Below are 115,343 nucleotides of genomic sequence, written 5' to 3'. Positions count from 1 at the left end.
ATTGTCACGCACCAGCACATGCATCGCATCGATATGCAGACCCACCACCTGCATTTGGGCCGGCGTCGGGTCCGGCAGGGGGATCAGGAAGCTGTTCAAGGCATGGGCAAAATCCGACAGCAAGTCGTACCCGAAGGTTTTGCCCAGGGTCAGAATCCCGTCACTGATCTTGACAATACGCCGCAGATGGGTAGCGCGATTCTCGGCATCATCCAGGGCCCGGCGATAGGCTGCGTGCAGATCGGTCAGGTCCAGCTTTGTCTGCGCCTCATGTGCATCCGCCAGACGGGCCACATAGCTGTTTGCGCGCATGATTGCGGCCGGATCAATCCGACCGGGTTTGCCATCGGCGGAGCCGCCCACCTTTTCCCTCAGCTTGTTGGGACGCTGGATGATCTCCACCGTGGGCTTCGCGGCGCCGGGCTTGACGTTATCGTTCATAGCCCCGCCATTCATGCCTGCATCCGCTGCTGGGCAATTTCATCACTTTCTTCCAATGCTGCCCCGGATGGGGGGGCGCTCTTCTCAGGATTTTCGCCGATTCCATTCTGGCTGTCGATAACCATATGGGCGCCATCTTCGACAACACGCACATCTTCCGGCCCCAGACGGCGTTTTTCTTCCCCATCATAGGGCAAAGTCTGGCGCCGGCGATCAGGGCCGAAATAATTGGGCGCGCGGACGAAGGCGCGCGGCTTGTCGATAATGGCCAGCAGCCGGCTGGCCACATTCATCACCGACATTGGTTTTGCCAGATATTCCGTCACCCCGCTGTCGCGGGCCAGACGCACGGCGGCCTCATCAGCATCGCCGCTCATCATCACAAAGGGCAGGAAGCGGATCTTGTCGCTGTCATGGGCGCGGACCCAGCGCAACAGCTCAATCCCGTCCTTCGGCTCCATCAGATGATCGGCGAAGATGATATCGATATCCTTGCCGGCGCCATCCATCTGGGCCGACACCTCCAGCACGGCCATCGCCTCTTCGCCGTTTTCGGCCTGGATCATCTTGCCGACGCCCAAGCCCTTGAACACCGTCATCATGATGGAGCGGACAAAACGGTTATCATCCACCACCAGGATGGACAGACCGTCAAACCGATAATATTTGCCGCCGCTGGCCATGGATAGGAACCGGCCTTCAACCGAAACAGGTAGGAAGCCGACATCGGCCTCGCTTAGGCTTAATGATTGTTAAGAAAAAGGCAAGCCCAGAGACAACATGCAAAAGCATAGCATCATACTATTTTATTAAAATGATGGTTTCCGCCGCGTTCATTTAAATCGCATTAACAGGCTATCCGGAAAGACAGGTATCTGGAGCCCCTGAGATTAACGGGTTGGTTACGCTCCAGACGTTACGACTCAGCGACAAATATGACGCTGGAGTGACAGAGATGGCGCAGACAGGGGGCAAGCCCGCAACCGAGGAAGGCGTGATCGAGCGTACCGCCCTGATCATGCACGGCCTGTGCAGTGAGCTGCAGCAGAGCCTGCAACGCTCCGCCACGGAAGCGGACGATATCGACCTGGGCATGTTGATGGGGTTGACCATGTATCTGGATGCCAGACTGGGACCGTTTCGGACCGACCGGCTGATGACCGCCGCCCCCCAGATCATTCTGCGCACCGATGCCCATGTCACCCCGACCCAGGAGGCCGCTATCCGGTCCACCTTGCGCCGGCTCGGGCGGGTATTGGCGACTCTGCCGTAACGAGCTCTTATGTTATTGACTGAATTCGAAAAAACTTAACAACCATTAACTATTTTTTCGCCTAAAATCCGGGCATTAGCGGAGGCCTGCTGTACGCAAGGGGCCGTTATTGTTCAGAATTAACAGGCCGTTATATATCGATCCGCCATATATCTTGACTACTTATGTCGGTCGACTATCGTGGCGCCAGTTTTGGAAGGGTCCATGATGATTGATGTTAAAACGCTCTGCCTCGGTGTTCTCAGCCGGGGTGATGCCTCTGGTTACGAGATCCGCAAGGAGTTCGAGGAGGGGCCGCTCAGCCATTTCAGTGATGCCGGATTCGGCTCCATCTATCCGGCGCTGCGTCGTCTGACCGAAGACGGTCATATCGTCATGCTGCCGCACAGCGGCGACGGCCGCCCGGACAAAAAACTGTATCGCATCACGCCGGCCGGCCGTCATGCCCTCTATCAGGCGCTGACGCGCGCCCCGGCGCCGGACAAGCTGCGCTCCGACCTGATGTTCATCCTGTCTTTCGGCCATCTGCTGCCGCCGCGTCATCTGGACCGGATCATCAGCGACCGCATTTCCGATTATCGCCGACTGATCGCGGCGATGGAGGCGCAGGAAAATCAGGTTGCCCGCACGCCGGGTGAAAGCTTTGTAGAAGGCATGGGCCTGGCGATCTATCGCTCCGTTGCCTCCTATCTGGAAGATCACCGGCATGAGCTGGTGGCCGCCGCCCTGATGGAAAATCAGGTGGCTGAGTAATCCAGACCAGGCACAGCTGATACTCTATTGCCTTGATCAGGACCTACAGGTCCTGATCAAGGCCCTCAAGCGCCGGCGCCAACATCCGTTGGCTTGGCTTCACGCGGCACGGGCCGCGCGGCGGCGGTCGCCGCCGTACCAGGTTGCGATGAGGTCACCTCATCGCAACCTGGTATCAGCCCCAGACAGGCCACTTGTCTGCAAACGGCATCCGGTTCCCCCGGATGCCGTTTTGTTTTTGCCCCACCGAAACCCATGCAGCCCTTGCCCTGTTGCTGGGGTCTGGGTTAACTGACGTCTCTCATGCCGCATCGTCCCACCTCCGCACCAGCCCCCCGTTCGGCAGCCCCCCACCCTTCGCCGGTGGCGGCGTCGGCGCGGCGCATCCAGGCAATGGTGTTGCGCAACTGGTACCTGATCCGCCGGTCCTGGCCCCGCTTACTGGAGCTTTGCTATTGGCCGACGGTGCAGTTGCTGATCTGGGGCTTCATGTCGCAGTTCCTGCAGGGACAGGCCGGCTGGGTCGCCGGCACCGTGTCTGTACTGATTGCCGCCGTGCTGCTGTGGGAAGTGCTGGTGCGCACCCAGATCGGCATGAGCATCACCTTTCTGGAGGAGCTGTGGAGCCGCAACCTGGGCAACCTGTTCGTCAGCCCGCTGCGGCCCTGGGAATGGGTGGTGTCGCTGGTGGTGATGGGCCTGATCCGGGTACTGATCGGGCTGGCCCCGCCCGTACTGATTGCAGCGCTGCTGTTCGACTATAATCTGTTGTCGCTGGGCCTGCCGCTGGCGGGGTTCTTTGCCAACCTGATGATGCTGGGTGTCGCCCTCGGGCTCCTCACGTCCGGGGTGATTCTGCGCCATGGGCTGGGGGCGGAAATGCTGGCCTGGATGGCTGTCTTTGTTCTGGCCCCGTTTTCCGCCGTCTATTACCCGGTGGCGGCCTTGCCCCATTGGTTGCAGCCGGTCGCCCTGGCCCTGCCCACCGCCCATGTCTTTGAAGGGATGCGGGCCATCCTGAATGGCACCGGACATGCCTGGGGGCATCTGCTTGGCGCCGTGCTGCTTAACCTTCTCTATCTGGGGCTTGCCGCCCTATACTTCCTGCGGGCGTTCGGCAATGCGCGCCAGCGCGGCGCCCTGTTGCAGACCGGGGAGTAGGGAGAGAAGGGCTTTGGCCAGCGGCTTGCGCAAATATGCGGTACAGAAGCCCAAAGGGGCGAAATGGGAGACCCTGTCCCTGGTGGATGATCTACGCCAGGGACAGGCGGAATTCCGCACGGCGGTGGAACTGCACGGCAAAACACCCGTCCGCCTGATCCAGGTGGATTTCACCGGCGATGAGGCCCTGGCCGATTTCGACTGGCACCTGATTGAGCTGCATGATCCCAACAAGGGGGCACGGCCGCGCCCCACCGTGGTGGCCGGCCGCGAACGGGGACAGAAGCCGCCGAAACCGGGCCGCAAGCCGCCCCCGGCGTCGCCTCAGCCGGCTACCAGCCGCACCAAGGGTCCGCCCGGCCCGGGGGAAAAGGTGCCGGTGCCTTATAAGACCTATGTCGCCGCCTTCCTGTTCGGTGTGCTGGCGATCATCGTCTGGGCGGTCACGTTCAAAATGTAAATAATGAGGGGACGGGCAGGGTTGCGGCGGCCGCCAATCAGGCAAGACCGCCGCCCAGCGGCATCAAACCGCCGGCCCTGCCTTCCCAGCAGACGCCGCCGCATCAGCCTCTGGCGCCGCCGTGTCACCCTCCCCTGGTTCCCCCTTCAGACGGGCAGCCTCCATGGCCAAGGCACGATAGCGCTTGGCAGAAAACGGGATGCTGGCCAGATAGGCCAGCCCCACCACGGTCAGTGTCGCCCAGGGGGCGCTGACCATGGCGGCGGCCGTCATGCCCACGCCCAGCAGCAAAAACACCACATAGCGCTGCGGGATGCGTAAACCCTTCAAGGAGAAGGTGGGAATGGCGCTGATCATCAGGCCGGCCACGCCGACCGTCCAGGGCACCACCAGGACAGGGCTGTCGAACCAGCCCTCCCCCACCTCCAGCGTGGCGATCAGCGGCAGCAGGGCCAGGAAGGCCCCGGCCGGTGCCGGCACGCCGGTAAAGTAATTATAGGCAAAAGGCGGCTTCTCCGCCGCCCCCAGCATGGTGTTGAACCGCGCCAACCGCAACGCGGCACAGACGCCCATCACCAGGGCCGCCATCCAGCCAAAGGTGCGGGCATCCGCAAGCGCCCAGAGGTAAAGGATCATCGCCGGGGCCACGCCGAAGCTGACCACGTCGGACAGGCTGTCCAGCTCCTCACCGAACTTGCTCTGGGCGTTCAACATGCGGGCAATATACCCATCCAGCAGGTCGAACAGGGCGCCGACGGCGATGGCCAGCACCGCCTCCTTCCACTTGCCTTCCATGGCAAAGCGGATACCCGTCATACCCGATGCCAGATTGAGCATCGTCAGCATGTTGGGCAGCAGCCGGCTGATGGGCAGCCCGCGCAGCCGGGGCGGCCGCAGCCGCTTCTGACGCAGGCGGGGCGCGGGACGCGGCGGCACCCCCCCCATCAGCGAACCTCGCCCCCGCGCTGCGGTTCGGTCCCGACCAGATCGGCCAGCACGGTCTCACCGGCGATCATCTTCTGGCCGATCACCACCAGCGGGGCAACCTCATCCGGCAGATAGACATCACAGCGGCTGCCGAAACGGATCAGGCCATAGCGCTCACCCGCCCGCACCGGCTGGCCAGGGGCCACCCACCACAGGATACGGCGTGCGACCAGACCAGCGATCTGTACAAACGCCATTTCCCGCCCGTCAGGCAGGGTCATGCGGATGGACATACGCTCATTCTCGTCGCTGGCCTTGTCAAAGGACGCGTTGAGGAACTTGCCCGGATGATATTCGGCGCTGTGCACCGTGCCATCGGTCGGCACGCGGTTCACATGCACGTCGAACACGTTCAGGAAGATGGAGATGCGGGTCAGCTTCACATCGCCCATGCCCAGTTCGGGCGGCGGCGATGCCTTGGTGATCATGATAACGCGGCCATCGGCCGGGCTGACCACCAGGCCGGGGCGGGTGGGCGTCACACGATCGGGATCGCGGAAGAAATAGACGCACCAGGCGGTCAGCACCAGACCGATCCAGCCCAACGCCGTGGACCAGGTGAACAGCAGTGCCGACACGATGGCGAACAGGGCGATGAACGGCCAGCCGGCCTTGTTGATCGGAACGATGACGGTTTTCAGCGCAGACATTGGCGAAGCGGCTACCCGCTGGTGATTGGAACGAAGAGCCATACTAGACAGTCGGCCAATGGAAATTAAGCCAATTCGACGAAGGGCACCGGTGCGATGGCCACAGATGGCCCCTTCTATCGCCAAGGGCCTAATCTAAGGGGTGTCAGACCCAAGTTGGACTGTCGCAAATGACGGCTTGCGTCATTATCAATGGCAACAACCCCATGGTTGTTCCCAGATGCCCCTCACCCTATGGTTCCCCGATGTCCGCGTCCCCACTGCGAATCCTGATTTGCGAAGATGAATCGCTGATCGCGCTCGGCCTCTGCGCCATCGTGGAAGATGCCGGCCATATCGTCTGCGACACCTGCGCCACCGCGGTGGAGGCTGTAGCCGCCGCCATCACCCACCGGCCCGATCTGGTATTGATGGATGTGATGTTGCGGGGCGGGGAGGATGGCATCGCGGCCGCGCTGGAAATCCGCCAGCGCCTGGATATCCCCTGCCTGTTCATGAGTGCGGTGGACGCCCCCGCCGTGCGGGATCGCATGGCGGGGGCGCGCCCGCTGGGCTTCATCGCCAAGCCCTATCGCCCCGCTGACCTGCTGCAACAGTTGCAGCGGTTGGTTTGAGCCGGCCCTTTGGGCTAAATGGGGGCATGTCGACGCACAATCCCCCCACCTTCCCGCCCCTGCCGATTGATGAGGCGCTGCCAGCCTTGCTGGCAGCGCTCGGCAATGGCCCCAATGCCGTGCTGCAGGCTCCGCCCGGTGCCGGCAAGACCACCCGCGTGCCGCTAGCGCTGCTGGATCAGCCCTGGCGCGGCGATGGCCGCATCATCATGCTGGAACCGCGCCGGCTGGCCGCCCGGGGTGCCGCCCGCCGCATGGCCGCGATGCTGGGGGAGGAGGTGGGCGGTACCGTCGGTTACCGCGTCCGCCTGGATAGTCGCGTCTCCGCCCGCACCCGGATCGAGGTGGTGACCGAAGGCATCTTCCTGCGCCAGCTGCAAGCCGACCCGTCGCTGGACGGGGTGGCCGCCGTGCTGTTTGACGAATTCCACGAGCGCAGCCTGGATGCCGATCTGGCTCTGGCTTTTTGCCTGCAAAGTCAGGGCCTGCTGCGCGACGATCTTCGTCTGCTGGTGATGTCGGCCACGCTGGATGGCGGGCCGGTGGCGGGGCTGCTGGGCAATGCGCCGCTGATCACCTCCGAAGGCCGCGCCTATCCGGTGGAAACCCGCTGGGCCGAACCCAATGGCGGGGAGCGGATGGAAGAGGCCCTGGCCCGCACCATCCGCCGCGCGCTGGCGGAAGAGACGGGCAGCCTGCTGGTCTTCCTGCCCGGCAGCGGGGAAATCCGCCGGGTGGAACGGCTGCTGGGTGAAGGCCGCCTGCCGGCCGACGTGATGCTGACCCCGCTTTATGGCGACCTGTCGCTGGAAGCCCAGGACGCCGCCATCCGCCCTGCCCCGGATGGCAAGCGTAAGGTGGTGCTGGCAACCTCCATCGCCGAAACCAGCCTGACCATTGAAGGGGTGCGGGTGGTGATCGATGGCGGCCTGTCGCGGCTGGCCCGGTTCGATCCGCGCAGCGGCATGGGCCGGTTGGAAACCGTGCGTTCCTCCCGCGCCTCTGCCGATCAGCGGCGGGGCCGTGCGGGGCGTACCGCACCCGGCATCTGTTACCGCCTGTGGTCCGAGGCGGCCGACCGCGCCCTGGCTGCCTTCACCCCGCCGGAAATCGCGCGGGCCGATCTGGCCCCGCTGGCGCTGGAACTGGCGCAATGGGGCATCCATGATGCCGCCGAACTGGCCTGGCTGGACCAGCCACCCGCCCCTTCCCTGTCGCAGGCGCGGGAATTGCTGCGCCAGTTGGGGGCGCTGGACGATGGGAACCGAATCACCCGGCATGGGCAAACCATGGCCGGGCTGGGGCTGCATCCGCGCCTGGCCCATCTGGTGCTGCGCGGGCGGGAACTGGGGCGGACGCGGCTGGCCTGCCGTGTCGCCGCCCTGATCGGGGAGCGGGACATTCTGCGCGGCGGCAGCGGAATGCGCGATGCCGACCTGCGCACCCGGCTGGACCATCTGGCCGAACGCGGACGCGGGGGCGAGGTGGATCGCGGCGCCCTGCATCAGGCCCTGGATTCGGCCCGCCAGTTGGAACGGCAGGTGGGCGGGCCGCCGGGGGACACCGATCATGATGGGGCCGGCCTGCTGCTGGCCCTGGCCTACCCGGACCGTATCGCCCAACGCCGCCCCGGCAGCCCTGGCCAGTACCGGCTTTCCGGCGGCCGTGGGGCAGCACTGGACCCGACCGATGCGCTGGCCAGCCGTGACTGGCTGGCTGTGGCCGATCTGGATGGCCAGGGGCGTGACGCGCGTATCTTCCTGGCCGCCCCGGTGACCCAGGCGGAGCTGGAGGAAGCCTTTGCCGGCGACATCGTGGCGGAAACATTGGTGGAATGGGATGGCCGCGAACAGGCGGTAAAGGCCCGCCGCCGGCGCCGCCTGTTCGCCCTGTCCTTGAAGGAGGAGTTGCTGCAAAACCCGCCGGCCGAAGCGGTCATCCCCGCCCTGTTGCAGGGCATCCGGGAAATGGGGCTGGCCTGCCTGCCCTGGAGCAAGGAGCTGGAAAGCTGGCGCACCCGCGTGGCCTTCCTGCACCGCGCCGCACCCGACCGCTGGCCCGATATGTCCGATGCCGCCCTGCTGGCGACGCTGGAGGATTGGCTTGCCCCCTATCTGGCCGGGGTGATGCGGCGCAGCCACCTGGACCGCATCGATCTGCACGGGGCCTTGACCGGGCTGCTGGACTGGAACAGCCAGCAGGCCCTGAATGCCGAGGCGCCCACCCATCTGACCGTCCCCACCGGCAACCGCATCCCCATTGATTATACCGGAGAAGAACCGGTTCTGGCCGTGCGGCTGCAGGAACTGTTCGGGCTGGCTGAAACGCCGCGCCTGGGCGGTGGGCGGGTGCCGGTGCTGCTGCACCTGCTGTCGCCAGCCCACCGCCCAGTGCAGGTGACGCGCGATCTGGCCGGGTTCTGGAAAGGCTCCTACCGCGAGGTGAAGAAGGATCTGGCCGGGCGCTATCCGCGCCATTACTGGCCCGACAACCCGCTGGAAGCCGAACCGACGGCCCGCGCCAAGCGTCGGGGAACGTGAGCAGCGCGAAAACCCCGGAAAACCAAGGATTTGGAAAAATTTATCCGGCTTCGTCATTTTCCTTGTTGCCAGCCCCCCGTGCCTTTGCTAGAAGCACGGCCACCGCGACGGCGCCCCGATAGCTCAGCGGTAGAGCAACCGCTTCGTAAGCGGTAGGCCGTTGGTTCAAATCCGACTCGGGGCACCACGCGCGCCAGTTTAGGGCCCGCTGCTGACAAGGCAGCGGGCCTTTTACATTTTCAGGCCAGTGCACAGGTCCCAAAAGAAAACCCCGCAGCCGGTGCCGGCTGCGGGGTTTTCAATGGAATCGGCCCGATGTGCCGACGCCCTTCAATGCTCCAGCGCTTCCGCCTTGTTGTGGCGCACCGAGGACCAGAAGGACAGGCCGATAAAGGTGGCACCGATCAGGCCGGTCAGCACTTCCGGAATATGGGTCAGGGTCTGGGCATACATGATGATGGCCAGGGCCAGGATGGCCCAGAAGGCACCATGTTCCAGATAGCGATATTCGGCCAGCGTGCCCTTATCCACCAGCATGATGGTCATGGACCGCACATAGAAGGCGCCGACCCCCAAACCGATGGCAATGACGAACAGGTTGTTGGAAAGGGCAAAGGCCCCGATCACGCCATCGAAGGAGAAGGAGGCGTCCAGCAGTTCCAGATAAAGGAAGGAGGCGGCACCGGATTTATAGACCCCGTCCGTCGTCTCCTGGCTCGCTTCCATATAGCCGGCCACGCCTTTCACGGCGACAAAGGCCACCATCCCCAGGATGCCAGCCACCAGGAATTCCCGCGCATCCTCGCCCAGGAAGGTGCTGACACCATAAAGCGCCAGCAACACCAAAACAATTTCGATGGATTCGATGCTGGCCGCCTTGGCAAGGCGGCGTTCAATAAAGGCGAACCAGTGGGTGTCCTTCTCCGTGTCGAAGAAGAATTTCAGCCCGACCATGAACAGGAAGGTGCCGCCGAACGCGGCAATCCCGACATGCGCATCGGTCAGGATCTGGGCATAGCGGTCGGGCTCCTCCACCGCCAGCGTCACCGCCTCAACCGGTCCCAGCTGGGCGGCGATGGCGACGATCAGCAGCGGGAAGATGATCCGCATCCCGAAAACGGCGATCAGAATGCCCCAGGTCAGAAAGCGCCGGCGCCATTTGGCATCCATGTCCTTCAGAATGGTGGCATTCACCACCGCATTATCGAAGGACAGCGAAATTTCCAGCACGCAGAGCACGCCGACAATGAAGGCCGTGCCCAACGCACCGGTGACGGTGCCCGTGGCATTATAGCCCAGAAAGGCCCCCGCCAGCAGCCCCACCACCGTGAACAGGAAGGACCAGTTGAAATAGCTGAGCGTCGATTTTTGCGTCATGGCGGAATTACTCTCATCGGGACCGGGGCTGTGAAACGGCCGGCAGGGCTTCCACCCTGTTCCAGCGCATCCCCACCACACCGCCTGCGGCGAGGTGTCCCATGCTTGTCCGCGACAAGCCCGCCAATGGCAAGCCCCGCTTACGCATCAGTGCCTTCCAAGTACCGATGCTGGCCCGAATCTTCCTATAGGGTATCGGTTAGATTGGACTTGCCCTGGAAAAGTGGAGAGGCATCATCCTAAAATTAGCGTTGGATGGAGGTTTATATGGGGTGAATAAAGCAGGGCAAGTCCACCGACCTGATCCTGTCGGAAGCAGCAATCGATGGCACCAGCGGTCAGGTACACCTGTGGGGCAAGAGTCTGCTGGACCGCAACGACAAGGCCAGTGGCATCGATTTCGGGCCGGGCTTCGGCGGCCTGACCAGCAGTTATTATGGCACCTATGGGGTCACCATGACACTGCACTGGTAATCGCCGCAGGGCCGGCGTCCCGCATGCCGACCCGCCGTTATTTTACCCAATCCTGATAGCGGTAATAGGCACCAACAAAGGGCAGGAACCATGGTGTGCCGAAATAACCGGGGATGGCGGGCCAATCCATGCCCCGCCAGGGGTTGAGATCGGCGCGGCCGTCCAGAACGTCGGCCATAACGGCACCCATATAGGTCGCCATGTGCGTTCCATGCCCGCTATAGCCCATTGAATAAAACAGGCCGTCGCGCTCCCCGGCACGGGGCAGCCGGTCGCGTGTCATCTCCACCATGCCGCCCCAGCAATAATCGATGCGGGCGTCGGCCAGTTCGGGGAACACGGCAATCATTGAGCGGCGCAGGATGGCGCCGCTCTTCGCGTCGGAAACCGGATCACTGGCGCTGGAGAAACGCGCCCGACCACCGAACAGCAGCCGGTTGTCCGGCAGCACACGAAAATAGTTCACGAAATTGCGGGTATCGGTGGTGTTGCGCCGGTTGGGGGTCAGCCGGTCGAGCAGGCTGACCGGCAAAGGCTCGGTCACGATGATATAGGCCCCGACGGGGACGATCCGCCGCCGGAACCAGCCCAGCGGCCCGATGCGCGACGTTCCGGTTGCCAGCAGCACCTGATTGGCGCGAAGACTGCCCTGCGGCGTTGTCACTTCGTGAACTTGGCCTTCAACACGGCGCAGCCCGATGACGGGGTTGTTCTCATAGATGCGGGCCCCGTGACGGGCGGCGGCGGCGGCAAGGCCCTGGCCATACTGGCCCATATGCATACCGGCACTTTTCTTGAACAACATGCCGCCGAAATAGCGATCGGAGCCAATCTCCGCCCGCATTTCCGATCTTGGCACCATGCAGGTGTCGGGATCGACATCACGGGCCAGCAGTTCCTGGGAGCGGGCGATCTTGTCGTAATGGGCCGGCTTGGCGGCGAGTTTCAATTTGCCCACACGCCGGAAATGGCAATCAATGCCCTCCCGTGTGATGATCCTTTCCACCAGATCGACGCCGGCATCAAAGGCCCTGTACAAGGTGTTCGCTCGGTCCCGCCCCAGCGCGGAGGAGAGAGAATAATAGTCCTGGGCGAAGCCATTATTGCACATGCCGCCATTGCGGCCCGAGGCGGCATTGGCCACACGGCCAGCCTCCAGCAGAGCAACCTTCGCCCCCTTCTTCGCCAGGGCGAGAGCCGCCGACAGGCCCGTGAAGCCAGCCCCGACGACTGCAACATCGGCTGTGCCCTCTGGCCCGCCCTGCATCGCGCCACTGAAAGGCGTGACCGTATCCAGCCAGTAGGAGGTCATCTTCATCACCGGAACTCCTCAACCATGCCGACCACGGGACGGGAAGATGCCAGGGTCAGCCAAGTGACTGATTGGAAAGCGCGAAGAGTGTTGCAACCCCATCGGAAGCAGGCAGGGGCTGCCCGCGCACCATGGAGGTGACCTCGCCAACCTTTGGCAAGCCCAGATCCAGCAGCCAGGGCGTCAGACCGCTGGCGGCGGTGACGTCAATGCGGACAAAATACCCGACATGGGGGGCCATCAAATCCACAGCCAGCGCGCGGGCCGCTTCCGGATCGGCGGCCACCAAAGGCCCGACGACGATGCCCCGGCCCCATTGACGGGCACAGCCATAGCCCCGAACCGTCCCCTGACGCTCAACAACCCGGACGGCGGCGATGGGAAACAGCGCATCGATCAGGTTCGCCCGCGCCATTCCGCTGGCCGCCCGGTCAAGGGCAAGGATGGCGGCATGGTCATCGGCACGGAAATCCCGTATCGTGCCGGAAACCGCCTCTGCGACCGGGCTGCTGGCAAGCACCGCCTGATGCTGGTGGATCGCGCCATAGGCCACAAAGCCAAGCTGCGCATAGAGCGACCGCCCCTCCAGGGTGGAATTCAGGATGATCGTCCGGCCCCCGGCCTGTCGCAGCAGCTCATCCATCAGCATCCGGCCGATGCCCCGGCGCTGGGCCCAGGGGGCAACGATGATCATGCCGGCAGAGGCGTGGCTGTCACCATAGGGCCACCAGAGCGCCGTTCCCACCAGCCGCTCCTCCACCTCCACCGCGATCCCGTGTCCCAGGGCCAAGGCGAAGGCCCAATCCTCCAGCCGATAGGGCCATTGCAGGGCCTGCGACAGGGCCAGGGCCTGTGGCAGATGGGCTGCCGTCAGTGCCACCAGCCGGGGGGATGCCGTGGCGGTCCCTGTGTTATCGACTGCGACAGCTGTCATCTCATTTTCCTTATCATCCGGCGGGGTCAGAAATATTTGAGCCAGGCAATGTCCTTGCGCCGCGCCTTCAGCCGCGAGAACCAGACCGTTGGGATGTAGAAAGGAATGATCAAGCCAACGTACCAGGCGAACACCCAGCCATAGCTGTCGAAGCCGAAAAGCGTGCCGTGGCTGGTGCCCCAGATCGCCAGCGCCGTGTGGTACAGCACACGCAGCATGGCCAGATGAAAGATGTAAAAGAACATCGGTGCGCCGCCGAACACCGCCAGGGCGCTGGTGATGCCGGCCTCGCGGATACGGTCACAGAGGGCCAGCAACAGCGATCCGACACCCAGGGTGAACAGCAGGAAATCCAGCGAGGGCGGATATTTGGTCAATGACATGAAGCTCATCGCGGTGCGCGCCGGGTCGCTCTCGACAATGAACCAGGGCTTGTCGCCATAGATGTTCAGCAGCCGCAGGCCGATGAACAGGGCGATCATGCCGCCGCCCAGCAGCAGCAGCCGGCGCTGCCGGGCCTCGGGCGACACATGCGGCAGAAACCAGGGGCCGATCCCGAAGCCCAGCAGGATCACCCCGATCCAGGCCAGCACCGGATAGCTGGTTTTCGCCACCAGCCCGAACGGCAAAGCGATGAAGTCGCGCTGATGCAGCAGAGCCCAGAGCGTATGGAGCGGGGCATCCGGGGCCAGACGAATGGGATCGAGCAGATTATGGCCGGCGACAATCACCAGGCCCAGCACGATCAATGTCGCCAGGGGCAGCCGGAAAAGACCAGCCAGCACGATCATGCACAGGCCAATGCACCAGATGACCTGCAGCCACACTGTCGGCTGTGCGACCCCCCAATAGAGCGGCGACAGGAAAAACACCTCAATCGCCATCAGCAGCAGGCCGCGCTTCAGCAGATAGGATGACGTCTCCTGTGCTGTGTGATTGCGACTATAGAGGAAGACGCCAAGGCCCGTCAGCGCCACAAAGATTGGTGCGCACAGGCTGGCGGCCAGCCGGGCGAAGAACAGGGCCGGCATGATGGTTCGGGCATCCACCGGATCGGAGATATCAACATGCAGAAACCAGGTCTCCCGGACATGATCCAGCAGCATCACCACCATGACAAAGCCACGCAGCGCATCAATACTGCGCAGGCGCCCGCCCGCCACTTTGGCCACCGCTGCCGTCACGCCGGGCTGGTATTGCCCGGAAGCCGTCATTGTGATCGTGCTCATCCGTTCCCCCTGGACCTCTGAACTTCCCTGGACTTACGCGTCCCTACAGCGCGCCGACCTTGATGGCGGACCCGTCAACCAGCCGTGACAGGTTGAAATGGGTCGGATCGATCGCTGGCTTTTCGTTGGTGACCAGTTGCGTCGCCAGATAGCCGATGCCCGGCCCAAGGCCAAATCCGTGCCCCGAACAGCCCGCCGCCAGGAACAGCCCGCCCACCGCATCTATCCCGGAGATAACCGGGACGGCATCCGGCGTGCAGTCAACATAGGCCCCCCAGGTGCTGTCGATTTCCATCCCCGCCAGTTCGGGGAATGTGCCCCTGACATTATCCAGGATGGCCTGAACCAACCGCCGGTTGGGGGCCGGGTCCAGAACGCGATGGCGTTCGAACATGTTTTCATCACGGCCCAGCCAGGATGAAAGGGATTCAGGGCCTGCAAACAGGGATTCCCCGACCCCGATCTGCACCGCCTTCAGCCGCTTCAGGAATTGTGGCAGGAAACCGCGGGCGAACCGCATACCCTGTGCGGTCAGTTCCAGTGTGGCGCGCCCGCTGATGGCCAGGGTGTAACTGCCATCCAGACGCCGCGTCATGGCCAGATCGGGGCAATAGATCACGTCGCCGACATTCCGGGTCGGCTTGGTCCTGACCGCCGTCTGGCGCACGCTGGCCTGGGGAAACACCACGCCATGACGCGCCAGGAAGGTGGATGCCCAGGCGCCGGCCGCGCACAGAACCGCATTTACCCTGATCATGCCCTTTTCGGTCCGGACACCGGTAACCCGGCCATTGGTGATGTCCAGGCCGCGCACGGCGCAATTCTGATGGATGGTGGCACCCAGGGCGCGCGCCCCTTCGGCCAGCGCCGGTGCCGCCCAGGCGGGCTCGGCCTTGCCGTCCGTGACGGAATGCAGGCCGCCCAGCCATTTCCGGCGGGTTTCCGGGATGCGCTGCGCCGCCTGCGCCGCGTTCAGCATATAGGTTTCGACCCCGAACTCCTTTGCTGTCGTCTTGCCCCAGGCTTCCCAGGAAGCCAGCATGGCGGCATCGTCGGTCGCATAGACCAGACCGGTGCGGCGAAAGCCCAGATCCTGGCCGATCTCCCCCGCCAAACCGTCCCAGAGCGACATTGAAAGCAGCGACAAGGGCATTTCGCGCGGATCGCGGTTCTGCTGTCGGCACCAGCCCCAGGTCCGGCTCGACTGCTCGCAGGCGATATGGCCTTTCTCCAGCAGGGCGACGGACAGGCCGCGCTTGGCCAGATAATAGGCCGAGGCCGTGCCAACGATACCCCCGCCAATCACCACGACATCGGCTGACTGGGGAAGCGCTTCGTCACTGGCAACGGATCGAACAACGGGAACCATGGTGAAACCTCAAGAGCGGGGAAGTCAGGCCGCCGGCAGATGCGCCACGGCGTCAATTTCCACCAGGAAACCATAATGAAGCTCCGGCACCGGCACCACCGTCCGCGCCGGCCGCGCATCGGGCAGCATCTCCGCATAGAGGCGGTTAAATTCCGGCCAGTTCGCAACGCCGACAATGTAGGCCGTCACCCGGACCAGATTTGCCGGCGTGCCCCCAGCGGCGTCAAGGATCGCCAGCATATTGGCGATGGCCTGCCGGGCCTGTGCGTCAAAGCCGGGATCGGACAAAGGCTGCCGATCCGGCCGGATGGGCAGTTGGCCGGAAATATAAAGCGTGTCACCCGCTCGCATCCCCTGCACATAGTGGCCCGCGGGCGCCGGTGCGGCGTCGGTGAATACCGGCTCGATGTTGTTCATGACCAGCCCCCGAAACGCTGCCAGTTGGCCTCCACACTATCGGATGTAGCACGAACGACGCGGTAGCTGCCATGCTGCGCGCCCGTGGCACAGGCATGGTTGGGCAGGATACGCACGCGATCACCGATCTTCAGATCGGGCAGCGTCGCCCCGGAACCAGGCCGAACCGTTACGATCCCATGTTCCTGATTGGCATCGGCCAGGATGATATCGGCATAGGGTGTACCCGTGCTGTCGCAGACCAGCCCATACCCTTGACTGACCGGCTGTTTGGCGGTGCCGCGATCCTGCGACATCGCCATCCAGCCGGCATCGACCAATATCCAGCCCTTTTCCCGCTGATGCCCGATCACCGTGGCCAGGACCGACAAGGCGATATCATCGACCGTACAGACACCAATGCCCGTCATCACCAGATCGAAGAAGACGAACACACCAGCCCGCACTTCGCTGACACCGGTCAGGTCGGTGGCGAAATGGGCGGTGGGGGTGGAGCCCAGACTGACCACGGGGCAGGCATAGCCGGCCCCCCGCAGCGTTTCCGCCGCCTGGACAACGGCCCGGCGTTCCTGCGCCGCCGCCTCGATCAGCGCCTGTTCGGTCCGCGCGCCATAGCTGGCACCGGCATGGGTCAGCACACCGCGAAGCTCCGCACCATCGGTGAGCGCCTGAGCGATCGCCAGCAGAGAGGCGGCATCGCCGGGAAGAACGCCCGAGCGATGGCCGTCGCAATCAATCTCAATCAGGGCTGGGATCGCCTGGCCAGCTGCCCGCGATGCGGCAGCGACGGCTTGCGCCTGTTCCACCGTATCCAGAACGACGGCAATATCGACATCCTTCTGGCGGAGTTGCTGCACCTTGTCGAGTTTGCCGGGGGCAATGCCGACGGCATAGATCATGTCGCGGACGCCGGCCGCGGCAAAATACTCCGCCTCCTTCAGGGTCGAGACCGTGGCCGGGCCTGCGGCCGAACTCATCACGCGACGGGCCACATCAACCGACTTCGCGGTCTTCAGATGCGGGCGCAGCGACACCCCCAGAGCATCAAGCCGCTGCCGCAACCGCGCAATGTTGCGGTCCATGCGATCGGCATCCAGAAGCAGACAGGGGGTTTCAAGATCGGCCAGACGCAGCGGCTCCGGCTCTGGCTTGGTCTGGAATTCCGCATATGTCACAGAGGTATCCTCGCAAATAGGGTGATCTTTTTTGCCCCCGCAGCGGGAGCGAGACAATTAACGATTTCTGCATGAAAAGATAAGTTTGAACTTAATGACTCAAGCATCCCACCACACATGTTCGGCGAAGGTGTAGCCCATGAACCCGCCCAGCGGGACGGGATACAGACCCTTCACGCGGCGATCATAACCGTCCAGAACACTCATGAAGACGGGGATGGCATTGCCGCAATGGTCCCGCACAAGACCCTGCATCTCGCCATAAAGCTGTTTGCGCCGCGCCGTGTCCGGCTCCGCGCGGGCTTCCAGCAGCAGCCCGTCGAACCGGGGATTTCGCCAACCTGTTTCGTTCCATGTCGCGTCAGACTTGTAGAAAAGACTGAAGATCATGTCCGCCGTCGGGCGCGGGTTGGTGTTGCCGAAGCTCAGCGGGTGCTTCATCCAATGGGTCGACCAATATCCATCGGACGTCATGCGGTTGACCGCCAGTTTCAGGCCGACACGCGCTGCATATTCCTGAAGAACGGATGCTATCTCGACCGACCCTTCGGCAGCCGGTGCGGCATACATGGGCAGGCGCATTCCGAACAGGCCGCCCCGCTGCACATGCCATTTGGCCCGGTCCAGATCGAGGCTGGTCTGCGGCAAGTCATCGCGGTAATAGGGATGGAAGGGCGGTATCGGATGATCGTTGGCGATGGTCCCGTAATTCCGGAACAGCGCCCGGTTGATCAAGGGCCGATCCAGCAGGTACTTGATGGCGGCTGTGAAGTCGGGGCTGGCGGTCGGCTGGTGGTCCTGCCGCATGATAAGGTTGGTATAGAGACCTGATCGCGTCTCCAGCAGGTCATATCCCGGTTCCCCCCGGATGCGTTTGGCCGAACGCGGATTGACGGCATTGATGATCTGCACATCACCCGACAGCAGGGCGTTGACCCGGCTCATCTCATCCGGGATGCCGATCAGCTCAATCTCCTCCAGATACGGTTTGCCGGGTTTCCAGAAATTGGGGTTCCGTCGGACGATGGTGCGAATACCGGGTTGAAATTCGACCAGACGGAACGGCCCCGTGCCATTGGCCGTGGCAAAACTTGTCTGTCCCTGGGGGACGATCAGAAAATGGGACTGGGCGAGGATTGCCGGTAAATCCGCATTGGGGCCGGTCAGCTCAATCAGCAGTTCCAGCGGCCCTGTTGCCCTGACTTCTTTGAACTGCTTGGCGATCTCCCGCATTTTTGAGCCGAGGCCAGGGTTTTTGTGCCGCTGCAGGGAGAAGACCACATCGGATGCGTCAAGATTTTTGCCGTCATGGAACTGAACACCCTGGCGCAATTTCACCTGCCACACGATCTGATCGTCGCTGACGATCATCTCTGCCAGGGCGGGACGGGGGTTCAGATCGCGGTCCAGTTCGGTCAGGCCGCTATACAGCATGTAATGGCGCACATAATCCGTGCTCATCGCGCCTTTCGCCGGGTCCAGCGTGTCGGCGGTGGATGATGATGTGCTGGCCACCCGGATGCGACCGCCGACACGGGGTTCTGACGAACCGCTGACCGAACGGGGCGCGACGGTTGTGGGCTTTTGCAGCAGCTGAAACCCGGCCGCCGCCAGCCCAGCCCCGGCCGCCCCCAGCAGAACCCGACGGGTGAGCTTGCCCCCGCTCATTGCGGGAAATATCCAAGGATGGCCTTGGTCTCCAGATATTCCTCCATGCCGAATTCCCCGTATTCGCGGCCATTTCCGGACTGTTTGTAGCCGCCGAAGGCGGCATGGGCGTCCCAGGCCGGATGGTTGATATGGACCTGCCCGGCCCTGATATGCCTTGCGACACGCCGTGCCCGGTCACGGTCAGCCGACTGAATGTGCGAGCCCAGGCCATAGACAGTGTCGTTGGCGATGCGGATCGCCTCTGCCTCGTCGACATAGGGGATCAGGCAGAGGACGGGACCAAAGATCTCCTCCTGGGCGATACGCATGGTGGAGCGGACCTGGGAAAAGATCGTGGGCCGAACAAAGAAGCCCCGCTCCAGCCCTGCCGGTCGCCCCGGCCCGCCGCAGACCAGCAAAGCCCCCTCTGCCATGCCGATGGCGATCATGGCCTGGACCTTGTCGAACTGGGCCTGGGTGGAAACGGGGCCTAGCGTTGTGCCCTCCTGCAACGGATCGCCCACCACCATCCCTGCCGCCGCCGTGGCGGCCAGTTCCTCAACCTGTGCCAACCGGCTGGCCGGCACCAGCATCCGGGTGGGCGCGGAGCAGGATTGCCCGACATTGCGGAAGGCCGACGCCACGCCCAAGGGGACAACCCGATCAAAATCGGCATCGTCGAGCAGAATATTGGGGGATTTCCCGCCCAGTTCCTGCGTGACCCGCTTCACGGTAGGCGCTGCTGCCTGGGCAACCAGAACCCCCGCGCGGGTCGATCCCGTGATCGAGATCATGTCCACATCGGGGTGCGCGGCCAGCGCGGCGCCCACCTGCGGCCCGGTACCATGAACAAGGTTGAACACGCCGGCTGGCGTCCCGGCGTCGTGCATGATCTGCGCGAACAGTTGCGCGCTGAAGGGTGACGCCTCGCTTGGCTTCAGCACGATCGTGCAACCGGCGGCAATCGCCGGCGCGACCTTGGCAGTGATCTGGTAAAGCGGCCAGTTCCACGGCGTGATCAAGCCGCAGACCCCAATCGCCTCCTTGATCGTGGCCGTCGTTCCCCGCTGGCGGATGAAGGGGTAGGTTTCCAGGACCTCGATGGCTGCCCTTATATGCGCGATACCGAAAGGAACCTGCGAGGCCCTGGAGAAGGTGATCGCGGCCCCCATCTCGCGGGTGATCGCCTGGGCCATTTCCTCCGACCGTTCTTCCAGAAGGGCCAGAATTCGTTCCAGAAGGGCAGCACGATCACGCACCGGACAGGTGGAGAATGCCGGAAAGGCGGTGCGCGCAGCCGCAACGGCCAGGTCGATATCGTCGGCACCGCCGGACACAACCCGGCCAATGGTCATTTGCGTTGCCGGATTGATGACCGCGATGCTGTCCTGGGGCGTTAACGGAGCGACCCAACGCCCGTCGATATAGTGGTGATCGCAGACCGTGAATTCCATGTCCGACCCTTCCGCACCAACCGAGAATGACCGGGACCACCGATCCCGGGACGTTGCGCAAGAGGAAGGATTGTGCAAAAACACCAAGGGTACAATTAACAATCAATTTATGTTTAGTTAAGGTTGACCTTATGATCTCCACCGACGATCTGGTCTTCTTCGCCACCATCGCCGACTCCCATTCGCTGGCGGAGGCCGCGCGGCGGCTGAACGTCACCGCCCCTGCGGTAACCCAGCGGCTGCGGGCGCTGGAGACACGGGTGGGGGTCAATCTGGTGGATCGCACCTCCCGCGGCCTTACCCTTACAGACGAGGGTGAACTGCTGGTGTCGGAGGGGGCTGCCATCATTGAAGCCGTGGATGATCTGTCCGAACGCCTGGCCCGGCGAACCACGCAGGTGCGCGGGCATCTGCGGATTGCCGCACCCCACGGCTTCGGGCGGCGCTATATCGCGCCTATCGTGCGGGATTTCGCCCAGCGCCATCCCTCGGCAACCGTGACGCTTGAATTGTCGGACAGCCCGATCCGGCAGATGTCGGAAAGCTGGGACATCGTCGTCCATATCGGCGCCTTGCCGGAAAGCGACCGACTGGTGACCACGCTGGCCCCCAACCGTCGCATTCTGTGTGCGGCCCCCAGCTATCTGGAAAGAAACCCCGCCATTGAGCGACCGGAGGATCTGGCCCTGCATCGCTGTCTGGCATTGCGGGAGAATAATGAAGACGTGACCTTATGGCGGTTCACGCATCCAAAGCACGGGATGGCGACCGTGCGGATAAAGCCGACAATGTCGACCAATGACGGCGACGTCATCCGTGACTGGGCGCTTTCCGGCGCCGGCATCATCATCAGAAGTGAGTGGGACGTGGCCACCAGCCTTGCGGCGGGGCAATTGCAACAGATACTACCGCAATGGTCACCACCGCCCGCCGATGTCGTGGCATTGGTCCATGCCCGCAGGGGCCGAAGCAGCCGCGCGAATGCCTTCCTGGAATCGCTCCGGACGGCTCTGTCAGGTCCCCCTTGGCTGGTCCCAACCGAGAATGATAATCGCCGGTTTTCACCAGGCCGGGTGTGAAGGTTAGGCCGGGTTTCGCCCAGCCCGGGCATTGTTGCTGTGGAAGGGCTGGCCCGTGTCCATGGAAAGCGAAAGAGCGGCGCGCAGCACGGGTCCCCTGCCCTTCCTCGGCGCACCGCCGATGATTGTCATGTCCCTATCCCTTGACGCACACGACCTGCTTCAACGTGTGCACAATTTCCACCAGATCAGCCTGGGCAGCCATCACCGCCTCGATCGGCTTGTAAGCCATCGGGGTCTCATCGATGACATCGGCATCTTTGCGGCATTCCACCCCTTCGGTGGCGCGCGCGTGATCCTCCAGCGTGAAGCGCCGGCGGGCCTCGTTCCGGGACATCACACGCCCCGCCCCGTGCGAGCAGCTTTCAAAACTGGCGCTGTTGCCCCGGCCGCGTACGATATAGGACCGCGTGCCCATGCTGCCGGGGATGATGCCCATCTCCCCGGCCCCTGCCCGCACTGCCCCCTTGCGGGTGATAATGACGTTCTGGCCGAAATGCTTTTCGCGGCGGACATAATTATGGTGGCAATTGATGGCCTGCACCTCCGCCCCGAAGGGCTTCGGTATCACCCTGGCCAGGGCTGCCATGGTGTGGGTCATCATCATGCGCCGGTTCAGGGCCGCGAAATCCTGCGCCCAGCCCACTGCCTCCACATAATCGTCGAAATGGTCGCTCCCTTCCGGGAAATAGGCCAGATCCTCGTCGGGCAGGTTGATGAACCAGCGGCGCATATCTTTCTTCGCCAGTTCGATGAAGAAGGTACCGATGGCGTTGCCCACCCCGCGCGAACCGGAATGCAGCATTACCCATACCCGGTCAGCCTCATCCAGGCAGATTTCCACAAAATGGTTCCCGGTTCCCAACGTTCCCAGATGGGTGACATGGTTAGCCCTGGCGAGGGCGGGGTATTTTTCCGTCAGGCGTTGAAACCGTGCCTCCAGGGTCTGCCAAGCGGCAACCACATCAGGCGGCGGATCACCCCACGAACCCTTGTCACGGGTGCCCCGCCCCACCGTGCGACCATGGGGGACAGCACGCTCAATGGCGCTGCGTATCCCCTCCAGATTGTCGGGCAGGTCAGATGCCATCAGGGTGGTCTGGGCGGCACACATGCCGCAGCCGATATCCACACCCACAGCCGCCGGGATGATGGCACCCTTGGTCGGGATTACCGATCCCACGGTTGCACCAATGCCGGTATGGACGTCGGGCATGGCCGCGACATGGCCGAAGATGAACGGCATCCGGGCGGCGGCGCGAAGCTGGTTCAGGGCCGCTTCCTCCACCGTCACACCGCGCGTCCACATCTTGACCGGCACACCGCCATCCACCGGCATCACATCATAATGGCGCTCATTCATGATCCTGTTCCTTTCACAAATATTGTTTTGCGTGAAAAGCAGCGGGCAGCTGCGAGAAGGTTTTGCATTGCCCCCTATAGGCACAGGCCGTGCCAAGCACCTGGCCGGTCGGAAAATTTTCTGCAAATGGCGGAAATGCTGGGTACCGAACGGTGGGATGCCGTTTCCGACCTGTCAGATGGATGATATATTTATATCGTTTTTATAAAATTGGATAAGAATGATGAAGCGCACGGTGGTCATCGGCTTCCTGGGTACCGTCCTGGACTTTGTCAGTAAGGGCAAAGACCGATGGAGCCGCTGGCGCCCGTCCATCGGCATCTGCATGCAGGATGATCTGCTGATCGACCGTTTCGAACTGTTGCATGATCTGCACAGCCAGGGACTGGCCGAGCAGGTGACCAGGGATATCGGCTCAGTGTCTCCGGGGACCGAGGTGCGGTCCCACATCACAGCGATGCGTAATCCGTGGGACTTTGAGGAGGTCTATGGGAAGTTGCTGGATTTCGCGCGCTCCTACCCGTTTGATCCGGAGACCGAGGATTATCTGATCCACATCACCACGGGCACACACGTGGTGCAGATTTGCCTGTTTCTGTTAACAGAAGCGCGCTTCCTGCCCGGACGTCTGCTGCAATCCAGCCCGGACAAGGCGAGCAAGGCCGTGGCGGCGGGACGGGTCAGCGTCATTGATCTGGACCTGTCGCGCTATGACAGCATCGCCACCCGTTTTCAGGCCCAGGCGCGGGAGGCGACATCCTTCCTGAAATCCGGTATCGCCACCCGCAATGCCGCCTTCAACCGTATGATTGATCGGATCGAACAGGTGGCGATCCGGTCGCGTGCTCCCATCCTGTTACAGGGGCCGACCGGGGCCGGAAAATCGCAACTGGCCCGGCGCATCTATGACCTGAAGCGCCAGCAACATCAGATTGCCGGCCCCTTTGTGGAGGTGAACTGCGCCACCCTGCGCGGGGACAGCGCCATGTCCGCCCTGTTCGGTCACCGTAAAGGGGCTTTCACAGGGGCTGCCACCGACCGGCCCGGCCTGTTGCGCGCCGCAGACAAGGGCATGTTGTTCCTGGATGAAATCGGGGAACTGGGCCCGGACGAACAAGCCATGATCCTGCGCGCAGTGGAGGATAAGCGTTTCCTGCCCGTCGGGTCGGACAAGGAGGTAGAAAGCGATTTCCAACTGATCGCCGGGACCAACCGCGATCTGGGAGCCCAGGTCAGCCAGGGCCTTTTTCGGGAGGATTTATTTGCGCGCCTGAACCTCTGGACCTTCGAACTGCCGGGATTGGCAGACCGGCGGGAGGATATCGAACCCAACCTGGACTTTGAGCTGGACCGGTTCGCGGCCCGTGAGGGCATTCAGGCCACCTTCAACGCGGAGGCCCGGCGTCTTTACTTATCCTTCGCCGCCGATGCGGCCACACCCTGGACCGGCAATTTCCGCGACCTCTCCGCCAGCATCACCCGCATGGCCACCCTTGCCCCGGCTGGGCGTATCAACGCCGACATAGTGGGGGATGAGATCGCCGGCCTCCAACGTCGCTGGCGTGGGGTCGGCACAGGTCCGGTCGATGACGAGCTGGAGGCGTTGCTTGGGCGGGAAGCGTTGGCCGGGATCGACCTGTTCGACCGCTGTCAGTTAGCCTTGGTTGTTCGGATCTGCCGGGAGAGCCGGTCAGTGAGCGAGGCCGGCCGGGTACTCTTCAGTGCCTCGCGTATCGCCCGCAAAAGCGTGAATGATGCCGATCGCCTGCGCAAATATCTCGCTCGATTCAGCCTGACCTGGGAAGCGTGCAGGTCATAGACGGTTCCTGACGCAGGGGTTTGGCACGCCGTCAGGGCTGGCGCAGAAGATAGTCAATGCAGGGGCTTGATCAGACGGGCCTGGATGACACCCGCCAAGCCGCCGCTGCCGCGATGGCCAGCGGTACGGCATAGATCAGGAACAGCAGGCCCCGGTCCGTGCCGATCTCCATCAGGTAACCTGCTGCCAGCGGGCCCAGAATGGCACCGCTGCGCCCCACGGCCATGGCGGTGCCAATCCCGGTGGTGCGGATTTCGGTGGGGTAAAGCTGGGCTGCCGTTGGGTAAAAGGCGTTGAAGCCACCCTGCACCAGCACCCCCAGCGCCAGGATCGTGGCAAAGGTGGCGGCAATGGGCATGGAAACCCATCCGAACAGCAGCATCAGCAGCGTGGCACTGCCCAGAAAGACGGGGATCAGGCGGTTCAGCGGCAGGCGCGTGGCCAGCAGGCCAATGCCGGCACTGCCGATGAAGGCGCCGATATTGAAGGTAGCACCGGCCATGATAGCCTGATCCAGCGCCAGCCCGGCATTGACCGCGATACGCGGAATCCAGCTGATCAGAAAATAAAGCCCGGCCCAGCCCATGGTCATGCCCAGCCACAAGGCGGGGGTGGAACGGGCCAGATGCCCTTCAAACAGGGCTGACAGCTTCACGCCGCGCTTCTCCGGCAATGGCGGTGCCTCCGCCAGCGGTGGTTGGCCCAGCTTGACCAGCAACTGGTTCATCCGTTCCAACCGGTCTGGTGCCGCCTGTTTGGCCAGAAACTGCAAGGATTCCGGCATCAACCAGGCCACCAGCGGCAGGATGAAGACCGACAGCAGGCCGGAACCGAAGAAAAGCGGCTTCCAGCCATAGGCCTGGATCAGCACGGCTGAGGCAAAGCCGGTGATGATGGCACCAATGGGCCAGCCCGCCTGCAGGAAGGCCACCCAGAAGCTGCGCAGTTTGGCGTTGGAAAATTCCGACGTGATGGAGGCCATGGAAGCCAGGATGGCGCCGATCCCCACCCCCGTCACCACGCGCCAGATCGCCAGCATCAGCATGTCATGCGCGGTGGCGGCCAGTAACATGCCGGTCCCGATCAGGGTGATGGCGATCAGCACCACCTTGCGCCGGCCGATCATATCGGCCAGGGGACCCATCAGCATGGAGCCAAAGGCCGTGCCCAACAGGCTGGCCGTCAGCACGATGCCCAGCGCCCCATCCTTCAACCCCCATTCCTGGGCGATGACGGGGGCCGCATAGGTCAGCAGCACCACATCCACCCCGTCCAGCAGGTTCAGGACAAAGCAGAGCAGCACCACGGTCAGGCGTGTGGGGCCCATGGGGGCGGCTTCCAGGGCGGCGACGCGCGCCTGGAAGGCCGCACTGGCCCGATCGATCGCCGGGCCCGGCTTCTTCAACATTCTCTTCCTCCCTGATCCGCGCATGGCCTTCTATCGGGCCCCGTCGCGGGATTTATCCCAATCCTCCTTGATCGTGACCGATCCAGGAGGATTTCCTGTTCCCTCAATCGCCGGGCGCCCGCATCCGCGGGCTTGGGCTCACGCCGCTACCAAGCGGCGGGCCGGCAGTCGCCGGCTTTCACCCCAGCATTGCCTTGAAATCGGCCCCCATGTCACCGGCATTCGGTTCCATGCCGGTGAAAAGCCCGAAGGCGCCCACGGCCTGGAACAAAGCCATGCCGCCGCCATCCAGGGTGCGGCATCCCCGCTGCCGCGCCGCGCGCAGCAGCGCGGTTTCGATGGGGAAATAGATGATCTCCGCCACCCAGAGGTCGGGACGCAACAGTTCCGCCGCCACGGGCAGGCCCGGATAATCGGCCATGCCGCGCGGGGTGGTGTTCACCAGCCCATAGGCCTGGGGAATGGCGGTATCGGGCGTCGACACGGCCGTGGCGCGCCCCTCACCTAACAGGCTGTTCAACCGGCTGGCCAGTTCTGCTGCGCGTTCCATCTGCACATCAAAGATCGATAAGTGCTCCACGCCCAGGCGCAGCAGCGCATAGCCGACAGCGGCCCCGGCCCCACCCGCCCCCAGCTGCACCACCTGGCGCAGATCGGCATCGGGCAGGCCCCGGCGGAACCCCTCCGCAAAGCCCCACCAGTCGGTATTGTGGCCGGTCTTGCGGCCATCCTTCAGGACGACGGTATTGACGGCACCGATGGCGGCCGCCTCTGGCGACAGCTCATCCAGCAGCGGGATGATGGCCTGCTTGCAGGGATGCGTGATGTTCAGACCGTTGAAACCGAAGCGCTGCGCCCCGGCCAGCAGATCCGGCAGGGCTGAGACATCCAGGTGCAACTGCTTCAGGTCGATCAGGCGATAGACATAGCGCAGGCCCTGCCGGGCCCCTTCCCGTTCATGCATCCGGGGCGTCAGGGATGCCTGGATCCCTGATCCGATCAGGCCGGCGAGGATGGATTTCCCGCTCATGATGGGCTGTTCCCCCTTCGGTTGCCAAGAAAGCTGAGGGCGGCCAGATATCCGTCGGCCCCAAGGCCGCAGATGACACCCGTGGCCGCCAGCGACACATAGGAATGGTGCCGGAAGGCTTCCCGCCGGTGGATATTGGTCAGATGCACCTCCACCACCGGGATGGCGCAGGCCAGCAGCGCATCCATGATGGCGATGGAGGTGTGAGTGTATGCGCCGGGATTGATGATGATCCCCGCCGCCTCTGTGCGGGCGGCATGGATCCAGTCGATCAACATCCCTTCATGGTTGCTCTGCCGGCAGAGCACCGTCAGGCCCAGCGCCTGCCCGTGCTGGCGACAGCTTTCTTCGATATCGGCCAGGGTGCGGCGACCGTATTTTTCCGGCTCCCGCGTGCCCAGCAAATTCAGGTTGGGGCCGTTCAGGATGTGAACAGGCTTTCGTTCCACAGGGTCTGGCAAGTTTCCCCCTGCGCCCGGCAAAGGCGATGTGTTTATCGTGGATCAGGCCATGGGATTGGCCGTTGCGTGAATGTGTACGAAATAGTACGTTCACGTCAAGGCGCGTCTTTCACGACCCGATAATCAGCATCAGACAAGACAGGGAGGGGACATGGAACGGGCGGATATGCCGGCCGGTGGCCTGGCGAAATCCATCGCCACCGTATCAATCAGCGGTACCCTGACCGGCAAGCTGGAAGCGGCAGCGGCGGCTGGTTTTGACGGTGTGGAGATCTTTGAAAATGATCTGCTGACCTTTGATGGCCGGCCGGCCGATGTACGGCGCATCGCCGCCGATCTGGGGCTGAGCATCACCATGTTCCAGCCCTTCCGCGATTTCGAGGGGATGCCCGGCACGCTGCGCACCCGGACGTTTGAGCGGATGTTGCGCAAGTTCGATGTGATGGCGGAACTGGGCACCGACCTGCTGCTGGTCTGCTCCAACGTCTCCCCGCAATCCCTGCCGGAACGCGGGCGCATCGTTGATGATTTCCGGGAGCTGGGTGACCTTGCTGCCGCGCGCGGCCTGCGCGTGGGGTATGAGGCGCTGGCCTGGGGCCGGCATGTGCATGACCATCGGGATGCCTGGGATATCGTCCACCGCGCCAATCACCCGCATATCGGCCTGATCCTGGACAGTTTCCATTCACTGGCGCGCAATGTCCCCATCGACAGCATCCGCGATATCGACCCGGCCAAGCTGTTCATCGTGCAGATTGCCGATGCCCCGCGCCTGGATATGGATCACCTGTATTGGAGCCGGCATTTCCGCAATATGCCGGGCCAGGGCGACCTGCCCATTACCGATTATGTGCGGGCCTTGATCGCCATCGGCTATCGCGGGCCGCTGTCGCTGGAAATTTTCAACGACCGGTTCCGGGCGGGGTCAGCCTCCGGCATCGCCCTGGATGGCTATCGATCCTTGAAGCTGGTGGAGGATGAGGCGCTGGCGAAGCTGAAACGCCCCGCCACCATGCCGCCGCGCATCGATGTGCGCGGCGTGGAATTCATCGAATTCGCCGCCACGGAGGAAGAGGTGGGGCCGCTGGGCATCATGCTGGCCAGCATGGGGTTTGAGCCCGTGGGGCGGCATGTCAGCAAGGCCGTCACCCGCTGGCAGCAAGGCGACATCAATATTGTGGTGAATGGGGAAACCGAGGGTTTCGCCCATAGCCATTCCATCATGCATGGTGCCTCTGTCTGTGCATTGGCGCTGCGGGTGCGGGATGTGCCGGCAGCCCTGGCCCGTGCCGACAGCCTGCACATCCCGCGCTTCGCCCAGGCGGTGGGACCGGGGGAAATGGATATTCCCTGCGTGCGCGGGGTGGGCGGCAGCCTGATCTATTTCATCGAAGACGGCACACAGGACCAAGTCTGGCGCAATGATTTCGTCCCCTTGAGCGAAGCGCCGGTCGCCGGCACCGGCCTGACCCGGATTGACCATATCGCCCAGGCCATGGGGTATGAGGAATTCCTGTCCTGGCTGCTGTATTATTTCGCGCTGTTCGACGTGACCAAGACACCGCAGCTGGAAATCGCCGATCCGCTGGGCATCGTCCACAGTCAGGCCATTGAGAATGCCGACCGGTCTTTCCGGGTCACCCTGAATGGCTCGGCCGCCGCACAGACGCTCACCTCCCGCTTCCTGAACCATTATCTGGGGGCCGGTGTGCAGCATGTGGCCCTGTCCACCGGCGATATTTTCGCCACCGCCCGGGCGTTGCAGGAACGCGGGCTGGAACGGCTGCCCATCCCCCGCAACTATTATGATGATATCGAGGCCCGGTTCGGCCTGGACCCGGATCTGGTGGAGAAGCTGGCCGCCCACGACATTCTTTATGACCGGACGGAGGAAGCGGAGTTCTTCCAGCTTTACTCCCGCGCTTTCGCCAAGCGCTTCTTTTTCGAATTTGTCGAACGGCGTGGCTATGACGCCTATGGCGCCGCCAATGCCGCCGTGCGGCTGGCGGCGCAATCCCGGTTCAACACCGACACGGTTTACTGAAGGGCGCGGCAACAGCGCCGGTAGGAATCAATAGAACAGAATAACGGAGGAAACATGTCCATCTGGTCGCGCCTGTTATTGGGCGCTGCCTGCCTGTGCCTGCCCCTGGCAGCATTCGCCCAGACCGTGAAGGTTGAGGGCGGGGTGATCGAGGGCAAGGTACTGGACAGCGGCGTCAATGCCTTTCTGGGCGTGCCCTTCGCCGCCCCGCCGCTGCGCGATCTGCGCTGGCGGCCGCCGCAGCCGGTTGCCCCTTGGAAAGGTACATTCCATGCCGACCGGTTCGCGCCCATGTGCCTGCAGCCCATGCGCGGGTCCAGCATCAACCATTATTTCGGGCATGAGGCGATCAGCGAGGATTGCCTTTACCTGAATGTCTGGGCCCCCGCAGAACCGGCACCGCCGGGCAAGCCCTATCCGGTCATGGTGTGGATTTATGGCGGGGCCTTCAATGTCGGTTCTGCCAGTATGCCCAATTATTCCGGGGAATTTCTGGCCAAGCAGGGGGTGGTCTATGTCGCCCTTTCCTACCGCGTCGGCACGCTGGGTTTCCTCGCCCATCCTGAGCTGACGGCGGAGGGCGGGGGGCATTCCGGCAATTACGGCCTGATGGATCAAATCCAGGGGCTGCGCTGGGTACGCGACAATATTGCTGGCTTTGGCGGTGATCCGGGTAATGTCACGCTGGTGGGGCAGTCCGCCGGCTCCATGTCCATCGGCCTGCTGCTGGCCAGCCCGGCGGCCAAGGGGCTATTCCATCGCGCAGTCGGGATGAGCGGCAGCCCCTTTGGCGCCCTGCTGCCGCCCCTGCCGCTGGCGGAAGCCGAAGCCGACGGTCAGCGCCTGCAAGAGGCGCTGAAAGCGGGCTCCCTTGCCGATATGCGGGCCATCGCGGGGGACCGGATCATCGCCACGCCGCTGCCCCGCCGCTCCCCCATCGTGCTGGATGGCAAGGTACTGCCCCTGCCGCCCGATCAGGCGATGCAGGGGGACGGGCATAGCGATGTGCCGGTGATGATCGGCTTCACCCGCGATGAAAGCTTCCGCAGCCTGGGCCGTGCCAGCGATATCCCGGCCTTTCAGGCGCTGGTGAAACAAGCCTTCCCCAGCGTCGCCGACAAGCTGTTGAAAGCCTATGCGGTCAGCGCGCCGGCGGATATCCCCCGTGCCATCAGCGATATTCAGCGTGATGCCACGGTTGGCCGGCAGGTTGCGGCATGGGCACAGGCACAGAAGCAGCCCGCCTATATCTGGCTGTTCACCCGCCGCCATCCCTATACAGACGGTATCCGTTTCGCCGATCACGACCCGGCCACGGTGGGGGCCTATCACACGGGCGACGTGCCCTATTGGCTGGGCACGCTGGAGGCGCTGAACCTGTTCCGCCGCACCCGCGACTGGCAACCGTTGGACCTGGAACTGGCAGCCCGGATGCAAACCATGCTGCTATCCTTTGCCAAGGACGGGAAGCCGGCCCCCGATTGGCCCCGGTTCGATCCCAAGCGGCCGCGCCTGATGGAACTGGGGGAACAGGTACGGGTGGTGGATTGGCCGCGTTATGGCACTTTGGACCTGCTGGCCGGGTGGGAGGCACCGCCACCACCATCGGCCACACCATCGCGCGTGCGTGATTGATGCCAGAGGCCGGTGATCGGTTGCGATCACCGGGACTAAGTATAAAGGGGGGAGTAATGCCATGAAATATCTGTTGCTCTGTCTGATGCTGTTATGGCCCGTCAGTGTTCAGGCTTATGAAGCCGTTCCCAGCCCCAGCCTGCGGCTGGTGCTGCAGGCCCGTGTCACCATATCGCCGGCGGTGGAGGTGGGGGACAGCGACCATGGCAAGCGCCGTTTCATCCCCATTACCGGCGGCAGCTTCACCGGGGAGGGCATCAAGGGGGAGGTGTTGGCCGGCGGGGCCGACTGGCAATTGGACCGGCCCGATGGCGTGCGGGAACTGGATGCGCTCTATTCCCTGCGCACCGATGATGGGGCGGTCATCATCGTGCATAACAAGGGCCTGTCGGTGCCGGACCCGCGTTACCTGATGACCATCCCCGCCTTCCATGCGCCCGCCGGCAAATATGAATGGCTGAACCGTCGGGTCTTCGTCGGGCGGGTCAGCCCCGTGCCGGGCGGCGGGGCGGTGATCATCAGCGTCTTTGCCGCAGAAGGCTGAATTCGCTTCAAAACGCGCGGGGCCGCATTATCCTGTGGCCCCGCATGATCATCATCCAACGGACTTCCCATGAACGCCCCGGCGCCCAAGTCGAAATCGGCATCCCCGGCCCGCAATCCCCGCGCTGCCGAGGCTGATGAGACCAAGGCCAATATCCTGGCCGTGGCCCGCCGGGAATTCGCCGACAAGGGCCTGATGGGGGCCCGCATCGATGAGATTGCGGAGAAGACCGACACGTCCAAGCGGATGATCTATTACCATTTCGGTTCCAAGGAAGGGCTGTATCAGGCCGTGCTGGAACAGGAATATATCGCTATCCGTGATTCGGAAGCAGCCTTGCCCATCCTGGATGTCGGTGCGGAAGAAGCGTTGAAGGCCCATATCCGCCTGACCTTCGACCATCATTTCAAAAACCCGGAATTTGTCCGGCTGGTGATGAATGAAAATATCCTGCACGGCGCCTTCATCGGCCATGTCGAGGGGATCAAGCGCCGCAGCCAGCATGTCATCCAGGGCCTGAAGGCCATTCTGGACAAGGGCGTGGCCGAGGGACTGTTCCGACCGGATATCGATCCGGTGGAACTGCATATGACGATCAGCGCGCTCAGCTTCTACAATGTTTCCAACCGCTACACCTTCTCCACCATCTTCGGGTACGAGCTGGGGTCGGAGGAAGCCGCCGCCCGGCGCAAGGAACAGGTGGTGGATATCGTCATGACCTGGTGCCGTAAGGTCTGATCCACACCGCCATCCAACGTTTTCCAGCACGCATCGAGAAACGCACTGCGGCATAACAAACGCGATTGACGACGTACGAACTGTTTCGTACATTAACTTCATCAGAAAATGTCGGGCCGATCTATCATCCGGACCCGAAAAATCAAAAATATCGGTCGGGGGGAAAGAATGAAGCGTTCCGTCACCGCCATGTCCGCCATCTTGTGCCTGTCGCTGTCTGCCCTGTCGGCTGTCAGCTTGCCGGCCCATGCTGGCGGTGCTGATATCGCGGCCAAGGCCGATATCGGGGCCTCGGTCCAACAGGTGGGGGCTGACACCCTCTCCACCGTCAGCGTGCCCTTTGCCGATGGTGTCATCGGTCTGCCGGATGTGGTTTACAAGACCATCCCCGGTTACCGGCCCTTGAAGCTGGACCTGTTCCTGCCGCCGGGTGCCGGGCAGGATGGCAAGGTTCGGCCGGTCATTCTCTATATCCATGGCGGCGGCTGGATGGGGGGTGGCCCGCGCCGCAGTGCCGCCTTTCAGGACTGGCCCAAGGTGCTGGCCGCCATCGCCGCCCAGGGCTATGTCGTGGCCTCTGTCGGGTATCGCTTTTCGGCGGAGGCGCCGTTTCCCGCTGCTGCCAAGGATGTGAAATCCGCCATCCGCTGGCTGCGGGCCAATGGTTCCCGCTTTGGTGTCGACCCGGCGCGGTTCGCCGCCTGGGGCCAGTCGGCCGGCGGCCATCTGGCCGCACTGGTCGGTGCGACCTGCGGCGATCCCGCCTTTGCCGAAGATGCACCGGCCCCCGCGCGGCCAGCGACGGTTGAAACCGTGCCCACCGGGGCCGGCGGGACGGATCAGGCATCCGACTGTGTGCAGGCCGTGGTCTCCTGGTTCGGCATCTATGATCTGTCGACCATGCCCAGCTATCTGAACAAGGATGCCCCGCCGACGGAACCGATGCGCCGGTTCCTGGGCTGCAGTGCGGCCGGTTGCGATGGGGAGCGTGCGCGTCTGGCGTCCCCCCTTGCGCATGTTGATGCCAAGGATCCCCCCTTCCTGCTGCTGCATGGGCGCGACGATAATGTCGTGCCGGTAGCCCAGCAGGAACGGTTTGCCACGGCGCTGGCGGCGGCCAAGGTCTCCGTCAAAACCCGGATTTTCGACGGCGCCAACCATAGCTGGATCGCCGAAAAGCCGGAGCGCACGGCAGAGGTCAGCCGTCAGGCCCTGGCCGACACCATCGATTTCATCGGCAGCATCCTCAGCCCCCGCTGAGCGGGACCAAACAAAATCAGCAAAATCAAAGCCGGGGGCCCACGCCGTTTCGGAACGGGAACCCCTGTGCGTGAGGAAAGGGAGGATAAAATGAAAACCAAGATGAACCTGATGCGGCACAGCGCCTCGCCCTTGGCGCTGTCATTGGCGGCCGGCATGGCGCTGGCAAGCCCGGCCCTGGCACAGCAGGCCGGGGCGGAGAAGGCGGAACTGCTGGAAGAAATTGTCGTTACCGGCTCCCTGATCCAGCGGCCCAACAATGTCGCCGTCAGCCCGATCACCACGGTATCGACGGAATCCATCAAGGAAAGCGGTCAGGTCGAGATTGAAGCGGCGCTGAACCAGTTGCCCTCCTTCACTGCCGCCGGCACGTCCAGCACGGGAGGCCAGGGCGCTGGCGGCCGCGCCAGCCTTAACCTGCGCGGCCTTGGCTCCAACCGCAATCTGGTGCTGCTGAATGGCAAGCGCCTGCCTTTGTCCGACATTAACGGCAATGTCGATATCAACATCCTGCCCGAAGCCATTATCGGCAGCATTGATGTGATCACCGGCGGCGCTTCGGCCATTTACGGTTCCGACGCCATGTCCGGCGTGGTGAATTTCAAAACCATCCAGCCCTTCAACGGCGTGCGCGCCGATGTACAGTTCGGCCAGGATGAACGCGGCGATGTGTTCAAGAAATCCGCCTCCGTCACACTGGGCAGCGCCTTTGCCGAAGATAAAGGCCATATGATGCTGACGGCCAGCTACACAGACCGGCCGGGCCTGAAAGGTTCCAAACGTTCCTTCTTTGAATTTGTCACTCCCTCTTCCTTCATCGGCACCAGCACCTATGTGCCCAACGCGGCCAACCTGCCGACGCAGGCGGCCATCAACAGCGTTTTCAGCAAATATGGCATCGCGGCCCCGGTGGGGCGGACGCTGAACCTGGGCTTCAATAATGACGGATCGCTGTTCACCCAGACAGGGGCCGTCAATTACAAAGGCCCGACTGACAGCGGCTATGCCATCATTGCCGGCAATGTCCGAATGCCTGTGGGCCAGCAGGTGCAGTTCCAGAACGCCCTGGAGCGCAAGACGGCCTTTGGTTCCTTCGATTATGAACTGACCGAAGGCCTCACCGCCTATGGTCAGTTCATGTATGTCGACAGTGTGGTGAATACGGCCAGCGGCGGCAGCCTGACGCAGATCGGCAATCTGACCACCATTCCGACCAGCAACCCCTTCATTCCGGCCGATTTGCGCACCATCCTGGCCTCGCGCCCCAACCCCAACGCGCCCTTCACCTGGAACGGGCGCTATGTCGGCATCGCCGACAAGAACTGGGATGAGCAGTACAAGGTCAGCCAATATGCGCTGGGGCTGAAGGGCGATCTGGGCGGCAGCTGGAAGTGGGATATCTACGGCTCCTATGATGAGAGCCTGCATGATCAGGCGCTCTATAATGCCGTGGTGAAAAGCAAGGTGCAGACCCTGCTGAATGCGGCCGATGGCGGCAATGCGCTGTGCGCTGGCGGCTTCAATCCCTTCGGCATCAGCAACGCCACCCGCATTTCCGACGCCTGCCAGAACTACATGACCAAGACGGCGATCAGCGTGGAGAAGCTGACGCAGTCCCAAGTACAAGGCCAGTTGTCCGGCCCCGTGCTGGAACTGCCCGCCGGCCCCCTGCAGGTGGCGCTGCTGACCTCCTACCGGCGCAATACTTATCGCTATACGCCCGACAGCGATCTGGCGGCCCAGAATATTGAGGCGGTGACCGGCTCTGCCCCCGCCCGTGGTAATATCAACCTGAAGGAAATTGCCGGTCAGGTGGATATCCCGCTGATCAGCGGGGCAGAATTTGCGGAGGAACTGGCCATCGGTGCCGCCGCCCGCTATTCTGATTATTCCACCACAGGCAGCGTCACCAGCTATGAGGCCGATCTGCGCTGGCGGCCGGTCAATTCCCTGATGCTGCGCGGGTCGTACCAGCGCGCGGTGCGCGCCCCCAATATCGGGGAGCTGTTCTCCCCGCCGACGGGCACCCAGGTGCAGTTCGGCACGCCGCCGGCATCGGTCGGTGACCCCTGCGACGCCCGCTCCGTGGCCCGTACCGGCGCCGGCGGGGCACAGGTGCGGGCGCTGTGTATCGCCCAGGGCGTGCCGGCCAACATCGTTGATACCTACACATTCCCCACCACGGCCACGGGCGGCACCATCCGCGGCAATCTGGCCCTGAAGCCGGAAAAGGCCAACACCTTCAATGTCGGCGCCGTGCTGACCGTGCCGGGTGACAGCCCCTGGTACAGCGGCACCGCCATTTCCGTCGATTATTATAACATCAAGATCAAGGAAGTGATCTCCGGCGTGCCGGGCCTGACCACCCTGTCCAAATGCTATAATCTCGACGGCTCCAACCCCAGCTACGCCGCGTCGAACGAGTTCTGCCAGTTGCTGACCCGTGACGCACAGGGGCAGCTGCAGGATGTCAGTATGCCGTTCCTGAATCTGGGCGGGCTGGAAACCGACGGCATTGATGTGCAGATCAATTGGTCGGCCAGCTTGGCGGATATCGGGGCCGATGTTGGTGACGCCAGTGCTGAAATCTATGTCACGCCCGTCATCGGCTGGGTCAATCACTATAATATCCAGACCCTGCCCGGCAGCAGCTTCCAGGATTATGTCAATACCAGCACGCTGGGCCGCGCCCTGCCGCGCTGGAAGGCCTTGACCACGGTGGGCTACCGCTCCGACCTGTTCGGTGTCGGCCTGCGCTGGCGCTATCAAGGGGCGATGGAAGATGTGACGGCCGTAACCACGCCCAACAATCCCGCCCAGGGTGTGCCCGCCTATAATCTGGTCGACCTGTTCGGCAATGTGCGGGTGAGCGAGACGATCGAGCTGCGGGCCGGTATCACCAACCTGTTTGATCGCGGCCTGCCCACCGTCGCCAGTTCGCAGAACAGCACCGACGTGGGTGTTTATGACGCTGTCGGCCGCTCCTACTATATCGGGCTGCGCGCGAAATTTTAGGCCCGCATCCGGTCGGCCCGCTTGAAAGGATCCCCCATGTCTCGCCCAGGATTGAAAGGCACCTACACGGCTCTCGCCCCCGGGGAATACCTTTGAAATACTGGAAATGCTGACAGACCGCCCCAGCGGAATGTTGGCTTGCCCTGGAAAAGGGGAGAGCCATTTGCTCGCGGCCGCACGCCCCATGCCGCGTGAAACCAAGCCGTTGGCATGTTGACACCGGCGATTGAGAGGCACGAAAGCGTGACCATCGGTCATGATTTCGTGCCTCTGGTATTTGTATGTTCCCTTGTATCGGTGCTGTGATTCCGTGCCGGCCAGCGATTTTGTCCGCAGAACAACTGGAAGCGCGTGCCTGTTGGGTGCACCACGGCACCGATCAGTAGAAGGATGGCTTCGTTCGCTGGCGTTTGAGCGATTTGGCGATGCGGATTTCTGATCGCTTTCACGTGGCAATCGCTGAAGGAGTGGTCGGCAAGATCCTGCATCGGCTGGGCTTCAGCCACATCTCAGCCTGGCCGCTTCACCCGGTCCAAGACACGCAAGCCCTTGAGGCGCATAAAAAACTTTGCCACGCTGATCGCCGCAGTAATCCCGGACAACGCACGCGGCAAGCCCCTGGAATTATGGTGGCAGGGTGAGGCCCGCGCCAGGCATCATCGATGCCTGCTGCAACGCATGGAACAACCTGATCGCACAAACAGGGAAAATTCTACAAATCGCCTCAAGGCCATGGGCAACCGTCAAACATTAAGGAGATTGCATGGCGGGTTCAACAGATTGTTGTTCTCGGCAAGCGCCGCGGATGCTCTCTGCGCCATTTTCGTATTCAGGCCATGGCCAGCTGATTTTCCGTGAGTTTGCGGCTGCGGGACAGATCGGGATAGCGCCCCAAACCCAGCAGCAGGACCGCACCCAGCACAAAGCCGACAGCGCCCAGCAGCAGGCCGGTATCGTAACTGCCGTTCAGCACATAGATACGGCCGAAAATATAAGGGCCGAAGCCGGCGCCGACGGCAAAGAAGGCATAAATCGCCCCATAAATGCTGCCATAGGCCCGCATACCGAAATAACGGCTGACCAGAAAGGCCATGACATCATATTCGACCCCGGCGGCGAAACCGATCATCGCCACGGCCAGCATGGCCATATGGCTGTTGATCGTGTCCCCCGTCATGGCCCAGCAGGCCAAAGCCGGGACGGACAGCAGCACAAAGGCCACCCCCGGCGCCCAGAACCGGTCAATCAGCCAGCCACCCGACAGGCGCCCGACAATCACCGCCGGGCCCAGCAGACTGGCGATAGAGACCGCCTCGGCAGTGCTGATCCCTTTGGAGCCCAGAATACGTTCCAGGTTGGGGATCGGCCCGCCCACGGCGAAGGCGATGGGCAGGAAGGCTAGGGCCAGCACCCAGAAATGGCGGGTGCGCAGGGCCGCCGCGAAGCTCACTCCCTCCAGCACCGCTGGCGCGGTGGCATGGCGGGCGGTGGGCACATCCTCCCGGTCGCGGAACCAAGCCAGCGCCAACGGGAAGGCCAGCAGCAAGGGCAGCAGCCCCAGCCCGACATACGCCAGCCGCCACCCCACCTCCCCAATCAGGAAATTCGCATAAAGCTTCGCCATGGTGCCGAACAGGCCGGTGCCCAGCAGGGACAGGCCCAGTGCCAGCCCGCGATGCTTGTTGAACCAGTTATTGACCGGCCGGGTCCAGGTGATGGGCAATGTGCCCGCCCCCACCGTGGCCAGCAGCAGCCAGTTCAAATAGAACAGGGTCAGCGAGCCATTGCCAAGCGCGAACAGCGCCAGTGACAGGCCAAACAGCACCACCGACACCAGCGTCACCCGCCGCACGCCATAGCGATCGGCCAGAACGCCGATGATGGGGGCCATCACGGTGGAACCAAAGGTCTGGATCATCAGGCAGACCATGATCTGATCCACCGCCCAGCCAAACGCCGCCATCAGCGGCGCCACGAAAACACCGACCGTATAGAAGGGAATGGGCGACAGGCCGGTGCCAATGCCCATGGCGGCTGTGGCCACCACTTTCCATCCCTGCTTGAACTCCGATTGCTCCGTCATCACCCGTTCCCTGTTCTGCTTTTGCAGATATGTTAGGGCCGGGCCATGCTGCTATGCGGCAAAGAGAGTGTGAGCCTGTCCACCTGGCGGACAATTACTCCTGAAACCGCGTCGGGAAGCGCCCCAAGCTGGCAACCAGCGCACCACCGACGACGAGACCGGTGATACAGGCCATCAGGCCGGCCTGATATCCGCCCGTCATGTCATACAGCTTGCCCAGTGTGATCGGTCCCAGCCCGGCCCCCAGGGCGAAGAAAGCCAGTTGCCAGCCGTAAATCTGGCCGTAATTTTTCAGCCCGAAGTAACGGCTGGCCAGATAGGCCACCAGATCCACCTCTGCCCCGGCGGCCAGCCCGATCATCACCACCGCCAGGATGGACAGGGCCACAGGCGCGCCTGCCAACGTCAGCAGACCGCAGGCAATCGCGGCGACAATAAAGGAACCGAACGCCACATAGGGGGCGTGCAGCCGGTCCACCAGAAAGCCCACACCAAGCCGGCCAACAATGATGGCAAAGCCAAGCAGGCTGGCGATCCAGACTGCCTGCGCCCGGTCCATCCCACCGCCGGCCAGGATGGAGACCAGATGCACGATCAGGGCGGCAACCGCGAAGGAAACCAGCAGGAAGCCCAGACCCAGCATCCAGAACTGGCGGGTGCGCAGTGATGCCGCCATCGTAAGGCCGGGCAAGGCGGCGCTGTCCCGCTGCTGTCGCGGCCCCGCCCCGCCATCCCGGAACAACAGCCAGACCGTGGGCAGGCCCAAGGCAGCCACGAGCACACCCTGCCCGATATAGGCGGTCCGCCAGCCATGATCGGCGATCAGCCATTGGGTGAAGGGCGGGGCCAGAATGGCGCAGACGCCGGTGCCGGTCAGCGTCAGCCCCAGGGCCAGCCCGCGCGCCTTGTCAAAACCGGCATTGATGGCACGCGTCCAGACCACCGGCAGGGTGCCCGCCCCCAGCACCATGGCCAGACCGAAGGCCAGATAGAAGCTGAGCAGATTGGGGCCGATCAGGCTCATCCCCGCCAATCCCAGCGCCAGCCCGCTCAGCGATACCAACCCCACCTTGCGGCCGCCGAACCGGTCGGAGAGGCGGCCCACCAGCGGCCCCAGAAACATGGTGGTGGCCGTGGTCAGCAGCGTGGCGCCCGACAGGGCTGTGCGGGACCAGCCGAATTCCTGCCCCAGCGGCCCCATGAAAATGCCCAGCGTATAGAAGGTCAGGCCGGTGATGCCCAGCCCCACCCCGGTTGCCGCCGCCAGCACCAGTTTCCAGCCGCGCTGAAATTCCCCAAAGGCCGCCATCTCTGTCCCCAAGATTCTCTTTATCAATATGTTATCTGGAAATTGCTGCACCGCAAAAACAATAAGGTCCAAGAAGGGGTTACCGCGTCCCGGACCTTGATCTTCCCATTCAGGTGCGGCCAAAGCGCCAGAAAATTGCCGCCGCCGTCAGGTTCAACAGGGCCGGCACCACGCCGAAGGCCAGCATCACCCCGGTGATGGCCAGATCGGTCTGGGCCTGGCCCATCACGGCACGGGCGGAATCAAACCCGAAACCGGAAAGCAGCAGCCCCACCAGCAAGGTGCCGCCAAGGCCAAAGCCGATCTTGTCCACCGCGATCCAGGCGCCGGAATAGAGCCCGGCATGTTTCTGATCGTCGCCGGCAATGTCCGACATCATGGAGAAGCTGAGCAAAGCCCAGCCGGAATTGAAGGTCGCGGCGATGAAGCACAGCACATAGGCCGCCACCGTGCCGGCATCGGCGCAGAAGGCCCAGACCATGTAGGTGGCGCCATAGCCGATGGCGGACAGCAGATAAACCGGCTTCTTGCCCACCCGCTTGGCCAGCGTCACCCAGACTGGCTGGGCCACAACAATGGCAGTGCAGGCAATCGCCACCAGCCCGCCGATCAGCTGGAAGGCATCGGTACGGGCCATATTGTAGGTGAGGAAATACAGCATGGAAGCATAAGCCATGCCGGAGCCGGCCAGTTGCAACAGGTTGGAGCCCAGCAGAACCGAAAAGCGGGGGGCCGCCAGCACCTGCAGCGCCTCCCCAAAGCTCAGCCGCTTCCCATCCGATGCCACCGCCGGGGCCACACCGGCCTGACGGGCGGCTCGGGCCGCCCCGAAGAAGGCCACCCCCAAAGCCAGCGGGCAGACCAGCGCCAGGAAGCGGGCCATCTCCTCATAAGCGCCCTGCCCGCCACCACTGCTCTGCACGATATAGGGGGCCACCGAACCACCCACCAGCACGCCAATGGCCGTGAAGACCAGCCGCCAGGCCATCAATACGGTGCGCTGATGCGTATCGGAGGATAATTCGCCGGCAATGGCCAGATAGGGCACGGAGAAGCTGGCAAACACCGCCATATAAAGGCTGAAAGCGGCGGTGACATAGGCGGCCTTGCCCAGCATCGGCAAGGCCGGCACATGGAACAGCAGAATGATGGCCAACGGCGCGCCGGCCGCCCCCACCAGCAGCCACCAGCGCCGGGCAAACCGGTGTTTCCAGCGGTCGGACAGGATGCCGACCGCCATATCGCAGCCCACACCCAACACCAGCTTGGGCACAAAGATTGCCGCCCCGGCCAGGGCCGGTTCAATGCCTAGCACGGTGGTCATGAAGAACAGCAGCAGCAGCGACGGCACATCGCGGAACACCTGCCCCGCCACCTGCCCCACACCATAGCCAGCCTGTGCCGCCAGCCCCAGTCGGCCGGTGGCGGGTGGCGGCACAATCTCGGACACCGCACTGGTCATCGCGCGGACCCCTTTCCAGATGGGTACAAAAGAAATCGCCATGGCGTTGGTGACGCCATGGCGAAGTTTTCAGGAGGAAATCTTACTTGCCCGGCAAGCTGCGCGGCGGCGGGGGCTGCGGCGGGGTCCACCCCGCCGGCACCGCTGCCGGCTTCTGTTCGCGGGCAAAATTCTCCAGGCTGGAGAGGGAGGGACCGTAATCACTGTCCGGTGCGGCCAGCCATTTCGGGTCCATGGCACGGGCAGCGGCGGCCAGATCGGCGGGGATCTTGTCGATGCTGTCATAGGCACCGAAGGAACAGAAATAGCTGATATGGCCGGGGGCCTGCCCCATCAGCATCCAGGGCAGCCAGGGGGTGATGCGCGACCAGGAACCGACACAGGGCACATGGGTCAGGGCCGCATTCTCCACATCCTTGCGCTTCACCACATAGGTGAACATTTCCGAGACGCGGTTGAAGGAGCCGGCGGACTCCCGCGGCCATTTATCCGGCTGCAGGGCCGAGGGATAGAACAGGTGGATATCAGTGGTCAGGATGATGGTGTCATCCGGCCCTTCACGCCAATCCAGCAGGAAGGGGCGCTTTGGCGGCTTTTCCTTGTTCAACCCACCATAGGACGGCGGTTCCGGCTGGAATTCACCGATGGTGAAGTTGAACGGATCATTGGCGATGGGCACAACCTTCACATCCTCGTTGGTGTACGGGTTGTGCCAAGTCTTCATGATCTCGCCGGTCTTGATGTCGCGGTAGAAGCCGATCTCCCGCAGCATCCGGCGCCAGCTGCCATCTTCCAGCTGCTTGGAACGCACGAAGCTGAAACCATCCAGCACGAACAGGGGGCGCACCGGTTCATTATCCCGCACGCCATAGACATTACCCCGGAACCAGCCGATCTTCTGCTTGGTCGGATCCAGATCCATGTCCAGCCGGGCAAAGGTGTCCCGGTTCCATTTCGGATCTTTGAAATCAATCTTGGTGACGAAGGACGGGGCGGCTGCGCGGGCCATGCCCGGCAGGGTGGCGGCTGCCCCCGCTGCAACAGCCAGCGCCGCAAGGCCAAAACTTTCCCGTCTCGTCAGTTCCGGTCCGGACATCTGATCTGTTTCCCTGTTCTGAAGTGCTGATTAGATTTGGGAGGCGCCCGCCTTGCACTGGCGACCGCCCCTGTTCCAATGCTGCTAAATCTTTTACCCAACGCATCAAACGCGAAACAAGGCCGCGTGCCGACGTCCACCTGATGGATGTCAGACAGGCTTACTTCAGGGTCAGGATCGCCGGCCCATCTGTTGCCAGCCGGCTGCGCAGCACCTGCAACGCGCCCTGATCCCCCCCGCCATGGGCCCGCATGAACAGGATGGACAGGGAAGCGGCGATGGACAGGGCCGCTTCCTGCTTCGGCCCCGGCAGTTCTGGCCGGCAGATGCCGCCGCCGAAATAATGATCGACCCCGGCCAGCACCAGGGCATAGCGGTTGCCCCCGGCTGCCGCGTCATCATAGGCCAGCAGATGGCTGCGCCAGTCGGCATTGCCGCCAGGCGGAACGTCACGGTCACCAGTCTGGATCAGGGCCGGCACAGCCAGCCCGGCATAATCCCCTTGATTGACCAGCCCCATGCCACCACCGGGCGGGGAAAAGGCGACCACAGCCGTGGCGCGGGGATCACGCAGCGGCGTCTTTACCGTTTCCGGCACCTTTGGCCCGGCCCCGCCCAGGCAAAGCGCCACCAGTGCCCCATAGGAATGGCCGGCGGCGATATAGGGGCCGCCTATATGGTCGGCCACGGCGCGCACATCCTCAATACGCGCCGGCCAGCTCGCCATGCCCTGGAAAGCGGCACGGTCGGGGTGGTCGGTCGAATCCACATGCAGCGGTGCCAGCACCTCATAACCCGCCTGGGTCCAGGCATTGATCAACGACAAATATTTCCATGGCGCCGACAGGGCGCCGTGGGAAAACAGGATGCGCCCGCGCGGCGAAAGGCCAGCGGCAGACCAGCGATGGACCGCCACGGCGCGACCGGCCGCCGTCTTCACGGAAAGCAGCTCAGAATCCGCAGATTGTCCGACGGCCGGTATCACCCCCAGCAGGGAAATAGCGGCCATCCCCGCCAGCAGCGAACGACGATCAAAAACGCTCTCTGTCATCTCGATTTCCCCTTCCGCCCCGGCTTACGGTGCCGCGGAGCCGGTTTCCCGCTTCAGGATGGTGATGATGGCCTGCTGGCGGGCCGGATCGGTGATATTGCCAGAGGAGATGATCATGCCCGTCCCCGGCGCAAAGGCGTCCGGATTGGCCAGGAATTCGGCCAGGGCAGCATCGGTCCAGACCTCCCCCGCCTTGCCACGGGCCGCCAGGCTCTCGCTATAGGGGAAGTTGGGGACAGAGGCCATGCGCTGGCCCATGATGGCATAAAGATTGGGGCCGACCAGATGCCCGCCGCCCTTGTTGAAGGTGTGGCAGAACACGCACCATTTGAAGGTCTCCGCCCGCACCTGCCGTTCGAAATCCGTCTCAGGCGGCAATGGCTCCACCACCAGCGGCGTTTCATGCGAGGTGATATGGGCTTCCGCCTGCACCATTTCCCCCTTGGGGAAGGGGGAAACCCGGAACAGGGCATAGGGGCCGTAAAGGCCAAGCCCGATCAGCGCCAGCGCCCCGATGCCGGCAAAGACCGCCCCCTTGGGCGCCCCTTCCCCGCTGCTGCCCGCCTTGCCGCGCCGGACCAGACGCGCCAGCCCCCAAATCACCGCGCAGATCGCCAGGAAGATGGCGACCACATAGGGGCCGCGATCATAGGATTTGAAGGTGGAGAGCGCGAACAGCGAGACGGAGAAGCTGAGCAGCACATAAAGCCCGAAACCGCGCGGGAAGGCGGCAAACAGCCCCTTGCCATGCCGAAACAGGAAATAGACGGCAGAAATCAGCACACCCAGTTTCAGCACCAGCAGGCTGGTGCTGATGCCGGAATGGAAATAGCCGGTAAAGACCCAGACATTCCGGTTTTCCCCGATCAGCGCCGGCAATGCTGGCAGCGGACCGTAATGCACCGGCATATCGTGGCTCCAGGCCACCAGATAACCAAAAAGCGGCGTGATGAAGAACAGGGTATAGGTTGCCAGCACCAGCCCCATGGCCCAGGTCCGGGCACGCGGCGGCAGAGCCGGTACCGGTTGCGGTGCCTGGCCCCGGAACCAGCGCCAGAGCCGGACAGCGGCCAGCACCAGCAGCAGGGTTCCCACCAGATAATGCCAGCCGCGCAACTGTTCGCGCATTGGCCCCAGCTTGTCGGCACGTGGCATCAGGGTGGTCAGCACATCCTGTGCCAGCACCAGCAAGGGCAAGGCGTAATCCAGCGCGATGTCGCGCATCCCGGCATTTTTCTGCCCGCTCATCCTGTCCTCTCATCCTGCGGCGGCCATCCTGATCAAAGGGGCCGCTTATGCTGTTCTGGTTTTTATATGCAAAGAAGGGGCTGAATATTCGCCATATTCAGCCCCCACCGCGCCTACTTTCCTGTTGAAAAGCTTAAACCTTTTCCAGAATTTCCATGGCTGCGGCCTCCCCCGTCTCCATGGCCGATTCCATGCCGTGTTCCAGGCGGCGCAGATGTTCGCCAGCGAAATGGATGCGGCCGGCCGGCTTGCCCATATCGGCGGCAAAGCGCTTGACCTGACCGGGTGCATAGAAATGTTTATTGCCGCCCACGAACGGGTTGCGCCCCCAGCTATAGCCGAGCTTATAGTCCAGGGCGCCGGCAATAGCTGGGCGTACCTTGACCAGCTCGGCCATCACCAGATCGGCCTGCTGGGAGACATCGCGGTCATCCCAGCGGGTGGCGCCGTCACCATTCACCCAGACGATCAGCGTATCAATCTCGCCCGTCTCCGCCCCTTTGAGCGCGAAGGCGCGTTCAAATGCCAGATCGGTCCAGAGCGAGGGCGGCAGCCCGTCCTTCTCCCAATAGGGTTTGGTGATCCGGTAATGGAACTGGGTGGTGGCGGAATAGCGCGCACCCGCCACGGCATTGGCCGTGGCTTCCGGCAAGCCGGGGGTGAAGCGGATACGACGCAGCGCGCTGAAGGGCGCCGCCATCACCAGAAAGCGGCTGGTCAACACCTCGCCATTGGCCAGCTTCACCTGCACCTTGTCGGCCGTCTGATCCACCGCGACCACCGGATTATTCAGCCGCACCGGGTTTTTCAGCGCCGCCGCCATGGCCTTGGGCAGCACATCAGAGCCGCCGACAATATAGCTGCGCTCCATATTATTGACGCCATATTGCGGCTTGTTCGGATCGACATAGCCTTCCACCTGCGCCCGCGCCATGTCACGGAAGATCGACAGGGTGGAAACACTTTCCAGGCTGGAGCCATTCAGGTCGATATCGGCCAGCCGGATGGCCGCTTCCGACACGCCCTTGGACCGCAGGAATTCCGCCGCTGAGACGTCATAGACCATGTTGGCTGCTTCCAGCCAGGCATTGGTCTGCTTGAAGGGCAGCCACTGGAACAACAGCTTGTTCTGCAACACATAGGGCAGAATCTCCCGCTCTGCGCCGACGGTCATGTTGTTGGAGGCCTTGGCCCAGTCGGCCGGCAGAACGGAGGCGCCATCGACATGGATCAGGAAATCGGTCGGCTTGCCACCCTTGGTGGTCAGGCCGACATTCAGGCGCTGACAGGCATCGCGCACGCGCCCATACAGCGCGCCCACCTCGCTGGCGCCCAGTTCTGCCTGATATCCCTCGGCACGGCCGGTGCGCAGACGGCCGCCCACGCGATCCGATGCTTCCAGCACCTGAACATTGAGCCCCTGCCCTTCCAGGATGGACGCGGCGTTGAGGCCGGCCAGCCCCGCCCCGACCACAATCACGTCGACATGCGCGGGACCAGCGGCCCAGCCCTTGGCAGCAACGATCAGCGGGGCGGCGATCATGCCCCCTACCAAGGCGCGACGGGAAACTTGCGGCGGGCGGATCTGGCTGGTCATGAGATTCTCTACCAATCGCGGATGGGAAAAAGGCTTCGGTACCAAGATCAGGGCAATTAACAACAGGGGCAGAACCGGACAGAAGTTGTTCAGTCAGCTAATAACCTGCACTGTTTTTTCACAAACACACCGCCCCCGATTGACCGTCTAGTGGATGGGGTCAGAGCCGTGCCGTCACGGCCTTGGTTTCCAGATAGGCGTCCAGCCCTTCCTTGCCGAATTCACGGCCCCAGCCGGACTGGCGATAGCCGCCGAAGGGGATGTTGGTTGCAATGGCGCCATGGCAGTTGATGGAGACCTGGCCGGAGCGGATGCGCGACACCAGACGGTGGGCCGTGGACAGGCTGCGGGTCCAGACACTGCCCGACAGCCCATAGACCGTATCGTTGGCCAGCGCCGCGATCTCTTCGATATCGTCGGTTTCCAGCCGGTTGACACACATGACGGGCCCGAAAATCTCTTCCCGAAACACTTTCATGTCGGTGGAAACATTGGTCAGGATGGTGGGGGGCACGAAATGACCCGGCCGGTTCAACTTCTCCCCGCCGGTCACCAGGGTGGCCCCCTGCTGCAGGCCGCTTTCGATATAGCCGCAGACGCGCGCCGCCTGTCCGGCGCTGATCAGCGGGCCGAACTGCACCGACGGGTCCAGCCCATGGCCCAGCTTGAAGGAGCGGACAAAGGCCGCCATCCCTTCCACCAGCCGGTCATGGATGGCGGCATGGGCGAAGATGCGGGTGCCGGCCATGCAGTTCTGGCCCTGCAGGAAGAAGGTAGCCATGGCGACACCGGGAATGGCAATGTCCAGATCGGCATCCGGCATCACCACCACGGGCGACTTGCCGCCCAGTTCCAGGGAAACCTTTTTCAGGTTGCCCGCCGCCGCCTGCACGATCTTGCGCCCCACCTCGGTGGAACCGGTGAAGCTGATCTTGTCGACATCCGGATGCTGGGACAGGCGGGCCCCCGCCGTTTCCCCCGGACCATTGACGATATTGACCACGCCGGCCGGGAACCCAGCCTCCGCAATCAGCCGGCCCAGCAGCACGGCCGACAGGGGGGTTTCTTCCGACGGTTTGACAATGACGGTGCAGCCAGCTGCCAATGCTGGTGCCAGCTTCAGCACCAGGGTGGAGAGCGGTACGTTCCAGGGCACGATCAGGCCGACCACACCCACGGCCTCCCGGATCGTGTAGGTCAGCGCCTCTGCCGTGGCGGTGACATGCGGGGGGGGCGTGGTGGTGGTGCCCTCGATGCGGAAGGCGCCACCGGCGTAATATTCAAACATCTCCACGCAATTATTCACCGTCAGCCGGGCGATGAAGCCCGGCATCCCGTTATCCAGGATTTCCAGTTCGGTGAAGATATCGGCATCCCGTTCCAGCAGCCGGGCCAGCCGCATCAGCAGCCGGGACCGTTCCGGCCCGCTGCTGCGCCCCCAGGCACCGGCAAAGGCCCGGCTGGCCGCCGCCACGGCGGCATCAATTTCCGCCACGCCACCGCTTTCCACACTTGCCAGGGGCAGACCGGTGGCGGGGTCGACACTGGTGATCGCCTCCCCCGCCCGACCCTTGCGCCATTCCCCGCCAATGAACAGCAGGTGCGGTTCACCCAGGAAGGCGGCTGTGGCCGGGGAAATGGCGTGACCATCAAAAGGCTGTGGCGAGGCGGACATGATTTCCCCAGAAATAGAATGAAAAGAAGGGCTTGGAAGCCAATCGGTTACACAGGTATGGTGCGGCAGTCATAATCCAGAAGACCGAGGGTGTCTTCATTGCGCAGCGCAGAAAGACCAAACAGTTCCGTATCCGCCGACTGCATCCGGTCTGCATTGGCGTTGGATTCCAGCTGGATGAAGGTGGCCCGCTCATGACGGGCCGCGACATAGCGCTTCAGCCCCTCGGCAATGCTGTCCGACGCCACCAGGGCGCGGGTCAGCACGATGGCATCTTCAATGGCACAAGCGGCACCCTGGCCCATGAAGGGCGTCATGGCGTGGGCGGCATCGCCCAGCAGGGTGACCTTGTCATCGACAATCCAGCTCGACAGCGGCTTGCGGGCATTGATCGCCCATTTATAGAGCTTGTCTTCCGGCACGGCAGCGATCATTGCCTGCACCTCCGGCGCCCAGCCAGCAAAGGTGGTTTCCAGATCGGCGCGGCTGGCCGCAATGGTCCAGCCATCCTGGACCCAGCCTTCCTGGCGGGCAAAAAACACCATGTTCAATATCTTGGACTGGCGCACCGGATAGCGCACCACCATGCGGCCGGGGCCAATATGCATCCCCGGCCATTGCGCCAGATCCGCCAGGCTGTCATCTACCGGTGCCAGGGCGCGCCAGGCGACATGGCCGGTAAAATGCGCCACGGCCGGTTCAAACACACGGCGGACCACCGATTTCAACCCATCGGCCCCGACCAGCAAATCCGCTTCCAGCCGCCTTCCATCATGCAGCACCACCGTGCTGCCCTCCACCGCCACGGCGGCGGCATCGGTCAGCAGGGTGACGCCGGCGCGGGCCGCCGCATCCACCAGAATCGCGTGCAGATCGGCACGATGGATATAGACATAAGGCGCGCCGTGCTTGGCCCGCATGTCGGCGCGTTCCATCGGGCGTAGCAGTCGCCCATCCTGCCAATGCTGGATACGCTGGCGCCGCGGTTCCACGCCCGCTGCGGCAATCTGCTCGCACAGGCCGACATGGATGAAACCCTTCATGGCGTTGGGCGACAGGGTGACACCGGCCCCCACCTCCCCGAAGGCAGGGGCCGCCTCCGCCAACGTCACCGTGAACCCCTGCTGTTGAAGCGCAATGGCGGCCGTCATGCCGCCGATCCCGCCCCCGACGATGGTGATCCTCGCTTTATTCATTTGTTTGGAAAACCTTCAGGTCCGTGTCCCGACGGCCCGCTGCCGTCCCCGCGTGGAATTAAGACGGGGTGCCATTGGTGGGGCATAGATGGACACAGCCCCCTGTCCGCACGGTGGTCGCCCCCGTGACCGCCTGACCGGAGGCCGGACAAAATTCGTCCACCCCACGGACAGAATGTGACGATTCAGGCTTCCCTTTTTTTACGGGAATAGCGATTATGCGAAAAAAGATGATCTAAAATTATGCCAATAGAACAGGCATAACAAAACAGGCAACAATAACAGGACAACGGAGAACGGGTATGGACAAGGTTAAACCAGTTCGCGCGATGCTTCGGGTGCTTGATGTGCTGCAGGTGCTGAACAGCCGCAATGGCGTCACCGTCACCGACGTGGCAAACGCCATTGATCTGCCGCGGACAACAGCCTATCGGGTGTTGGAAACGCTGTGTTCGGCCGGCTATGCCGTGCGCGACACCTCTGATGATCATTACCGTCTGACGGTGCTGGTGCGCTGCCTGTCGGATGGCTATGATGATGAAGCCTGGGTGACGGAGGTGGCGCAGCCGGTGCTGTCCCAGCTGGGCCGCAAGCTGGTCTGGCCGGTTTCCATCAGCACCAATCAGGGCAACAGGATGCTGCTCCGCTACACCACGGACAAGCAGAGCCCGCTGGCGCTGGAGCGCTATAATGCAGGTGTGCGGCTGCCGCTGCTGAACAGCGCCACCGGCCGTTCCTATCTGGCCTTCAGCCCGGCGCCGCAGCGCGCCGCCCTGCTGGACATCGCCCTGGGCTCCGGCGAGGAAATGGAAGGGGCTGGTCGGGAACGCGCCCTGATTGAAAAGACGCTGAGCCATATCCGCAAGGTCGGCTATGCCATCAGCGTTCGGCAATATCGCGGTGAGTCCACCGCTGCGGTACCGATCTATAGCGGCACCAACCTGCTGGGCTGCGTCGGGATGCGCTTCATGGACAAGGCCGTGACCGAGTCCGTTTTCGCGACCAAATACGTACCGGACTTGAAAGCGGCGGCTGCCGAAATCGGTGACTCCTTCACCGAATGGAAGGAAGCGCGCGACCTCAACCACCAGCAGCCGCTTGCCCCCACCCGCCGTTGGGACTGGACGCTGGAACGCCGCGTCGAGCATTGACGCTGGAGTTCAATGCTGTTTCTGAAGCTTACGCTTCAATCTTTTGAAACCAGGGCCGCGTCACGCGACGCGGCCCTGTTCATTTTTATACCAATCTCCCTTGATCGTGACCGATCCAGGGAGATTTTTTGTTCCCTCAATCGCCGGGCGCTGCCACCGGCAGCTTGGCTTGACGCCGCTACCAAGCGGCGGGCCGGCGGTCGCCGGCCTCCACCCCGCCGAAAGGTAAACCTTTCGGCGGGGTGGTATTACAGCACGGCGCAGACCGTCTTCCAGTCCAGGTAATTATCCAGGGCTGCCAGCCCGCTGTCCCGGCCATAGCCGGACTGCTTCACGCCGCCGATGGGCAGGCTGGCATCGAACATGGAATGGGTGTTGATCCAGACCGTGCCGGCATTCAGCCGGCGCGACAGCCGGTGCGCCTGGGAGAAATTCTGCGTCCACACGCTGGCCGCCAGCCCGTAAACACTGTCATTGGCCGCATCCACCACCTGATCCAGATCGGTGAAGCGCTGCACCACCAGCACCGGGCCGAACACCTCCTCCTTCACAATCTCTGCCGCCGGATCGACATTGGCAATGATGGTGGGGCGGATGAAGGTGCCGGCCGGGCCCAGCCGTTCCCCCCCGGTCAGCACGCTGGCGCCGGCCTTGCCGGCACCCACGATCAGCCCCTCGACCCGCTGCGCCTGTTTGGGGGAAACCAGCGGCCCCATCTGGGTGGCCGGGTTCAGGCCGTGGCCCAACTGGATGCCATTGGCCGCCGCCACCAGCCCTTCCAGCACCTTGTCATAGATATCGGCATGGACATAGGTGCGCGAACCGGCGACGCAGACCTGTCCACCATTGAAAAAAATGGCATTGGCCGCACCGGGAATCGCCAGATCCAGCTCCGCATCCGGCAGGACGATCACTGGCGACTTACCGCCCAGTTCCAGCGTCACCCGCTTCAGATTACCCTTGGAGGCATCCAGGATGGCGCGGCCGGTGGCGGTGGAGCCGGTGAAGGCCACCTTGTCCACCCCGCCATGCCCGGCCAGCGCCGCACCGGTTTCAGCCCCCCGGCCGGTAACGATGTTCAACACGCCCGGCGGCAGGCCGGCTTCCTGCATCAACTCACCCAGGCGCAGGGCGGTCAGCGACGTATCCTCCGCCGGTTTCAGCACGATGCTGCACCCGGCGGCCAGGGCCGGGGCCAGCTTCATCGCCGTCAGCACCAAAGGCGAATTCCAGGGCACGATGGCCGCCACGACCCCCACCGGTTCCCGCACTGTCCAGGCATGAACCTGCTTGCCGGGCGGCTGATAGGTGACCGAGGGGGTGATGGTGCGGCCTTCAATTGCCATGGCCTGACCGGCGAAGAAGCGGAACTGCCCGATGGCACCGGGGATTTCCGCCCAGCGGCCAACATAGAGCGCCTTGCCCTGGTCCAGCGTTTCCAGCTCCGACAGCTCGTCAATATGACGTTCCATCAGATCGGCAATCCGGTTCAGAATGGCTGCCCGTTCTGCCGGCACCGTGGCGGCCCAGCCGGGAAAGGCAGCGCGGGCGGCCGCAACCGCCCGGTCCACATCGGCCGCACCGGCATCAGGAATCTCCGCCAGAATCCGGCCGGTGGCCGGATCGATGGTGGGGATGGTGTAGCCCGACAGGGCCTGCACCCATTCCCCGCCAATCAGCATGGCGCGCCGCGCCGGGGCGGACAGCAGGGCGCGGGCGGCCTCGCTGCTGGGGCTGGTGGCTTCTAACAAGGTCATGGTCGGGTCGCCTCCCGGATATAAGGATGGCTGGATTTGACGGGACATAGCCCTTTCAGGGCAGCGCTTTCATCATCACTATCCACCATGCGGATGGTGGCGGGGCGGAAACTGTCCATCAGGCGAACAGATGGGGGCAGCGGGCTTCGCAGAACCGGCGCTAGGCCACACCATCACTGAAAATCACCGACATACAGGGATGGTGGAGATGCTGAACACGTTCCAGCAGGCGCCGCACGCGATGCTGCCGCAGGCCACGGCCGATGAAGCCTCACGTCAGGAATTCAGCAAAAGCCTGAAGCAGTTCATCCAGAGGGGCTTGCTGCCCGGTCTGGGCCCCATCTACAAGACCCGCGCGGTTGACCGCTACAGCCAGGAGACCGGCAAGGCGCCGACGCCCGACCGCCATGGCATCCGCAAGGCGATGGTGCGGGATGTCTATTTCCAGCATTATGCCGCCGTCAACCGGATCAGCCAGGAATTGCTGTGGGATTCGGTAATTGACAGCATCGAACGCCAGGAAGGCGATCTGGCTGCCGCCGCCAAGGAATGTTCAGCCAAGAACAAGGGTCAGTTGCTGATCCCCGACAATTTCGAGGTGCCGAAATATGTCGCCGCCTTGGACATCCATTGTATGCCCGGCGGCTATCCAGGCGAGGAAAAGCCGGCGGAGATCAATGGCGGCGTTCTGTATGACCGTGGCGTCTATCTCTATTCCATGGGCTATACCGGCCCGAACAATGATGATATGGGCCGGTCGGTCTGCAACTATATCAAGCGCCGCCTGAACGGCTTCACGCCCAAGCGCATTCTCGACATGGGCTGCACCGTGGGCCATTCCACCCTTCCCTATAAGGAACTGTTCCCGGACGCAGAAGTCTGGGGGGTGGATGTGGCCGCCCAGCAGGTGCGCTATGCCCATGCCCGCGCCGGCGCCTTCGGCCTGGATGTCAATTTCGCCCAGATGAATGCGGAGAAGACCAGCTTCCCCGATGGTCATTTCGATCTGGTGGTTAGCCATATCCTGCTGCACGAGACATCCGGCAAGGCCATGCCGCGCATTTTTGAAGAATGTTTCCGCGTGCTGGCCCCCGGCGGCGTGATGATCCATGCCGATCTGCCGCCGTTCGACCTGATGGACCCGTTCACCCAGTTCATCCTGGATAACGAGACCTATTATAATAACGAACCCTTCTGGGGGGCGATGCGTGAGGTGGATCAGGTGGGGCTGGCCCGCAAGGTCGGTTTCGCGCCGGACAGCGTGCGCTTTGATACCGCCCCGATGGCGGTGATGGAGTTTGCCGCCCAGGCCGCCGGCTATAGCCAGGAAGCGGCAGAAGGTGTGGCTGACCGTGATTTCGTGGCGGGTGAATTTGCCCCCGGCGGCGGCTGGGAAGTGCTGATCGCCCAGAAGCCGGCCTGATCCGGCCGTGGGGCGGCACCAAGGCCGCCCCTGCCCGCCAAGCCCCCGCCCCCCATTCGGATGAAAGCCATGAACCGCAATTCCAAGGGCAAGCGCCCGCAATTTTACGACAACAGCGCCAATGACCAGATGATGTCGATGATCATGGTGCTGGCCAGCGAAGTGTCGGTGCTGGCCGACCATATTGACAGCATCGAGCGTGTGGCCGCCGTCAACGGGCTGGATCTGGCCGGCGGCATTGCCAAGCTGCAACTGGACCAGCCGGCGCTGGAGGCACGTGAAGCCCGCCGTCAGCAGATGCTGGAACGCCTGTTCTATCTGATGCGCAAGGAAGCCGCCGAAGCCGCTGCCCATGAAACGGCGGAAGGCTACAGCGCTGTGATCGACGAAATTGCGGTTGCCTGACATGCCGCTCGACACCACTCCCCTGCTGGCACAACTGGCCGGCATCGTCGGCGATGGCGGCCTGATCACCGGCGATGCCATGTCGCCGCTGGCCACCGATGTCTATCGCCGGCTGGAAATGCCGCTGGCCGTGGTGCGTCCGCAAAATGTGGAGGCCTTACAGGCCGTGGTGCGTGCCACCGCTGAGGCCGGCATTGCCCTGTCGGTGCGCGGGGGCGGTGCCTCCTACACCGATGGTTATGTGCCGCGGGATGCCGGTCAGGTGCTGGTCGATCTGAGCCGCCTGAACCGCATCATCACCATCAACGAAGAAGATGCCTTCGTCACGGTGGAAGCCGGTGTCACCTGGGCGGAATTGAAGGCAGCCCTGGATGCGCGCGGTTTGCGCACCCCGTTCTGGGGCCCCTTCTCCGGCCTGCTGGCCACCATCGGCGGGTCGGTGTCGCAGAATTCTATCAGCCATGGTTCCGGGGCCTATGGCATTTCGGCGGAATCGGTGCTGTCGGTGGATGTGGTGACGGCGGATGGCAATCTGCTGTCCACCGGTTCCGCCGCTGTCGGCAGCAGCCCGTTCTCCCGCCATTACGGGCCCGATTTGACCGGCCTGTTCACGGGGGATTGCGGGGCGCTGGGCATCAAGGCGCGGGTAACGCTGGCCCTGCAGCGCCAGCGCGCCGCCCATCGCCCCATTTCCTTCGCCTTCCCCGATTTCGATCATCTGCACGAGGCGATGCGCCTTGTGTCGTTCGACCGGCTGGATGAAAGCGGCTTCGCCCTGGATGGTGCCCTGTCGCAGGGGCAGATTGCCCGGCAGGACCGGGCCGGTGCGCAGTTTGGCATGGCCCTGTCCATCCTGCGCAGTTCACCGTCGCTGGCGTCGGGCATCGTGCAGTTGGGCAAGGCCGCCCTTTCCGCCCGGCGCGATCTGGGCAGCGCCCCCTATATGGTGCATTACATCGTCGAAGGGGTGGATGATGGGGAGGTGAAGGGCCGCCTGAACCGGATGCGCGAATTGCTGGGGCCGCTGGGCCGGGAAATTCCCGGTACGGTGCCGGCGGTGGTCCGCTCCATGCCGTTCGCCCCCTTCTACAACACGTTGGGTCCGGCGGGGGAACGCTGGGTGCCGGTGCATGGTGTGCTGCCACATTCCAACACCAAGCCGTTCGACAAGGCGCTGGCCGCCTTCCTGGCGGAACGGTCGGCTGAGATGAAGCGGCTGGGCGTCTGGACTGGCACCATGTTCTCCGTCCCCAATGCCAGCGGTTTTCTCTATGAAATCGCCATCTACTGGCCGGATGTCATCACCGATTATCACCGGCAGGTGGTGCCGGCCGATTATCTGGAAAAGCTGCCCAAATACCCGGAAAACCTGGAAGCACGGGCCTATGTGCACCAGCTGAAATACGATCTGGTCGCCCTTTATGGTCAGTTTGGCGCCATCCATTACCAGATCGGCAAGGCCTATCCCTATCTGGATCGGCTCTCTGGTCCAACCGCTGCATTGCTGCGCAGCCTGAAGGCACAGTTGGACCCGCAGGGGCGGATTTCGCCGGGCGTGCTGGGGCTTTAACGGGGCGCTGCTTTGGCGTGCCGTCGGGCCCAGAACGGACTGTTCGGCCAACGCCGTTCCAACCCGTACCAAGCGGACAGGTGGGTGCGATAGGCGGATCGGATGCTTTCCAACCGATCCAGATACAGGGCCATGGCACCGGCGGGGTCACCGGCAAGGGCGCGATCAGCGGCCTGACCGGTGACCAGCCCGGTATAAAGCGCGTTGAACAGCCCCTGGGATGAGAGCGGATCGAAACAGCCCGCGGCATCCCCACAGGCAAACCAACCCGGCCCCGCCGGCTGTGCCAGACTGGCACTATGCGCGGCCGTGAAGCCGCCGGCCAGATCATCCGGCACCCCCGCCGCTGGCAGCAGCGGGGCCATCAATCCGATATTTGCAGCCCGCGCCAACAGCCCGGCCCGGTCGCGCACCTCACGCGCTGCCGCCAGATCGGCATCGCTGTGAAAGGCCAGGATGCGGCGGCGACCGGGCAGCGGGGCGCTGTACCACCATCCCTGTTCCTCCGCTTCAATCAAGGTCATGCCGGGATGGCGGCCATTATCCGGCAGATGCGTCCAGGCACAGGCAAGCCCGTCTTCTGCGACGGGGCGCTGCCCCAGCGCGCGGGCAAGCGGGGCGGTGCGGCCGCCGGCATCCACCAGCAGGCGCGCCGTCACCGCCCCTGCCCCCGTCAGCTGCACCTGCCAACCGCCATCCACCGACACCACGCCCGCCAGCTCCGCCGGAGCCAGCAGTCGGGCCCCCCGCGACGTGGCTTCATCGCGCAACAGCGCATCGAAACGGGCGCGGTCCAGATGCCAGCCAGGGCCATAGGGATCGCGCAGGGCATCGCGTTCCACCAGCCGATCCCCACCCCAGCGGGATAATTGCCCGTGGCAGGGCGCATGGCCCTGCGTCTGAAAACCCGCCATCACCCCCAGATCGGTCAAAATCCGACCGGCAGCGGCGGGCAGGCCTTCGCCCACCCGCACCAGGGGCCCTTCCCGCCGATCCAGCAGCAGGACCGAGCGTTTGCCCGCCAGCGACAAGGCTGTGGCACAACCCGCCGGCCCGGCGCCGATGATCAGCACATCGATATCGGCCAAACGTTTCAGTCCCGCCGACGGTTACGGCTGCCCCGCACCTTGTCAATGTCGGACCAATCAATGCCTTCGGTTTCAGCCCCGGCCCGGGCCGCTCCCAGCAGCCCGGCCTTGGGTGCCGCCTCCCGATCCGCCACCTGCATGACCGGCGGCAGGGCGATACCATCTGTCGGGCCTGGCATGACATCGACCACCGCCACCAGATCGATATTGTTGGCCATGGCGTTGATCTGGGCGATGTAGGTGCCGGCCCCCAGCGTATCATCCCAATCCTGGCGGCTGGCAAAGGCGGACAGGCGCTCTTCCGGCGTCAGGCTGGCATCCATCACCTTGGCATAGGCGCTGGGCGTCAGCACCTGATTGGGCACGCGGGCCGGCCAGAAGGTGGGCAGATAGGGATCATATGTCTTGTCATAGCCCGACCGGCAGCTGGCCGTATCGGTCTGCCATGGCACAGCCATCCAGCGGGTGATGGAACCGGGCCGCTGCCCCCAAAGCGGCCCCTGCGGTGTCTCGCAGATTTCCGTGGTCATCACCGGGCCATAATCAGGCTCCGCACTGCCGGTCGGGGCATGGAGGAAGCGGAAGGCCCCCATATACATGTTGAGCGATCGGACCGGCCAAGTCATCTCGCACCCCGGATGGAAGGCATCGGCCAGACAGAATTCCAATGCGGCCCTGGTCAGGGCTTCGGGCTGTTCGGCGACAGGCAATTCTTCCAGGTCCGCCGGCTTACGGGCGTCCGGGTCATAATCGGCAATGAAATTCCCGGCGGCCCATTGTTGCAGGAAGGTCAGCTGGGTTGGCGTCAGTTCGGTGAACTGACGCGGGGTCTTGCCCTTCAATTCCCCCATCGCGTCGCCATAGATCCAGGGCCAGGGCACCGGGGACCAGCTGTCACGGTCGCTCTGCCGGAACTGGTTATAAAGCTGCCGGCGGTTTTCCGCATTCTCCGCCGACGGATCGGCGAGTTTCACCTTCCAGGCATCGCTGGTGAAATCAAAGGGCGAGCCCCAGCCGAAGCCCCGGTAGAAGCCTTCATTCACCCATTGCAGGTCGCTCAACCGTTCAAAGATCGGCAGGATGTCAGCGGTGAAGGAGGGTTGCTTCAGCTTGGGCAGGAAGCCTGATGTGATGGCGATCTGACGCATCAGATCCCACATGGTGCGCACGGATTTCTGCTGCGGCCCGTAATTGGGCGGGCATGTCACAATCCAGGCCGGTGCGACGGTCAGGGGCTGGCCATTCAGCTTCACGGTCGCCGTGACCGGCCCATCGGCCGTATCATCATGCCAACCATCATTATTGCCATAGGTCACGGCCGGGGCGCCATTATAGGAGGCGGATTTGCCATAACCGCCCAGCACCACCAGACGCCCCGCCCCATCGGTACGCAATTCACCCAGATAAACCGGCTTGCCAACAAAATGACCGCTGTCAAAGGCCACCGGCGCATGGTTTGTGCCGCTGATGCTGCGCGCGCCGGGATCAATCACCAGGGAGGCACGATCCTCCACCTGGGCATTACGGCGATAGGAGGGGGCGGCCAACGCCGCCTCCGGAATGTCCAGGGCGATCTGGAATTCGTACCAGGCGGCCTTCTGGTTGGCCAGATGGACGGTCCATTCAATCTCCACCCCATCGGCACCGGTCAATTCCTTGACAGCAACGCCCTGGGCGTTCAGGCCATAGACGCGGAAGCGCGCCGCTTCCCGCTTCAGCGCCCCGGTGCTGTCACGGTAAAAACCCGGCGGGTGGGGCGGCGGCTCAGGAATTTCCGGCCCATAATACCATTCCGTCGGGCTGTTGCCGACGCGAGCAATGCCAATCGGCGGATAAATCGCCGCGCTGACAATCGTGTCATCCTGGGCGGATAAATGGCTGCTCATGACCGCTTCCTCGCCTTATTCCTGCTCCCGTCCAGCGGGTATGCAAGGTTGTGCGAGACTGTTGGAAATTTCAACCATTAATAATGTTAAAAGTTATATGCCTGCGGTGCCAGGGTTACGCCGCCTTGGTGGTGACACCGCCCCGATCCACCTGATCCAGCATGTAGCGGATTTGGGCATAGCGGACGAGATAGGCCAGCAGATGGGGCTGTGCCGGCGGATATTCCTGGGCAATGGCAAGCAGGCGCAGCACCATGGCCTTTTCCGCCAAGCCGAAACGGGCGATGAATTTCAGCAGGGTACGCACATCATCTGCAATTGGCATCCGTTGCGGTTCCTGTTTAACTCCACCCTGGAATGCAATGAGAAAATTCATCATTCTTTTCTCAAATGCCAATGGGGCATAGGCTTGGTGAACCAGATCGCGCACCCCTTCCAGCAGGGCCTGTCGGCTCATATGCAGGGGCTGGATATTGGTGGTGAAGCTGCCGGCGCTCTGCCAATCGGCCCCCACCAGGCGCCCCTCCGCCTTCAGCCGATCATGCAGCGGCGTGCCGGGTGGGGCCACTAAGGCGCCGGTGCTGAACAGTGGCACCGGCGATGATTGCATGAAGTCATAAAGCGTGCCGAAAATATCCGGCCGGTCACCATCAAAGCCGACCACCATGCCACCCTGTATGGCAATACCCGCATTCACAATGGCTTGCAGGGCGATATTTGTGTCCTGATAGAGGTTCTGACGTTTACCGGCACCGCGCAAACTTTCCTCATTCACGGTTTCAATGCCGATGAAAACCGTATCCAGCCCGGCGCTGACGCAGGCTTTCATCAGGGTTGCGTCGCGGGCCAGATCCAGCGATGCTTGGGTCATGAAGCGCAATTGTTCATGCGGCGCTCGCCCCACCTGCCATTCACGCAGCACATCCAATATGGCGTGGGCGTGCTGGCGATAGACGGTGAAATTATCATCGGCCAGGAAGATGCTGCGATAGCCGTGGCGGTACAGACCGTCCAGTTCCGCCCGCACCTGGGCGGCATCCTTGTGCCGCTGCTTGCGGCCCAGATATTGGATCACGTCGCAGAAATCACACTGGAACGGGCATCCGCGGGAGGTTTGCAGCGTCCCCATCAAGGCCCCGTCATTGTGATACAAATCCCAGCGCGGCACGGGGGAGGAGCGCAGGTCGGGCTTGCCGCCCTGGTAATGCGGGCGGGGCGTGCCGGCAGCCAGATCTGCGAACAGGCCGGCGGCAATATCCTCAATCTCCCCGGTCACCAGCACATCGGCATGGGGGCGGATATCGTCGGTGGAGAGCGACGCATAGGAGCCGCCGATCATCACCGTCCGCCCTCGCGCCCGGAAAAGGGCGGCCAGTTCGATCATCCGGTTGCGCTGCGTCACCTTGCCGGTAATCGCTACGATATCGCACCAGCCGGCGGCCTCCTCAATATCCAACGGCTGGATCATCTCATCCACCAGCCGGATTTCCCAGTCCGACGGCACGAAGGCGGCAACCGTGGTGATGGCAAGGTCCGCCACCGGCGTGCGGGCGGCCAAGCCGGCAGCGGCAAACACCTCCCCGGAATGATAACCGGGGCTTTCCGTGGCCGGATTGATGATCAGGATACGCATATAGCCCGCCGATAAACGCTAATGTCGGCCAGCAAACCATATTGGCCGCGGCAGGGCACGTGGCGTGGGGTATGGCGGGCCGGGTGCAGACTATGCGGGGCCGGTGAAGCTGGCCTTGTGCTGTTCCCGCAGGGCCGCCTTCTGCACCTTGCCCATCTGGTTGCGGGGCAGTTCCTCCACAAACCAGATGCGCTTGGGCACCTTGAAATTGGCCAGGGCTTCCTTTGTCTGGGCGATCAGGCCGGCTTCCGTCACATCATCACGGCCCGGCTTTTTCTGTACGATGGCGGCCACCGCCTCCCCGAAATCCGGGTGCGGCAGGCCGATGACGGCGCTTTCCACCACGCCATCAAGCCCATCCAGGAACGTCTCCACCTCCTTGGGGTAGACGTTGAAGCCGCCGCAGATGATCAAATCCTTGGCGCGACCGACAATATGCACATAGCCGCGTTCATCCAGCTTGCCGACATCACCGGTGATGAAGAAACCATCGGCCCGCATATCCTCAGCCGTCTTCTCAGGTTTCTTCCAGTAACCTTTGAAAAGATTGGGGCCTTTGAATTCAATCTGGCCAATCGTGCCGGTGGGCACGGCCTGCCCCTGATCATCGGTAATGCGCAATTCCACCCCCGGCAGGGGGAAGCCTACCGTGCCTGGCACCCTGTCACCCACCAGCGGATTGGAGGTGATCATGCCGCCTTCCGTCATGCCATAACGTTCAAGGATGGCATGGCCGGTACGTTCGCTGAATTCCCGGTGCGTATCGGCCAGCAGCGGGGCGGACCCGCTGATGAACAGGCGCATCTGCGCCACCAGATCGCGGGTAAAGCCAGGTTGGGCCAGCAGGCGGGTATAGAAGGTGGGCACGCCCATCAGAACCGTGGCCTGCGGCAGCAATTCCACCAGCCGGTCAGCATCGAACTTGCCCAAAAACAGCATGGAACCGCCGTTCAACAAGGTGGTGTTGGTGGCAACGAACAGCCCATGTACATGGAAAATCGGCAAGGCGTGCAGCAGCACGTCACCTGTCTTGAACCCCCAAAACTGATGCAAGGTCAGGGCGTTGCTGGCCAGATTGCCATGGCTGGTCATCGCCCCCTTTGACCGCCCGGTGGTGCCAGACGTGTAGAGGATCGCCGCCAGATCATCCGCCGCCATCGGTACGGTATCGAAATGATGGCTGAGATTCAGGGCCATGTCCGGCAGGCTGCCATCGGCGGCAATGCCCAGGGTGGCCAATGCTGGCACATGATAGCGGGCGGCCAGTTCCCGCATCCCGGCCTCATCCTCCGGTCGGCAGACGAACAAAGCCGGTTCGGCATCTTCCAGAAAATAGGCGATTTCTGCCTTCTGATAGGCGCTGTTCAGCGGCAGATAGATGGCACCCAGTCGCAGGGTGGCGAGGTAAAGGAACAGGTTTTCGGCACTTTTTTCCACCTGCACCGCCACCCGGTCCCCCCGCTTCACCCCCAGTTGCACCATGGCATGGGCGAAGCGGGCAGAGATGGAGACCAGATCGGCGTATGTGTACCAGACGCCCTGGCGCGGCCCGTCCATCAGGGTGATGAAACGGGCCTGCATATCGGCGGGAAAGCGGCTTTCAATCAGGTGATAGAGGTTGCCGCTTTTCACGCCGTCCATGGTCATTTCCCCTGCAGCATTTTCACGATGGCGGAGAAATCGAGCCCGCCATGGCCCGCCGCCGAAAATAGCTGATACAGCGCCGCCGCCTGCGCGCCAAGGGGGGTTGATGCGCCGGCACTGGCAGCCGCCTGCTGCGCCAGCTTCAAATCCTTCAACATCATATCGACCGCGAAACCAGGCTGGTAATCCCGGTTGGCGGGCGAGGTCGGCACCGGCCCCGGCACCGGGCAGTAAGAGGTCAGCGACCAGCATTGGCCCGACGATTTGCTGGAAATATCGAACAGCTTCTGTCGATCCAGGCCCAGCTTGTCGGCCAGGGCAAACGCCTCCGACACGGCGATCATGGAAATGCCCAGCACCATGTTATTGCAGATTTTCGCCGCCTGCCCGGTGCCTGGGCCGCCGGCATGAACGATGGTCTTGCCCATCAGTTCCAGATAGGGCTTGGCCTTGTCAAAGGCCGCATCCGACCCGCCGACCATGAAGGTCAGCGTCCCCGCCGCCGCCCCGCCGGTGCCGCCGGAAACCGGGGCATCCAGCATCAGGTGCCCCGCCTTTTCCGCCTGGGACGCCACAGCACGGGCGCTGTCCACATCCACGGTGGAACTGTCGATGAACAGGGTGCCGGGTTTGGCGCTATCGATCACCCCGCCGGCATTGCCATAGACGGCCCGCACATGCGGGCCGGCGGGCAGCATGGTGACAACCACATCGGCCTGGGATGCAGCCTCACCCGCCACCGGCCCGGTTTCAATCCCCGCTTCTGCGGCGGCGGCCAGATTGGCTGGGGCGAGATCGACACCGATCACCCGATGCCCGCCCTTCAACAGGTTATTGGCCATCGGCAGGCCCATATTGCCAAGCCCGATGAAAGCAATCGTCGCCATGGTCTTCCTCCCGATCAGGTTATTATGTGAGGGGTGGGGCTGTCTGATTCAATTTGAACCATCCTATCCCGTCACCCCGGCGCAGGTCGGGGTCCAGAACACAGGCCCCTTGCTTTACGAAACTGGACCCCGACCTGCGCCGGGGTGACGGTTGTAAGAGCTATTTTTGTTACACCTACACTGCACCAACACTCAGCCCGGAAAAGTCAGGTCGCCATCCGCTGGCGGGGCGAAATGGCGGGCGATGAAGGCGGGGTCCACCGCATCCAGGCTCGCCGGCTGCCATTTCGGGTTGCGGTCCTTGTCCACCAGCACGGACCGGATGCCTTCATAAAAATCATGGCCATCCATCACCGCCTGGGTCATGCGGAATTCCAGCCGCATACAATCATCAAATTCCAGCTCGGCCCCCCGCCGCAACTGCTCGAATGTCACTTTCAGGCTGGTGGGGGACATGGTTTTCAAGCTGGCCAGTGTCTTGGCCGCCCAGTCGCTGCCCTCATTCTCCAGCCTGGCGAAAATACCCTCGATGCTGTCGGTATCAAAGCAGCGGTCAATGGCGTCGCGGTGGGCCGGCAGGGTGGGTTCGTCCGGCGTGGCGGCATGGTGGCCCAACACCGCCTCCACCGCCGAATTGGCATCGGGCGCACTGGACAAGGCCGTTTCCAGGTCGCGCTCCAGATCGTCCAGGGCCTCACTGCGGCTATGGTGCGTGGCGATGCCGGCATAGGCCAGATCCCCCGCCGTCACCCGCGCGCCCGTCAGCCCCAGATAGAGCCCCAACCGCCCCGGCAGCCGGGGTAGGAACCACGTCCCGCCAACATCCGGGAACAGGCCGATGCCGGTTTCCGGCATGGCCAGCAGCGTCTTTTCTGTCGTCACCCGGTGGCTGCCATGGACAGACAGCCCGACCCCGCCGCCCATGGTGATGCCATCAATCAAGGCGACATAGGGCTTGGGGAAATGCTTGATCTGGCGGTTCAGCCGGTATTCCCCGGCGAAAAAGGCCGCCGTCAGCGCCCCCGCCCCTTCCCCACGCTTGCGCTGCAGCCCGGCATCCCAGATGGCGCGCACATCACCCCCGGCACAGAAGGCGCGGTCGCCCGCCCCCCGGATCACCACCGCCTTGATGGCGGGATCGGCAGCCCAGGCGGCAAGGGCCGGGGCAATCACCTCCACCATCGGCAGGGTCAGCGCGTTCAGCGCCTTGGGCCGGTTCAGCAGAATATGCCCCAGCGGGCCGCGCGTGGTGCAGATGGCATCAAGGGTCAAGGCCGTTCCTCCCGGTTTGGATCACACTTGTGAAGTGGGTGGGCTTATTCCACCACGGCAAGGGGGATCATGGTCTTCTGCCACAACCAACCCCTACCATTGCGGTGATGCGCACATCCATGCGAAGTTTACCCCATCCGTTGTGCGATTTTCCACGCAGGTACGTTGATGGCCGGGCAATTTGATTGGGATGATCTGCAAAGTTTCCTGGCCGTGGCCCGCAGCGGGCGGCTAACCCTTGCCGCCCGGCGCATGGGGGTGGATCACACCACCCTGGGACGGCGGCTGCAATCGCTGGAACGCGCGTTGGGGGCCAACCTGTTTGAACGCCATGCCACCGGCTACAGCCTGACCGCCCAGGGTGAAAGCCTGCTGGCCAGCGCGGAGGCGATGGAGGGGCTGGCCATGACCATCATGGAGGATCTGGCCGGCAGTTCCGGCAGCCTGTCAGGGGCGGTGCGCATCGGCACGCCGGATGGTTTCGGCAGCTTCTTTCTGGCCCCCCGCATCGGCCAACTGGCCGCCCGCCATCCAGACCTGGAGGTGCAGTTGGTGGCCATGCCGCGCCTGTTCAGCCTGTCCAAGCGAGAAGCGGATATCGCCATCTCCCTTGCCCAGCCGGATGCCGGACGGCTGCATGGTCGCAAGCTAACGGATTATGAATTGGGGCTCTATGCTGCCCGTTCCTATGTGGCGACCAGCCCACCCATTGCATCCGTGGCCGACCTGCCCGGCCACCGGTTCATATCGTACATTGACGATCTGCTCTATACGCCGGAGCTGGATTACCTGCCGCAGATTTCCCGCGATATCCGCCCGCAGTTGAAAAGCGCCAGTTTGGTCGCCCAGTTCCGTGCGGTGGAAGCCGGGGCCGGCATTGCCGTGCTGCCCTGCTTCCTGGTGAATGACCATGCCGATCTGGTGCGGTTGCTACCCGCCGAGGTCAGTTTGATCCGCAGTTTCTGGCTGCTGATCCATTCTGACCTGCGCCACCTATCCCGTATCAGGGTGACAGCGGAATTCATCGCAGAGGAGGTAAGGCGGAACAGCCGGCTGTTCCGCCCCTAACTCAGGCGATGGAGGCCCGATAGGCACGCCAGCCACCATGATGCGTGATCTCCGTTGCACCCTCCAAGGCATAGGATTCACACAAGAAACTGGTCACTTGCCGCCCATCGGCCAGCGTCACCTTGCCCACCCCCAGCGGGGCCGGGATGCGGGCGATGAAGGCACCCAAGGCGGCGGGTGGCAGCAACCATTCTTCAGCCAGAATCCCCGGTCCGGCAAAACCGGGATCGCGCACCAGCCCCGGCTTGGGCGGTACGGTGCCGGCCAGCGCGTAAAGCCGGTAATCGGGCGCCGTGCGCACCAATCCCGCCAGCCGGCCGCCCACGCTGGTCAATTCATGGTTCAACGGCATCCCGGACAGATGCGCCCCCACCGCCAGGATGGGCAGCGCATCGGGGGCCGGCACCGGGGCAAGCGCCGGCCCTGGCAGGTCGGCTCGTGCTGCCCGGTGCAGCCGGTCGCCCAGCACAGCCAGATCGGCATCGGCAAAGGCGGGGGCCACCAGGGTGACGCCGAAGGGCAACCCCGCCGGGGTGAAGCCCGCCGGCACCGCCACGGCGCTGCAATCCAGCAGGTTCACGAAATTGGTGTAGCGGCCAAGGTTGCTGTTCAGCCCCACCGGGTCAGCCAGCATATCCGCGACCTTGTAGATGGTGGGGGCTGTGGGCAGCAGCAGAACATCAAGATCACGCCACAAGCCATTGATATATTGACTATAGGTAGATAACGCATAGTGGCCGCGATAGGCCTCTACCGCTGTTTTACCCTTTGCTCCCTCGATGATGGCGCTGACTGTCGGGTTCATATCGGCGGCGTGGCCGGCAATGAAAGCTTCCACCGCGGCCAGCCGTTCGGCCACCCAAGGGCCGCCATAAAGCAGGTGAGCACATTCGTGTAAAGGCTTGTAATCAAATGGTACTGGCGTGCCACCCAATGTCACCAGCCGGTCAATGGCGGCATCGTACAGGGCAGCGGCAGCGTCATCACCGTAAAACTCCCGTTCCGCCCCCGACAGCACCCCAAAACGGAATTTCTCCAGCTTCAGGGAATGGAACCCCGCCGGTCTGGAATAGGGGTCGGCCCCGTCGAAACCCTCCGCCGCCCGTCGTACCAGATCGCCATCGGCGGCAGAATGCGCCAGCACGGTGACGCAATCCTGCGAGCGTACCGCCGGCACCATGCCCTGGGTGGACAGCAAGCCCTTGGTCGGCTTGATCCCCACCAGATCGTTGAAGGCGGCGGGCACCCGGCCCGAACCCGCCGTATCGGTGCCCAGCGCAAAGGCCACCTGCCCCCGCGCCACGGCCACCGCAGAACCGGAGCTGGACCCGCCAGAGATATACTCCATGTCGAACACGCAGCGCGGCGCGCCATAGGGGCTGCGCGTGCCGTTCAGCCCGGTGGCGAACTGGTCCAGGTTGGTCTTGCCCACCAGCAGCGCGCCTGCCGCCCGCAGTTTGGCCACCACGGTACTATCAGCCACCGGCTGATAGGCGAAGGCGGGACAGGCGGCAGTGGTGGCAAGGCCCTTGGCGTCAATATTATCCTTGGCAGCAAAGGGAATGCCCCAGAGCGGCTGATCCGCTTTATACTCCCCTGCCGTCAGTTCCGCCGCCGCCGCGCGCAGTTCCGCTGCCGGCACCAGGCTGATCCAGATGGCGGGGTCGGGGTTGGCCGCCAGCCGGGCCAGTATTTCCTCCACCACCAGGGTCGGGGTGATCGCACCGCTGCGGTACAGTTCCGTCAGCCCATGGATGGTCAGTTTTTCCGGCAACATCAGGCAATCTCCTCCAGAATGGCGACGGTCTGGCCGGCATTGACGGTGCGGCCCGGCTTGGCGGTGATTTCCCGCACCCGGCCAGCACTGGCGGCTTTCACGTCCATCTCCATCTTCATGCTTTCCAGGATCAGGATGGTGTCACCGGCGGCCACAAGCTGGCCCGGCTCCACCAATATTTTCCAGACATTGCCGGTCACACCGGTTTCCACGCCGATGCAGCCTTCGGGCAGGGCCATTTCATCCCCCGCTGGGCCGCCATCATCGCTGACGAAACTGTCCAGCCCCTTAGCCTTCCAGTCTTCCCGCTCTGCCTCAAACGCCGCCTGCTGGGTGCGTTTGAAGGCATCGATACTGTCGCCATTGTCGGCCAGGAAGCGCAGATGATCGGCGTAGCTGAATTCGGTTTCCTCGATCTTGATCGGGTAACGGCCATGGGGGAAGGCCTCGCGCGCGTCGGCCAGTTCCGCCTCCGACACCGGATGGAACTTGATCTGATCGAAGAAACGCAGCAGCCAGGGCTTATCTTGCTGGAACACGGGCGTGGAGCGCCAGCTATTCCAGACCTGGATGGTGCGCCCGAACAGCTGGTACCCGCCCGGCCCTTCCATGCCATAGATGCACATATAGGCCCCGCCGATCCCCACGGCATTTTCCGGCGTCCAGGTGCGGGCGGGGTTATATTTGGTGGTCACCAGCCGGTGGCGCGGGTCCAGCGGGGTGGCCACCGGGGCCCCCAGATAGACATCGCCCAGCCCATAGACCATGTAATGCGCATCGAACACGATACGCTTTACATCATCTTGGCATTCCAAGCCGTTGATACGACGGATAAATTCGATATTGTCCGGGCACCAGGGGGCATCTGCCCGCACCAGTTCCTGATATTTGGTCATGGCCAGCCGCACCTGGGCATCGTTCCATGACAAGGGCAGATGCACGATGCGGCTGGGAATGCGGGCATTGGCAATATCGCCGAGCCCGCCCTCAATCTCCGCCAGCACGCCCAGCAGGGTGGCGGTTTTCAGCTGGTGGCTGTCATAATGTACCTGCAAGGACCGGATGCCCGGCGTCAGGTCGATGATGCCGGCCAGGTTGCGTGCCCGCAATTCCGTGACTAGCAGATGCACCCGCAGCCGGATGCCCAAATCCAGCGCCATCGGGCCATATTCGACCAGCAGATAATCATCCCCCGCCCGGCGATAGGTGACGGGGATATCGCCATCGATACGGGACAGGATGGGGGATGGCAGGGTGGCGTGGGTGATACGCTTTGCTGCTTCATTTCCGTCACCCCGGCGCAGGCCGGGGTCCAGGTTCGTAGAGCAAAGCGCTTGTGGCCCCTGGACCCCGGCCTTCGCCGGGGTGACGGTAGAGGCAGCGTCAGTGTAGGTGCTGGTGTATGTCACCGGCACAAACCGCACCTTATCCCCTGGCCGCAACTGGCCGACCTTCCACAACTCGTCCCGTGCCACCACCACGGGGCAGACGAAGCCGCCCAGGCTGGGGCCATCGGGGCCCAGGATGATGGGCATGTCGCCGGTGAAATCCACCGCCCCGATGGCATAGGCATTGTCGTGGATGTTGGACGGGTGCAGCCCCGCCTCCCCGCCATCGGCCCGCGCCCAGGCCGGGCGGGGGCCGATCAGCCGCACGCCGGTGCGGGCGGAATTGAAATGCACCTCGTATGATGCGGCAAACAGGTCGGCAATATCGCTTTCCTGGAAGAAATCCGGCGCACCATGTGGCCCGTAATGCACGCCCAGCACCCATTCATGGGTCAGGGTTGGAGCGGCAAATGGTTCGGCCTGCCCCACCGGCCCACCGGCCAGCGCCAGCGTGTCGCCCGCCTTCAGGCAGCCGGTGGCATGGCCACCGAAACGACCCAGCGCGAAGGTGGATTTCGATCCCAGATATTCCGGCGCATCAAAACCACCGGCCACCGCAAGATATGTGCGCTGCCCCGGCCCCTGGATGCGGCCCAGCGCCAGGGTTTGCCCTGCCGCCACGTCAAAACCCACGCCATGCGGCACAGCCACGCCGTCCAGCGTGGCCACCATCGCTGCCCCGGCCAGCGCCACCTTTGTGGCCTGGTTGAAGCGCAAGCTTGGCCCCGTCAGCGTGCATTCCAGCGCCGCCGTCCCCTCCGGATTGCCCAACAGCCGGTTGGCCAGCCGGAACGATAGATCATCCATCGGCCCCGATGGCGGCACGCCAATATCCCAATAGCCCAACCGCCCCGGCCAATCCTGGATGGATGTCTGGGCACCAGGGCTCAACACCTCCACCGTTGCCGGGGTAAAGGGGAAATCCTTCAGCACAGAGGTAGCCACCTTGCCTTGCCGGAAAATATCCGACCCGATGATGGCGCGCAGGTACGACAGGTTGGTTTCAATCCCCGCCACACGGGAGGCAGCCAGTGCCGCCGACAATTGATCAATCGCCGCATCGCGGCTGTCAGCATGGACAATCAGCTTGGCCAGCATAGGGTCGTAATTGGCCGTCACCTCGGTGCCTGTATTCACCCAGCCATCCACGCGGATGTTGTCGGGGAAACGCACCTCCGTCAGCAGGCCGGTGGAGGGACGGAAATCAGCGGCGGCATTTTCCGCATAAAGCCGAACCTCGATGGCGGCCCCTTGCGGGATCAGGCTTTCCGGGGCCGGCAGGGTGAAATCTCCCGCCGCTTGGCGGATCATCCATTCCACCAGATCAACGCCGAACACAGCTTCCGTCACCGGATGTTCGACCTGCAGGCGGGTGTTCACCTCCAGGAAATAGACCTGTTCACGCGCCACGTCATAAATGAACTCCACGGTGCCGGCGGAGGCGTATTGCACGCTCTGTCCCAGCGCCACGGCGGCATCACGCAACTGCGCGCGCACCGCATCGGGCAGGCCGGGGGCGGGTGTTTCCTCCACCACCTTTTGATTGCGGCGTTGCAGGGAGCAATCGCGTTCCCCCAGCGCCACCACGCCGCCCTTGCCGTCGCCGAAAATCTGCACCTCGACATGGCGGGCCTCTGCCACGAAGCGTTCCAGATAGACGCGGGCATCGCCGAAGCTGCTGGTCGCCATACGCTGTACGGCGGCGAATTTGGCGGCCAGTTCATCGGCGCTATGGCAAAGCTGCATCCCGATGCCGCCGCCGCCCGCCGTGCTTTTCAGCATGACGGGGAAACCGATGCGCGCTGCCTCCGCCTGGGCCTGTTCAATATCGGCCAGAATGTCGCTGCCGGGCAGCAGCGGCACCCCGGCCGCACGGGCCAAGGCGCGCGCGGTATGTTTCAGGCCGAAATCGCGTAAATGTTCGACACGCGGGCCGATGAAGGCAATGCCGGCCGCGTTCAGCCGTTCGACGAACCCGGCATTTTCCGACAGGAAGCCATAGCCGGGGTGAACCGCCTGTGCACCCGTGGCCTGACAGGCGGCGATGACGGCATCGATATCCAGATAGGACTGCTTGGCGGGCGGCGGGCCGATACGCACCGCCTCATCTGCTGACAGCACCGGTTGGGTAAAGCGGTCGGCATCGGAATAGACGGCGACCGAGGCAATGCCCATGCGCCGCAGGGTCTTTATCACCCGCGCGCAGATCTCACCCCGATTGGCGATCAGAACCTTGGTGAACATGGGGGGGATTCCTTTGGGGGATGGGGGGAGGGATGGCGTTGGGTCATTCCCATGCCGTCTTGGGGCTGCCGTCCGCGCTCTCTCACCCGTCACCCCGGCGAAGGCCGGGGTCCAGAGGCCACGAGCGCATTGCTCTACGAACCTGGATCCCGGCCTTCGCCGGGATGACGGGTAATGGAAAGGCCGGCTCCCCTCACCCCTCCCAAACCAAAATCTCAATCGGCGTCGGGTCAAACGCGTTGCAGGGGTTGTTCACCTGCGGGCAGTTGGAAATGACGCACAGCAAATCCATCCGCGCCACCAACTCCACATAGGCCCCCGGTGCCGACACGCCATCGGCAATGGCCAAGCCACCTTCGGTATCGAACGGCACATTCATGAAGAAATTGATGTTGGGCACAATGTCCCGCTTGGTCATGCCATGGCGTGACACGGCGATCAGGAAGTTTTCCCGACAGGCATGCATGTAACGGGTGTGCTGGCCAAAGCGCACCGTATTGCTTTCACAGGAACAAGCCCCGGCGGATGTATCATGCTGGCCGCAGGTATCGGCCACCAACTCGGCCATCACCTGACCGCGATTGGAATAAAGCACCGATCCCGGCCCGATATAGGGCGTACCCTGGGCCAGCACCGTATCCTGGGCGCTGTAACGTTCGGTATGGTCGGCGGTGCTGTAGAACAAGGTGTCCACCGCCTGACAGCCCTCGCTGTCAACAATGCGGATCACCTGGCCCTTTTTCACAAAGCCGGACCAGGGATATGTCGCCGGCACGGTTTCGCGGAAAATGGCCGTGGCCGGGTCGCGGGGGGAAAGAACGGGCGTAAAGCTGCTGGTCATGATGGTGCCTCCCCCTTTCAGGCCGACAGATAGCGGTCGGTATTGTCAAACCCGCGCACGGCCTCTGCCGTGGCGGTACGGCACAGATCATCGGCGGCCGGTGCCGCCCCCTGGTGGATCACCAGATCAACCGGCAGCGGTTCAACCGCCAGGGCCAGCGGATGGGGGGTGTTGGAGACAGCGATGATCAAATCCATCTCCGCCCGCAGATCGACGAAATCGCCCGGCACCACGCCAGCGCTATCCCAGGCAAAACCGCCATCGGCCTGCACCGACACCGGGGCAAAGAAACCGATGCAGGGCGGGATATCGGCCAGCCCCAGCCCATGCTTACCGGCCGCCAGAATGAAATTGTCGCGCGCATTGCGCACCCCGCTATCGGGGCCATAAAGCCGGGCGACGCTGGCCGGGGTGGAGCCACCAATCACCGTGTCATGCCGAGCGCTGGTATCCTCCACAATGGACAGCAGCACGCGGCCCATGTCGGAGAACAGAACGCGGCCTTTGCGCAGGGCGGCGGTCCATTGAATCTTGATCGTGTCGGCATGGTTGAACCGTTCCGACGGGTCTGCCTTGTTCCAGGCCAGCAGGCTGACGCCCGGCGTGCCCTGGCTGTTCAGGATGCGCAGCACCTGCCCCCGGCGGATCACCCCGGTCCAGTACCAGCCGCCCGGCACCTGTTCGCGCAACAGCACGGCAGCATCGGCGATGGGGGCGGCATCACGCGCCGTGGGCGGGGGCAGCACCAGGGGGGCCGCCCCCTGGGCTGCCTGTTTCAGTTCCAGATAACGCGCCCGGTTGGCGGCGATCTGTGCTTGGGTCTGGCGTGGCATCTCCACACTCCTCACGCAGCGTCGGCCGGGTCGTCCCGGTCAGATTGCCCAGGGTCAAGCGCCGGGTCGTCCCGGCTGGGCAGATGGGCGGGGTCGCGCCCGAAATCGGGCTGTCCGGCCACCCGTTTGGGCCAGACATCAATATCGTTGGTGATGCACGCGCCATAGCGCAGCCGTTCCTCCGGCAGGGTCCGCGTGCGGTCAAAGGCGATGACGCGGGTGGCCAGATGGAAGGCTTCCGACAGATCATGCGTCACCATCACCACGCTCATCGGGTGCTGGTGCCATAATTGGCGCATCAGCTTATGCACATCGGCGCGGATGCCGGGGTCCAGCGCGCCGAACGGTTCATCCAGCAACAGCACCTTGGGCCGGGCGATCAGCGCCTGGGCCAGGGCCAGACGTTGCTGCATCCCACCGGAAAGCTGGGCCGGATATTTATCCAGCGCGTGCGACAGGCCCACCGCGTCCAGCAGTGCCGCCGCATCATCGCGGGCCTGTCGGTGGGAAGACCCGAACAGCCGGCCCAGCAGCCGGCTGCCGCGCAGTTCCGCCCCCAGCATCACATTGCCCAGCACCGTCAGGTGCGGGAACACGGAATAGCGCTGAAACACCACCCCGCGATCGGGCCCCGGCTCCGGCGACAGGGGCACACCATCAATGGTGATCTCGCCACGCGTCGGCAGTTCCTCGGACAGCAACATGCGCAGGAAGGTGGTTTTGCCACAGCCGGACGGGCCGACCAGGGCCACGAAGGAACGCGGGGCGATTTCCAGATTGATGCGTTCCAGCACCACCTGTTCCCCATATTCCTTCCAGACATTCTTGACGCTGATCGCGGTCATTGGCCGGTCCTCGCACGATCAAACCACGGGAAAGCGCGGGACTGGGCGGCCCGCAGGCCCCAATCCATCAGGAAGCAGAGCAGCGTGATCCAGGCGACATAGGGCAGGATGACATCCATCGCCAGATAGCGGCGGACCAGGAAGATGCGGTAGCCAAGGCCGCTTTCACTGGCAATCGCCTCCGCCGAAATCAGGAACAGCCAGGCGGGGCCGAGATTGAGGCGGATGCTGTCCATCAAGCGCGGCAGGATTTGCGGCAGCACCACGCGAATGGCAATTGTCCAGCTATTGGCCCCCAGCGTCTGCGCCTTGATCAGTTGCTGGCGCGGCAGATCGTCGATCTTCAGCATCAGGTCGCGGATCAGACCGGGCATCACGCCGATGACGATAAGGGTGATCTTCGATGCCTCGCCCAGACCGACCACAATGAACAGAATGGGCAGCACGGCCAGCGGCGGCACCATCGACACGACGGTGACAAAGGGCGACAGTGCCGCGCGGGCCAGCGGCAGCAGGCCCGCCAGCATCCCCACCAGCAAACCGCCCGCCGCCGCGATGGCGATGCCCGCCACCAGCCTTGTCAGGCTGGCGCCGGTATCCACCCAGAGCAGGATATCGCCGGTACGCTTGTCGGGTTCCAGCGCCATGCGGTCAATGGCGTCGGCAAAAGCGGTCAGCCCCGGCAACAGCTTGTCCGCCGGGTTTTCCGCCAACCGGACGGCGGAACCGGCGGCATAGGCGATCAGCAGCGCCAGAAAGGGCAGCACCGCCAGGATCAGCCATAAGGACCGGTCCGGCCGGCGATTGATCAATCGCATGGGGGTGGTTCCTTGGGGGGAAGTTGGGGGCGGCGGAAGCTTGCGCATTTTTGCTGTCATCCCGGCGAAAGCCGGGACCCAGGGGCCAAGCGCCCGACCTCTCCACAGCGTTGATCGATACTGTATTGACGGTTGATTTTGTGACCCTGGGTCCCGGCTTTCGCCGGGATGACGGGCAGAGGGCAGAAACCTCCCCCCCCTTACAGCTTCCCTTCCGCCGCAGCGGCCATGAAGCTGTCCGTGAAGCGGAACTTCACGTTCTTGGCGTCGCCATAGATGCTGCCATCGGGAAAGGCGATGCCCACGGCTTCCGCCGACGGCGCGCCATTGCCCAGCAGGCCGTGATCGAACAGGAAGCCCGCCACCTTCTTCATCGTCGCCTTCGGCTCCGGCCCGCGCACAAAGGCCAGCGCCTCGTCGGACTTGAAGAACATGCGGGTATTGGCCAACTGCGCCTCGTACCCGGCCAGATCGCTGCCCGATGCCTTGCCCATGGCAGTACGGGCGGCCGTACCTGCCGCATCCTTGGCGGACATCAGCGCCATGGTTTCATACCAGATACCAGCCAGCGCCTTGCCGAAATCGGGGTTGTCCTTCAGCACCGCGCTGTTGGCGACGGCCAGATCAATGATCTCCCCCGGAATCTGGCTGCTGTCGAACACCTTCTTGGCGTCCGGGGATTTCAGGATTTCCGCCACCAGCGGGTTCCAGGTGACAACCGCCGTCACGTCCGGCGTGGACCAGGCGGCCACCAGATCGGCGTCAGAGGTGGAAACCACCTTGATATCCTTGGCCTCTGTCATCTTCACACTTTCCAGCGCGCGGGCCAGCAGATAGTGGGAGACGGAGAATTCCACCAGATTGACCTTCTGGCCCTTGATATCGGCCAGCTTGTCCTTGCCCTTCAGGATCACGGCATCATTGCCGTTGGAGAAATCGCCGACGATCACGGCGGTGCTGTCCACGCCACCGGCAGCGGGGATGGACAAAGCATCCATATTGGTGACGGTCACCGCGTCAAAGGCACCAGCGGTGTACTGGTTGACGCTTTCAACATAATCGTTGAACTGCACCACATCGATCTTGATGCCGTACTTGTCGGCCCATTTCTTCACGATGCCCTGTTCGGCCGCGTACTGCCACGGCATCCAGCCCACATAGATGGACCAGGCGAGCTTGAATTCCTTCTTCGGCGCGGCCATGGCCGGCAGGGTGAAACTGCCCGCCAACATGGTGGCGGCAACAAAACCGGCGGTGATCTTTGCAAGGAAGCGGCGCGTCGTCATCATCCAACCCCTTCTGGTTCCAAACCATCTCTGGGGGGTTGGCGAGACCGAACGGAGGTTATAGCCAACCCTCCTCGATCTCCCGGGCTTTTGTCCCGCCGTGTACCCGACCGGGCCTGTCATCCAGGCGGGATCGGGCGGCAGCTCTCGGACCAGACATCTCCTGCATCAGGGACCGGAACCCTAGCCACCATTCGGGGCTTACTTCGCAAGGGCCGTGCCAAGGCGAAAACGGCGCTTTCCCGTACAGCACACCCCGCAACGCCGCGGATTTCAGCAGTGACCGGAGGCAAATGCTTATTCTATGGGCATGGCGGGGTGAGCCAACCGCACAAGCCATTTCAGAAAGACGTTTTATTTATTGACCCGGTGATGGTTCCTGTCACAAAATTTCCCGATAAAGAGGGGGCAAGGCAGTTGTCCCACCATCATGAAGGACAGCCGGCAAGGCTGTCGCCTCCGGGAAGGAACGTCGATGAGTAAGGTTGCCAGCCGGCTTTTCCGCGCTTCTCTTTTTGCCTCATTGACAGCGCTTACCGCTGTTTCGGCCATGGCGCAGTCCCATCAGGGGCTGGGCGGGACCGGCGCCTTCGGTCCTGGCAGCTTCGGTCCGTTCGATGCAGAATTTCCCCGTGGTGGCGATGGGTTGACGAAACCGGTACTGGAGGAAAAGCCGACCTTGGGGCCGGCGATTCCCGCCGGTTCCCCCTGGACTCTACAGGGCTGGGTGCAGATTGACAGCGCTGACAGCGGTGTAGCCCTGGTGGGCGGCCTGCCTGCCGCCGACGGGCGGGCACCAGGCCGGTTCCTGGCCCTGGAGAATGGCAAACCGGCCCTGCTGCTGGATGGCAAGCTGATCAGCGGCGGCAAAGCATTGAAGGCCGGGCAATGGGTGGCCCTGGCCGCCAGCTTCGCCGATGGCACCGCGCGACTTTATGTCGATGGGGTGGAGGTGGCGAAAACAACAGCCACCTCTGCGGCGGCCCTGCCCCTGTTATCGCTGGCGCCGCGTCGTTCAAAAATGGTGCCCTTCATCGGGTCGACGAATCCACCTTTCGCCGGCCGGGTGGCCGGCTTCACCAGCCTGCCGCGTGCCCTGGCGGCGGCGGATATCAAGGCAGTTGCCGCCAGGGCACCCACCAATGCGCTGACCAACTTCGAATCCGGTGCCCCCGTCTGGCCGGTGCAGGTGCGTCAGCAATATGGCCAATTGCGCCCGCAAGACCCGTGGACGCGGCCCCGGCAGCAGGTGGATTTCAGCAAGCCTGTCGCCAAGCCCTTGGTGGAAACCCCTGCCCTGCGCCCGGATGGCGCGGGGGAATGGGTGCTGGGTTCCTGGCGGCTGGCGGAAGCGCCGAAGGTGGCCGCCCCGGGTGCCGCCCTGTCGCAGCCCGGTTTTGACGCCCGCAACTGGATTGTCGCCACCGTGCCCGGCACGGTGCTGACCACGCTGGTGGATCGCGGGGTCTATCCCGATCCGGATTATGGGCTGAACAATCTCGCCATCCCGGAAAGCCTGAACAAACAGGATTACTGGTACCGCACGGAATTTGAAGTGCCGGCCGATCAGGCCGGCAAACATCTGCAAATCCTGCTGAAGGGCGTGAATTACAAGGCCGAGGTTTGGCTGAACGGGGCCAAGCTGGGCGAGATGAAGGGCGCCTTCATCCGCGGCCGCTTCGATGTCACCGGGCTGGCCAAGCCGGGGCAGAAGAATGCCCTGGCGATCAAGGTGTCACCGCCCAGCCATCCCGGCATCCCGCATGAGGAATCGCTGACCTCCGGCGTGGGGGAAAATGGCGGGATGCAGGCCCTGGACGGGCCGACCTTTGTGGCGTCGGAAGGCTGGGATTGGATCCCCTCGGTCCGTGATCGCAATACCGGCCTGTGGCAGGATGTGAAGCTGATCGCCACGGGCGATGTGCGCATCGGCGACACACAGGTGGTCACCGCCCTGCCCGATGCGGACAATTCCCGCGCCCTGATTGATATCTATGTGCCGGTGGAAAACCTTTCCGCCCAGCCCGTGCAGGCCACAGTGACGGCCAGCTTCGACGGGATCAGCGTCACCAAGCAGGCAACCTTGCCGCCCGGCGCCGGCAGCATCAGCCTGACGCCGGCGGAATTCCCGCAACTGTTGGTGAAAAACCCCAGGCTCTGGTGGCCCAACGGCTATGGGGAACCGGCGTTGCATGATCTGAAACTGACAGTCGCCGCCAATGGGGCGACGTCGGACAGCCAGGATGTGCGTTTCGGCATTCGACAGGTGACCTATGAACTGTCCTTGATGGACCAGAAGGGCGACCTGCGCCGGGTTGAGGTCAACCTGACCAAGGCCAAGGCGCGGGGCGAACGGCTGGTCGACAGCAGTCATGAGGGCATCCGCAAAGTGCCCGATGGCTGGGCCATGTCGCTGCGGCCGGGGGCGGAAAACTCGCCTGCCGTAAAGCCGGTGGAGGCGGCGGAACTGTCGCCGCATCTGGTGATCAAGGTCAATGGCGTGCGCATTGCCGCCAAGGGCGGCAATTGGGGCACGGAGGATTGGCGCAAGCGCATCGACAAGAAGCGGCTGGAACCCTATTTCCGGCTGCACCGTGATGCCCATGTCAATGTCATCCGCAATTGGGTCGGCCAGAATACGGAGGAGGAATTCTTCGAACTGGCCGATGAGTATGGGCTGATGGTGCTGAATGATTTCTGGGCCTCCACCCAGGATTATCAGTTGGAGCCGCAGGATGTGCCGCTCTTCATGGCGAATGCGGCCGATACGGTACGCCGCTACCGCAACCATCCGTCCATCGTGCTCTGGTTCGGGCGCAATGAGGGTGTGCCCCAACCGGTGCTGAACGAGGCGTTGGACGATATGCTGCAGGCCGAGGATGGCACGCGGCACTATATGGGCTCATCGAACCGGATCAATCTGGCCGGCTCCGGCCCCTATAATTACCGCGAGCCGGAAAGCTATTTCACCGACCACGCGCAAGGCTTCTCGGTGGAGGTCGGCACCCCCTCCTTCCCCACGGCGGAGGCGTTCAAGGCGGCTGTGCCGGCCAGCGAGCAATGGCCGATCAGCGACAATTGGGCCTATCATGACTGGCATCAGAGCGGTAATGGCGATGTGAAAAGCTTCATGGACGCCATTGCAACCAAGTTCGGCCCGGCCAGCAGCCTGGACGACTTTGACCGCAAGGCGCAGATGCTGAATTACGAAGGCTATCGCGCCATCTTTGAAGGCATGAATGCCCATCTGTGGCAGAAGAATTCCGGCCGGATGCTGTGGATGACCCAGCCGGCCTGGCCCAGCACCATGTGGCAGATTTTAAGCCATGATTACGATACCCATGGCGCCTTCTATGGAATGCAGAAGGCGGCGGAACCGGTGCATGTGCAGATGAACCTGCCCGACCATGGCATCAGCGTTATCAATAATAGCCGCCAAGCCCGGGCGGGGTTGTCTGTCACGGCCAAGGTCTGGACCCTGGCCAACCAGCCACTGGCGGAAAAGCGTCAGGCGCTGGATGCTGCGGCGGGCAGTGTTTCCCACCCGTTCGGGCTGGACCTGGCCCCGCACCTGGAGGCCCAGGGGCTGGTGCTGGTGACCCTGGAACTGGCGGACAAGACCGGTGCCGTGCTGTCGCGTAACTTCTATTGGGTGGCCAAGGATGCGGCGGCGAACCAGAAGCTGAACAGCCTGCCCGCCGCCGCCGTCTCCATCACTGGCAGCGGTCAGAAACAGGGAGGCGAGGTGAAGCTGCGCCTGCGGCTGACCAACAGCACTTCCGTCCCCGCCATCCTGACGAAGCTGACGCCGTTGAACCCGGATGGCAGCCGTATCCTGCCCGCCTATATCAGCGAGAATTATGTCTCCCTGCTGGCGGGTGAAAGCCGGGATGTGGAGGTGACCTATCCCGCCGAAGCCGCCAAAGGGACACCGTCCATCGCCCTGCGCGGCTGGAATCTGCAGCCGACCAGCGTGACGGTGACCATCACCCCCTGATCCACGCCTTTCGGGGTCTGCGCCCGCCGGTTCCGGTGCTGTGCCGCAACTGACCCCAAAGCCCGCCATGGTGATCGCCGCAGCACTCCCCTGTGGCAATCGCACTCATGGCGGGCTTTCTGTTTTTCAGCCCCCCGCCAATCTCACCCGATGGCGGCGAGCACGGCATTCAGCAGGCCCGGAAAGCGGCGCTCCAGCTCCTCCCGCCGCAGGGAGTTCATATGCGTCACCCCAGCGGGCTTGGTATAGACCAGCCCTGCCTCCCGCAATACGCGGAAATGGTGCGACATGCTGGATTTCGGCCGCCCACCATCCAACGCGGCGCAGCTTGCCTCCTGCTCCCGCGCCAGATGGCGAATGATCTCCAGACGGACCGGATCGCTGAGCGCGTGGAAGAAGTCCTCCGGCCGGACATCCTCGATGGCGGGGTGCTTGTAGCTTCGCATGATGCAGGCATCCTAGCACCGAAAAGGCGCTATTGCCATTGTTCGAATAATATCGTACAAACGAACCATCGAAGGACGTGAGCGTCCCCATTGGAGATTGTCGATATGCCCACCTTGTTTGATCCGTTCAGCCTGAAGGATGTCACCCTGCGCAACCGCATCGCGGCGTCGCCGATGTGCCAATATAGCGCGACCGATGGGGTCGCCAATGACTGGCACGCCGTGCATCTGGCCACGCTGGCGCGCGGTGGTGCCGGGCTGGTGGTGGTGGAGGCAACGGGCGTGTCGGCGGATGGCCGCATTTCCCCCGGCTGCCTGGGCCTGTGGAATGATGATCAGGCGGCGGCCCTGGAACCGATCGTCGCCGCGATTGTGAAGGCCGGGGCGGTGCCCGGCATCCAGATCGGCCATGCCGGACGCAAGGCCAGCGCCAACAGGCCTTGGGAAGGCGATGACCATATCCCCGTCGATGATCCGCGCGGCTGGGAAACCATCTCGCCCTCCGCCATCGCCTTTGGCAGGGGCCTGCCGCGCGTACCACGGGAAATGACCAAGGCCGATATCGAGCGGGTGAAGGGTGATTTCGTGGCGGCCACCATCCGCGCCCGCGATGCCGGTTTCAAATGGCTGATGCTGCATTTCGCCCATGGCTATCTGGCGCAGAGCTTCTTCTCCGTCCATGCCAACCAGCGCACGGATGAATATGGCGGCAGTGCCGAAAATCGCGGCCGCTTCCTGTTGGAAACCCTGGCCGCCGTGCGCAAAGTCTGGCCGGAGAACCTGCCCCTGACAGCCCGGTTCGGCGTCATCGAATTTGACGGACGCGATGAGGAGACATTGGCCGAGGCCATCGGGCTGGTGAAGGGCTTCAAGCGGGAGGGGCTGGATTTCCTGGATGTCTCCATGGGCTTTTCCACGCCCGATGCGCAGGTGCCGTGGGGCCCCGCCCTGCTGGCGGAAACGGCCCGCCGCGTGTTGCAGGAAACCGGGCTGCCCGGTTCCAGCACCTGGAATATCGGCCCGGCGGAACAGGCCGACCGGCTGATCCGCGAAGGCTATATCGACGTCGCCATGATCGGCCGCCCGCTGCTGGCCAACCCGCATTGGCCCTATGAGGCGGCAAAGCAGCTGGGCGTGGAAAGGCCCGCCTGGACCCTGCCCGCCCCCTATGCCCACTGGCTGGAGCGTTACCGATAACGAATCACTTGGTGTTCCGCAGCCCGATCAGCCATGCGCGCATCAGCGCGGATGTCTGGTCGGGCTGTTCGAGCGGGGCCAGATGGCCGCAATGGTCCAGCACCATGCAGCGACCGCCGGGCACGGCAGCCGCCACTTCCTCCAGCCGGTCAGGCGGAGTGATCGCGTCATCCCGCCCGACGATGCAGAGCGTGGGCACCTGGATGGCGTCCAGGAAGGGCCGGCTGTCGATCCGGCCCAGAATGGCACTCTGCTGGCGCAGAAAGGCATCGCGGCCCACCCGCTCCGCCATCTCCAGCACCACCCCCGCCACGGCCGGGTCATTGGCCCGGTCCGGGTGGATCAATGCTGGCAGCAGGCGCGGGGTGACGCCCTTGAACTTGCCCATTTTTGCCAGCTTGATCAGGGCCATACGGCGTTCGCGCTGTTCATCCGTATCCGGCCGAGCGGTGGTATCCACCAGGCACAGGCCCAGCACCCGTTCCGGCGCGCGGCGCATGATTTCCATCGCCACATAGCCCCCCATGGACAGGCCAGCCAGGGCAAAACGCGCCGGGGCCGTGACCAGCACCTGGGTTGCCATTGCCGCCACACTGTCCGCCTGGGTCAGGTCCGCCACCTGTGCGTCGGCAATATCCGCCAAGGCCGCCACCTGATGCGCCCACAGCGCGTGGTCGCACAGCAGGCCCGGCAACAGAAGGAGGGGCAGCCTTGCGTCCTGCGGTGGGTGCATCATCGCCCGAAATCCTTGCTCTTAAAGGCTGGAATTGTTATCGAAGATGCCGACCCTAGCTGATGCGTAAAGTCCGGCCAAGCCGGCGACGCGGTGGTTTTGTCTGGTCGGCGGCTGGCGCATGGCAAACGCGCCCTCCTTCGGCCATATGGTCGTCCATCCATGCCGCTGACGTCACGGTCTTGATCGACGTCGTTTTACCTGCCTGACGAAGGTCGAATGCTGTTTTCGGAACTGGGGCTCGGGCCCGACGTCCTCCGCGCTGTTGATGAAGTTGGGTATAAGAACCCGACGCCGATCCAGGAGAAGGCGATTCCCTGGGTATTGCAGGGGCGTGACGTCCTGGGTTGTGCACAAACAGGCACCGGTAAGACGGCGTCCTTCACCCTGCCCATGATTGATATTCTGGGCCGTGGCCGCGCCAAGGCGCGGATGCCCCGCTCCCTGATCCTGGAGCCGACGCGCGAACTGGCCGCCCAGGTGGCCGATAATTTTGAGCTGTATGGCAAATATCACAAGCTGAACATGGCCCTGCTGATCGGCGGCGAGTCGTTCGGCGACCAGATCAAAAAGCTGGAACGCGGCGTCGATGTGCTGATCGCCACGCCCGGCCGCATGATGGACCTGTTTGATCGCGGCAATATCCTGCTGACCGATATCAAGGTGCTGGTGATCGACGAAGCCGACCGTATGCTGGATATGGGCTTCATCCCCGATATCGAACGCATCGTCAGCCTGCTGCCGCGCAAGCGTCAGACTCTGTTCTTCAGCGCCACCATGCCGCCGGAAATCAAGCGGCTGGCCGACAAGTTCCTGGACAAGCCGGAAGAGGTGACGGTCAGCGCGCCCGCCTCCACCGCCACCACGGTGGCCCAGCATCTGCTGGTGGTGCAGGAGGAAGACAAACGCGAAGCGCTGCGCCAGTTGCTGAAGAATGATGATGTGAAGAACGCCTTCATCTTCTGCAACCGCAAGAAGGATGTGGACATCGTCTATGGTTCCCTGGCCAAGCACGGCTTCAATGCCGGTGCCCTGCATGGGGACATGATGCAGTCCAAGCGGATGGAAACGCTGGAAGCCTTCAAGAATGGCAGCATCGACCTGCTGGTCTGTTCTGACGTGGCGGCACGCGGCATCGATATCTCCAATGTCAGCCACGTGTTCAATTTCGACACGCCGCACCATTCGGAAGATTATGTCCACCGTATCGGCCGCACCGGCCGTGCTGGCAAGACCGGTCGCGCCTTCACCATCGCCGTGCCGGAAGATGGCAAGCTGGTGCAGGCCATTGAAAAGCTGATCAATCAGGAAATCCCGCGTTTCAGCATCGAAGGGATTGAGACGGCTGAGTTGTCCTTCGATGATGATCCGCGCCGCCGCCGTGGCCGTGGCCGCAAGGAAGAAACACGCCGTCCGGAACCGCGCGCCAGGCGCACCCGGGAAGAGGCGGTGGAGGCACCGGCAGCTGCTGTTGAGGCGACGACGGAGTCACGTGAACCGCGCCGCGAGCGGGGCAACCGCGACCGCTTCGAAGCCCGCCATAGTGAAGGCCGTCCAGAGCGCAACGGCGATAACCGCTTGGATCGTAACGGCGAGGGTCGTCCGGATCGGGCGGAAGCCCCGCGCCGGGAGCGTGATGATCGTCGTGACCGCGATGACCGGCGTGACCGTCGCCCGCGGCGCGATGATCGTGATGATGATCTGGTGCCGGTGCTGGGCTTTGGTGACCATGTGCCGGCCTTCATCCTGCGGGTTGCCCGCCCGCGCAAGGCCGGTGCGGAGCAGGCCGAATCCCTGCCGCTGGATGTGGTGGAGAGCGGGGAGGACAGCGTTTCCCTGCCCACGACCACAATCGAAGCGGTGGCAGAGGTCTGAGCCATGCAAACCATCTTCGTCCAGGTCAAATGCGAACTCGGCCGCGCCTATGACGTGGCCGACCGCGCCGTCCAGGATGTGGAAGAGGTTTCAGAGGTGCATTCCATCTCCGGCCAATATGACCTGATGATGAAATGCTTCTTGGCTGACGATGCCGATATCGGCCATTTCGTCACCGGACGCATTCAGACCCTGGCCGGGGTCAAGGATACGTTCACCATCATCACCTTCAAGGCGTTCAACTGAACCGTCTGGCTTGGTTATGATGGCCATGTAAAAAGGGGCGCCCGATCGGGCGCCCCTTTTTTATCAGCGAACCAGCACTTCCGCTGCTTCCTTGGTTTTAGTCACCGACTGGGCGACTTCGCGCACCGCGTCGGAGATGGCGACCACATTGGTGGAGACCGTACTGACCGCTTTGGACGCACGCTGCATGTTATCCGACATGCCCCGCGTCACTGCACTCTGCTCTTCCACGGCGGATGCCGTCGTCGTCACCAGATCGCGTACCGAATTCACCGCATCGCGGATCGCATCCAGGGCCCCGGCCACTTCGCCAGAGGTGCTCTGGATGCCATCGATTTCGTTGGAAATCTGGTCAGTGGCACGGGCGGCCTGGTTGGCCAGGTTTTTCACCTCCGACGCCACAACGGCAAAGCCGCGACCCGCCTCCCCTGCCCGTGCCGCCTCGATGGTGGCATTCAGGGCCAGCAGGTTGATTTGGCCGGCAATGTTCTGGATCAGGGCGACAATGCCATTCATTGCCTGGGCCGCATTGGTCAGGCGCTGGGTGCTGGCCTCCGCCGCCTGGGCGCGTTCGAACACGCTGTCGGCCGCATGGCGGGACTGAACCATGGAGCGGGCAATCTCATCCACCGATGCGGCCAGTTCGCCGGCCCCCGCCGCCACCGCCTGCACATTTTCCGACGCGTCCCCGGCCGCCTTCTTGGCATTGCCGGCCTCATTCATGGAGCGGTCGATCTCGCTGTTGATCTCGCCAAAATTCTTGTCGATCAGGGACTTCAGATTGCCCAGCAGTTCCACCTGCGCGGTGATGTCGGTGGCAAACTTCACCACCTTGGCTATTTTGCCATTGGCATCGAAGATCGGGTTATAGGAACCCTCAATCCATACCGGCTTGCCGGTCTTGGACAGGCGCTTGAATTGTGCCGCGCGATATTCGCCGCGGCGCAGCCCTTCCCAGAACGCTTCATATTCCCGGCTGTTCTTATAGTCCGGTTCCACAAAGATATTGTGATGCTTGCCCTTGATCTCCTCCAGCCGGTAACCCATGGCTTTGAGGAAATTCTCATTGGCATCGATGATGGTGCCATCGACACTGAACTGGATCACGGCCTGCGACCGGCTGATCGCGGTCATCTGGGCGGCATAGTCCAGGTTCAACAGCCGTTCATGGGCATTGGACCATTCCACCACGAAGCCGATGCGGCGCCCGGCTTCGGAAAGCGGGGTCACCAGCAGGTCGAAGGTCCATTTCCCGACCCTGATGGTGGCGGCATGGGGCTTGGTCAGTGCGGCCAGCATCTTGCGCTGATGCGCCGGGTTCTTGTGGAACACGTCGATATTGCTGCCGATCAGACGGTCAGCGCGGAAATGCGGCAATTCCTTGCGCAGATCGGCCTCCGCCTCCTGCATCAGCGCCATGACCGACGGATTCATGTAGATGATGTCGAGATTGGGGTCGGCAACCATCACATTGCCACGCAGCGCATCCAAGGCTGCAATCCGCGCCGTCGGAAGATCGCGGTTTTTTGTAAAGCGGCCCAGCATACTGAAAGTCCCCATGAGTGATCGTTGCCTGGACCATAAGGTTGCATAAAAACACCCCTTATGATGCTACACATAAGATTAACCTATCTTTCTGTATAGGTTGCCGAATGACCTATCGGCATCAGCCCATGTCGCTATATCGTGAAGTAGGGGTTATACATAATACGTCCGTATTTCGGGATGTCCTGTCAGTACCCCGCTTAAGGCGTGGCCTCCTCTACAACATGCCGGGGTAGATTTACTCCGGTGGACGCAACCTCCCCGGCTTCTTTGCCCCTCCCTACTTCCATCCCGTCCTTGTGTTTGTCGCCAAGGCAGTGTCTGCTTTGTTCTATCGGTTGTACTACAAAAAATATATGTTGAAAATTAGAAACAATTCAATAAGAAAATGATTTTCTATGAAACTTTCTGATACTGCGCTGCCTTTGCAGCAAAGGCTTAGAGCGGATCGCGGAAAAGCGGGTTCGCTTTGGAGCGTGAATCCGCTCGCTGAACAAGAATTTAGAGCCGGGTGCGTTTCCGGTTAAACGCACCCGGCTCTAGCGGCTGAGAACGCCGCCGCCCGATGATGGCCCCATGATCAACTCGATAAAAAAGCCCTGCGAAACCGGGTTTCGTAGGGCTTTTTCGCTGTGAATCAGTCTGTGTCGACCGGGGATCAGGCCGCCGTCGTCTCCAGCTGCACACTGTTCTGCTGGGATGGATCCTTCGGCGCCGGCAGGCCAGTTTCCGTCAGGCAACGCTCCCGCAGCTCTTCGATGGTGCCGCCGAAATTGAACAGGCCGATTTCACCGCGCTTGGTGGCCAGTTCGTCGCGCAGCGCCGCAGTGGCGGCCGCATCCACCGAACCATCAGCGGCGATGACAACGCCATAACGCTTGGCGCCGTCCCGGGTCACCAGACCGCGCTTCACATCGGTCGCCACCAGCGCCGGATCGCGGGCCAGCGGGTCGCCCCAGCCGCCGCCGCCCCAGGTGTCGAAGATCAGCAGGTCGCCGGGGCGGACCTGGATATCGTCGATCTTGGCGGCCAGCACTTCCTCCACGCCATTGGCGCGGATCAGCACGCGGCGGGAACGCCAACCCGGCTCACCGCCATTCACGCCCCAGGGATAGGTGAACCAGCGGTCATCATGGATGGCGATGGCCCCGGGCTCCAGGAAGCGGTAGGAGATGCGCACCCCATTGCCGCCACGGTGCAGGCCCGGCCCGCCGCTGTCGGGGATCGTCTCATACCGTTCGATCCGCAGCGGGAAATAGGCTTCCAGAAACTCGTTCGGCACATTGGTAAAGTTTGGCCACAGGGAGTGACCATCCGGCCCGTCGCCGAAAGGACGGCCGGGGATGCCGCCGAAACCGATCTGGAACAGCTGGTAGTACTTACCCGACCCGCGATAGGTGCCCGAGAGCATCAGGTGCGGGGAGGAGGAGAAGCCGGCAGCGTTGAGGAATTCCGGCGTGCGCTGGCCCAGCAGGGCCCCCAGCACGTCGAACACGCGGCCGATACCATGGGTACGGCAGGAGAGTGCCGCCGGGTATTTCGGCTTCAGCAGGGAACCTTCAGGGATGCGGGTTTCAACCAGATCATAGAACCCATCGTTGAACAGGATCTGCGGGTCGAACACCATGATCATGTAAATGCCGAAGAACATCTTCAGCATGTTTTCATTCAGGTAGAAATTGATCGAGCTTTCCGACTGGGGCGAAGTGCCTTCCCAGTCCAGGATCACCTTCTCCCCCTCACGCCACATGGTGGCCTTCAGCTTGAAGGGACCGAAGCCGCGACCATCATCGCAGATATAATCTTCAAAGCTGACCTTCTCCGTGCTGATCGAGGTTTCGATCAGCTTGGCCATGGCGCGCTTGTTGCGCTCCAGCAGCTCATCCACGGCAGAGATATAGACATCGGTCTGGAAACGCTTGCACATTTCCACGATACGGCGACCGGCAATGCGGCAAGACGCGATGATGGCGTTCAGGTCCGACCGGCACCAGTCGCGGGTGCGGGTGTTGTTCAGCACCAGTTCCAGCACATCCTCGTTCAGCACGCCCTTGCGGTACAGCTTGATCGGCGGGATGCGGATGCCTTCCTGGAAGATGGAGGTGGCATCGGTCGGCAGGGAGCCGGGCACCTTGCCGCCCACGTCGGTCTGGTGGCCGAAATGACAGGTCCAGGCAACCAGACGCCCATCATGGAACACCGGCAGGATGATCAGCCAGTCGTTCAGATGGCTGATGGCCCCTTCGACGGAGTACGGGTCCGACAGCCAGATGACATCGCCTTCCTCAATCGTGTTCTTATAGTTCTTCAGGAAGCCACCCAGGAAGGAACCGAACTGGCCGACAACCATCTTGCCTTCATGGTTGGCGATCAGCGGGAAAGCGTCACCCTGTTCGCGGATGCCCGGCGACATGGCCGTGCGAAACAGGGTGGCATCCATCTCGGCGCGGGCGTTGCGCAGGGCGTTTTCAATAATGTCCAGCGTGATCGGGTCGATGGCGATCTTCTGGAACGGGGTCGGGTTGGTCTGAATGATCTGGGCAACCATGGGTCTGTCCCCTTTTCAGAAGCTGGAAATCACTGGGCGGCGAGCGGGCGGATCAGGATCAGCCCATAGGGATCGACCTCGGCCACATGGTCGGGCAGCAGCACGGTGGTGCTGTCCATCTCGCAGATGATGGCCGGGCCGATGACGCGGTCGCCCGCCTTCAGCTTGGCACGATCATAGATGACCGCCGGATGTTCCTGGCCATCGGCCCAGATGGCATGGTCGCGCACCTTGGCGGCGGACGGGTCGCCATTACCTTCCGGCAGCTTCTCCAGCTTGATGGCTGATGCCTTGCCCAGGGCCGTGGCACGCACCGTCACCAGCTCGCGGTCCGATTCCAGGCAGAAGGTGAACAGGCGCTCATGCTCCTTATCAAAGGCAGCACCCAGATTTTCCAGGCCAGCAGCCTCGAACCCATCCAGGGTGACCGGCAGGGAAACCTCGAAGGCCTGACCGGAGTAGCGCACGCCGGCTTCGAAAGTGATTTCCTGCTCGGCCACCGGCACGCCCTCGGCCAGCAGTTCCTTGGAAACGGCTGCGTGCAACTCGCGCAGCACATCGGCCACGGTTTGGTTGCTGACATCCGGGAACGGCTTGCCGATAGACTTGGCGCGTTCGGCGCGCAGGCGGGTGGTGGCATCGCCAAAGGCGCAGAGCACGCCGGGGCTGGGGGGCACGATCACCGGCCAGCTGCCCAGTAGCTTGCCGAGCGCGTTGGCGTGCAGCGGGCCGGCACCGCCAAAAGCCACCAGCGCAAAATCACGTGGATCATAGCCCTGCTGGACGGAGATCAGGCGCAGGGCACCCATCATCGTCTCATTGGCGATGGAATAAATACCGTTGGCGGCTTCCTGCACACTGATGCCCAGCGTGTCGGCGATGACCTGCACCGAGGCGGCCGCCGCCGGACGGTCCAGGCGCATGGTCCCGCCCAGCAGTTCTTCGGGCAGATAGCCCAGCACCACATTGGCATCGGTCACGGTCGGCTTATCGCCGCCACGGGAATAGCAGACGGGGCCGGGAACGGCACCGGCAGAGGCCGGGCCGACGCGCAGCGCCTTGGTCAGTTCCGGCACGAAGGCGATGGAACCGCCACCGGCACCCACCGTGCGGATATCCAGGGAGGTGGCGCGGACCTTCAGATCACCGCATTCGGTTTCACGCGCCAGACGCGGCTGGCCATTTTCAATCAGCGCCACATCGGTGGAGGTGCCGCCGACATCCACGGTCAGCAGATTGCCGAAACCGGACTTGCCGCACACCCACATGGCACCGGCCACGCCGCCGGCGGGGCCGCTCATCAGCAGGTTGACCGGGTGGTCCTGCGCCTTCTCAAAGCTCATCAGACCGGCATCGGAGCGCAGCAGGTTCATCTGCCCGTTCATGCCGGCCTTGTTCAGCTCCGCCTTCAGGTTGCGCACATAGTTGGCCACGCGCGGACGGACATAGGAGTTGGCAACGGTGGTCAGCGCCCGCTCATATTCCTGCATTTCCGGCAGGACTTCAGAGGACAGCGAGATCGGAAGGTCGGGGAAGACTTCCCGGGCGATCTCACCGGCGCGCTTTTCATGTACATCATTGCGATAGGCATTGATGAAGGAAATCGTCAGCGCCTCAATCCCCTCCTTCTTCAGCCCTTCCAGGGCAGTGCGCAAGGCGGCTTCATCCAGCGGGGTGACGATTGCGCCATCCGCGCCAATGCGCTCCGGCACTTCCACCGTGGATTCCAGCGGGGCGGTCAGCGGTGGCTTGTTCCAGACGATCCAGCCAGCCAGACCGCCCGGCACGAAGGAACGGGCAATGTGCAGCACCTGGCGGTACCCGTCCGTCGTCACCAAGCCCACCTTGGCGCCGGTGCTGGTCAGCACCGTGTTGGTGGCCACCGTGGTGCCGTGCATGAACAGCTGCACATCCTTGGGATCGATCTTCGCCTTGGCACAAATCTTCAGCGTGCCATTGACGACGGCAACCGACGGGTCGTGCGGGGTGGACGGCACCTTGTCGCGGAACGTCTCACCCGTCTCATCCTCGATCAGCAGAAGGTCGGTGAAGGTACCCCCCACATCCACGCCCAGCCTGTAAGCCATCACTCTCTCCTGTTCGACGCGATTTGTTCGCATAGGGGCATGAGGCCCCGTTCATTTGCGGGCGGCGCAGCGCCCGGAAACCGCCAGCCACAAGGCGGTTAAAGCGCCGGTTGAACGGCCGTTCAGGCCGCCTTTGGCACCGGCGGGAAGATGCCGGCCCGGCCCAGCATGGCCGGGTTCTGCCGCCCCAGAACCCCTTCCAGCCACTTGGCCCCCTCAATGGCGGTGACCAGATCGACGCCGGTTTCGATCTTCATGCGGTTCAGCATGTAGACCAGATCTTCGGTCGGGATATTGCCGGTGGCGGCGGGTGCGAAGGGGCAGCCGCCGATCCCGCCCAGGGAGCTGTCCAGCACCGTCACGCCAGCCGTGATGGCGGCATAGGCATTGGCGATACCGGTATTACGGGTATTGTGGAAATGCGCCCGCAGCCGCATCCCCGGCAGGGCCTTGGCCACGGCGGTGAAGCGTTCCACCACATCGGCCGGGCTGCCCACGCCGATCGTGTCGGCCAGCGCGATTTCATCCGTACCGTGCTCAGCAGCACGCTTGGCGATTTCCACCACCCGTTCGACCGGCACTTCCCCTTCAAAGGGGCAGCCAAAGGCAGCGCCGATGGTGATGCTGGTGGGGATTTTGGCGGCCCGCGCGGCGGCGGCCACTTCGGCCCAGCCGGTCAGCGTGTCCAGCGTCGGCACGCCATTATTGCGGGTGGAGAAGGTGTCGGAGGCGACCAGCACATAATTGACTTCCGAGGCGCCTGCCGCCAGCGCCCGGTCAAAACCGCGCCCGTTCAGCGCCAAGCCAATATAGGAAACACCCTTATCCTTGGGCAGAGCGGACAGCACAGCCTCCGCATCGGCCATCTGCGGTACGCGCTTGGGGTTGACGAAGCTGGTCACCTCAATCCGGCGCACACCCGCGGCAATGGCCCGGTTGACCAGTTCCACCTTGGCTTCCGTGCTGACCAGCACGGCTTCGTTCTGCAGCCCGTCGCGCGGGCTGACTTCCACGATTTCGATCGAACCAGCCATCTGTCCCTATCCTTGGAAAATCCGGCAGAGGCGCGCAAAAGGCGTCGGCCCCGCCCTGTCTTTATGTATACAAACATGAGGATGATGGACTGACAAGCGGAAAACCGTGACGATTTCATCCACGACCACTCCACGGTCAGAAAGGCGGCTTATTCCTTGTATCCTGGTCATGTTCGGTGCATTCTCCCGCTTGACGGCCGGTTTTCGCCACGCGGCGCACTGTACCGGCCCCATTCTGATTATGTATACATTGAATGAGGAGAACGCCGTGACCGAGAAGGCCACTGAAACCCTGGGTGAAGGTCAGGTCGCCACCCGTCAGGGTCCGCTGACGGATCTGCGCGTGATCGAGATGGGCCAGCTGCTGGCCGGCCCGTTCTGCGGTCAGCTGCTGGCCGATTTCGGCGCGGAAGTGATCAAGCTGGAACAGCCGGGCGTGGGCGATCCGATGCGCGAATGGGGCCGGGAAAAGCCCCATGGCAAGTCGCTCTGGTGGCCGGTGGTGGCCCGCAACAAGAAGTCGGTCACGCTCAACCTGCGTGAAAAGGCGGCCCAGGATATCGTGCGCGATCTGGTGGCCAAGTCCGACATCCTGATCGAGAATTTCCGTCCCGGCACCATGGAGCGCTGGGGCCTGGGCTATGATGTGCTGTCCAAGATCAACCCGAAGCTGGTGATGGTGCGCGTCACCGGCTTTGGCCAGACCGGTCCCTATTCCAGCCAGGCCGGCTATGGTTCCATCGGTGAAGCCATGGGCGGCCTGCGCTATGTGGTGGGTGATCCCTCCACCGCCCCGTCGCGCATGGGCATTTCCATCGGTGACAGCCTGGCCGCCACCTATGCGGCCCTGGGTGCCTTGATGGCCATCCATGCCCGTGAACGCACCGGTCGTGGCCAGGTGGTGGACAGCGCCATCTATGAAGCCGTGCTGGCGATGATGGAAAGCCTGATCACCGAATATGACCAGACCGGCTATATCCGGGAACGCACTGGCCCGATTCTGCCGAACGTAGCGCCGTCCAACGTCTATCCGGCCAGCGATGATCAGATGATCCTGATCGCCGCCAACCAGGATACCGTGTTCAAGCGTCTGGCAGAGGCGATGGGCCAGCCGGAGCTGGCGACCAACCCGCGCTACGCCACCCATTCCGCCCGTGGTGCCGTACAGCAGGAACTGGATGACCTGATCGCCGACTGGACCCGCACGGTGGACAGCGCCACCCTGCTGGAGCTGATGGAAAAGCATGGTGTGCCGGCCGGCCGCATCTATCGCACCCCGGAAATGCTGGTCGACCCGCATTTCCAGGCCCGCCAGAACATCATCAAGGTGGCCCACCCGATCTTCGGCAAGCTGGCGATGCAGAATGTCGCCCCCCGCCTGTCGGATACACCGGGCGGCGTTGTTCATGCCGGCCCGGAACTGGGCCAGCATACGGAAGAAATCCTGTCCGGCGTTCTGGGCCTGAATGGCGAGAAGCTGGCCAGCCTGAAAGCCGCAGGGATCATCTGAGCCATGACGAAAGATTTGAATGCCGATTACGCGCAGGCCGGTTTCGGCAACCGGCTGGGTTGGGGCAAGCGCCCCGCCCTGCTTATCATTGATTTCGTCAAAGCCTATCTCGACCCGGCCTGTCCGCTTTATGCGGGGGTGGAGAAGACGCGCGACGGGGCGGAAGCCCTGTTGCGCGCCGCACGCGCCGCCGGCATCCCGGTGATCCACACCAATGTTGCCTATACGCCCGGCGGCGTGGATGGCGGGGTGTTTTTCCGCAAGGTCAAGGCGCTGAGCTGTTTTGAGCGAGACAAGCACCCGCAATGGGCCGCCTTCGCCGACGGGCTGGAACCGCTGCCGTCCGAACCGGTGGTGACCAAGCAATATGCCAGCGCCTTTTTCGGCACCTCCCTGGCGTCCACCTTCACCGCCATGGGCGTGGATACCGTGCTGATCGCCGGGCTTTCCACCTCGGGCTGTGTGCGGGCCTCGGCCCTGGATGCTTGCCAGAACGGGTTCATCCCCCTGGTGGTGCGGGAAGCCGTGGGCGACCGCGACCCGCGCATCCAGGAAGCCAACCTGTTCGACCTGAACGCCAAATATGCCGACGTGATTGCGTTGGAAGAGGCGATCAGCCATCTGGCAGGTAGCGTGTGATGAGTGCGACGGCCAGGGCCTATCAGGCCGTCCGGGGGCTGATCCTGGATGGCACGCTTCCACCGGGCAGCCGGTTGAAGGAAGAGGAACTGGCCGAGCGGATCGGCGTCAGTCGCACGCCGATCCGCGAAGCCCTGCGCCGTCTGGTGGCCGAAGGTTTGGCCGCCAAACCGGACAGCGGGGCCGGCGTGCTGGTACCGGACTGGTCTTACCGTGAGCTGGAGGAACAGTTCCGCCTGCGCGGGCTGATGGAGGCCCATGCCGTCACCCTGGCGGCATCCCGCATCAGCGATGAAGAGATTGAGCGGTTGCAGACCCTGGCCGATGCCATGGAAACCTGCGTGGCCCATAAGGGGGATGATTATCTGACCCTGAATGGGGAGTTCCACCACACCATCCTGTCTGCCGCCGGCAGCCGGCTGCTGGCAGCATTGATGCCGCATCTGGTGGAGGTGCCGGTGATCAACCGGACCTTCCATGCCTATGATCAGGCAGCCTTGGAACGCAGCAACCGGCACCACCGGGAACTGGTCGCCGCCCTGCGGCTGCGTGATGCCGATTGGGCCGCGTCCGTCATGCGCTCCCACATCGCCAATGCCTGGCACAGCTGGTCCAGCGGCATGGCCGCCCCGTAATTTGTTCGTATTCTGTTCCCATTTTAATTGGTTGCGGTTATGATGACGCGTACCCGTGCATTGATAACCGGAACCTTTGCCCTTGCCCGCCAGCTTCTCCCTTGATCCGTTATCCCTGATCCTTGGCGCCCTGTTGGCGGCCAGCCTTGTCGCCCTCTGGCTGCGCCAGGGCTCGGCCCGGCGGCTGGCCGGTTTGCGGGCGGAGGTGGCGGGCCTGCGAGCCGAACGCGACCATATGGGCCGGCATTTGGGGGAACTTCGCCATGAATTGGCGGAACGAGACCGGCTACTGGCCGATCTGCGCCGGCAATGGATGGGCGAACAGGCGGCACGGGCAGCGGCAGAGGCGGTGGCGGAACGCGTGCCGCTGCTGGAAGAGCGGTTGGCCGAGGCCCAGGATGAACAGGCCCATCTGCAAGCAGCCTTGGCCGAGACCCGGACGGAGCTGGAGCAGGAACGGCGCGGCAATATGGAAAAGCTGGCCCTGCTGGATCAGGCCCAGGCCCGGCTGGGGGATGCCTTCAAGGCCCTGTCGGCGGAGGCCCTATCCGCCAATAACCGCGACTTCCTGACGTTGGCCCAGGCGCAGCTGGAAAAATTCCAGGAATCGGCACGCGGCGACCTGGATAAGCGCAATGCCGCCATCGATGCCCTGGTCACCCCCATCCGCGACCATCTGACCAAGTTCGGGGAAGCGGTACAGGGCATCGAACAGGCCCGTGTCGGCGCCTATGTGGAGTTGAAGACCCAGATCGCGCACCTGATGGAAGGCCAGGGCCAGTTGCGGGCGGAAACCGGCAATCTGGTAAAGGCCCTGCGCAGCCCGGTGACCCGCGGCCGCTGGGGTGAAATCCAGCTCCGCCGCGTGGTGGAAATGGCCGGGATGCTGGACCATTGCGATTTCTTCGAACAGACCAGCACCCAGACCAGCGACGGCGCGCGGCTGCGCCCGGACCTGATTGTCCGCCTGCCCGGGGGCAAAAGCATTGTTGTGGACGCCAAGGCCCCGCTTGAAGCCTATCTGGATGCCACGCAGGAGGGCGATGACCGGGCCAAGATGGTGCATCTGGCCCGCCACGCCCGGCATGTCCGCGACCATATGAAGGGGCTGGGGGAGAAGCGCTATTGGGCGCAGTTCGATCCAGCCCCGGAATTTGTCGTGCTGTTCCTGCCGGGAGAGAATTTCTTCTCCGCCGCCTTGGAACAAGATCCCGGCCTGATTGAAGCCGGGATTGACCAATCGGTGATCCCCGCCACCCCCACCACCCTGATCGCCCTGCTGCGCGCCGTTTCCTATGGCTGGCGGCAGGAGGCGCTGACCCGCAATGCCCAGACCATCAGCCAACTGGGGCGGGAGCTTTATGAGCGGCTGGCGGTGATGGCCGACCATATGGGCCGTGTCGGCAAGGGGCTGGGCGGGGCCGTGAACAGCTATAATGCCGCCGTGGCCTCGCTGGAATCGCGGGTGCTGGTCACCGCCCGGCGCTTCAAGGATTTGCGTGCCGCCCCCGATGGAGCCAGCCTGCCCGAACTGGCCCCGCTGGACCATGCACCACGCCAGCCCATGGCCCTGGCCGACCCCTTGCCGGAAAATGATGGGCTGCCGGCCCCGCTGGCGGGGGAGTAGACCCGCACCCATGGCGCTTGACGCCAAAGGGCTTGGGGCCTATCTGCCCACAATGTAATAATGCCATCCGCGTTCCACCCCCGCCCGCCGGACCGAAGAAGAAATGTCTCTGCTGCCCATCCTCACCATCCCCGACACCCGCCTGAAGGCCAAGTGCAAGCCGCTGGACAATGTGGACGGTCGTGTCGCCGACCTGATGGATAATATGCTGGAGACGATGTACAAGGCGCCCGGCATCGGTCTGGCCGCCCCGCAGGTGGGCATCCTGGAACGGCTGATCGTGGTCGATGTCACCGACCACAAGAACGAAAAGCCGAACCCGCTGGCCATGGTCAATCCGGAGCTGATCTGGACCTCGGATGAACTGGCGGTGACGCAGGAAGGCTGCCTGTCCATCCCGGAAATCTATGCCGACGTCACCCGCCCGGCCCAGGTGCGCGTGCGCTATGTTGATCGCGCCGGGGAGGTGCGGGAGATGGATGCCGATGGCCTGCTGGCCACCTGTATCCAGCATGAAATTGACCACCTGAACGGTGTGCTGTTCATCGATCATCTCTCTTCGCTGAAGCGCAATATGGTGCTGCGCAAGTATAACAAGGCCAAGCGCGGCTGATCCGCGCTCCCCGCTTTTTTCCCGTTGCCTGGATATTCCGCTATGTCGCTGCGCCTCGCCTTCATGGGCACGCCGGATTTTTCGGTTGGCATCCTGGATGCGCTGGTGCAGGCCGGCCATCAGGTGGTCTGTGTCTATAGCCAGCCGCCCCGCCCCGCCGGGCGCGGCCAGCAGTTGCAGGCATCGCCGGTGCATCGCCGGGCGGAAGCCCTGGGCATTCCGGTACGCACGCCCAAAAGCCTGCGCAATGCCGAGACGCAGCGGGAATTTGCCGAGCTGGGGCTGGATGCAGCCATTGTCGCCGCCTATGGGCTGATCCTGCCGCAGGTGGTGCTGGATGCGCCGCGCCTGGGCTGCATCAATGTTCATGCCAGCCTGCTGCCGCGCTGGCGGGGGGCCGCCCCCATCCACCGCGCCCTGCTGGCTGGCGATGCCGAAACCGGCGTGACAATCATGCAGATGGATGCCGGGCTGGATACTGGCGCCATGCTGTTGAAGGACAGCATCGCTATCGGCCCGCGCATGATTGTATCGGAACTGCATGACGCGCTGGCCGCCATGGGCGCCCGGCTGATGGTGGCGGCCCTGCCCGGCATCGCTGATGGCAGCCTGAAACCGGAACCCCAACCAGCCGAGGGCGTGACCTATGCCGCCAAGCTGGTGAAGGATGAAGGCCGGCTGGACCTGACCCGCCCCGCCCTTGAACTGGATCGGCAAATCCGGGGGCTAAACCCCTGGCCCGGCTGCTGGATCGACCTGCCCAATGGGGAAAAGCTGAAGGTGCTGTCCGCCGAGCCGGTGGCCGGCAAGGCAGCAGCCGGCACCCTGCTGGACAGCACCGGCACGCTTGCCTGTGGTGAGGGGGCGTTGCGCCTGTTGCGCGTACAACGCCCCGGCCGCGGCCCGGTCGATGCCGCCGCCTTCCTCAACGGTTTTCCGCACAAGGTCGGCGAACGGCTTGTTTAAGCTGGATTAATTATCCACCAGCAATCGTGTGAGCGCTGCCCGGAAATCGTCGGGCAGCGGCGTGGGCCGCCGGTTTTCCCGATCCACATAGACATGGATGAAATGGCCGGCAGCGGCGGCCACTTCTTCACCCTGGCGGAAAATTCCCACCTCATACCGCACGGAGCTGTTGCCCAGCTTCGTCACAGCGATGCCGATATCCAATTGATCGGGAAAGGCAACGGGGGCGAAGTAGCGGCAGCCGGTTTCCACCACCAGCCCGATCACAGCACCCCCATGGATATCCAGCACCCCGGCGCGGATGAGATATTCATTCACCGCCGTATCGAAATAGGAATAATAGGTCACGTTATTGACGTGACCATAGACATCATTATCCATCCAGCGCGTGCCCAGCGGGGAGAAGTGCCGGTATTGCGCGCGGGTGGGCGTGGGTTCACGGGCCATGTTTGCTTCCCCTTAAAAGAACAGGGCCACATGCTGCATACCGGCGGCCACCGGTAAACCATCGCGGTTCCAGATGCCCATCTGCTGGCTGCTGTTGCCATCGACGGCATTCTGCAGGGTGGAGCGCAACAGCCACCAGCCATCCGTGGTCACAGGCGGATGCTGCATGAAATTGATGGTCCAGTTGGCCGAACTGGTCGGCCCCGGTCGGCGGGCCAGCGGCATGGCGGCCGGGGGCAGCGCGTCGGCCAGCGCCAGCAGGCCGACAGAGGGATCGATATCCCGCCCATCGCGCAGGCGGACCCAGAAGGCAAAATCGCTGCGCGGCGTGCCGTCGCTGGACTGCCAGAAAATCGCCGGCCGGTAATCGAAATTCTCCGTGAAGGCCGGGCGCTGTTCCACCGGGAATTCCAGGGGCTTGGCCCCCGGCGGCGGCACATCCGGCATCGGATGCCGGGTGACATCCACGCTGGAGGATTGAGCGGCCATGAACAGAAAGATCGCCCGCAGGCCCAGCCCATTCTCCCCCACCACATCGGCCTGGATATAGGCGCTGGAACGGCCCCGCCGCAGCAGTGACGCCGTAACCTGCACCCGGCCCCCCAGCGGCCCGATAAAGGCGATCTGGGCAGAACGCAAAGGCGGCAGGTCCAGGGCAAAGCGCCGGGCCGCCTCCAATGCCAGGGCCGCCGACAGGCCGCCATAGGCGGTGCGCCCCTGGGCCCAGCTGGCCGGCACCGTGACGGAGAATCCCGTCCCCTCCCACGCGGCGGCATTCAACAAGGCAGCCAGGGAGATGGCCGCCCCCTCCCCATTCTCTTCAACCATCGATATTTGATTCCGGGTTGTTCAATACTGAAAATTCTGCCCAGTCGCTTGATTATTGGCAAACAAAATCATCCAGCCATACTAATTTTACGATAAAATTGCACTGCACCTGTATGCGGGCCATGACGACATGAAGATGACATGATAACTTCATCAGCATGACTGATCTGACCGCCGCCAGCCGCCAGCGCAACAAGCGCGACCTGATCATCGCCGCCGCTTCCGGCCTGATCTATGATCAGGGGATTCGCGGCATGACACTGGGGGAGGTGGCGGCCCTTGTCGGGCTCAGCACCACCAGCGTCACCTATTATTTCAAACGCAAGGATCAACTGGCGGAAGCCTGTTTCGATGATACGCTGGAACGGTTCCGGGCCCTGGTGACCGGTGCCGGGCGGCATGGCGGCGGGCCGCGCGCCCGGGTTGCGGCGCTGGTGGATGGTTTTTTTGCCACCTACCATGCCATCCGGCGGGGGGTGGAACCGGCGGTGGCGCGCATCTCCGACATGCGCGCCATGGAAGAACCGCAGCGGGAGCGGCTGCTGAACCAGTATCACGACAGTTACCGCACCGTGCGCGACCTGTTTGGTGATAACAGCCCTCAGGCAACCCGCTGGGCCAATACGGCCCGCACCCATGTGCTGCTGGAATCCCTGTTCTGGGTGCAGGCCTGGCTGCCGCTGCACATGCCGGAAGAATATGACCGGGTGCGCCATCGCCTGCTGGACCTGTTCGCCCAGGGGCTGGCCCCCGAAGGGGGGGCCTGGTCGCCCAGCATCCTGTCCCTGCCGGCGCTGGAGGAGGATGGCAGCAAGCGGGATTTTCTGGCCGCCGCTACAAGGCTGATCAATGCGCGCGGCTATCGCGGGGCCTCGGTTGACCGGATCGTGGCAGAGCTGAACGTCACCAAGGGCAGTTTCTACCATCATCTGGATGCCAAGGATGATCTGGTCTATGCCTGTTTCCAGCGCAGTTTCGCGGTGGTGAAACAGGCGCAGGATATGGCCATTGCCCTGCCCCGCGTCAGCCAGCGCGACCGGCTGGCCGCCGCCGTCGCCACCCTGCTGGACCTGCAATTTGACAGCCGGCGCGCGCCCCTGTTGCGCAGCGTGGCGCTGCAGGCTTTGCCCAATGATCTGCGGGATGAGGTAATCAAGCAATCCAACCGGCTGGCCCGGCGGTTTGCCGGCATGGTGATTGACGGAATCATCGAAGGCTCGATCCGCCCGGTTGATCCGCTGGTCGCCTCGCAGACCATCATGGCGATGGTCAACGCCGCCTATGAGCTGGCGCCCTGGGCGGCAAAGCAACCGCCGGGACAGGCGGTCACCACCTATGCCGCCACCTTGTTTGACGGGCTGTTCGGCCGGGGCTGATCACCAGCCGCCGGCCCGCAGCCATTCCGCCATCTGGTCCAGCCGGTCCGCCCCCCAGAAGGGTTCGCCATCAACCAGGAAGAAGGGGGCACCGAAGACACCGCGGGCAATGGCAGCCTCTGTCTCGGCCCGCAGGGTCTCCTTGATGGCCGTATCGGCAATTCCCTGCTCCAGCGCGGCACGGTCAATGCCCATGCCGGCGGCGACATCCAGCACATTTTCCGGCAACGCCATATCCCGCCCCTCTGCCCAATGCGCATTGAAAATGGCACGGGCAAAGGCCGCCGGCAGATGCCCGTCGCCGCCCTGCCCCTCCAGCCAATAGAATCCGCGCGATGCAGCGAGTGAGGCAAAGGGCATAGGCAAAGGATGGGCAACAGCAATGCCCCAGCGGCGGGCACAGCGCGGCACATCATGGCGCAGATAATCGCCCTGCAGCGGCTTCATCAGGTTGGGCTGGCCGGCCGTCACCTTGAACACCGCCCCCAGCAGGATGGGCCGCCAGCGAACCACCCGGCCCAGATCGGCGGCCACGGCATCCACCCGGCAGGCCGCCAGATAAGCATAGGGGGAGGCAAAATCGAAAAAGAACTCAATCGGTGTCTTGTCCATCATCCGCTCTCCCACCCGTTCACCAGGGAATACGGCGCCCGTCAAAGGCGATGAAGCTGCCATTATCGGCAGGTCCGGCGGCGGCGATCACCCGCCGCAGGCCGGCCACACTGTCCCCCACCGGCAGCGGGGCCTTCGGCCCACCCATATCGGTCTGCACCCAGCCGGGATGCAGGGCCAGCAGGATGATCCCCTGATCGGCCAGATCGGCCGCCAGACTGCGGATACCCATATTCACCGCCGCCTTGGCAGCGCGATAGGCATAAAGACCACCGGATATATTTTCGGCCAGCGACCCCAGTTGGCTGGACAGCGTCGCCACCTTGGCCCCCGACCGCAGATTATCCTTCAGCGCCAGGGTCAGCAGGACGGGCGCCAAGGCATTGACCTGCATGGTTTCCAGCCAGCCGGCCGCATCAATCCCATCCTTTGATTGCCGGGCCGGGTCCGGCCCCATGGTGCCAGCATTATGGATCAGCAGGTCGATGGCACGGCCCTGCATCAAGGCGGCAAAGGCGGCGATGGACTCCGCCGCATTCACCGCCAAGGGCTGGACCTCCACGCCGGGCAACCCGGCGAGATCGCTCGATTTGGCCAGATCACGGCAGGTGGCCACCACCTGCCAGCCATCAGCGGCATATTGGCGGGCCAATTCCAGGCCGATCCCCCGATTGGCCCCGGTGATAACGACAAGCGGCATAATGCCTTCCTCCCTGATGTCCAAACCTGAGATTGTGGATGACAATCGGGCAGATCAAGCCGTCAGCAGGTGATAAACCGCCGCAATGATCAGCAGGACAGAGGCCGCCAGCATGGGAATCCAGGTCAGCAGAATGCCCCACATCCGCCCGAAACTGCGCCCCTCCGGCCGGGTGGAGATACCATAGGCGTGCAGCACCCGGCCCAACACCAGGGCAATACCCAACCCATGCAGCAGATAGAGGGAATGGTGCGTCAGTTCCAGCAGCGCCAGCAGGATCAGCGTCAGCGGCACATATTCCACAAAATTGCCCTGGGCACGGATGGCCCCGACCAGGGCGGGCACGCCGCCATCACCTACCGACACATTGTGCCGCATCCGCTGGCGCGAGACCAGAAAGCTGAGCACAAGCAGCACAATCCCCAACAGGCCGGCATAAAGCGGCGTCACCATGAACGGCATCTGACATTTCCCCTGATTTATTGTTTATCAAAAACAGCTTAGCCCAAATCGGCGTGTCGGTCGACGCTGCCCTGCCCGTCAAAGGCGAAACGGATGATCAGGTCGGCTACAGCCCGATCCGCCAACAGCCGGCGATGGCCCAACCCATCCACCAGATGCCGGCGCATTCCTGGCCAGAAGGCTGCCAGATGCAGCGCATCGGCGACCGGGGCCACCCGGTCGTCACTGCTATGGATCAGCAAGCCAAGCACAGTCCCCACCGGCGGATGCAGGGTCAGCCCATGCAGCGGCTGCCCCAAGGCCTGATCGATCCGCTGCAACATGGCAGCCTGCTCCGTCTCTGTCAGGTGGAGAACCTGGGCAATCTGCTGCACCGGCCAGCGGACATCCGCCATCGGGGCCAGTAAGGCCACGCGGCCGGGCTGAAACCCGTCCGCCATGGCGGCAACCATGGCGCTGGCCCCCAACCCATGGCCGATGGCCAGATCAACCGGCCCCCCTGCCGCTTTGGCCACGGCCTTGACGGCGGCAGCCATGGCAAGCACATGGCAGATATCGCCGCCACTGCGCCCATGGGCCGGTGCGTCGAAGGCCACCACCCGCGCGCCGGCATCGGTCAGCGCGATGATCAGCGGCATCATGTCCTGTATTTGCCCTTCCCAATCATGGGCCAGCAGGATCAGGGGGGCCACCACCCGCTCCGCCCCCCAGAGCCGGGCATTCAGGTGGGGAACCATGCCCGGCACCGCCAGCACCATTCCACCCGCCGGTTCTGGCAGGGCCGGCGGGGCGACATGCCGTTCGGGCACCAGATAAAGATCCGCAGCCCGCTCCGCCCGCGAAAGAGGCATCAGCCAATCCGGCAAATGGGGCAGTGCCGACCATAAATTAAACCGATCGTTCGTGCTTTTTTTGGAGTAAAAACTCACACGGGCCATGATTGTCCCCCATTTCCCTGATGAGCGTCTGCAACGCCCGTTGAACCCGAATTACGCCCCAACCGGTCGGCTGCGCTCAATCAACTGATTGATGGCCGTCCGCACCCAAGCCTCCGCCCGTGGATCTTTCAGCAGGCGATAGGTTTGGGTGAAACCGAAGCACAGCGAAATCCCCTCAAACGCGAACTGTTCCACATCCAGGTCGGCGCGCAGATGGCCTTCATCCACAGCGCGCTTCACCGCCCCGGTCACCAGATGGCGCAAATCCTCCTGATGGCGGATGATCATGTCGCGCAAGGGGCCGGGCCTGTCGTCAAACTCAATCGATGCGGCCTGGATCGGACAGCCGCCGGGCAGAACCGGGGCCAGCGTCCAGGCGATCCAATTCTCAAACAGGCCCAGCACGCGCGGCAACCCGCGCGGCAAAGCCATGGCCGGGCGCACCACCGTATCGGCATACAGCTCCGCCGCCCGCCCCAGCACGGCGGCCTGCAACATCTCCTTGCTGCCGAAATGCGCGAACAGCCCGCTTTTCGACATGCCCAGCCGTTCCGCCAGCGTGCCGATGGTCAGGCCGGTCAACCCGTCCGTGCTGGTCATGGCCAGCGCTTCGTCCAGGATGGTGGCGCGTGTGCGTTCCCCTTTGCTCATGGGGAAAATAATACGAACGGTCGTGCTATTGTCAATCCCCTACGCCCAACATGGCAGCCTATAGCCAAATGCCGGTGTCGGGCGTAATGATGACGCAGCCGTTAATCTTTGCGGGAGCGCCTTGCCCATGTCCGCCGCGTTCGAACGCCGTACCTTCGCACCCGGTGAGATGATCTTCAAGGAAGGCGATCCAGGCGACAGCCTTTATGTGGTGGAAAAGGGCCGGGTGCGCATCTGGCGGGGGGAGATTGAGCATCCCACCATCATCGGATCGGTCGATGAAAAGGGTGTGTTCGGCGAAATGGCCATTTTCGACCGCAAGCCCCGCATGGCCAATGCCTCAGCCGAGCTGGAGTCGGTACTGATGCGGATGCCGGCCAGCGTGCTGCGCGAAAGCCTTTATGGCGCCGACCCGCTGCTGCGCCAGCTGGTGCAGCTGCTGATCGACAATATCCGCACCATGGCCAAACGGCTGGATGAGCTGGAAGCTAATGCGCAGTTGCCGTGATCACCGCCCTTTGATTTCTGCCGGGTGAATATATCAGCCTGAAAATCATCTCTCGACTCATGCCCCGGAAAGCTGTATACAGTTATGAATAATAACATACACCCAGGGAGAGTTATGATGACGGGCTTCCCCCTTAACGCCTGGTATGTCGCCGCCTATGATGTGGAATTGGGGCGCAGCCTGCTGGCGCGCACCATCTGCAACAAGCAGGTGGTGATGTATCGCAAGCTGGATGGCACCGCTGTGGCCCTGGCTGATGCCTGCTGGCACCGTTTATTGCCGCTGTCGCTGGGCCGGCTGGAGGAAGACCGGGTGGTCTGCGGCTATCACGGGCTGAAATTTGATGATACCGGGCGGTGTGTATACATGCCGTCGCAAGAGACCATCAACCCGTCGGCCTGCGTGAAAAGCTATCCGCTGGTGGAACGCTATCGCTTCCTGTGGATCTGGCCGGGCGATCCGGCCCTGGCCGACCCGGACCTGATCCCCGATATCCATTGGGCCACCGATCCCGCCTGGGCCGGCGACGGTAAGGTGATCCATGCCAAGTGCGATTACCGGCTGGTGGTGGATAATCTGATGGATCTGACGCACGAAACCTTCGTGCATAGCAGCTCCATCGGCAATCAGGCCGTGGCAGAGGCGCCCTTCACCGCGACCCATAGCGAGAAGACGGCCACCATCACCCGCTGGATGATCGATATTGATGCGCCGCCCTTCTGGGCTGAGAATCTGGGCCAGAAGGAACATGTAGACCGCTGGCAGATCATCAATTTCACCGCCCCTTCCACCATCATCATTGAAGTCGGCGTGGCCCCCACCGGCACGGGCGCACCGGAAGGTGACCGCAGCAAGGGGGTGGATGGCCGTGTCATCAACTGCCTGACGCCGGAAACCGACAAGACCTGCCATTATTTCTGGGCCTTCGCCCGCAATTTCGACATTCACAACCAGGCCCGCACGCACAAGATCCGTGAAGGCGTGTCCGGCATCTTCCGCGAAGATGAACGCATTCTGGAAGCCCAGCAGCGGGCCATTGATGATAATCCGGGCCATGTCTTCTACAATCTCAACATCGATGCCGGCTCCATGTGGGCGCGCCGGCTGATCGACAAGATGATTGCGGCGGAGGCCCGGCCCGCCGTGTCGCTGGCGGCCGAATGAGAAGATATCCAGGGGCATTCTTGATGCCCCTGGATATTTGGCGGCGACCGGCGACTGACCTGGAACAAGAACCGGACAGGAACCCAGCATGAGCTACAACAAGGACGCGGCGCAGACGGTGCGGGCCCTGGCCGGCATCCGGGATTTGATCCTGCGCGGGGCGGTGGAACCGGGGGAACGCCTGTCCGAGCCGGGGCTGGCGGAAAAGCTGGGTATCTCCCGCACGCCCATCCGCGCCGCCCTTGCCCGGCTGGAACAGGAAGGGCTGCTGGAACGGGTGCCGGCAGGGGGGCATATTCCCCGCCGCTTTACCCTGGACGAGGCGATTGACGCCATTGAGCTGCGCGGCGTGCTGGAAGGCACGGCCGCCCGGCTGGCCGCTGAACGCGGGGTGGAGCCGCGGCGGATGCTGGCCATAAACCGGGTGCTGGATGCCATTGATCTGGTGGTGGCCCAGAACCCGTCCGACCCGTCGATGGAACGCTATATCGCCTTGAATGAGGAATTCCACGAGCTGCTCTCCGGCCTGTCCGGCAGCATCACCATCGAGCGGGAGATTGAGCGGATCACCCGCCTGCCCTTCGCCTCCCCCAGCGCCTTTCTGGAAAAGCTGGGGGCGGAACCGGTGGTGCCGCATTCGCTGGTGCTGGCCCAGGCCCAGCACCGGGCGATGGTGGAGGCGATCAGCCTGCGCGAAGGGGCGCGGGCGGAATCCGTGGCGCGAGAACATGCGCGGCTGGCCCGCCGCAATCTGGAAACCGTGATGCAAGGGGGCAGTGAGGCATTGCGCCGCTTCCCGGCGCTGGCGCTGGTCGCCGGCTGACGCTGCCCCCGCATGATACAGGGAGGGAACGATAATGAAGAATGACATCACCTGGCTGGATGCGCGGGTCACCCGCGTTGACGATATTGCGGAAGGCATCCGCCGTTTTGAATTTGCCGCCCCGGTGGTGCTGCCGGCATTCGACCCCGGCTCCCACATCGCCATCCGGGTGGCGATTGAAAATGGCCACGCCCTGCGCACCTATAGCTGTCTGCCCGATGCCGCCCCCGGCCATGTGGCGGTGGCGGTGAAGCTGCATCCGCACAGCCGGGGCGGCTCACGCTTCATGTTCACGCTTAAGCCGGGTGATGCGGTGCGCATCAGCACGCCGGAAAACCGCTTTGATCTGTCCTGGCGGGCCACTGACTATCTGCTGATGGCGGGTGGTATCGGCGTCACCCCGATTTACGGCATGGCGCTGGCCCTGGCCGCGCGCGGGGCCAGGCTGCGCATGGCCTATGGCGGGCAGAGCCTGGGGGCCATGCCCTTCCTGGAACCGCTGCGCGCGGCGCTGGGGGACAGGCTCTCCGTCCATGCGCAGGACCAGGGCGCCATGGTGGATATGGCGGGCGAAATCGCCAAGCTGCCCCCCGACGGGGAGCTTTATATCTGTGGTCCGCTGCCCATGCTGGAGGCGGCGAAGAAGGCCTGGACCGCCGCCGGCCGCCCGATCAGCCGCCTGCGCTTTGAAGTGTTCGGCGATACCGGCCGCTTCACCGAAACCCCCTTCCAGGTGGCGGTGAAGGGCTATGACCTGACCGTCACCGTCCCGCCCGACCAGTCGCTGCTGGATGCGCTGATGGAAGCGGGCGTGGCCATGATCCATGATTGCAAGCGGGGGGAATGCGGCCTCTGCGCCGTGGAGGTGCTGGACCATGACCAGCCCATCGACCACCGTGACGTTTTCCTGGGCGAGGAGGAAAAGCACGAAGGCAAGCGCATGTGCGCCTGCGTTTCCCGCATCGCCGGGGGCCATGCGGTGATTGATACCGGCTATCGTCCGGCTTGAGTTGAATGAACGGGTTGGCGGTCGGCAGGGGGCGTATCAGCCCCTGGCCGACCGCCGGTTATTCTTTATGGAAGACAGCATATCTGAAGATGTCATTTTCGTTACACCTTGATTTGATTTAAGAAAGTTATGTGACACGCGGTTATTGCGGTGCGGGATGCGTCTTGGCTGATGAGGGGTGGTGACATCCCTCCAAACCCAAGTACGGAGCCTTTGAGGATCATCATGCATCGCCCCGCCCTGAAATCGGTGCTGCTGGCCACCGCCGTCGCGCTTGCCCCTTTCGCCGCCGCCCATGCGGATGAACCCCTTGTCCTGGAAGAGATCCTGGTCGTCGCCACCCGCTATCAGGCGAGCGACGCGCAGATGCAGTCCAAGAACAGCGTCGCCATCCTCTCCAACGAGGATCTGGAACATACCGCTGTGCACAATGTGGCCGAAGCACTGGGCCTGCTGCCGGGCGTGACGGTGGTGAATACCGGCCAGTCCTTCTTCGGCGGCATTGATGGTGCGGCCCGTGGTGAAGGCATGTTCGCCGCCGTGCGCGGCATGAACAGCGAATATAATGTCAACATGATCAACGGCATCACCGTGGCCCAGGGGATGCCCTACAGCCGCGGCGTGAAGCTGAGCCTGCTGCCGCCGTCGGGCCTGCACACCATTGCGCTGAACAAGACCTCCACCCCCGACATGGATGGCGATGCCATCGGCGGCACCATCGATTTCCGCACCCCCACGGCCTATGATTTCAAGCAGGATGTCCATGCCAGCATGACCGTCTCCGGTCGCATGGAAAGCCGGGCGCGTGATTATGGCGATAGCGGCCTGGGCGGCGGCACCGCCGGCGACCTGGCCTTCAAATTCGGCCAGGATGACCAGTTCGGCGTCTATGTCAGCGCCTATTACGACAAGCGCAACTATGCCAACAGCCAGATGGCCGGCGCCATGGCGGCCCGCAGCGATGGTGGCTGGGCCTATGCGCTGACCGGTGATGCCGGCGGCTCCAACAGCGCGCCGGGCCTGGACCCGCTGTCCAACGTGGTGCAGACGGGCGTGAATATCGGGGTGTCGAACGGCAGCACCGCGCGTTACGGCGGCAACCTGTCGCTGGACTGGCGTCCGGATGAGACGCTGCAGGCCTATTTCCGCGCCTCTTACGCCTTCGCCAAGACGGTACAGAACAGCACCTTCAGCCAGATTGTCAGCACCAACAAGGGCCGGATCAAGCAGCCCAGCGGGCTCTACGGCCTGGATATCCAGAAGTTCCGCACCTCCATCTGGTATGAAACCAACCCGGAAAAGGCCGATCTGTCGACCTTCCAGTTGGGGGCAGAAAAGAAGATCGGCGCCTGGACAATCTCCCCGCAGCTTTTCTACAGCATGGGCAATAATAACCGCCCGGACCATCTGGAAGGCTCAGCCCGCAACGACCAGTACAGCTCTAACGACCGCTGGAACTATGGCGGCGGCGTTTCCATGGGGTATGAGAATAACTTCCCCATCCCGCTGCTGACGCCGGAAATGTTCAATGCGCTGGATAATGCCGGCACCGCGCTCTATGCCCGCCGCGCCGGTCAGCTGACCTCCCAGGCCAGCGGCCAGGACAAGCGCGGCGGCAAGATCGACGTGCAGCATGATTTCGATGAAGGCAGCCTGCAATTCGTCAAGTTCGGCGCCAAATATATCGACAGCCAGCGCAAGGTGACCAACCGCGACTGGACCAACGACCATTTCTCCAATCTGGTTGGCGGCCGTCCCACCTGGGCCAGCCTGGGCATTGCCAATGGCAGCTATGACGAGATTTTCCCCGGCAAATATGGCTGGTCGGTGCCGAAAATCGATCACGAGCGGATGTTGGAACTGTTCCGCAAGTACCAGAACGCCGCCAGCTTTGACAGTTGCGGCGGTGGCCGCCCCTATGTCGACAATATGAACTGCAACACCCAGAAGGGCCGCGAAGCCGTCAGCTCCGCCTATGTCATGGGCCAGTGGCAGCTGGGCGATCTGGAACTGATCCCCGGCCTGCGCTTTGAACATACCGAGATCAAGAACACCTTCTGGCAACTGCCGGCCAGCAGCAGCGTCGGCGGCAACTGGGCCAAGACCGACACCATTTATAATGAATGGCTGCCCAGCATCCACGCCAACTGGCGCCCGGATGACAGCAGCGTTTACCGCGCGGCGGTCTGGACCTCCTACACCCGTCCGGCCTTTGTGCAGTTGGCCGGTGGTGCGCGCTATGACCTGTCGGATGATGGCGTCACCACCATCACCATGGGTAACCCGGACCTGAAGCCGATCCGTTCGCTGAACGCCGATCTGTCGGGTGAATGGCGCAGCGATTGGGGCGGCTACGCCTCCTTCGGCGGCTATTACAAGCACCTGTCGGATTATCTCTACGAGAACGGCTCCGACGGCGTGAATGCGGCGCTGGGTGGCAGCGGCCGTACCCGTACCTTGACGCCGCAGAATGGCGGCAAGGGCGATGTCTATGGCCTGGAATTGACGCTGCGGCAGAAGTTCAAGGATCTGCCGGCCCCGTTTGACGGTTTCGGCATCGGCGGCAATCTCACCCGTCAATGGACGTCGGTGGACCTGGGCAATGATACGGTGGGCCGCAACCAGCGTATCCAGAACGCCCCGGAATGGCTGGCCAATGCCCAGCTGTTCTATGAATATGAAGGCTTCACCTTCGACGTCATCTATAATTACACCGGCAGCTACGTCTCCGTTTACAACTACCTGAACCAGCCGGGCACCTGGGACAATCTCTGGGTCCGCCCGACCACCCGCCTGGACCTGCATACCGGTTACCAGTTCGAAGGCGGTTTCAGCGTCGATCTCTCCGTCTCCAACCTGCTGGGCGACTACACCTATTGGTCGCATGTGGGCAAGAACAGTCTGGCGATCTCCGACGTGGTGGATAGCGGCACCACCAGCCTGCTGACTGTCAAATACACGTACTGAGGCTCGTTGTTCGATGGCCGGCTCCCAATACCGGGGCCGGCCATTTTCCCTGATCGCCCGGTGCCTTGTGTGGGTGACACACCCGCCTTGCGCCGACGGAGAGCTGCCATGTCCGCCACCGTCATCAAACTGCAACCCACATCCGCTAGGACCACACACGCCAATATGCATGGCCGCAAGGCCCAGGCTGGATGCGGAAGAATGGCGGAAAAATCCCGAACCCTGGCGGATGCCGAGCATCAATCGATGCTGCGGGCCTATTTCACCCGCCAGATCGGTGGCGGCAGTGATGTTGAAGATTATGTACAGGATGTTTTCGTCCGGGTGCTGAGTGCCGCCCCGGCCGAACGCGTTGGCAATTGGCGCGGCTTTCTGCTGCGTGTCGCCTCCAGCCTGCTGGTGGACCGGTTCCGGCGCGACCGCGCCCGCCTGCGCGACCAGCATCAGGAATTGGAAGAAGCCGGCGAGTTGATCGACGATCAGGCGATCAGCCCCGAACAGGCGCTGATCGGCCGTGAGAATCTGGAACGTCTGGAAGAGGCGTTGAAGCAGGTTGATCCCATTGCCCGCAATGTGTTCCTGCTGGTGCGTGTTGATGGAATGCGCCACCGTGACGTGGCGGAACGGCTGGGCATGGATACGCGGACAGTAACAAGGCTGGTTGACCGCACGCTGGTGCATCTGGGCCGTCATCTGGCGGAGACAGAACAGTGATCACGGGCGAACCGGAACAACGAATTTTGGATCAGGCCGCGGAATGGATGCGGTTGTCGGCATCCGGCAAGTTGGGCCCCGATCAGCAGGCCGCCTTGAAGGCATGGCTGCAGGCCAGCCCCGACCATGTGGCGGCGATGGATATCGTGTCGCGCGCCTGGATCGCATCCGGTGCCATCAATGACCAGGGCCGGATGCGCCCGGACATGCTGCGCGCCCGCAATTTCCGCATCGCCCGCAGCAGCAGCACCGGCCGTTCCTGGCGGGGGCCGCTGCTGGCCGGGTTCGGCATGGGGGCGGCCTGTCTGCTGGCGGTGATCGGCTGGCAGGGAGCGGTGACAGAGGCCGATTATGCCAGTGGCCCCGGCGAGGGGCACAGTATCATGCTGGCAGACGGCACCTTGGTGCGGCTGGATGCCGGCACCAGGCTGCATGTGCGCATCGATCCCCTGTCCCGTCAGGTGACCCTGCATCAGGGGGAAGCCGAATTCGATGTGGTGCATGAGAAGCTGCGCCCCTTCACGGTCGCTGCCCGCGGTCTGGTCGTGCATGATCTGGGGACGCGCTTCACCGTCCGCCACCGGGCAGACAAGGTGCGGGTCGTGCTGCTGGAAGGGGCAGCCGATGTGCGCGATGCCCAGAATGGCCGCGTGCTGACGGTGCTGAAACCGGGCCAGCAGGTGGAAAGCCAGGCCCAAGGCGCGCCGTTGCGGCTGACTGCCGCCAATCTGGGCCGGGTGCTGGCCTGGCGGGACCGGCAGGCCGTGTTTGAGGATACGCCCCTGACCGAGGCACTAGCGGAGGTGGAAGCCCGCACCGGCGTGCGGATGCGGCTGGCCGATCCCGCCCTGTCAGGGCTGAAAGTCAGCGGGGTTTTCCACACCGCTGATATCAGCGGCTTCCTGAACGCCCTGACCCTGCTGCATCCACTATCCTGGCGCCAGACAGCGCCGGGGGAGTATCAGCTTGAGCCGCGCCGGCGCTGATCCCCGCCCTGGCCGCACGGTGGCGGCCATCGCGCTGGGGGCCGCCTTGCTGGCGGCGGGTGCGGCCCCTGCCGCACCGGGGTCGCAGCAGCGCAACCTGTCGGATGCGTTGCTCTCCCTGGCCCGGCAATCAGGGCGCAATCTGCTGTTCCAGGGTGCCGCCCTGCCCCCGCGCGCGGCCCCTTCCATCCCGGACGGCACCAGCTTTCGGGCGGCCCTGGATCTGCTGCTGGCCGGCACCGGCCTGATCTATCGTGAACAGCCGGATGGCACCATCGTCATCCTGCCAGCCCCTGCCAGCCGCCCCACCCCACCCCCGCCCCGACCGCCGGAACCGACAGAGGAAATCCTGGTGATGGGACAGCGCCTGCAGGACCGGTTTGCCGCCGAACTGCGCGCCCCCCTGCCCGTGCATATCCTGCCGGCGGCGGATTTCAACCGGGCGGCCGACCGCAACATGGCGGAACTGCTGGGCCGCCTGCCCGGCGTCAATGTGATGATGACCTCCCTGCAAGGTGATCTGGGCGGCATCGACCGGGCTGCCCGGGCGGAAGGCCAGTCCATCGCCATCAGGGGGCTGGGCGGTGCCTACAGCCAGTTGCTGATGGATGGCATCAATATCGCCCAGAGCCTGCCCTATAGCCGGGATGTGCAACTGAGCCTGCTGCCCCCCTTCGGGCCGGACGCGTTGCATCTGGAAACCGCCCTGACGGCGGACAAGGATGGGGATGCCATCGGCGGCATCATCGATTTCCGCAGCGCCAGCGCCTTTGATCTGGGGGCAGAGCGCACCCGTATCAGCCTGCGCGGCAACTGGACGACACGGACGGGGGATTATCACCTGTCCGGCGCTGGTGGCGGGGGCGAGGTGGAATGGTCCCGGCTGTTCGGGCGGGATAATGCGCTCGGGCTGGTGCTGCGCGCCCATGCCGACAGCCGCCCGTTTGCCAGCCGGCAGCAGACCTATCAGAGCGGCCAGTTCGATTATGCCATCACCGATGCGGCCGGCCATAATCCGGCCGGCATGGATGCGGGCGAAAACCTGCTGGCCACCTCCTTGAATGCGCAATTTGTGCGCGGGCGCACCAAGCGGGGCGGTGCCGCGGCAGCACTGGACTGGCGGCCCGATGCCCCCTATAGCGCCTTCCTGCGCGCCGGCTGGAACCGCGCCGATACCGAACAGGATGTCTATCAGGTGGGGTTCCAGGGCGGGCGGGATGCCAGCTTCACCCGCCGCATCCCGCTGGACAACGGCCTGTACCAGACACAGAGCGTCAAGAACCAGCTGCATTACTGGTTCCAGACCAACCCGGACGAGGCGGAACTGCTGACCTTGCATGGCGGCGGCGAAATCAGGGCCGGGGCGCTGACCCTGCGCCCCTACCTGTTCCACAGCTGGGGCCGCAATGACAAGCCGCGCCATATCGAGGTGTCGTTCTGGAACAATCGCGGCACCACGGTGGATGAAGGGCTGGTGATGGCTGACCGGGGCGGCTATCCGGTGCCGCTGCTGGGGCCGAAGATGCAGGCACTGCTGGCCGGTGCCGACGCGGTGCCTGCCTCCAACCTGGGCGAATATACCAGCCTGACCAGCCGGCAGCGCAAGGATGGCGGCGGGCTGGACCTGGAGACGGGGACAGACGGCATGAAGCTGCAAGCCGGCCTGAAGCTGGTGCGCAGTGACAACAGCGTCACCCGCCGTAACCAGCGCCCGCAGAATAGCGGCGGCAGCGCCGCCCTGCCGCCCGGCACCCGCATGGGCGATCTGACAGCGCTGGGCCTGTCCGATGGCACCTGGGTGACGGTGGCCAAGGGGCTTTATGATTATCAGGTGCCGCTGATCGATCAGGGGCTGCTGCTGGAACGCTTTCGCGCCAATGCCGGTGACTTCGTCTGGACCCCGGACGATTATAACGGCAACAGCATGAGCGGTCAGGAAACCGTCAGTGCCGCCTATCTGCAGGGTGATCTGCAGCGTGGTCCCTGGCAGCTATTGCCCGGCCTGCGGGTGGAACGGGCGGAAATCAATACACGCTACTGGCTGTCGGGGAACCAGGGGGTGCCGGCGGGCGGCATTGCCTATGGCTGGAACCGGGGCGAAAGCCGCTATAAAGCCTGGCTGCCGCGCCTGCTGGTGAATTACACGCCGGATGAGGATCAGCGTTACCGGCTGGCCATCTGGACCGGGCAGGTGCGCCCCGCGCTTTATCAGCTTTCCGGCAGTGCCACGGCCAGCCGCGACGCCAATGGCACGATTACCCTTATCCAGGGTAATCCCGATCTGAAAGCGGTGTCGGCGCTGAATATCGATCTGGGCGGGGAATGGCGCTGGCCGGGTGGCCATGCCGGCCTGTCGCTCTATCACAAGCGCTTGCGGCATTATCTTTATGATGCCGGTGCCAATTACAATGGCCTCGCCGACGGGGGGGGAGCAAGCCTTCCCATCGTCAAGCCCTTCAATGGCGGCACGGCGCGGCTGTGGGGGGCGGAGCTGGCGGCGGCACAGGAACTGGATTTCCTGCCTGATCCGTTCAACGCCCTGGTGCTGGAAACCAGCCTGAACAGCCAGCACAGCCGGGTACGCCTGAACATGCCAGACCTCGCCCCGGTGGAACGGCTGCAATATGCGCCCAACTGGCAGGTCAATAGCCGCCTGCGCTATGCGGCGGACGATTGGTCCCTGTCCGTCAGTTACAGTTGGTCGGATGCCTATATCCAGAAATACGGGCTGCACGGGCTTTCCGGCAGCGGCAGCCGGATGAATGGCAGCGCCCTGGATGTCTGGGTCCAGCCGTCGCAGCGGCTGGACCTGCAGGGCGACTGGCAGGTGTCGCCGGGCGCCACCCTGGAATTCTCCATCCGCAATCTGCTGAACGACCTCGCCTATCGCGCCACCATCGGCCGGCAGAGCAATGCCGTGCCGGAAACCATTGCCAGCGGTCGCAGCGCCCAAATGGTGCTGCGGCTGGAATTCTGATCCCCTTTCCACCAGCTTTAAGGAAACCCGCGTCTTGAAACGCCTTGTCCTGGCCTTGCTGGCCACCCTTATTGCCGCCCCTGCCCTGGCCGCTGCCGATCCGGCACCGGGGCCGGGCTGGAAACTGGAACGGTCGGTGCTGCTGCTGCGCCATGGGCTGCGCACGCCGCTGGAAACCGAAGCCGCCATCACCGGGCTGAACGAACAGCCGCTGCCAGCCTGGAAGGAACCGCCCAGCCTGCTGACCGCCCATGGTGTGGCGGCAACCCGATTGCTGGGCAGCTATCTGCGCGGTTGGGCCGCCAATGGCCAAATCCTGCCGGCCGCCGGCTGCCCGGCGGATGGGGTGGTCGATATCTGGACCAACAGCGCCGCCCGCACCATCAGCACGGGGGAGGCGCTGGCCGACGGTCTGGCCCCCGGCTGCAAGGTCAAGGTTTCCCATCTGGAGCCCGGCACCCGTGACCCGCTGTTCAGCCCGCCCAATGAGATGACGGGCTTCACCCCCGAAGCGGCCATTGCCGCCATCCGGGCGGAAAAGGGCGATCCGCAGGGCATCACCGCCCCCTACAAGGCGGAAATCGCCCTGATGGAAAAGGCGCTGGGCTGCGACCGCCGCAACCCGCCTTGTGATATTGCCGGCACCAAAGCCACTCTGTCGCTATCGGCCGATGGCAAGGGCATTGATCTGCTGGGGCCGATCTATATCACGTCGGGCACGGCACAGGTCTTCCTGCTGCAGTATCTGGAAGGGATGCCGATGAAGGATGTGGCCTGGGGCAAGCTCGACGCCACGGAACTGGCCCGGATATCCCGCCTTCACGCCCTGCTGTTCGAGGTCTATGCACGGCCGCATTACATGGCCCGCCACACGGCTTTCAAGATGGCGCCGCGCGTGCTGGACGCCCTGTCGGCGGACAAGGGGCCGGCCCTGACCCTGCTGATCGGGCATGACAATAATGTCGCCGCCCTGTCCAGCCTGCTGGATGTACATTTCCAGGTGGATGGCTATGGCCAGGATGATCCGCCCATCGGCGGCGGCCTGCGCTTTGAACGCTGGCGTGATCCGGCCGGTGCCGTCTGGGTGCGGCTGGCCTATGTGGCGCAGACGCCTGACCAGATCCGCCACCTGACCCCGCTGTCGGTGGCCCAGCCGCCTTTTACGGAAATCCTGCCCATTCCCGGCTGCGCCGATACGGGGGATTTCTGCCGGCTGGACCGGTTCAACGCCCTGATCAACCAGGCCCTGGCGAAATCCTGATCGGCGATCACGCCCCCGCCATC

93 protein-coding genes, 1 tRNA gene, 1 pseudogene and 1 riboswitch (2 of these 96 cut by a window edge) are annotated in these 115,343 nt (G+C 63.4%); of the genes and pseudogenes, 41 read left to right on the top strand and 54 right to left on the bottom strand.

Going from position 1 to position 115,343, the window contains the following annotated elements; translation table 11 throughout:
- Together CHB97_RS06485 and CHB97_RS06480 are read right to left on the bottom strand one after the other, a co-directional pair.
- On the bottom strand, positions 1–441 hold the 5' portion of the coding sequence (locus CHB97_RS06485; RefSeq protein WP_089287314.1) for a hypothetical protein. 90 nt of this gene lie to the left of the window's left edge; only the first 441 of its 531 coding nucleotides appear in the window; it begins with the start codon at positions 439–441; its stop codon lies off the left edge, out of view.
- A gap of 11 nt (positions 442–452) precedes the next feature.
- Positions 453–1,124, bottom strand: coding sequence for a response regulator (locus CHB97_RS06480; RefSeq protein WP_089287139.1), 672 nt, complete (start codon positions 1,122–1,124; stop codon positions 453–455).
- 272 nt (positions 1,125–1,396) lie between these two features.
- Here CHB97_RS06480 and CHB97_RS06475 point away from each other — a divergent pair, with 272 nt between their 5' ends.
- From CHB97_RS06475 to CHB97_RS06460, 4 genes are all read left to right on the top strand, one after another.
- Complete coding sequence (locus CHB97_RS06475) at positions 1,397–1,714, top strand: hypothetical protein (RefSeq protein ID WP_089287138.1); 318 nt, start codon at positions 1,397–1,399, stop codon at positions 1,712–1,714.
- A gap of 204 nt (positions 1,715–1,918) precedes the next feature.
- Positions 1,919–2,467 carry a PadR family transcriptional regulator gene (locus CHB97_RS06470; protein WP_244559433.1) on the top strand — a complete coding sequence of 183 codons (549 nt, stop codon included), beginning with the start codon at positions 1,919–1,921 and terminating at the stop codon, positions 2,465–2,467.
- Positions 2,468–2,770: 303 nt separating this feature from the next.
- A complete protein-coding gene (locus CHB97_RS06465) occupies positions 2,771–3,628 on the top strand; it encodes an ABC transporter permease (RefSeq protein ID WP_089287137.1) in 858 nt (285 codons plus the stop codon).
- Between the two features lie 13 nt (positions 3,629–3,641).
- Positions 3,642–4,088: a hypothetical protein gene (locus tag CHB97_RS06460; RefSeq protein WP_089287136.1), complete on the top strand. Its 447-nt coding sequence runs from the start codon at positions 3,642–3,644 to the stop codon at positions 4,086–4,088.
- A 63-nt stretch (positions 4,089–4,151) separates the two neighbouring features.
- Here CHB97_RS06460 and pssA read toward each other — a convergent pair whose 3' ends face one another.
- Together pssA and CHB97_RS06450 are read right to left on the bottom strand one after the other, a co-directional pair.
- Complete coding sequence (gene pssA / locus CHB97_RS06455) at positions 4,152–5,024, bottom strand: CDP-diacylglycerol--serine O-phosphatidyltransferase (protein ID WP_244559432.1); 873 nt, start codon at positions 5,022–5,024, stop codon at positions 4,152–4,154.
- Positions 5,025–5,032: 8 nt separating this feature from the next.
- Positions 5,033–5,767, bottom strand: coding sequence for a phosphatidylserine decarboxylase (locus tag CHB97_RS06450; protein ID WP_089287134.1), 735 nt, complete (start codon positions 5,765–5,767; stop codon positions 5,033–5,035).
- Positions 5,768–5,970: 203 nt separating this feature from the next.
- Here CHB97_RS06450 and CHB97_RS06445 point away from each other — a divergent pair, with 203 nt between their 5' ends.
- The 3 genes from CHB97_RS06445 to CHB97_RS06435 all read left to right on the top strand — a co-directional run bounded on the left by CHB97_RS06445 (position 5,971) and on the right by CHB97_RS06435 (position 9,066).
- Positions 5,971–6,339, top strand: coding sequence for a response regulator (locus CHB97_RS06445; RefSeq protein ID WP_160105617.1), 369 nt, complete (start codon positions 5,971–5,973; stop codon positions 6,337–6,339).
- 26 nt (positions 6,340–6,365) lie between these two features.
- Positions 6,366–8,879, top strand: coding sequence for an ATP-dependent helicase HrpB (gene hrpB / locus CHB97_RS06440; protein ID WP_089287132.1), 2,514 nt, complete (start codon positions 6,366–6,368; stop codon positions 8,877–8,879).
- A 112-nt stretch (positions 8,880–8,991) separates the two neighbouring features.
- Positions 8,992–9,066, top strand: a tRNA-Thr gene (locus CHB97_RS06435).
- A gap of 143 nt (positions 9,067–9,209) precedes the next feature.
- On the opposite strand, the gene CHB97_RS06430 is transcribed toward CHB97_RS06435, so the two are convergent.
- From CHB97_RS06430 to CHB97_RS06390, 9 genes are all read right to left on the bottom strand, one after another.
- Positions 9,210–10,256, bottom strand: coding sequence for a DUF475 domain-containing protein (locus CHB97_RS06430; RefSeq protein WP_089287131.1), 1,047 nt, complete (start codon positions 10,254–10,256; stop codon positions 9,210–9,212).
- Positions 10,257–10,767: 511 nt separating this feature from the next.
- A complete protein-coding gene (locus tag CHB97_RS06425) occupies positions 10,768–12,048 on the bottom strand; it encodes an FAD-binding oxidoreductase (RefSeq protein ID WP_089287130.1) in 1,281 nt (426 codons plus the stop codon).
- 49 nt (positions 12,049–12,097) lie between these two features.
- Positions 12,098–12,976 carry a GNAT family N-acetyltransferase gene (locus tag CHB97_RS06420; RefSeq protein ID WP_089287129.1) on the bottom strand — a complete coding sequence of 293 codons (879 nt, stop codon included), beginning with the start codon at positions 12,974–12,976 and terminating at the stop codon, positions 12,098–12,100.
- A 26-nt stretch (positions 12,977–13,002) separates the two neighbouring features.
- Positions 13,003–14,205: a DUF1624 domain-containing protein gene (locus CHB97_RS06415; protein WP_200819844.1), complete on the bottom strand. Its 1,203-nt coding sequence runs from the start codon at positions 14,203–14,205 to the stop codon at positions 13,003–13,005.
- A 43-nt stretch (positions 14,206–14,248) separates the two neighbouring features.
- Complete coding sequence (locus CHB97_RS06410; protein WP_089287128.1) at positions 14,249–15,574, bottom strand: FAD-binding oxidoreductase; 1,326 nt, start codon at positions 15,572–15,574, stop codon at positions 14,249–14,251.
- Between the two features lie 24 nt (positions 15,575–15,598).
- Positions 15,599–15,991, bottom strand: coding sequence for a RidA family protein (locus tag CHB97_RS06405; RefSeq protein ID WP_089287127.1), 393 nt, complete (start codon positions 15,989–15,991; stop codon positions 15,599–15,601).
- Positions 15,988–17,166 carry a DSD1 family PLP-dependent enzyme gene (locus CHB97_RS06400; RefSeq protein ID WP_244559431.1) on the bottom strand — a complete coding sequence of 393 codons (1,179 nt, stop codon included), beginning with the start codon at positions 17,164–17,166 and terminating at the stop codon, positions 15,988–15,990. The genes CHB97_RS06405 and CHB97_RS06400 overlap by 4 nt, the downstream gene beginning before the upstream one ends.
- A gap of 99 nt (positions 17,167–17,265) precedes the next feature.
- Positions 17,266–18,834, bottom strand: coding sequence for an ABC transporter substrate-binding protein (locus tag CHB97_RS06395; RefSeq protein ID WP_089287126.1), 1,569 nt, complete (start codon positions 18,832–18,834; stop codon positions 17,266–17,268).
- On the bottom strand, positions 18,831–20,270 hold the full coding sequence (locus tag CHB97_RS06390) for an aldehyde dehydrogenase family protein (RefSeq protein ID WP_089287125.1): 1,440 nt from the start codon (positions 20,268–20,270) through the stop codon (positions 18,831–18,833). Before CHB97_RS06390 ends, CHB97_RS06395 begins: the two co-directional genes overlap by 4 nt.
- 131 nt (positions 20,271–20,401) lie before the next feature.
- Between CHB97_RS06390 and CHB97_RS06385 the strand changes: the two genes are divergently transcribed.
- A complete protein-coding gene (locus tag CHB97_RS06385) occupies positions 20,402–21,349 on the top strand; it encodes a LysR family transcriptional regulator (protein WP_089287124.1) in 948 nt (315 codons plus the stop codon).
- Positions 21,350–21,485: 136 nt separating this feature from the next.
- Here CHB97_RS06385 and CHB97_RS06380 read toward each other — a convergent pair whose 3' ends face one another.
- A complete protein-coding gene (locus CHB97_RS06380) occupies positions 21,486–22,712 on the bottom strand; it encodes an RtcB family protein (RefSeq protein ID WP_089287123.1) in 1,227 nt (408 codons plus the stop codon).
- Between the two features lie 220 nt (positions 22,713–22,932).
- Here CHB97_RS06380 and rtcR point away from each other — a divergent pair, with 220 nt between their 5' ends.
- A complete protein-coding gene (gene rtcR, locus CHB97_RS06375; RefSeq protein WP_305764478.1) occupies positions 22,933–24,531 on the top strand; it encodes an RNA repair transcriptional activator RtcR in 1,599 nt (532 codons plus the stop codon).
- Positions 24,532–24,601: 70 nt separating this feature from the next.
- Here the strand turns inward: rtcR and CHB97_RS06370 are convergent, their stop codons facing one another.
- The 3 genes from CHB97_RS06370 to aroQ form a co-directional block, all read right to left on the bottom strand.
- A complete protein-coding gene (locus CHB97_RS06370; RefSeq protein WP_160105615.1) occupies positions 24,602–25,939 on the bottom strand; it encodes an MFS transporter in 1,338 nt (445 codons plus the stop codon).
- A 178-nt stretch (positions 25,940–26,117) separates the two neighbouring features.
- Positions 26,118–26,969 (bottom strand): shikimate dehydrogenase, encoded by an 852-nt coding sequence (locus CHB97_RS06365; RefSeq protein ID WP_089287121.1) that lies wholly within the window; start codon positions 26,967–26,969, stop codon positions 26,118–26,120.
- A complete protein-coding gene (aroQ, locus tag CHB97_RS06360; RefSeq protein ID WP_244559430.1) occupies positions 26,966–27,430 on the bottom strand; it encodes a type II 3-dehydroquinate dehydratase in 465 nt (154 codons plus the stop codon). The genes CHB97_RS06365 and aroQ overlap by 4 nt, the downstream gene beginning before the upstream one ends.
- Before the next feature lie 151 nt (positions 27,431–27,581).
- Here aroQ and CHB97_RS06355 point away from each other — a divergent pair, with 151 nt between their 5' ends.
- The 7 genes and pseudogenes from CHB97_RS06355 to CHB97_RS06325 all read left to right on the top strand — a co-directional run.
- Positions 27,582–29,474, top strand: a complete 1,893-nt coding sequence (locus CHB97_RS06355) for a bifunctional sugar phosphate isomerase/epimerase/4-hydroxyphenylpyruvate dioxygenase family protein (protein WP_244559429.1) — start codon at positions 27,582–27,584, stop codon at positions 29,472–29,474.
- A gap of 54 nt (positions 29,475–29,528) precedes the next feature.
- Positions 29,529–31,109, top strand: coding sequence for a carboxylesterase/lipase family protein (locus CHB97_RS06350; RefSeq protein WP_089287119.1), 1,581 nt, complete (start codon positions 29,529–29,531; stop codon positions 31,107–31,109).
- Positions 31,110–31,170: 61 nt separating this feature from the next.
- On the top strand, positions 31,171–31,653 hold the full coding sequence (locus CHB97_RS06345) for a DUF3237 family protein (RefSeq protein ID WP_089287118.1): 483 nt from the start codon (positions 31,171–31,173) through the stop codon (positions 31,651–31,653).
- A 69-nt stretch (positions 31,654–31,722) separates the two neighbouring features.
- The gene (locus tag CHB97_RS06340) at positions 31,723–32,391 is read left to right on the top strand and encodes a TetR/AcrR family transcriptional regulator (protein WP_089287117.1); all 669 of its coding nucleotides are present in this window, start codon (positions 31,723–31,725) and stop codon (positions 32,389–32,391) included.
- Positions 32,392–32,559: 168 nt separating this feature from the next.
- Complete coding sequence (locus CHB97_RS06335) at positions 32,560–33,651, top strand: alpha/beta hydrolase (protein ID WP_160105613.1); 1,092 nt, start codon at positions 32,560–32,562, stop codon at positions 33,649–33,651.
- Between the two features lie 90 nt (positions 33,652–33,741).
- A complete protein-coding gene (locus CHB97_RS06330) occupies positions 33,742–36,666 on the top strand; it encodes a TonB-dependent receptor domain-containing protein (protein WP_200819843.1) in 2,925 nt (974 codons plus the stop codon).
- 326 nt (positions 36,667–36,992) lie between these two features.
- Positions 36,993–37,314 (top strand): annotated as a pseudogene (locus CHB97_RS06325) (winged helix-turn-helix domain-containing protein); the annotation flags it as partial.
- 181 nt (positions 37,315–37,495) lie between these two features.
- On the opposite strand, the gene CHB97_RS06320 reads toward CHB97_RS06325, so the two are convergent.
- From CHB97_RS06320 to CHB97_RS06280, 9 genes are all read right to left on the bottom strand, one after another.
- On the bottom strand, positions 37,496–38,749 hold the full coding sequence (locus CHB97_RS06320; RefSeq protein ID WP_089287114.1) for an MFS transporter: 1,254 nt from the start codon (positions 38,747–38,749) through the stop codon (positions 37,496–37,498).
- Between the two features lie 94 nt (positions 38,750–38,843).
- Positions 38,844–40,058 carry an MFS transporter gene (locus CHB97_RS06315; RefSeq protein WP_089287113.1) on the bottom strand — a complete coding sequence of 405 codons (1,215 nt, stop codon included), beginning with the start codon at positions 40,056–40,058 and terminating at the stop codon, positions 38,844–38,846.
- A gap of 109 nt (positions 40,059–40,167) precedes the next feature.
- A complete protein-coding gene (locus tag CHB97_RS06310) occupies positions 40,168–41,520 on the bottom strand; it encodes an MFS transporter (RefSeq protein WP_160105611.1) in 1,353 nt (450 codons plus the stop codon).
- Between the two features lie 82 nt (positions 41,521–41,602).
- Positions 41,603–42,616: a DUF1838 family protein gene (locus CHB97_RS06305; RefSeq protein WP_089287111.1), complete on the bottom strand. Its 1,014-nt coding sequence runs from the start codon at positions 42,614–42,616 to the stop codon at positions 41,603–41,605.
- 160 nt (positions 42,617–42,776) lie between these two features.
- The gene (locus tag CHB97_RS06300) at positions 42,777–43,667 is read right to left on the bottom strand and encodes an alpha/beta fold hydrolase (RefSeq protein WP_089287110.1); all 891 of its coding nucleotides are present in this window, start codon (positions 43,665–43,667) and stop codon (positions 42,777–42,779) included.
- A gap of 24 nt (positions 43,668–43,691) precedes the next feature.
- Complete coding sequence (locus CHB97_RS06295; protein WP_089287109.1) at positions 43,692–44,915, bottom strand: cytochrome c family protein; 1,224 nt, start codon at positions 44,913–44,915, stop codon at positions 43,692–43,694.
- 133 nt (positions 44,916–45,048) lie between these two features.
- Complete coding sequence (locus tag CHB97_RS06290) at positions 45,049–46,512, bottom strand: NAD(P)/FAD-dependent oxidoreductase (RefSeq protein WP_089287108.1); 1,464 nt, start codon at positions 46,510–46,512, stop codon at positions 45,049–45,051.
- Between the two features lie 160 nt (positions 46,513–46,672).
- Positions 46,673–48,187, bottom strand: a complete 1,515-nt coding sequence (locus CHB97_RS06285) for an aldehyde dehydrogenase (RefSeq protein WP_089287107.1) — start codon at positions 48,185–48,187, stop codon at positions 46,673–46,675.
- A gap of 47 nt (positions 48,188–48,234) precedes the next feature.
- The gene (locus CHB97_RS06280; protein WP_089287106.1) at positions 48,235–49,383 is read right to left on the bottom strand and encodes an FAD-dependent monooxygenase; all 1,149 of its coding nucleotides are present in this window, start codon (positions 49,381–49,383) and stop codon (positions 48,235–48,237) included.
- Between the two features lie 329 nt (positions 49,384–49,712).
- Here CHB97_RS06280 and CHB97_RS06275 point away from each other — a divergent pair, with 329 nt between their 5' ends.
- The gene (locus CHB97_RS06275) at positions 49,713–50,534 is read left to right on the top strand and encodes a helix-turn-helix domain-containing protein (protein ID WP_160105609.1); all 822 of its coding nucleotides are present in this window, start codon (positions 49,713–49,715) and stop codon (positions 50,532–50,534) included.
- Positions 50,535–50,782: 248 nt separating this feature from the next.
- Here CHB97_RS06275 and CHB97_RS06270 read toward each other — a convergent pair whose 3' ends face one another.
- Positions 50,783–52,291, bottom strand: a complete 1,509-nt coding sequence (locus CHB97_RS06270; RefSeq protein WP_200819842.1) for an aldehyde dehydrogenase — start codon at positions 52,289–52,291, stop codon at positions 50,783–50,785.
- 208 nt (positions 52,292–52,499) lie between these two features.
- On the opposite strand from CHB97_RS06270, the gene CHB97_RS06265 reads away from it, so the two are divergent.
- The 3 genes from CHB97_RS06265 to CHB97_RS06255 all read left to right on the top strand — a co-directional run bounded on the left by CHB97_RS06265 (position 52,500) and on the right by CHB97_RS06255 (position 55,689).
- A complete protein-coding gene (locus CHB97_RS06265; protein ID WP_089287306.1) occupies positions 52,500–53,714 on the top strand; it encodes a class I SAM-dependent methyltransferase in 1,215 nt (404 codons plus the stop codon).
- A 69-nt stretch (positions 53,715–53,783) separates the two neighbouring features.
- Entirely contained in the window at positions 53,784–54,119 is a 336-nt protein-coding gene (locus CHB97_RS06260; protein ID WP_200819841.1) for a hypothetical protein, read from the top strand.
- Between the two features lies 1 nt (position 54,120).
- Positions 54,121–55,689, top strand: a complete 1,569-nt coding sequence (locus CHB97_RS06255; protein ID WP_089287103.1) for an FAD-binding oxidoreductase — start codon at positions 54,121–54,123, stop codon at positions 55,687–55,689.
- Here the strand turns inward: CHB97_RS06255 and CHB97_RS06250 are convergent.
- The 6 genes from CHB97_RS06250 to CHB97_RS06225 all read right to left on the bottom strand — a co-directional run bounded on the left by CHB97_RS06250 (position 55,686) and on the right by CHB97_RS06225 (position 64,099).
- On the bottom strand, positions 55,686–56,777 hold the full coding sequence (locus CHB97_RS06250; RefSeq protein WP_244559428.1) for a tryptophan 7-halogenase: 1,092 nt from the start codon (positions 56,775–56,777) through the stop codon (positions 55,686–55,688). The genes CHB97_RS06255 and CHB97_RS06250 overlap by 4 nt on opposite strands.
- 5 nt (positions 56,778–56,782) lie before the next feature.
- Positions 56,783–58,663: a LodA/GoxA family CTQ-dependent oxidase gene (locus CHB97_RS06245; protein ID WP_089287101.1), complete on the bottom strand. Its 1,881-nt coding sequence runs from the start codon at positions 58,661–58,663 to the stop codon at positions 56,783–56,785.
- A 115-nt stretch (positions 58,664–58,778) separates the two neighbouring features.
- The gene (locus CHB97_RS06240; RefSeq protein WP_089287100.1) at positions 58,779–60,296 is read right to left on the bottom strand and encodes a radical SAM protein; all 1,518 of its coding nucleotides are present in this window, start codon (positions 60,294–60,296) and stop codon (positions 58,779–58,781) included.
- 90 nt (positions 60,297–60,386) lie between these two features.
- Positions 60,387–61,937, bottom strand: coding sequence for a malonyl-CoA synthase (locus CHB97_RS06235; protein ID WP_089287099.1), 1,551 nt, complete (start codon positions 61,935–61,937; stop codon positions 60,387–60,389).
- Positions 61,938–61,939: 2 nt separating this feature from the next.
- A complete protein-coding gene (gene mmsB, locus CHB97_RS06230; protein ID WP_089287098.1) occupies positions 61,940–62,827 on the bottom strand; it encodes a 3-hydroxyisobutyrate dehydrogenase in 888 nt (295 codons plus the stop codon).
- 192 nt (positions 62,828–63,019) lie between these two features.
- Positions 63,020–64,099: an enoyl-CoA hydratase/isomerase family protein gene (locus CHB97_RS06225; RefSeq protein ID WP_089287097.1), complete on the bottom strand. Its 1,080-nt coding sequence runs from the start codon at positions 64,097–64,099 to the stop codon at positions 63,020–63,022.
- A 168-nt stretch (positions 64,100–64,267) separates the two neighbouring features.
- On the opposite strand from CHB97_RS06225, the gene CHB97_RS06220 reads away from it, so the two are divergent.
- Positions 64,268–65,167: a LysR family transcriptional regulator gene (locus CHB97_RS06220; RefSeq protein WP_089287096.1), complete on the top strand. Its 900-nt coding sequence runs from the start codon at positions 64,268–64,270 to the stop codon at positions 65,165–65,167.
- 1 nt (position 65,168) lies between these two features.
- On the opposite strand, the gene atzF is transcribed toward CHB97_RS06220, so the two are convergent.
- The 7 genes from atzF to CHB97_RS06185 form a co-directional block, all read right to left on the bottom strand.
- The gene (gene atzF / locus CHB97_RS06215; protein ID WP_089287095.1) at positions 65,169–66,944 is read right to left on the bottom strand and encodes an allophanate hydrolase; all 1,776 of its coding nucleotides are present in this window, start codon (positions 66,942–66,944) and stop codon (positions 65,169–65,171) included.
- A complete protein-coding gene (uca, locus tag CHB97_RS06210) occupies positions 66,944–70,576 on the bottom strand; it encodes an urea carboxylase (RefSeq protein WP_089287094.1) in 3,633 nt (1,210 codons plus the stop codon). Before uca ends, atzF begins: the two co-directional genes overlap by 1 nt.
- A gap of 193 nt (positions 70,577–70,769) precedes the next feature.
- Positions 70,770–71,417, bottom strand: coding sequence for an urea amidolyase associated protein UAAP2 (locus CHB97_RS06205; RefSeq protein WP_089287093.1), 648 nt, complete (start codon positions 71,415–71,417; stop codon positions 70,770–70,772).
- Between the two features lie 17 nt (positions 71,418–71,434).
- Positions 71,435–72,250 carry an urea amidolyase associated protein UAAP1 gene (locus CHB97_RS06200; protein ID WP_200819840.1) on the bottom strand — a complete coding sequence of 272 codons (816 nt, stop codon included), beginning with the start codon at positions 72,248–72,250 and terminating at the stop codon, positions 71,435–71,437.
- An 11-nt stretch (positions 72,251–72,261) separates the two neighbouring features.
- The gene (locus tag CHB97_RS06195) at positions 72,262–73,095 is read right to left on the bottom strand and encodes an ABC transporter ATP-binding protein (protein ID WP_089287091.1); all 834 of its coding nucleotides are present in this window, start codon (positions 73,093–73,095) and stop codon (positions 72,262–72,264) included.
- Positions 73,092–73,913 (bottom strand): ABC transporter permease, encoded by an 822-nt coding sequence (locus tag CHB97_RS06190; protein ID WP_089287090.1) that lies wholly within the window; start codon positions 73,911–73,913, stop codon positions 73,092–73,094. The genes CHB97_RS06195 and CHB97_RS06190 overlap by 4 nt, the downstream gene beginning before the upstream one ends.
- Positions 73,914–74,113: 200 nt before the next feature.
- On the bottom strand, positions 74,114–75,202 hold the full coding sequence (locus tag CHB97_RS06185) for a putative urea ABC transporter substrate-binding protein (protein ID WP_200819839.1): 1,089 nt from the start codon (positions 75,200–75,202) through the stop codon (positions 74,114–74,116).
- Positions 75,203–75,276: 74 nt separating this feature from the next.
- Positions 75,277–75,397, bottom strand: a riboswitch (guanidine-I (ykkC/yxkD leader).
- A gap of 352 nt (positions 75,398–75,749) precedes the next feature.
- Here CHB97_RS06185 and CHB97_RS06180 point away from each other — a divergent pair.
- Entirely contained in the window at positions 75,750–79,196 is a 3,447-nt protein-coding gene (locus tag CHB97_RS06180; RefSeq protein ID WP_244559427.1) for a LamG-like jellyroll fold domain-containing protein, read from the top strand.
- A gap of 143 nt (positions 79,197–79,339) precedes the next feature.
- Here the strand turns inward: CHB97_RS06180 and CHB97_RS06175 are convergent, their stop codons facing one another.
- Positions 79,340–79,642 carry a helix-turn-helix transcriptional regulator gene (locus tag CHB97_RS06175; RefSeq protein ID WP_089287088.1) on the bottom strand — a complete coding sequence of 101 codons (303 nt, stop codon included), beginning with the start codon at positions 79,640–79,642 and terminating at the stop codon, positions 79,340–79,342.
- A 105-nt stretch (positions 79,643–79,747) separates the two neighbouring features.
- Between CHB97_RS06175 and CHB97_RS06170 the strand changes: the two genes are divergently transcribed.
- A complete protein-coding gene (locus tag CHB97_RS06170; RefSeq protein ID WP_089287087.1) occupies positions 79,748–80,839 on the top strand; it encodes an NADH:flavin oxidoreductase/NADH oxidase in 1,092 nt (363 codons plus the stop codon).
- Between the two features lie 4 nt (positions 80,840–80,843).
- On the opposite strand, the gene CHB97_RS06165 is transcribed toward CHB97_RS06170, so the two are convergent.
- A complete protein-coding gene (locus tag CHB97_RS06165; RefSeq protein ID WP_244559426.1) occupies positions 80,844–81,575 on the bottom strand; it encodes an alpha/beta fold hydrolase in 732 nt (243 codons plus the stop codon).
- A gap of 216 nt (positions 81,576–81,791) precedes the next feature.
- Between CHB97_RS06165 and CHB97_RS06160 the strand changes: the two genes are divergently transcribed.
- Complete coding sequence (locus tag CHB97_RS06160; RefSeq protein WP_089287086.1) at positions 81,792–83,447, top strand: DEAD/DEAH box helicase; 1,656 nt, start codon at positions 81,792–81,794, stop codon at positions 83,445–83,447.
- Between the two features lie 3 nt (positions 83,448–83,450).
- Positions 83,451–83,693 carry an Lrp/AsnC ligand binding domain-containing protein gene (locus CHB97_RS06155; RefSeq protein ID WP_089287085.1) on the top strand — a complete coding sequence of 81 codons (243 nt, stop codon included), beginning with the start codon at positions 83,451–83,453 and terminating at the stop codon, positions 83,691–83,693.
- A 63-nt stretch (positions 83,694–83,756) separates the two neighbouring features.
- Here the strand turns inward: CHB97_RS06155 and CHB97_RS06150 are convergent, their stop codons facing one another.
- The 4 genes from CHB97_RS06150 to CHB97_RS06135 all read right to left on the bottom strand — a co-directional run bounded on the left by CHB97_RS06150 (position 83,757) and on the right by CHB97_RS06135 (position 90,907).
- Positions 83,757–85,184 carry a PAS domain-containing methyl-accepting chemotaxis protein gene (locus CHB97_RS06150; protein WP_244559425.1) on the bottom strand — a complete coding sequence of 476 codons (1,428 nt, stop codon included), beginning with the start codon at positions 85,182–85,184 and terminating at the stop codon, positions 83,757–83,759.
- A 712-nt stretch (positions 85,185–85,896) separates the two neighbouring features.
- Complete coding sequence (locus CHB97_RS06145) at positions 85,897–87,786, bottom strand: hydantoinase B/oxoprolinase family protein (protein WP_089287083.1); 1,890 nt, start codon at positions 87,784–87,786, stop codon at positions 85,897–85,899.
- A 29-nt stretch (positions 87,787–87,815) separates the two neighbouring features.
- A complete protein-coding gene (locus CHB97_RS06140; RefSeq protein WP_089287082.1) occupies positions 87,816–89,873 on the bottom strand; it encodes a hydantoinase/oxoprolinase family protein in 2,058 nt (685 codons plus the stop codon).
- Between the two features lie 122 nt (positions 89,874–89,995).
- Positions 89,996–90,907 carry a hydroxymethylglutaryl-CoA lyase gene (locus CHB97_RS06135; RefSeq protein WP_089287081.1) on the bottom strand — a complete coding sequence of 304 codons (912 nt, stop codon included), beginning with the start codon at positions 90,905–90,907 and terminating at the stop codon, positions 89,996–89,998.
- 268 nt (positions 90,908–91,175) lie between these two features.
- Here CHB97_RS06135 and CHB97_RS06130 point away from each other — a divergent pair, with 268 nt between their 5' ends.
- From CHB97_RS06130 to fmt, 6 genes are all read left to right on the top strand, one after another.
- The gene (locus CHB97_RS06130; RefSeq protein WP_200819838.1) at positions 91,176–92,417 is read left to right on the top strand and encodes a CaiB/BaiF CoA-transferase family protein; all 1,242 of its coding nucleotides are present in this window, start codon (positions 91,176–91,178) and stop codon (positions 92,415–92,417) included.
- A 3-nt stretch (positions 92,418–92,420) separates the two neighbouring features.
- Entirely contained in the window at positions 92,421–93,056 is a 636-nt protein-coding gene (locus CHB97_RS06125; RefSeq protein WP_089287080.1) for an isochorismatase family protein, read from the top strand.
- Complete coding sequence (locus tag CHB97_RS06120; protein ID WP_089287079.1) at positions 93,056–93,691, top strand: GntR family transcriptional regulator; 636 nt, start codon at positions 93,056–93,058, stop codon at positions 93,689–93,691. The genes CHB97_RS06125 and CHB97_RS06120 overlap by 1 nt, the downstream gene beginning before the upstream one ends.
- Before the next feature lie 82 nt (positions 93,692–93,773).
- On the top strand, positions 93,774–95,318 hold the full coding sequence (gene rmuC / locus CHB97_RS06115) for a DNA recombination protein RmuC (protein WP_244559424.1): 1,545 nt from the start codon (positions 93,774–93,776) through the stop codon (positions 95,316–95,318).
- Between the two features lie 103 nt (positions 95,319–95,421).
- Positions 95,422–95,931, top strand: a complete 510-nt coding sequence (gene def / locus CHB97_RS06110) for a peptide deformylase (protein WP_089287078.1) — start codon at positions 95,422–95,424, stop codon at positions 95,929–95,931.
- Positions 95,932–95,973: 42 nt separating this feature from the next.
- The gene (gene fmt, locus CHB97_RS06105) at positions 95,974–96,897 is read left to right on the top strand and encodes a methionyl-tRNA formyltransferase (protein WP_089287077.1); all 924 of its coding nucleotides are present in this window, start codon (positions 95,974–95,976) and stop codon (positions 96,895–96,897) included.
- Between the two features lie 6 nt (positions 96,898–96,903).
- Here the strand turns inward: fmt and CHB97_RS06100 are convergent, their stop codons facing one another.
- Positions 96,904–97,344 (bottom strand): thioesterase family protein, encoded by a 441-nt coding sequence (locus CHB97_RS06100; RefSeq protein ID WP_089287076.1) that lies wholly within the window; start codon positions 97,342–97,344, stop codon positions 96,904–96,906.
- Positions 97,345–97,356: 12 nt separating this feature from the next.
- Positions 97,357–98,172 (bottom strand): thioesterase family protein, encoded by an 816-nt coding sequence (locus CHB97_RS06095; protein ID WP_089287075.1) that lies wholly within the window; start codon positions 98,170–98,172, stop codon positions 97,357–97,359.
- Positions 98,173–98,330: 158 nt separating this feature from the next.
- Between CHB97_RS06095 and CHB97_RS06090 the strand changes: the two genes are divergently transcribed.
- On the top strand, positions 98,331–99,548 hold the full coding sequence (locus CHB97_RS06090; protein WP_089287074.1) for a TetR/AcrR family transcriptional regulator: 1,218 nt from the start codon (positions 98,331–98,333) through the stop codon (positions 99,546–99,548).
- On the opposite strand, the gene CHB97_RS06085 is transcribed toward CHB97_RS06090, so the two are convergent.
- From CHB97_RS06085 to CHB97_RS06065, 5 genes are all read right to left on the bottom strand, one after another.
- On the bottom strand, positions 99,549–100,163 hold the full coding sequence (locus CHB97_RS06085) for a 2-hydroxychromene-2-carboxylate isomerase (protein ID WP_089287073.1): 615 nt from the start codon (positions 100,161–100,163) through the stop codon (positions 99,549–99,551).
- A gap of 16 nt (positions 100,164–100,179) precedes the next feature.
- The gene (locus CHB97_RS06080) at positions 100,180–100,860 is read right to left on the bottom strand and encodes an SDR family oxidoreductase (RefSeq protein WP_089287072.1); all 681 of its coding nucleotides are present in this window, start codon (positions 100,858–100,860) and stop codon (positions 100,180–100,182) included.
- 54 nt (positions 100,861–100,914) lie between these two features.
- On the bottom strand, positions 100,915–101,322 hold the full coding sequence (locus CHB97_RS06075; RefSeq protein WP_200819837.1) for an MAPEG family protein: 408 nt from the start codon (positions 101,320–101,322) through the stop codon (positions 100,915–100,917).
- 38 nt (positions 101,323–101,360) lie between these two features.
- Entirely contained in the window at positions 101,361–102,173 is an 813-nt protein-coding gene (locus CHB97_RS06070) for an alpha/beta hydrolase (RefSeq protein ID WP_143270742.1), read from the bottom strand.
- A 138-nt stretch (positions 102,174–102,311) separates the two neighbouring features.
- The gene (locus CHB97_RS06065) at positions 102,312–102,911 is read right to left on the bottom strand and encodes a TetR/AcrR family transcriptional regulator (protein ID WP_089287070.1); all 600 of its coding nucleotides are present in this window, start codon (positions 102,909–102,911) and stop codon (positions 102,312–102,314) included.
- A 127-nt stretch (positions 102,912–103,038) separates the two neighbouring features.
- Here CHB97_RS06065 and CHB97_RS06060 point away from each other — a divergent pair, with 127 nt between their 5' ends.
- From CHB97_RS06060 to CHB97_RS06020, 9 genes are all read left to right on the top strand, one after another.
- Complete coding sequence (locus tag CHB97_RS06060) at positions 103,039–103,419, top strand: Crp/Fnr family transcriptional regulator (RefSeq protein WP_089287069.1); 381 nt, start codon at positions 103,039–103,041, stop codon at positions 103,417–103,419.
- Between the two features lie 114 nt (positions 103,420–103,533).
- Positions 103,534–104,583 (top strand): aromatic ring-hydroxylating dioxygenase subunit alpha, encoded by a 1,050-nt coding sequence (locus tag CHB97_RS06055; RefSeq protein ID WP_089287068.1) that lies wholly within the window; start codon positions 103,534–103,536, stop codon positions 104,581–104,583.
- Between the two features lie 88 nt (positions 104,584–104,671).
- Positions 104,672–105,406: a GntR family transcriptional regulator gene (locus CHB97_RS06050; RefSeq protein WP_089287067.1), complete on the top strand. Its 735-nt coding sequence runs from the start codon at positions 104,672–104,674 to the stop codon at positions 105,404–105,406.
- Between the two features lie 34 nt (positions 105,407–105,440).
- Complete coding sequence (locus tag CHB97_RS06045) at positions 105,441–106,415, top strand: PDR/VanB family oxidoreductase (protein WP_089287066.1); 975 nt, start codon at positions 105,441–105,443, stop codon at positions 106,413–106,415.
- Positions 106,416–106,640: 225 nt separating this feature from the next.
- Positions 106,641–109,382 carry a TonB-dependent receptor gene (locus tag CHB97_RS06040; RefSeq protein ID WP_089287065.1) on the top strand — a complete coding sequence of 914 codons (2,742 nt, stop codon included), beginning with the start codon at positions 106,641–106,643 and terminating at the stop codon, positions 109,380–109,382.
- Positions 109,383–109,583: 201 nt separating this feature from the next.
- Positions 109,584–110,096, top strand: coding sequence for an RNA polymerase sigma factor (locus CHB97_RS06035; RefSeq protein WP_160105607.1), 513 nt, complete (start codon positions 109,584–109,586; stop codon positions 110,094–110,096).
- Positions 110,093–111,082 carry a FecR domain-containing protein gene (locus CHB97_RS06030; RefSeq protein WP_089287063.1) on the top strand — a complete coding sequence of 330 codons (990 nt, stop codon included), beginning with the start codon at positions 110,093–110,095 and terminating at the stop codon, positions 111,080–111,082. The genes CHB97_RS06035 and CHB97_RS06030 overlap by 4 nt, the downstream gene beginning before the upstream one ends.
- A complete protein-coding gene (locus tag CHB97_RS06025) occupies positions 111,063–114,059 on the top strand; it encodes a TonB-dependent receptor (protein WP_089287062.1) in 2,997 nt (998 codons plus the stop codon). Before CHB97_RS06030 ends, CHB97_RS06025 begins: the two co-directional genes overlap by 20 nt.
- Positions 114,060–114,093: 34 nt before the next feature.
- Positions 114,094–115,320 (top strand): histidine-type phosphatase, encoded by a 1,227-nt coding sequence (locus CHB97_RS06020; protein ID WP_089287061.1) that lies wholly within the window; start codon positions 114,094–114,096, stop codon positions 115,318–115,320.
- Between the two features lie 7 nt (positions 115,321–115,327).
- Here CHB97_RS06020 and CHB97_RS06015 read toward each other — a convergent pair whose 3' ends face one another.
- Positions 115,328–115,343, bottom strand: the end of a protein-coding gene (locus CHB97_RS06015) for a LysR substrate-binding domain-containing protein (RefSeq protein WP_089287060.1). The gene runs 854 nt beyond the window's last position; only the last 16 of its 870 coding nucleotides appear in the window; the start codon falls outside the window, past its right edge; its stop codon occupies positions 115,328–115,330.

The organism is Azospirillum sp. RU38E (assembly GCF_900188385.1).
Lineage (GTDB): Bacteria > Pseudomonadota > Alphaproteobacteria > Azospirillales > Azospirillaceae > Niveispirillum.
This window is presented reverse-complemented; position numbering and strand designations above follow the sequence as displayed.

What these genes read in the sequence shown, in the direction of transcription:
- CHB97_RS06200 (WP_200819840.1), bottom strand. Translation starts at nt 72,250, where the DNA reads ATGCCACGCCAGACCCAAGCACAGATCGCCGCCAACCGGGCGCGTTAT.
- CHB97_RS06265 (WP_089287306.1), top strand. Translation starts at nt 52,500, where the DNA reads ATGCTGAACACGTTCCAGCAGGCGCCGCACGCGATGCTGCCGCAGGCC.
- CHB97_RS06295 (WP_089287109.1), bottom strand. Translation starts at nt 44,915, where the DNA reads ATGAGCGGGCAGAAAAATGCCGGGATGCGCGACATCGCGCTGGATTAC.
- CHB97_RS06085 (WP_089287073.1), bottom strand. Translation starts at nt 100,163, where the DNA reads ATGATGGACAAGACACCGATTGAGTTCTTTTTCGATTTTGCCTCCCCC.
- uca (WP_089287094.1), bottom strand. Translation starts at nt 70,576, where the DNA reads ATGTTCACCAAGGTTCTGATCGCCAATCGGGGTGAGATCTGCGCGCGG.
- CHB97_RS06235 (WP_089287099.1), bottom strand. Translation starts at nt 61,937, where the DNA reads ATGGACGGCGTGAAAAGCGGCAACCTCTATCACCTGATTGAAAGCCGC.
- CHB97_RS06125 (WP_089287080.1), top strand. Translation starts at nt 92,421, where the DNA reads ATGACGAAAGATTTGAATGCCGATTACGCGCAGGCCGGTTTCGGCAAC.
- CHB97_RS06080 (WP_089287072.1), bottom strand. Translation starts at nt 100,860, where the DNA reads ATGCCGCTTGTCGTTATCACCGGGGCCAATCGGGGGATCGGCCTGGAA.
- def (WP_089287078.1), top strand. Translation starts at nt 95,422, where the DNA reads ATGTCTCTGCTGCCCATCCTCACCATCCCCGACACCCGCCTGAAGGCC.
- CHB97_RS06060 (WP_089287069.1), top strand. Translation starts at nt 103,039, where the DNA reads ATGTCCGCCGCGTTCGAACGCCGTACCTTCGCACCCGGTGAGATGATC.
- CHB97_RS06195 (WP_089287091.1), bottom strand. Translation starts at nt 73,095, where the DNA reads ATGACCGCGATCAGCGTCAAGAATGTCTGGAAGGAATATGGGGAACAG.
- CHB97_RS06340 (WP_089287117.1), top strand. Translation starts at nt 31,723, where the DNA reads ATGAACGCCCCGGCGCCCAAGTCGAAATCGGCATCCCCGGCCCGCAAT.
- CHB97_RS06450 (WP_089287134.1), bottom strand. Translation starts at nt 5,767, where the DNA reads ATGGCTCTTCGTTCCAATCACCAGCGGGTAGCCGCTTCGCCAATGTCT.
- CHB97_RS06180 (WP_244559427.1), top strand. Translation starts at nt 75,750, where the DNA reads ATGGCGCAGTCCCATCAGGGGCTGGGCGGGACCGGCGCCTTCGGTCCT.
- CHB97_RS06320 (WP_089287114.1), bottom strand. Translation starts at nt 38,749, where the DNA reads ATGACGGAGCAATCGGAGTTCAAGCAGGGATGGAAAGTGGTGGCCACA.
- CHB97_RS06350 (WP_089287119.1), top strand. Translation starts at nt 29,529, where the DNA reads ATGTCCATCTGGTCGCGCCTGTTATTGGGCGCTGCCTGCCTGTGCCTG.
- CHB97_RS06480 (WP_089287139.1), bottom strand. Translation starts at nt 1,124, where the DNA reads ATGGCCAGCGGCGGCAAATATTATCGGTTTGACGGTCTGTCCATCCTG.
- CHB97_RS06260 (WP_200819841.1), top strand. Translation starts at nt 53,784, where the DNA reads ATGAACCGCAATTCCAAGGGCAAGCGCCCGCAATTTTACGACAACAGC.
- CHB97_RS06470 (WP_244559433.1), top strand. Translation starts at nt 1,919, where the DNA reads ATGATGATTGATGTTAAAACGCTCTGCCTCGGTGTTCTCAGCCGGGGT.
- CHB97_RS06380 (WP_089287123.1), bottom strand. Translation starts at nt 22,712, where the DNA reads ATGAATGAGCGCCATTATGATGTGATGCCGGTGGATGGCGGTGTGCCG.
- CHB97_RS06220 (WP_089287096.1), top strand. Translation starts at nt 64,268, where the DNA reads ATGGCCGGGCAATTTGATTGGGATGATCTGCAAAGTTTCCTGGCCGTG.
- CHB97_RS06240 (WP_089287100.1), bottom strand. Translation starts at nt 60,296, where the DNA reads ATGCGTATCCTGATCATCAATCCGGCCACGGAAAGCCCCGGTTATCAT.
- CHB97_RS06370 (WP_160105615.1), bottom strand. Translation starts at nt 25,939, where the DNA reads ATGTTGAAGAAGCCGGGCCCGGCGATCGATCGGGCCAGTGCGGCCTTC.
- CHB97_RS06280 (WP_089287106.1), bottom strand. Translation starts at nt 49,383, where the DNA reads ATGAATAAAGCGAGGATCACCATCGTCGGGGGCGGGATCGGCGGCATG.
- CHB97_RS06290 (WP_089287108.1), bottom strand. Translation starts at nt 46,512, where the DNA reads ATGACCAGCCAGATCCGCCCGCCGCAAGTTTCCCGTCGCGCCTTGGTA.
- CHB97_RS06430 (WP_089287131.1), bottom strand. Translation starts at nt 10,256, where the DNA reads ATGACGCAAAAATCGACGCTCAGCTATTTCAACTGGTCCTTCCTGTTC.
- CHB97_RS06070 (WP_143270742.1), bottom strand. Translation starts at nt 102,173, where the DNA reads ATGCCTCTTTCGCGGGCGGAGCGGGCTGCGGATCTTTATCTGGTGCCC.
- CHB97_RS06155 (WP_089287085.1), top strand. Translation starts at nt 83,451, where the DNA reads ATGCAAACCATCTTCGTCCAGGTCAAATGCGAACTCGGCCGCGCCTAT.
- CHB97_RS06175 (WP_089287088.1), bottom strand. Translation starts at nt 79,642, where the DNA reads ATGCGAAGCTACAAGCACCCCGCCATCGAGGATGTCCGGCCGGAGGAC.
- CHB97_RS06120 (WP_089287079.1), top strand. Translation starts at nt 93,056, where the DNA reads ATGAGTGCGACGGCCAGGGCCTATCAGGCCGTCCGGGGGCTGATCCTG.
- CHB97_RS06035 (WP_160105607.1), top strand. Translation starts at nt 109,584, where the DNA reads ATGGCGGAAAAATCCCGAACCCTGGCGGATGCCGAGCATCAATCGATG.
- CHB97_RS06245 (WP_089287101.1), bottom strand. Translation starts at nt 58,663, where the DNA reads ATGAGCAGCCATTTATCCGCCCAGGATGACACGATTGTCAGCGCGGCG.
- CHB97_RS06310 (WP_160105611.1), bottom strand. Translation starts at nt 41,520, where the DNA reads ATGACCAGTGCGGTGTCCGAGATTGTGCCGCCACCCGCCACCGGCCGA.
- hrpB (WP_089287132.1), top strand. Translation starts at nt 6,366, where the DNA reads ATGTCGACGCACAATCCCCCCACCTTCCCGCCCCTGCCGATTGATGAG.
- CHB97_RS06055 (WP_089287068.1), top strand. Translation starts at nt 103,534, where the DNA reads ATGATGACGGGCTTCCCCCTTAACGCCTGGTATGTCGCCGCCTATGAT.
- CHB97_RS06300 (WP_089287110.1), bottom strand. Translation starts at nt 43,667, where the DNA reads ATGACAGAGAGCGTTTTTGATCGTCGTTCGCTGCTGGCGGGGATGGCC.
- CHB97_RS06445 (WP_160105617.1), top strand. Translation starts at nt 5,971, where the DNA reads ATGTCCGCGTCCCCACTGCGAATCCTGATTTGCGAAGATGAATCGCTG.
- CHB97_RS06045 (WP_089287066.1), top strand. Translation starts at nt 105,441, where the DNA reads ATGAAGAATGACATCACCTGGCTGGATGCGCGGGTCACCCGCGTTGAC.
- CHB97_RS06160 (WP_089287086.1), top strand. Translation starts at nt 81,792, where the DNA reads ATGCTGTTTTCGGAACTGGGGCTCGGGCCCGACGTCCTCCGCGCTGTT.
- mmsB (WP_089287098.1), bottom strand. Translation starts at nt 62,827, where the DNA reads ATGGCGACGATTGCTTTCATCGGGCTTGGCAATATGGGCCTGCCGATG.
- CHB97_RS06475 (WP_089287138.1), top strand. Translation starts at nt 1,397, where the DNA reads ATGGCGCAGACAGGGGGCAAGCCCGCAACCGAGGAAGGCGTGATCGAG.
- CHB97_RS06405 (WP_089287127.1), bottom strand. Translation starts at nt 15,991, where the DNA reads ATGAACAACATCGAGCCGGTATTCACCGACGCCGCACCGGCGCCCGCG.
- CHB97_RS06140 (WP_089287082.1), bottom strand. Translation starts at nt 89,873, where the DNA reads ATGGCTTACAGGCTGGGCGTGGATGTGGGGGGTACCTTCACCGACCTT.
- CHB97_RS06145 (WP_089287083.1), bottom strand. Translation starts at nt 87,786, where the DNA reads ATGGTTGCCCAGATCATTCAGACCAACCCGACCCCGTTCCAGAAGATC.
- fmt (WP_089287077.1), top strand. Translation starts at nt 95,974, where the DNA reads ATGTCGCTGCGCCTCGCCTTCATGGGCACGCCGGATTTTTCGGTTGGC.
- CHB97_RS06270 (WP_200819842.1), bottom strand. Translation starts at nt 52,291, where the DNA reads ATGACCTTGTTAGAAGCCACCAGCCCCAGCAGCGAGGCCGCCCGCGCC.
- CHB97_RS06425 (WP_089287130.1), bottom strand. Translation starts at nt 12,048, where the DNA reads ATGAAGATGACCTCCTACTGGCTGGATACGGTCACGCCTTTCAGTGGC.
- CHB97_RS06395 (WP_089287126.1), bottom strand. Translation starts at nt 18,834, where the DNA reads ATGAGCGGGGGCAAGCTCACCCGTCGGGTTCTGCTGGGGGCGGCCGGG.
- CHB97_RS06365 (WP_089287121.1), bottom strand. Translation starts at nt 26,969, where the DNA reads ATGAGCGGGAAATCCATCCTCGCCGGCCTGATCGGATCAGGGATCCAG.
- CHB97_RS06410 (WP_089287128.1), bottom strand. Translation starts at nt 15,574, where the DNA reads ATGGTTCCCGTTGTTCGATCCGTTGCCAGTGACGAAGCGCTTCCCCAG.
- CHB97_RS06415 (WP_200819844.1), bottom strand. Translation starts at nt 14,205, where the DNA reads ATGAGCACGATCACAATGACGGCTTCCGGGCAATACCAGCCCGGCGTG.
- CHB97_RS06165 (WP_244559426.1), bottom strand. Translation starts at nt 81,575, where the DNA reads ATGATGCACCCACCGCAGGACGCAAGGCTGCCCCTCCTTCTGTTGCCG.
- CHB97_RS06330 (WP_200819843.1), top strand. Translation starts at nt 33,742, where the DNA reads ATGAAAACCAAGATGAACCTGATGCGGCACAGCGCCTCGCCCTTGGCG.
- CHB97_RS06465 (WP_089287137.1), top strand. Translation starts at nt 2,771, where the DNA reads ATGCCGCATCGTCCCACCTCCGCACCAGCCCCCCGTTCGGCAGCCCCC.
- CHB97_RS06285 (WP_089287107.1), bottom strand. Translation starts at nt 48,187, where the DNA reads ATGTCCGCCTCGCCACAGCCTTTTGATGGTCACGCCATTTCCCCGGCC.
- CHB97_RS06170 (WP_089287087.1), top strand. Translation starts at nt 79,748, where the DNA reads ATGCCCACCTTGTTTGATCCGTTCAGCCTGAAGGATGTCACCCTGCGC.
- CHB97_RS06040 (WP_089287065.1), top strand. Translation starts at nt 106,641, where the DNA reads ATGCATCGCCCCGCCCTGAAATCGGTGCTGCTGGCCACCGCCGTCGCG.
- CHB97_RS06420 (WP_089287129.1), bottom strand. Translation starts at nt 12,976, where the DNA reads ATGACAGCTGTCGCAGTCGATAACACAGGGACCGCCACGGCATCCCCC.
- CHB97_RS06335 (WP_160105613.1), top strand. Translation starts at nt 32,560, where the DNA reads ATGAAGCGTTCCGTCACCGCCATGTCCGCCATCTTGTGCCTGTCGCTG.
- CHB97_RS06135 (WP_089287081.1), bottom strand. Translation starts at nt 90,907, where the DNA reads ATGGCTGGTTCGATCGAAATCGTGGAAGTCAGCCCGCGCGACGGGCTG.
- CHB97_RS06345 (WP_089287118.1), top strand. Translation starts at nt 31,171, where the DNA reads ATGAAATATCTGTTGCTCTGTCTGATGCTGTTATGGCCCGTCAGTGTT.
- atzF (WP_089287095.1), bottom strand. Translation starts at nt 66,944, where the DNA reads ATGTTGCCGGAAAAACTGACCATCCATGGGCTGACGGAACTGTACCGC.
- CHB97_RS06065 (WP_089287070.1), bottom strand. Translation starts at nt 102,911, where the DNA reads ATGAGCAAAGGGGAACGCACACGCGCCACCATCCTGGACGAAGCGCTG.
- CHB97_RS06075 (WP_200819837.1), bottom strand. Translation starts at nt 101,322, where the DNA reads ATGCCGTTCATGGTGACGCCGCTTTATGCCGGCCTGTTGGGGATTGTG.
- CHB97_RS06305 (WP_089287111.1), bottom strand. Translation starts at nt 42,616, where the DNA reads ATGTCCGGACCGGAACTGACGAGACGGGAAAGTTTTGGCCTTGCGGCG.
- CHB97_RS06090 (WP_089287074.1), top strand. Translation starts at nt 98,331, where the DNA reads ATGACTGATCTGACCGCCGCCAGCCGCCAGCGCAACAAGCGCGACCTG.
- CHB97_RS06385 (WP_089287124.1), top strand. Translation starts at nt 20,402, where the DNA reads ATGATCTCCACCGACGATCTGGTCTTCTTCGCCACCATCGCCGACTCC.
- CHB97_RS06355 (WP_244559429.1), top strand. Translation starts at nt 27,582, where the DNA reads ATGGAACGGGCGGATATGCCGGCCGGTGGCCTGGCGAAATCCATCGCC.
- CHB97_RS06050 (WP_089287067.1), top strand. Translation starts at nt 104,672, where the DNA reads ATGAGCTACAACAAGGACGCGGCGCAGACGGTGCGGGCCCTGGCCGGC.
- CHB97_RS06255 (WP_089287103.1), top strand. Translation starts at nt 54,121, where the DNA reads ATGCCGCTCGACACCACTCCCCTGCTGGCACAACTGGCCGGCATCGTC.
- rtcR (WP_305764478.1), top strand. Translation starts at nt 22,933, where the DNA reads ATGATGAAGCGCACGGTGGTCATCGGCTTCCTGGGTACCGTCCTGGAC.
- CHB97_RS06205 (WP_089287093.1), bottom strand. Translation starts at nt 71,417, where the DNA reads ATGACCAGCAGCTTTACGCCCGTTCTTTCCCCCCGCGACCCGGCCACG.
- CHB97_RS06100 (WP_089287076.1), bottom strand. Translation starts at nt 97,344, where the DNA reads ATGGCCCGTGAACCCACGCCCACCCGCGCGCAATACCGGCACTTCTCC.
- CHB97_RS06390 (WP_089287125.1), bottom strand. Translation starts at nt 20,270, where the DNA reads ATGGAATTCACGGTCTGCGATCACCACTATATCGACGGGCGTTGGGTC.
- CHB97_RS06315 (WP_089287113.1), bottom strand. Translation starts at nt 40,058, where the DNA reads ATGGCGGCCTTTGGGGAATTTCAGCGCGGCTGGAAACTGGTGCTGGCG.
- CHB97_RS06185 (WP_200819839.1), bottom strand. Translation starts at nt 75,202, where the DNA reads ATGATGACGACGCGCCGCTTCCTTGCAAAGATCACCGCCGGTTTTGTT.
- CHB97_RS06275 (WP_160105609.1), top strand. Translation starts at nt 49,713, where the DNA reads ATGCTTCGGGTGCTTGATGTGCTGCAGGTGCTGAACAGCCGCAATGGC.
- CHB97_RS06190 (WP_089287090.1), bottom strand. Translation starts at nt 73,913, where the DNA reads ATGCGATTGATCAATCGCCGGCCGGACCGGTCCTTATGGCTGATCCTG.
- CHB97_RS06095 (WP_089287075.1), bottom strand. Translation starts at nt 98,172, where the DNA reads ATGGTTGAAGAGAATGGGGAGGGGGCGGCCATCTCCCTGGCTGCCTTG.